72 protein-coding genes and 1 tRNA gene (1 of these 73 running past the window's edge) are annotated in these 115,343 nt (G+C 60.2%); 39 read left to right on the top strand and 34 right to left on the bottom strand.

Annotated features, from left to right (window positions below):
- Nucleotides 1-5,806 carry the 5' portion of an ELWxxDGT repeat protein gene (locus H1B37_RS16250; protein WP_182867705.1) on the bottom strand. The gene continues 1,100 nt to the left of window position 1, outside the view, so 5,806 of the gene's 6,906 nt are visible here — the first part of the coding sequence; it begins with the start codon at nt 5,804-5,806; its stop codon lies off the left edge, out of view.
- Nucleotides 5,807-6,087: 281 nt separating this feature from the next.
- On the opposite strand from H1B37_RS16250, the gene H1B37_RS16245 reads away from it, so the two are divergent.
- The 3 genes from H1B37_RS16245 to H1B37_RS16235 all read left to right on the top strand — a co-directional run bounded on the left by H1B37_RS16245 (nt 6,088) and on the right by H1B37_RS16235 (nt 11,396).
- Complete coding sequence (locus tag H1B37_RS16245; RefSeq protein WP_182867704.1) at nt 6,088-6,390, top strand: hypothetical protein; 303 nt, start codon at nt 6,088-6,090, stop codon at nt 6,388-6,390.
- Nucleotides 6,391-6,624: 234 nt separating this feature from the next.
- Nucleotides 6,625-9,402 carry a DUF3592 domain-containing protein gene (locus H1B37_RS16240; protein WP_182867703.1) on the top strand — a complete coding sequence of 926 codons (2,778 nt, stop codon included), beginning with the start codon at nt 6,625-6,627 and terminating at the stop codon, nt 9,400-9,402.
- 293 nt (nt 9,403-9,695) lie between these two features.
- Nucleotides 9,696-11,396, top strand: coding sequence for a M28 family peptidase (locus tag H1B37_RS16235; protein ID WP_182867702.1), 1,701 nt, complete (start codon nt 9,696-9,698; stop codon nt 11,394-11,396).
- Nucleotides 11,397-11,616: 220 nt separating this feature from the next.
- On the opposite strand, the gene H1B37_RS16230 is transcribed toward H1B37_RS16235, so the two are convergent.
- Both H1B37_RS16230 and hemC read right to left on the bottom strand, forming a co-directional pair.
- Nucleotides 11,617-12,420 (bottom strand): sugar phosphate isomerase/epimerase family protein, encoded by an 804-nt coding sequence (locus H1B37_RS16230; protein ID WP_286177812.1) that lies wholly within the window; start codon nt 12,418-12,420, stop codon nt 11,617-11,619.
- Nucleotides 12,421-12,837: 417 nt separating this feature from the next.
- Nucleotides 12,838-13,827, bottom strand: a complete 990-nt coding sequence (gene hemC / locus H1B37_RS16225; RefSeq protein WP_353620853.1) for a hydroxymethylbilane synthase — start codon at nt 13,825-13,827, stop codon at nt 12,838-12,840.
- Nucleotides 13,828-14,092: 265 nt separating this feature from the next.
- Here hemC and H1B37_RS16220 point away from each other — a divergent pair, with 265 nt between their 5' ends.
- On the top strand, nt 14,093-16,870 hold the full coding sequence (locus H1B37_RS16220) for a protein kinase domain-containing protein (RefSeq protein ID WP_182867701.1): 2,778 nt from the start codon (nt 14,093-14,095) through the stop codon (nt 16,868-16,870).
- Nucleotides 16,871-17,116: 246 nt separating this feature from the next.
- Here the strand turns inward: H1B37_RS16220 and H1B37_RS16215 are convergent, their stop codons facing one another.
- Both H1B37_RS16215 and H1B37_RS16210 read right to left on the bottom strand, forming a co-directional pair.
- Nucleotides 17,117-18,145: a zinc-binding alcohol dehydrogenase family protein gene (locus H1B37_RS16215; RefSeq protein ID WP_182867700.1), complete on the bottom strand. Its 1,029-nt coding sequence runs from the start codon at nt 18,143-18,145 to the stop codon at nt 17,117-17,119.
- An 8-nt stretch (nt 18,146-18,153) separates the two neighbouring features.
- Nucleotides 18,154-18,987 (bottom strand): amidohydrolase family protein, encoded by an 834-nt coding sequence (locus H1B37_RS16210; protein ID WP_182867699.1) that lies wholly within the window; start codon nt 18,985-18,987, stop codon nt 18,154-18,156.
- Between the two features lie 442 nt (nt 18,988-19,429).
- On the opposite strand from H1B37_RS16210, the gene H1B37_RS16205 reads away from it, so the two are divergent.
- Nucleotides 19,430-20,335, top strand: a complete 906-nt coding sequence (locus tag H1B37_RS16205) for a sigma-70 family RNA polymerase sigma factor (protein ID WP_182867698.1) — start codon at nt 19,430-19,432, stop codon at nt 20,333-20,335.
- Nucleotides 20,336-20,428: 93 nt separating this feature from the next.
- On the opposite strand, the gene H1B37_RS16200 is transcribed toward H1B37_RS16205, so the two are convergent.
- The 5 genes from H1B37_RS16200 to H1B37_RS16180 all read right to left on the bottom strand — a co-directional run bounded on the left by H1B37_RS16200 (nt 20,429) and on the right by H1B37_RS16180 (nt 26,978).
- Nucleotides 20,429-21,343: an outer membrane protein assembly factor BamB family protein gene (locus H1B37_RS16200; RefSeq protein WP_182867697.1), complete on the bottom strand. Its 915-nt coding sequence runs from the start codon at nt 21,341-21,343 to the stop codon at nt 20,429-20,431.
- 29 nt (nt 21,344-21,372) lie between these two features.
- Complete coding sequence (locus H1B37_RS16195; protein WP_182867696.1) at nt 21,373-22,635, bottom strand: hypothetical protein; 1,263 nt, start codon at nt 22,633-22,635, stop codon at nt 21,373-21,375.
- An 18-nt stretch (nt 22,636-22,653) separates the two neighbouring features.
- Entirely contained in the window at nt 22,654-24,057 is a 1,404-nt protein-coding gene (locus tag H1B37_RS16190) for a sulfatase-like hydrolase/transferase (protein ID WP_182867695.1), read from the bottom strand.
- A gap of 264 nt (nt 24,058-24,321) precedes the next feature.
- On the bottom strand, nt 24,322-26,325 hold the full coding sequence (locus H1B37_RS16185; protein ID WP_182867736.1) for an ATP-dependent helicase: 2,004 nt from the start codon (nt 26,323-26,325) through the stop codon (nt 24,322-24,324).
- 29 nt (nt 26,326-26,354) lie between these two features.
- Entirely contained in the window at nt 26,355-26,978 is a 624-nt protein-coding gene (locus H1B37_RS16180; RefSeq protein ID WP_182867694.1) for a hypothetical protein, read from the bottom strand.
- Nucleotides 26,979-27,194: 216 nt separating this feature from the next.
- On the opposite strand from H1B37_RS16180, the gene H1B37_RS16175 reads away from it, so the two are divergent.
- The 4 genes from H1B37_RS16175 to H1B37_RS16160 all read left to right on the top strand — a co-directional run bounded on the left by H1B37_RS16175 (nt 27,195) and on the right by H1B37_RS16160 (nt 32,021).
- Nucleotides 27,195-28,391, top strand: coding sequence for a Gfo/Idh/MocA family protein (locus H1B37_RS16175; RefSeq protein ID WP_286177811.1), 1,197 nt, complete (start codon nt 27,195-27,197; stop codon nt 28,389-28,391).
- Nucleotides 28,392-28,533: 142 nt separating this feature from the next.
- Nucleotides 28,534-29,250 (top strand): 2-C-methyl-D-erythritol 4-phosphate cytidylyltransferase, encoded by a 717-nt coding sequence (ispD, locus tag H1B37_RS16170; RefSeq protein ID WP_182867693.1) that lies wholly within the window; start codon nt 28,534-28,536, stop codon nt 29,248-29,250.
- Complete coding sequence (gene tyrS / locus H1B37_RS16165; protein WP_182867692.1) at nt 29,243-30,529, top strand: tyrosine--tRNA ligase; 1,287 nt, start codon at nt 29,243-29,245, stop codon at nt 30,527-30,529. The genes ispD and tyrS overlap by 8 nt, the downstream gene beginning before the upstream one ends.
- A 133-nt stretch (nt 30,530-30,662) precedes the next feature.
- Entirely contained in the window at nt 30,663-32,021 is a 1,359-nt protein-coding gene (locus tag H1B37_RS16160) for an EF-hand domain-containing protein (RefSeq protein ID WP_286177810.1), read from the top strand.
- A gap of 101 nt (nt 32,022-32,122) precedes the next feature.
- Here the strand turns inward: H1B37_RS16160 and nrdR are convergent, their stop codons facing one another.
- Nucleotides 32,123-32,587 (bottom strand): transcriptional regulator NrdR, encoded by a 465-nt coding sequence (gene nrdR, locus H1B37_RS16155; RefSeq protein WP_182867691.1) that lies wholly within the window; start codon nt 32,585-32,587, stop codon nt 32,123-32,125.
- A gap of 161 nt (nt 32,588-32,748) precedes the next feature.
- Between nrdR and H1B37_RS16150 the strand changes: the two genes are divergently transcribed.
- Nucleotides 32,749-33,162 carry a DUF4339 domain-containing protein gene (locus H1B37_RS16150; RefSeq protein ID WP_182867690.1) on the top strand — a complete coding sequence of 138 codons (414 nt, stop codon included), beginning with the start codon at nt 32,749-32,751 and terminating at the stop codon, nt 33,160-33,162.
- A gap of 99 nt (nt 33,163-33,261) precedes the next feature.
- Here H1B37_RS16150 and H1B37_RS16145 read toward each other — a convergent pair whose 3' ends face one another.
- The 3 genes from H1B37_RS16145 to H1B37_RS33890 all read right to left on the bottom strand — a co-directional run bounded on the left by H1B37_RS16145 (nt 33,262) and on the right by H1B37_RS33890 (nt 37,517).
- A complete protein-coding gene (locus H1B37_RS16145; RefSeq protein ID WP_182867689.1) occupies nt 33,262-34,614 on the bottom strand; it encodes a hypothetical protein in 1,353 nt (450 codons plus the stop codon).
- A 139-nt stretch (nt 34,615-34,753) separates the two neighbouring features.
- Nucleotides 34,754-37,231 carry a pilus assembly protein N-terminal domain-containing protein gene (locus H1B37_RS16140; protein WP_182867688.1) on the bottom strand — a complete coding sequence of 826 codons (2,478 nt, stop codon included), beginning with the start codon at nt 37,229-37,231 and terminating at the stop codon, nt 34,754-34,756.
- Between the two features lie 151 nt (nt 37,232-37,382).
- Nucleotides 37,383-37,517: a hypothetical protein gene (locus H1B37_RS33890; RefSeq protein WP_286177809.1), complete on the bottom strand. Its 135-nt coding sequence runs from the start codon at nt 37,515-37,517 to the stop codon at nt 37,383-37,385.
- A 219-nt stretch (nt 37,518-37,736) separates the two neighbouring features.
- Between H1B37_RS33890 and H1B37_RS34435 the strand changes: the two genes are divergently transcribed.
- The 5 genes from H1B37_RS34435 (at nt 37,737) to H1B37_RS16115 (ending at nt 48,868) form a co-directional block, all read left to right on the top strand.
- Entirely contained in the window at nt 37,737-40,616 is a 2,880-nt protein-coding gene (locus H1B37_RS34435) for a PD-(D/E)XK nuclease family protein (RefSeq protein WP_182867687.1), read from the top strand.
- Entirely contained in the window at nt 40,613-43,135 is a 2,523-nt protein-coding gene (locus H1B37_RS16130) for a UvrD-helicase domain-containing protein (protein ID WP_182867686.1), read from the top strand. The genes H1B37_RS34435 and H1B37_RS16130 overlap by 4 nt, the downstream gene beginning before the upstream one ends.
- A gap of 139 nt (nt 43,136-43,274) precedes the next feature.
- The gene (locus tag H1B37_RS16125; protein ID WP_182867685.1) at nt 43,275-44,591 is read left to right on the top strand and encodes a metallophosphoesterase family protein; all 1,317 of its coding nucleotides are present in this window, start codon (nt 43,275-43,277) and stop codon (nt 44,589-44,591) included.
- Complete coding sequence (locus tag H1B37_RS16120) at nt 44,588-48,139, top strand: YhaN family protein (protein WP_182867684.1); 3,552 nt, start codon at nt 44,588-44,590, stop codon at nt 48,137-48,139. The genes H1B37_RS16125 and H1B37_RS16120 overlap by 4 nt, the downstream gene beginning before the upstream one ends.
- Before the next feature lie 147 nt (nt 48,140-48,286).
- Nucleotides 48,287-48,868, top strand: coding sequence for a hypothetical protein (locus H1B37_RS16115; protein WP_182867683.1), 582 nt, complete (start codon nt 48,287-48,289; stop codon nt 48,866-48,868).
- A 73-nt stretch (nt 48,869-48,941) separates the two neighbouring features.
- Here H1B37_RS16115 and H1B37_RS16110 read toward each other — a convergent pair whose 3' ends face one another.
- Both H1B37_RS16110 and H1B37_RS16105 read right to left on the bottom strand, forming a co-directional pair.
- The gene (locus H1B37_RS16110; protein ID WP_182867682.1) at nt 48,942-49,601 is read right to left on the bottom strand and encodes a class I SAM-dependent methyltransferase; all 660 of its coding nucleotides are present in this window, start codon (nt 49,599-49,601) and stop codon (nt 48,942-48,944) included.
- Nucleotides 49,601-50,497: a hypothetical protein gene (locus tag H1B37_RS16105; RefSeq protein WP_182867681.1), complete on the bottom strand. Its 897-nt coding sequence runs from the start codon at nt 50,495-50,497 to the stop codon at nt 49,601-49,603. The genes H1B37_RS16110 and H1B37_RS16105 overlap by 1 nt, the downstream gene beginning before the upstream one ends.
- A 289-nt stretch (nt 50,498-50,786) precedes the next feature.
- On the opposite strand from H1B37_RS16105, the gene H1B37_RS16100 reads away from it, so the two are divergent.
- Both H1B37_RS16100 and H1B37_RS16095 read left to right on the top strand, forming a co-directional pair.
- Entirely contained in the window at nt 50,787-51,398 is a 612-nt protein-coding gene (locus tag H1B37_RS16100) for a peroxiredoxin family protein (RefSeq protein WP_182867680.1), read from the top strand.
- A gap of 27 nt (nt 51,399-51,425) precedes the next feature.
- Nucleotides 51,426-53,375: a serine/threonine-protein kinase gene (locus tag H1B37_RS16095; protein WP_182867679.1), complete on the top strand. Its 1,950-nt coding sequence runs from the start codon at nt 51,426-51,428 to the stop codon at nt 53,373-53,375.
- A gap of 102 nt (nt 53,376-53,477) precedes the next feature.
- On the opposite strand, the gene H1B37_RS16090 is transcribed toward H1B37_RS16095, so the two are convergent.
- On the bottom strand, nt 53,478-54,332 hold the full coding sequence (locus H1B37_RS16090) for a cupredoxin domain-containing protein (RefSeq protein ID WP_182867678.1): 855 nt from the start codon (nt 54,330-54,332) through the stop codon (nt 53,478-53,480).
- A 256-nt stretch (nt 54,333-54,588) separates the two neighbouring features.
- Between H1B37_RS16090 and H1B37_RS16085 the strand changes: the two genes are divergently transcribed.
- The 3 genes from H1B37_RS16085 (at nt 54,589) to H1B37_RS16075 (ending at nt 59,043) form a co-directional block, all read left to right on the top strand.
- Nucleotides 54,589-56,211 carry a sulfatase family protein gene (locus tag H1B37_RS16085; RefSeq protein ID WP_182867677.1) on the top strand — a complete coding sequence of 541 codons (1,623 nt, stop codon included), beginning with the start codon at nt 54,589-54,591 and terminating at the stop codon, nt 56,209-56,211.
- Nucleotides 56,212-56,383: 172 nt separating this feature from the next.
- Nucleotides 56,384-58,270, top strand: coding sequence for an OPT family oligopeptide transporter (locus tag H1B37_RS16080; protein WP_182867676.1), 1,887 nt, complete (start codon nt 56,384-56,386; stop codon nt 58,268-58,270).
- Between the two features lie 149 nt (nt 58,271-58,419).
- Nucleotides 58,420-59,043 (top strand): 3-keto-disaccharide hydrolase, encoded by a 624-nt coding sequence (locus tag H1B37_RS16075; protein WP_220498225.1) that lies wholly within the window; start codon nt 58,420-58,422, stop codon nt 59,041-59,043.
- A gap of 6 nt (nt 59,044-59,049) precedes the next feature.
- Here H1B37_RS16075 and H1B37_RS16070 read toward each other — a convergent pair whose 3' ends face one another.
- Both H1B37_RS16070 and H1B37_RS16065 read right to left on the bottom strand, forming a co-directional pair.
- Nucleotides 59,050-60,501 (bottom strand): DUF1598 domain-containing protein, encoded by a 1,452-nt coding sequence (locus tag H1B37_RS16070; protein ID WP_182867675.1) that lies wholly within the window; start codon nt 60,499-60,501, stop codon nt 59,050-59,052.
- A 197-nt stretch (nt 60,502-60,698) separates the two neighbouring features.
- Nucleotides 60,699-61,499 (bottom strand): GNAT family acetyltransferase, encoded by an 801-nt coding sequence (locus tag H1B37_RS16065; protein ID WP_220498224.1) that lies wholly within the window; start codon nt 61,497-61,499, stop codon nt 60,699-60,701.
- A gap of 114 nt (nt 61,500-61,613) precedes the next feature.
- Between H1B37_RS16065 and H1B37_RS16060 the strand changes: the two genes are divergently transcribed.
- The 8 genes from H1B37_RS16060 to H1B37_RS16025 all read left to right on the top strand — a co-directional run bounded on the left by H1B37_RS16060 (nt 61,614) and on the right by H1B37_RS16025 (nt 69,935).
- Nucleotides 61,614-61,817 carry a hypothetical protein gene (locus H1B37_RS16060; protein WP_182867673.1) on the top strand — a complete coding sequence of 68 codons (204 nt, stop codon included), beginning with the start codon at nt 61,614-61,616 and terminating at the stop codon, nt 61,815-61,817.
- Between the two features lie 400 nt (nt 61,818-62,217).
- Nucleotides 62,218-62,922: a WbqC family protein gene (locus H1B37_RS16055; protein WP_220498223.1), complete on the top strand. Its 705-nt coding sequence runs from the start codon at nt 62,218-62,220 to the stop codon at nt 62,920-62,922.
- A complete protein-coding gene (locus H1B37_RS16050; protein WP_182867671.1) occupies nt 62,919-63,893 on the top strand; it encodes a glycoside hydrolase family protein in 975 nt (324 codons plus the stop codon). Before H1B37_RS16055 ends, H1B37_RS16050 begins: the two co-directional genes overlap by 4 nt.
- Complete coding sequence (locus tag H1B37_RS16045; RefSeq protein WP_182867670.1) at nt 63,890-64,870, top strand: glycoside hydrolase family protein; 981 nt, start codon at nt 63,890-63,892, stop codon at nt 64,868-64,870. The genes H1B37_RS16050 and H1B37_RS16045 overlap by 4 nt, the downstream gene beginning before the upstream one ends.
- 3 nt (nt 64,871-64,873) lie before the next feature.
- A complete protein-coding gene (locus H1B37_RS16040) occupies nt 64,874-65,386 on the top strand; it encodes a GNAT family N-acetyltransferase (protein ID WP_182867669.1) in 513 nt (170 codons plus the stop codon).
- Between the two features lie 58 nt (nt 65,387-65,444).
- Complete coding sequence (locus H1B37_RS16035) at nt 65,445-66,209, top strand: class I SAM-dependent methyltransferase (protein ID WP_182867668.1); 765 nt, start codon at nt 65,445-65,447, stop codon at nt 66,207-66,209.
- Between the two features lie 203 nt (nt 66,210-66,412).
- The gene (locus tag H1B37_RS16030) at nt 66,413-67,567 is read left to right on the top strand and encodes a DegT/DnrJ/EryC1/StrS family aminotransferase (protein WP_182867667.1); all 1,155 of its coding nucleotides are present in this window, start codon (nt 66,413-66,415) and stop codon (nt 67,565-67,567) included.
- A gap of 43 nt (nt 67,568-67,610) precedes the next feature.
- Nucleotides 67,611-69,935 carry a tetratricopeptide repeat protein gene (locus tag H1B37_RS16025; protein WP_182867666.1) on the top strand — a complete coding sequence of 775 codons (2,325 nt, stop codon included), beginning with the start codon at nt 67,611-67,613 and terminating at the stop codon, nt 69,933-69,935.
- A 121-nt stretch (nt 69,936-70,056) separates the two neighbouring features.
- Here the strand turns inward: H1B37_RS16025 and H1B37_RS16020 are convergent, their stop codons facing one another.
- The 4 genes from H1B37_RS16020 to H1B37_RS16005 all read right to left on the bottom strand — a co-directional run bounded on the left by H1B37_RS16020 (nt 70,057) and on the right by H1B37_RS16005 (nt 79,475).
- Entirely contained in the window at nt 70,057-74,592 is a 4,536-nt protein-coding gene (locus H1B37_RS16020; protein ID WP_182867665.1) for a PVC-type heme-binding CxxCH protein, read from the bottom strand.
- Nucleotides 74,593-74,759: 167 nt separating this feature from the next.
- Nucleotides 74,760-75,515, bottom strand: coding sequence for a tRNA (5-methylaminomethyl-2-thiouridine)(34)-methyltransferase MnmD (locus H1B37_RS16015; RefSeq protein WP_182867664.1), 756 nt, complete (start codon nt 75,513-75,515; stop codon nt 74,760-74,762).
- A gap of 339 nt (nt 75,516-75,854) precedes the next feature.
- Nucleotides 75,855-78,770: a thioredoxin family protein gene (locus tag H1B37_RS16010; RefSeq protein ID WP_182867663.1), complete on the bottom strand. Its 2,916-nt coding sequence runs from the start codon at nt 78,768-78,770 to the stop codon at nt 75,855-75,857.
- 258 nt (nt 78,771-79,028) lie between these two features.
- Nucleotides 79,029-79,475, bottom strand: a complete 447-nt coding sequence (locus H1B37_RS16005; RefSeq protein WP_182867662.1) for a DUF1810 domain-containing protein — start codon at nt 79,473-79,475, stop codon at nt 79,029-79,031.
- A 250-nt stretch (nt 79,476-79,725) separates the two neighbouring features.
- Between H1B37_RS16005 and H1B37_RS16000 the strand changes: the two genes are divergently transcribed.
- Nucleotides 79,726-80,733, top strand: a complete 1,008-nt coding sequence (locus tag H1B37_RS16000; protein ID WP_182867661.1) for a methyltransferase — start codon at nt 79,726-79,728, stop codon at nt 80,731-80,733.
- A 67-nt stretch (nt 80,734-80,800) separates the two neighbouring features.
- On the top strand, nt 80,801-82,417 hold the full coding sequence (locus H1B37_RS33880) for a 3-keto-alpha-glucoside-1,2-lyase-like domain-containing protein (protein ID WP_182867660.1): 1,617 nt from the start codon (nt 80,801-80,803) through the stop codon (nt 82,415-82,417).
- Nucleotides 82,418-82,528: 111 nt separating this feature from the next.
- Here H1B37_RS33880 and H1B37_RS15990 read toward each other — a convergent pair whose 3' ends face one another.
- From H1B37_RS15990 to H1B37_RS15980, 3 genes are read right to left on the bottom strand one after another with little or no spacing between them, the layout of a single operon-like run.
- Nucleotides 82,529-83,542, bottom strand: coding sequence for a FliG C-terminal domain-containing protein (locus H1B37_RS15990; RefSeq protein ID WP_182867659.1), 1,014 nt, complete (start codon nt 83,540-83,542; stop codon nt 82,529-82,531).
- 22 nt (nt 83,543-83,564) lie between these two features.
- A complete protein-coding gene (locus H1B37_RS15985) occupies nt 83,565-85,010 on the bottom strand; it encodes a hypothetical protein (protein WP_182867658.1) in 1,446 nt (481 codons plus the stop codon).
- Between the two features lie 47 nt (nt 85,011-85,057).
- Complete coding sequence (locus H1B37_RS15980; RefSeq protein WP_353620852.1) at nt 85,058-85,429, bottom strand: ATPase; 372 nt, start codon at nt 85,427-85,429, stop codon at nt 85,058-85,060.
- Nucleotides 85,430-85,975: 546 nt separating this feature from the next.
- On the opposite strand from H1B37_RS15980, the gene H1B37_RS15975 reads away from it, so the two are divergent.
- A complete protein-coding gene (locus H1B37_RS15975; protein WP_182867656.1) occupies nt 85,976-87,538 on the top strand; it encodes a PDZ domain-containing protein in 1,563 nt (520 codons plus the stop codon).
- A 233-nt stretch (nt 87,539-87,771) separates the two neighbouring features.
- Here H1B37_RS15975 and H1B37_RS15970 read toward each other — a convergent pair whose 3' ends face one another.
- Nucleotides 87,772-88,047 carry a hypothetical protein gene (locus H1B37_RS15970; protein WP_182867655.1) on the bottom strand — a complete coding sequence of 92 codons (276 nt, stop codon included), beginning with the start codon at nt 88,045-88,047 and terminating at the stop codon, nt 87,772-87,774.
- 337 nt (nt 88,048-88,384) lie between these two features.
- Between H1B37_RS15970 and H1B37_RS15965 the strand changes: the two genes are divergently transcribed.
- A complete protein-coding gene (locus H1B37_RS15965) occupies nt 88,385-88,768 on the top strand; it encodes a carbon storage regulator (protein ID WP_182867654.1) in 384 nt (127 codons plus the stop codon).
- 128 nt (nt 88,769-88,896) lie between these two features.
- On the opposite strand, the gene H1B37_RS15960 is transcribed toward H1B37_RS15965, so the two are convergent.
- Nucleotides 88,897-90,900, bottom strand: coding sequence for an esterase/lipase family protein (locus H1B37_RS15960; protein ID WP_182867653.1), 2,004 nt, complete (start codon nt 90,898-90,900; stop codon nt 88,897-88,899).
- A 347-nt stretch (nt 90,901-91,247) separates the two neighbouring features.
- Here H1B37_RS15960 and H1B37_RS15955 point away from each other — a divergent pair.
- Nucleotides 91,248-91,332: transfer RNA gene (locus H1B37_RS15955), tRNA-Leu, on the top strand.
- A 302-nt stretch (nt 91,333-91,634) separates the two neighbouring features.
- Here H1B37_RS15955 and H1B37_RS15950 read toward each other — a convergent pair.
- The gene (locus H1B37_RS15950; protein WP_182867652.1) at nt 91,635-91,910 is read right to left on the bottom strand and encodes a hypothetical protein; all 276 of its coding nucleotides are present in this window, start codon (nt 91,908-91,910) and stop codon (nt 91,635-91,637) included.
- Nucleotides 91,911-92,929: 1,019 nt separating this feature from the next.
- Here H1B37_RS15950 and H1B37_RS15945 point away from each other — a divergent pair.
- Entirely contained in the window at nt 92,930-95,002 is a 2,073-nt protein-coding gene (locus H1B37_RS15945; RefSeq protein ID WP_182867651.1) for a S9 family peptidase, read from the top strand.
- Between the two features lie 398 nt (nt 95,003-95,400).
- Here the strand turns inward: H1B37_RS15945 and H1B37_RS15940 are convergent, their stop codons facing one another.
- The 3 genes from H1B37_RS15940 to H1B37_RS15930 form a co-directional block, all read right to left on the bottom strand.
- Nucleotides 95,401-98,415, bottom strand: a complete 3,015-nt coding sequence (locus tag H1B37_RS15940) for a CRTAC1 family protein (RefSeq protein ID WP_182867650.1) — start codon at nt 98,413-98,415, stop codon at nt 95,401-95,403.
- 342 nt (nt 98,416-98,757) lie between these two features.
- Nucleotides 98,758-100,011: a DUF1559 domain-containing protein gene (locus H1B37_RS15935; RefSeq protein ID WP_182867649.1), complete on the bottom strand. Its 1,254-nt coding sequence runs from the start codon at nt 100,009-100,011 to the stop codon at nt 98,758-98,760.
- Between the two features lie 1,059 nt (nt 100,012-101,070).
- Entirely contained in the window at nt 101,071-101,265 is a 195-nt protein-coding gene (locus tag H1B37_RS15930) for a hypothetical protein (protein WP_182867648.1), read from the bottom strand.
- A 363-nt stretch (nt 101,266-101,628) separates the two neighbouring features.
- On the opposite strand from H1B37_RS15930, the gene H1B37_RS15925 reads away from it, so the two are divergent.
- From H1B37_RS15925 to H1B37_RS15910, 4 genes are all read left to right on the top strand, one after another.
- A complete protein-coding gene (locus H1B37_RS15925) occupies nt 101,629-103,122 on the top strand; it encodes an aldehyde dehydrogenase family protein (protein WP_182867647.1) in 1,494 nt (497 codons plus the stop codon).
- Nucleotides 103,123-103,241: 119 nt separating this feature from the next.
- Nucleotides 103,242-106,271: a DUF1553 domain-containing protein gene (locus H1B37_RS15920; protein ID WP_182867646.1), complete on the top strand. Its 3,030-nt coding sequence runs from the start codon at nt 103,242-103,244 to the stop codon at nt 106,269-106,271.
- Entirely contained in the window at nt 106,261-107,706 is a 1,446-nt protein-coding gene (locus H1B37_RS15915; RefSeq protein ID WP_182867645.1) for a DUF1501 domain-containing protein, read from the top strand. The genes H1B37_RS15920 and H1B37_RS15915 overlap by 11 nt, the downstream gene beginning before the upstream one ends.
- 292 nt (nt 107,707-107,998) lie before the next feature.
- Nucleotides 107,999-109,438, top strand: a complete 1,440-nt coding sequence (locus H1B37_RS15910) for a sulfatase-like hydrolase/transferase (RefSeq protein ID WP_182867644.1) — start codon at nt 107,999-108,001, stop codon at nt 109,436-109,438.
- A 253-nt stretch (nt 109,439-109,691) separates the two neighbouring features.
- On the opposite strand, the gene H1B37_RS15905 is transcribed toward H1B37_RS15910, so the two are convergent.
- On the bottom strand, nt 109,692-110,783 hold the full coding sequence (locus H1B37_RS15905; protein ID WP_182867643.1) for a sugar kinase: 1,092 nt from the start codon (nt 110,781-110,783) through the stop codon (nt 109,692-109,694).
- Between the two features lie 4 nt (nt 110,784-110,787).
- Nucleotides 110,788-111,438, bottom strand: coding sequence for a bifunctional 4-hydroxy-2-oxoglutarate aldolase/2-dehydro-3-deoxy-phosphogluconate aldolase (gene eda / locus H1B37_RS15900; RefSeq protein WP_182867642.1), 651 nt, complete (start codon nt 111,436-111,438; stop codon nt 110,788-110,790).
- A 776-nt stretch (nt 111,439-112,214) separates the two neighbouring features.
- Here eda and H1B37_RS15895 point away from each other — a divergent pair.
- A complete protein-coding gene (locus H1B37_RS15895) occupies nt 112,215-115,208 on the top strand; it encodes a DUF1592 domain-containing protein (RefSeq protein ID WP_182867641.1) in 2,994 nt (997 codons plus the stop codon).
- The last annotated feature ends 135 nt before the right edge of the window (nt 115,209-115,343 follow it).

The raw sequence follows: 115,343 nt of genomic DNA, 5'->3' as shown, positions 1-115,343 counted from the left end.
TGCCGTTGGCGTCGACGAAGACGGCGACGTCAGCGGCCGGCAATTCGCCGGCATCCCAGACGGCGTTTGCATTGGCGTCGTTGAAGACTCGGCCATCGATCCGTCGATGCGCCACCGTCACGGATTCCGAGGAGTACACGGAGACGGGGGCGTTGATTCCGTCGTCGATCGTCATGTACACGAAATACTGACCGTCGGGAACTCCATCGGTGTTCCAAGTCAGCTGACCGTTTCCGTCGGTTTCCGCGATCCCGGATTGAATCAAGATGCCGTCCAGCCCGTCGGAGTCGGAATCGTAGTAGAACGCAATCGACGCGTCGTTATCCGTGTCCAATGCGTCGTAGGAAATGGAAACCCCTTGGCCGAATCCGCCGCCGACAACTTGGGTGATCTCACCGACGGGCGCATTGTTGCTGGAGCCGACAAAGAACTCCACCGGACCGGTGTTGCCAATGCCGTCGACCGACAGAGACCAAACGCCCGACTGGGGCTGGGATACGACCACCACACGTCGCTTCCGATTTGACAGGTCATCCACGATCGACATTCCAGGCGCCGCGGCGATGTCGGCTTCGGTCAACGTCTGTCCGGAGGGAGATGTCAGCACGATTTCGGAGTCGCTTGCGTTGTCCCACTGAGCGGAAAACAACGTCCATGCGGTACCCGTTTCGACCATCACCCGATGCGAAAGCGGCGTCGTTTGGGCCAGCGATTCGCCTTCGCCGCCGTCGATCAGTTCCGCGATTTCCTGGGCACCGATCAACCCGATTCCGCCGTTGAGCCAAACGCGAAACCCCAAACCGACATCGCCGATCAAGGGCAGCGGAAAGCTGGCATAGGCGCCCGTTGAATCGTTGGAGAAATCTCCATCATCGGTGAATTGCAAGAAAAATTGACCTGCAAACGCTTCGGTCCCGCCGATCACCGGAAACGCTTCCGGAACGGTGAAGGTGGCGCTGGCGGAGGCATTGAGGTTCAATCCGCTGTTTTCGTCGACATCCGCTGTAAAACTTGCGTCGTCGGACAGGATGGTGCCGTTCAGCACATTGAATCCGCCGCTGGCTTGCAGCGTGCCGTCGCCCCAATCCCAGGTGGTCGTTCCATCGACGATCGCCAGGCCGTTGACGATTGACAAGTCCGCGCCGACGGTCAATTGTCGGCTGTTGAACGACGCCGATCCATCGAACCCGAGCAGTTTGGCTTCCACCGGGCCGCCGGCCCAGTCCGGCAAGTCGACACTGACTTCGGGACCAAGCGTCATCCCGATCGCGCCGCCGAACGTGATCGGCATCGGATCGCTGGGGGCAAAATGATCGACGCTGCCGGAGACGCGTTGCAAAAATGCAGCGGGCAACACCGGCACCGGAATCCCCAATCCGTCCGCCACGATTTCGATGCTATTCCATTGGTTGTTCAGGAATCCCAGGTCGACCCCCAATTCGATTCCCCACGGCTTGATGTCAAGTCGTGCCCCGGCATCCAAGGTGTTTGCGATCGTATCGAAACCGATCCCGGCCTGTTTGACCGTCAAGACGCCCGGCAGGATCCGGATGTCTTCGGCGGTCACGCTTCCAACCAGATCGATTCGGCCGTTGGCAAGCTCGATTCGGTTTTCGTCGGTGAAGTTGGCCGTGACGTTAAAGAAATCGGGCAAACGCACTTCGCCTTGCAGCCAGACGCTCGGATCGGGCGAAAGCTGGCAACTGGCCATCATGTCTGTCGCTTCGACGTCAAACACGCCCAGCACGTTGATATCCAGGTCCGAAAGTGTGAACGGTTCCAGTTCCGGATCGCAGGGTGTCGGCCCGATCGTCGCCAAAACGGGCGTTTGAAAGTCATGCCAAACCTGACCGATCGTTTGTCGCTGAGCCTCCGTCGTGCTGCGGAACAGCAGCGAAGCCGGCAAGTGTCGGTAGGGACGCAACGTGTCGCTGGCATTGGCGACGGCGTACATCACCGACAACCAAGTCAAATAGTTGACATCATCGTGAAAATACAACGGGTGATTCAACCATTCGGTGTCGTCAAAGAACTCGAATCGCGTATCGTCGAACCGATCCCGAGTCTCGGTGCGTGCGTCGCCGGTGTACGTGAACGGGACCAGCACCGGGTGCGTGTGGTTCTTGGACAGATCGACCGCGGAAAACGTCGATCGAACCCAATCGCCGGCGAGAAAGGCATCGCCCGCCAGGCTGACCGGGTCGCCATTGGTGACGAAGTGCAACACCTGCTCGGTCCGCTGGGCATCGAACATTACGGCATAGTCGGCGTTGATCCCCGGCGCGTTGAAGGTGACGACGCGGCCCAGGTCACCTCCGTCCCCCGTGTATCGCGCGGCCATCAGCTGCGTCAGTCCCCCGCCAAGACTGTGTCCGACAATCGAAGGTCGGCCATGCGATGCGGAAATCGCGTTCAGCCACGCGGCGACCGTGTCATAGGCTGCCAGGAATTGTGCGGTGCCGACACCGTCGGGATGAAAATCGTCGAACCAATCGGTCAAGAAATCGACCGAGCCGCGGATCGCAAGAACCGGATCGACCGAAGTGCTGACCAATCCCACGGCGTCGAATCCCGTGACCGGATCCCCGAACACGGTGTCGACAGTGAACTCGACGGTGGAGACTTGGCCATAGCCCAGGTCGGAGAAGGAAACGGTTTGCCCCGCGACCCAATCTTCATAGGCGATGTCCTTGGCCAAAACCTCCATGACCGCAGGGGTCAGTGGATGTTCCAACGGCAACTGGAAGATCTCGCGTCCCTGGACGCCATCGTTGCCGATCATGAACAGGTTCGAACCGGCGATCGTCAATTCCGCCGGGCGGGAATTTAAGTCGTAATCGAACGTCGCCCGTTGCAGTGTCCCGTCCAGGTCCAAACGCCACAGGTCGCGGCCGTTCTGATCGGTCGCCTGGAAATACAGGGCGTCTCCGATCACATAAAAATCATCGGGATCTGACGACCGACCTTCTTCCCCGATGACGATCGGCGAGTCTCCAAACAGATCCTCCAACAAGTCCGTCCCGGCGGCCGTCCCATCGCTGATGAACAATTCGCAGCCGTGTTCCAAGTCATTGGCGCGGAAGACGATTTGGTCCGCAAACTCAATGATGCCGTTGTCGAGATAATCGCCGAAGCAGCGTGATCCATCCGTCCCCGTTTCCAAATCGACGACCGGGCGTGTTCCGGCGGCCGATCCGTCGCTGATCCAAAGTTCATTGCCGATGTTGGTGCCGACGACGCCGTTGAAGTTATCGTCACGGCGAAACACCACGCCATCGTCGAAAGGCGTCAGCGATGTGATCCACGAACTATTCGTGCCTTCATCCAAGTCGGCGACCAATCGCGGATCGTCTGATTCACTGTCGATCACCCACAACTCCACCCCGTGGTCCGGATCCTCGGCGAGAAAGAACAGCTTGTCACCGGAAACAACCAGCTGCTCCGGATGGGAAGAAAACGGAAACGCACTGCCGGGATAAAGATCGGCGCGCAGCACCGTGCCTTCGGGCGTTCCATCGCTGCTCCAAAGCTCGCGCCCGGTTTCGGGGCTGTAGGCGCTGAAGTACAATCGGTCGCCGTAGGGAGTCAGTTCCAAAGGTTGGGAGGACAGATCGGCCGTGGGGTCGATGTCTTTCAGCAAGGTGGCTTGGCCCGTCGCTGCCTGGAGCGCCCAGACCTCGCGTCCACTGCCCGGTTCGTCGGCGGTGAAGAACAATGTGTCGCCGATCTTGATCAAGTCGCTCGGCGCATTGGGGCCCGGAATCGGATCACCACCGATTCCGAGCGTTGCATAAGTTGTGCCTTCCGTGGAGCCATCGGTTTTCCAAAGCCGTGATTCGGCTCCATCAAACGCCGCGAAGTACAGCAAACCGTTGAACTCGACCAGATCGCTGACCGCCGCCCCTTGGGGAACATTGCCGACAAACGCTGGATTGATATCCTTGACGACACGGGTGTCGAACGCGTTGCCATCGGACACCCACAGTTCTTCGCCAACCTCCGGGGACTTGGCGACAAAGAACAGCTTGGATCCCACGCGGGTCAAGTGTTTCGGTTCCGAGGAAATGCTGGCCGTCGTCTGCACCCCGACAAATTCAGTTCCCGCGTCAGTGCCATCGGTACGCCAAACATCAAAGCCGCGAAAGAAATCACTCGCGCCGAAATAGATGTGGTTGCCAAAGGCCGTCAACTGCTGTGCCAGGCTGTGCGAATGCGGGCCGCCAGGACGAATCTCTTTGACGATTCTCGTGCCCTCGGTCGTTCCGTCACTTTTCCAAACCTCCCGCCCGACCGCACCGTCCTCTGCGGTAAAGAACAATGACTCGCCCAGCGCCGTCAGATCCATCGGATCGGAATCGGTGACGCCGGGAGCGATGTCTCGAACAAGCACCGTTGAACCGGTCGTGCCGTCACTGGACCACAGCTCGACACCGTCGGACGAATCCGCTGTGAAAAAGACACGATCGCCGACCGCCGTCATCTGCGACGGCGACGACGAGTCGGCGCCTGGGAAAATGTCTTTGACCAACTCGACCGTGTCGGCCCCGGGGGTTCCCGATGGGCCACGTGAGTACAGTTCACGTCCGCTGGCCGGATCTGCCGTCGCGGCAAAAAGCAGCCGATTGTTCGCACTGACCAGCCCTCCCGGTGACGAACTCATCGGGCGGCGGATGTTGACACTCGCACCCGTCACGTCGGTCGCCGTGATAACGTGTTCCCCATCGGCTAAATCGCTGACGACCATCGTTCCGGCTGCGGTGCCATCGCTCGCCCACAGTTCTCGGCCGACGGCACCGGAGCCCGGCGAGACGCCATCGGCGGAGAAGAAAAGCAAGCCGTCGAAGACGACCAGGTTTTGCGGGTTGGAAGAAAACGGACCGAAGTCAGAGGGTTCGACCCGCGTCCCGTCGGCTTCGAAAAAGCCCCAGTTGTCGCCCGCATCGAGCTGACCGACGATCGGTTTCCCGCTGGCGTTGCGAATCACCGGCTTGTTGTCGCCGTCGGTCCGCTCGACAAACACGGGCGTGCCGTCGGTGTTTGTTTCCGGAAACACGTTGGCAACCAGAGTGGTGACGCCTTGCAAATCGGATTTCCAGAGTTCCCGCCCCAGGTTCGGTGTCTGGGCGCTGAAGAACAAAGCTCCTTGCTCGATCGCCGCGGCAAAGGTCAATTGATCTGGGGCGGAACCTGCCTCGCCGGCGGCCAGATCGGCTACCAGGACGGTGCCGGATTCGCTGCCGTCGCTGATCCACAACTCGTTCCCGTGCGTCCCATCGTCGGCGACGAAGAACAACTTGTCGCCTGCGGCGGTCAGCCGAGACGGATACGACGAATCGCCGTAGGTGTAGGTCACCCCGTCGTATTCATACGTGGCCACGTTCGGATTGATATCGCGGACCAGCACGGTCCCGGCCTCGGTCCCATCGCTTTTCCAAAGTTCTTCGCCGAGGGTTTCAGAGTAGGCCGTAAAAAAGAGCGTCTCGCCGACCGCCGTCAGATGACCGATTTCGCCGTCCTGTTGGCCGGGACCGATGTCTTTGACCAATTCGCCGGGACCGTCGCCATCGATGACGAACAGTTCTTGACCGTGCAGTCCATCGTCGGCGACGAAAAACAGGCGATCGCCGACAGCGACAAACTGCTCCGCACCCGAAGCCGGTGCCTGCGGGTTCAAGTCCTTCAGCAGCGACGTTTCCAACACCGCGGCGGCCAACAGTTGACGCTTCTCCAGCGTTTCGATCGCCAACCGGTCGCGACGCGATTGTGCCCGCCCCGGTCGACCTTGCCCCCAAACTCGATTTCTCATCGCCAATCCCCAGGTTGCAAGTTCATCAGCGCGATCGTTTGAGACGCTCATTTTACCTGAATCTTTGTGCAAGGGTTAATCATCCGCCGCGGAACGCATTCAACGGGCATCAACGGGGCGGCCCAGCGGTCGTCTCCACCACTTATTGAAAGCGACGAAAGCCAGCTTGATCTGCAACATCAGACGGCGGAAAATGTGACCGGACGCGTCCGCGCCCAGCGTTTGGACTGCGACGCAACGATCGGCCCCCTGTTAGAAACAACTTGATTGGAGAGACCCGGATGAAGACTTGGATCGTCGGCTTGGCCCTGTTGGTGTCGGCATCGATTGCCTCCAACGCCCACGCACAGTACGTGGGGATCGACATTTACGCCCCCGCCTACCCCGTCACGGTCGCTCGGCCGGTCGTGGTTCCGCCGATCGTGTACCCCGCGCCCGTCGTGTTTGCCCCGGCCGTCGTTGCACCTCTCCCACCCGTCGTGGCTCCGCGACCGCGTTACTACTTCTACACGCCCTATGGCGGTACCGAGGTGCGCGTGCCGGGCCGACCGGTGGCCAACACCTTGCGCGCAATCATCCGGTAAACGCATTTCCCCTCGTACGACGGCCCCTTCTGGGCGGTCGCGGGTAGACGGTCGTGGACGACGCAAGGAGTCCTCACAGTGCGCAATCCGAATGGACTCGTCGCCTCGTCCGCTACCCGAAAACCAAGCTGCGGCGGAGTGCTTGTGACGCGTTCCGATTGGTTCTCGCGCGTCGATTCGGCTATGGTGAAAGCGGGCAGTCCTCGCTATCCCGATCGCTGAGGAGACGCTGCGATGAGCCTGTCGGTCGAATCTTCCGCCCCCAAACCGCTGCTGTGGTGCTTGGTCTTTGTCGGCAGCTGGCTGGCCGTTTCCGGTTTCGCATCGGCCGTGGTGCAGCTGCGCGCATTGCGGTGGCCGACGGCCCAAGGCGTGATCCGCCACAGCGAAGTCGTCCCGGAAAACGATTATTACTTCGTTCAGCTGGAATATGAATTCACCGTCGATGGTGTCACGTACACCAATGACGACGTCTATCTGTATTCCGGAATCGGCGGTATGTCCGTTGCCAGCGAAACGATGGGCGGCGAAACCGAGGCGGCGGCCGAGACGATTCGCGACGGTTATCCGGTCGGCAAGTCGGTCAAGGTCTACTACCAACCGGACAATCCCGGCCGATCCGCTTTGATCATCGACGCGACCGAAATCCTGGTGATCGCCGTGTTCGGTTTGATCCTCGCGTCGGTCGCGTTCGTCCCGATCAAGTTCCCCAAGCTGTTTCAATCGACCCGTGAACGCGTCGAAAGTGACGACCTGGATCGCTGGGGGACCACTCCGGTAGTGTTCACCGCCGACGTGTTCGAGCGACTGCAACAGGAATCGTCTGAACAGGACGACGCCGGCACGTCGCACTCGGGGTCGTTGCTGAACGCGTCCGAAATCGAAGTCGTCCACTGGCGACCGGGGCAGCGTGTGGAGCTCAAGCGTCACGAGGGCGGACTGTTGTCGCGTAAACCCGCCTACCTGGTTTGCATCGACTGGCTCAAACAAACGTTGACCGCTGGCACCGAAGGCGAAACCGAGTCGATCCCGCTGTCGGCGATCGACGAACTGCGTCTGGGCGGGCTTCGTGAAGTCCGTTGGACCGGCGGCAAGAATTCACGAAGCTACGAAGCCTGGGACGTCTGGCTGGACGCGATCGTCGGTGCGCGACGGATCCGTTTGCTCAGTGGATCGGGTTTCCGCGATCCCGACCGAGCGTTCTGCCACGCGCTGCGGCCTGCCGGGGCGGTCGCGGTCAGCCTGGGCCGACCGCTGCGTTGGGTCGGGTTTGACAGCCATGGCCAGTATCGACCGCCCCGATTCGTCTCCGAGATCGAGATCGCCGATGTGGTTCGGCCAGCAGATGTCCAGGCAACGCGTTCCAGCGACCAGCCACACGCGGAGGACTCCGTCGACATCAAAGCGCCCAGCGAATGGTCCCCGATTTCCAAGCCGCCCAAGACGAAGGTTTCGATCCAGCAATCCGACGACGCACTTCGTGTGAACCTGCCGCGACAGTTTCAGTTTACCGACCTGCAAGGGTTCGGCTTTGCGGTTCTGATCGGCGGGTTCATTGCCATGATCTCCCCCGCTGCGTTTCGCGACCCCGAACCCGGACCGCGGATTTTCGTGGCGGTGCTGAGCCTGATTCCCTTGGTCGTGCTGGTCCATGCGATCCGCCAGTGGGCAAGGCAGGGGGCCATCGACGTGACCCAAAACCGATTGACCGTGACGGTGCGGGGCTTGCTACGATCCAAACGCCGTCAATGGTCGATCGGCGAGGTGCTGACCGTCTGTGTCGTCCCGAGTGGGAAAGAACGCGAGGGGTTGCCGATCGAGGAGTTGGCGGTCATCACCGTCAATGGCATGTCACACTCTTATTTCCAGTCGTTCACCAATCGTGAACTCGCCTGGATCGCCGGATCCGTCCGCCAGTTTCTCGCCTTCCCCGATCCGCCCGCGGTCACCCAGTCGGATCCGGACAAGGCCGTCCTGGAGATCTCTCGCGGATTGGTTCGATCCCAACAACAGGTGAGGGAAGACGCACTCGATGAAATGAAGCTGCAGGCTGGGCGCGTGCACGAGGGGCTGAAACAACGGGACGCGATCCTGGAAACGGACGACGCCGGTGCCGTGATGCCGGAAATCGCCGATGAAATCGTGGAACGCATGGAACACGTCTCTCGCGCGAGTTCGTCGGCGGTTCGCGCCGAATTTGGACTGATCGATTTCGACGTGTGGGATCCGGGCAGAATGATTCGGTACCGAAATACGACACTGGATCCGAGACAAAACCTTATCAATTCGCTTGTCAGTGGCTTTGGATACGGGATCGTTTTCCTGTTCGTCGTGCCGTTTGCAATCCCGATCCTGGGAGCGATCGTGTTGATTCCGATCGACATGATGGGTTCACGACGCTGGCATTTCGTGGTGACCGACCTGATGGCACTCGGCGGTGGCCTTTTGTATTGGATCGCCACGTTGATCTTGTTGGCCACCGCTTGGACCTACTTGAAACTTGCCGCCGCGTTCGCGCCGCGCGAAATCGAGTTGGATTGGAAAAAACAACGGTTGACCGTTCGTGGTCTACACCGCGAACAGAGCTACAGTTTCCAAGAGATTCGGCGGCTAAATCTGCGCGAGGTCAAACGTCCTGGGGCCAAACGCAAGTATTCGTTATTCCGAATGGAAGCACAATTGCTCGGACGGACGGTGGTCCTATTGGAAGCGGACGAAGCAGACGAAATCCGCGGGTTGGCGACTCCGGAGATGCCCTCGCAACAGCGCGTGCGATTGTTGGCCGAAGAGATCGCGCCGCACCTGGACGTTCCGATCCATTTGGCAGAACCGCTGGCGGACCGTTTTAATGCCGTCGGTTACCCAGGCCAGGCACGGTTGACCGACGTGCTGCGTCTGTGGCAAAACGTCGACGGTGGAACACGAGTCAGGATCTCCCTGGCCCTCGCCGCGATCCTGCTGTTCTGGATCGTCCGGATCGTGCAGCGTTATCAGGCGAATGTCGATGTGTGATTGGAGCCAGCACGTGGCGTCAGCGAGCTGTCGATTGAATCGCAACCGAAACAATCGTGAGCCGATGACGCTAGCCACAGGCCTCCAACGGCAATGCTGGAACCGCTAGGCCCGCGGCTAGCGCCGTCGGCTCACGCAACCGTCGGGCCGTCAGCCAGTGGGCGGCGTCGGGGGGGTGGAGTAGATCCGCTGACCTCCCGCTGACGCTTCCCGCTGGCTGTTGCTTCCCGCTAGGATAGCTTCCAATCAGGTTTGGACATCGGAACAACGGAGAATCGAGTTTGGCGGGTGACATGTCGAAGTTCGGCAAACGAATCGTGGTTGCGACGTTGACGTTGGTCGTTTCCATCACGCTGGGCTGGCTGGAATACCGCGGCCCGGCGCCGCTGGCGATCGACGTCCCGGCCGACCAACCGTCGGCGGCCCGGATGCGTGCGACGCTGGTTGAACTGCTGGGCGATCCCCCGCAAAAACACACGACGGGGACTGCATCGGGCGAAGCCTTTTTGCGACGTCTGGAAAAGACGCTGCGTGGCTATGACGTTCAAATGCGGCGGATCGAGATCCCCTTTGATCCGCAGCGTCAGGATCGTCATCCGGGCGGCCGCGTCGATTTGTTGCCGCCCGGTACGGTGCTGAAGAATCTGTGGGTCACCGTGGAAGGATCCGATCCCTCCTTGGCACCGATCTTGGTCGCCACACACCACGATTCCTGTCGTTGGGGTCCCGGTGCCGGCGATGCGGGGTCGGCCGTTGTCGCGTTGGTCGAACACATTGGCTATCTGTCGACGTCCCGGCCGGTTCGCACCACCCATTATCTGTTCACCGATGGAGAAGAATTCGGGCTGCTGGGCGCCTACGCGATCGTTGCCCAGGAATCGTTGCCCTTTCCCCGCCCCGCGTTCGTGTTGAACTTCGATGCCCGCGGCACCCGCGGCGGGATCGCGATGTTTGAAACGCACCTCAACAACCGCGGCTGGGTTTCGGCCGTGATTGACGACATGGCGCGACCCAAGATCACGTCGTCACTGGCCGTCACGATCTATCGGTCGCTGCCCAATGCGACCGATTTCAATGCCTGGCACGGCAAACTGGGGCTGTCCGGATTCAACTACGCCGCCATCGGCGGTGCCCATCGTTATCACCGCCCCGAAGACACGCCGCAGAACCTGAGCGATCGGACGCTGCAGCACATGGGGGCGCAGTTGTTTTCGATGCACCGAGCCCTCGACCGCTTGGACGGTCCGACGACGCGCCGGTTGAACGCCTCGGTCGAAGAACCGGCGCATGGCAACGCCGTGTTCTTTGATCTGTATGGCTGGACCGTGGTGCACTTCGGCGAAGGCATCCAGAAAGGGATTGCGTTTGTGGCCGTGGCGTTGATGGGGGTGGTGTGCCTGCGTGGAGGTTCGCTGGAACGGCTGCGACGGTTACCGCGGCACGGCCTGGTCATCGTGCTGTCGATCGCCGCGGGATTATTGGTCGGCGTCGTGATTCAACTCGGTTTGCGGACCACGCCGTTTTCGGTGTTGAAGTACACGCCGATCGATTTGCCGGCGGGCTTGGTGACGATCGCCGCCTCGTTCCTGGTCGTGACCGCGCTGTTGGAACGGTTTGCCCAGCGGACCGAAGTCGACGAAGCGGACGTCGTCAGCGACTGGATCTGGTGGGTGACCGCGGCGCTGGGGATGGTGCTCGCTGTGGTGCTGCCCGGTGGCGCGTATCTGCTGGTCTTGCCGAGTGTGGCCTATGCGTTGGTTCGCATCGTGTCGGCGCGGGTGGCCCTGGCCGCCTGGTGTGGCTGGGCGGTCGCGATCATCTTGGATGGGCCGCTGGTGATGTTGCTGGTGCAAGCACTGGGGGCGTGGCGACAACCGGTTTACGCGGCGTTGGCGAGTTTGTTGGCCGTGTTGGCGATGACGGCGTGGACGGCACAAAAAAAGGCGAGGCCGATTCCGAAGAACCGACCCCGCCTCGCACGGGGGGACGCTTAATATCTCGTTGTTGTGCCAGCTTCGTCTCGCGTCCCTCGCACACCTAGACAGTAGTCTGTTTCCTGCCCGAGCAACACAAATGCTTCAGGAAAAGGCCCGTTTTGGCGGCATCGACCATGCAGCGGCGCCCGGTTGTTCGGCCCGTAACGGTGCTAACGATTCGCACCTGTGTTGCATTCGCACGCGAGGTTCGAATTCACGGGTGGTTCGCAGTGGTCACTTAGACAATCGAAGTCCCAAGTGCCTTGCGGAGCCGATCGAGGGCGGCGGGGATGTGGTCATAGGGATGCTCGTCTTCGTATTCCAGGACCACAAAGCCTTGGTAGGTGCTGTCGCGCAAGATCCCGGCGATCCGGTCCAAGTCGGCCGGGTACTCCGTCCCGTCGGGCTTTTTCATGTTCATTTTGACTTGAACGTTCACGGCATAGGGGACGCACTGTTCCAAATCGCGGTAAGGATCCTCGCTGTAGAAGTTGCCGGTATCCAAGTTGATGCCGACCCAGGGATGATCGACGGCGTGGACGATCGGCAGCAATTGGTCGGGCCGTAGGTTGCCATGGTTTTCGATGCCCAGAAAGACGCCGCGCCGGCCGGCCCGTTCGGCACAGCGTTTCATCGCCGCGACGGCTTCACCCATCCGTTCGGGGTGATCGTCCAACTCCTTGCCTTTGCCAGCGAAGAACCGGATGTGGGGCGCGCCCAAGACCGCCGCCTTGTCGATCCACTCGAGCGCGGTTTCGATTTCCCGGTCCAGCTTGTCACCGGCGCCTTGGGTGAAGTTGTTGCCGATGGCGGTCCCGGAAATCGTCACGCCGCGGAGGAACGCTTGGCGACGGAGTTCCAAGAAGTAGGCGTCGTCGGCATCGGGCGGGAAAAAGTAGCTGGTCAGTTCGGCGGCTTCCAAATCTTGCTCGGCGCAGTAGTCCAGAAATCCGACCATGTCGATCGCCTTGCCTCCGCCGGCCGGCTCCTTTCGCTTGCCCTTCATGAACGAAAAGTAGCTGCGGAGAGAATAGGCGGCCAAACCGAGTCGGAACCGCGGCTCGCCCGTGCGTGGAAACGGTTCTGCGGCGGTCGACGTCGCGGGGCCCAGAACGCTCGTGGGGCCCAGAACGCTCGCGGCACAGGCAGCGGCGCAGCCCGCGGAGGCGGCGGTGATAAACTGGCGGCGGCTGGACGAATTCGTCGCACGGTTGATTGATCTTGGATGTGTCGGCACGGGGGTGACCTTGGGGAGGAGTGATGGGGGGACTCTTTTGTGCCCAATTCTATCGCCCCGACTCGAACCCCGAAGGCTCTCACGGCTAAAGTCTGGTATTCCGCCGCAGCACAGGTTTCGATTGGGCTAGATAGTCGCCGTCCTCTCCGAGGTCGGCGCGGGCAAAGCTTCGCTTATTCCCCCGCGCCGAGTTCGGAGAACACGGCGACACTCCGATCAATTTTATCGTCCCGCTTCGATCAGTGTCTTGGCCCCCTGTTCGATCAGCATCGCAGCGACGCCGCGTCCCAATTCGATCGCGGCGCTTTGCCAGCCGTCGAAGGTCAAATCGATCGGGGTGTCGGCTTGGGATTCCAAGCACGTTTTGCCATCGGTCGACAACACTCGCGCGGTCAGGTGCAGGGTCGACGAGGGCTGCTCACCACCGGACCTGTCCGAGACGGTTCCCAGGGCGGCGATCGGGGCCAAGCAGCCGCCGTGTAGATCCGACAACAACGTCCGCTCGGCCAACGTGCACGCCGCCGAACGCGGGACATTGAGTTGGGAAACCACCGCGACGGCGTGGGAGTCGTCGTCGCGGACTTCGATCGCCAAGGCGCCCTGGCCGGGGGCGGGCAGCATCAGGTCCAGCGGCAACTCGACGCGGGGCAAGTCCTGCATCTCCAGCCGCTCGATTCCCGCGGCCGCCAGAATGATCGCGTCATACTCGCCGTCCTGCATTTTCTGCAAGCGCGTTTGCACGTTGCCGCGGATCGCCAGCACTTCCAGATCGGGGCGGACCTTCAACAACTGTGCGGCGCGGCGGCGGCTGCCGGTCCCGATCCGCGCCGCTTTGGGCAGGTCCTCAAGTTCGGTGGCCGACGGCGAGACCAGACAATCGGCGACCGTTTCACGCGCTGGCGAGGCCACCATCCGCAGCCGGGGGTGGGGCTCGGTGGGCAAGTCCTTCATCGAGTGCACCGCGACGTCCCCTTCGTCTTCCAACAGCGCCTGTTGGATCCGTTTGGTGAACACGCCGACGGATCGTTTGCCGTCGATCGGCCGCATGTCGACATCGCCGCTGCTGACCATCGGCACGATTTGCGGCGGCAGCGTCCGCTCGGCCAGCAACCCGGCGACGTGTCGGGCCTGCCACAGGGCCAGCGGGCTTTCGCGCGTCGCGATTCTCAGCACACGGCCGTCCCCGTCGCCGCCGGGCGGGTCAGAGGCCAATTCGGAGGGCGGGGGATTGGATATTGACGGTTGATCCGATGCTGGCAAGATAAAAGGCCGGGTTCGAGTGAGGAGAAACCGACGTGTCGGGCGACAGCCACCCGTCTGCGTCTTCCGGAGCTTAGAGTAACGTGCCTGATCCGATTTCGGCAACTCCTCCGGTCTTGCGATATAGTGACGGATCGGTGACCCCATCGGCCCGGCGGCGAATTCGAACACCCTGGGACGATGAATTTGCACCTGCCGCGCCCCGGCATCCATCACGTTGAACAATCCACTGCACAACAGCGACCTACACAACAGCGACGACTCGACGCCCGATTCGCCATCCAGCGAATTTGAGGGGGGCGTCGTCGATTCGGCGGAGTTGAAAAGCGTGCCGACCTACGGCGATGCGGTCAGTGCGGATCCGGCGACCTGCGAGATCGGCGACCTGTCCGAGCCGGAGATTGATTTGAGTGTGGCCTCGGACCAAGCGTTTCCCCCGGACGACGATTCGGAAGCAAGGACGCCTCGAAAGAAAAAGGCTGCCTCCAAACGCGCCGCATCGGAGGAGACGGTCCCCAAACAGATCGGCGAGTACCGCATCACGGGGCTGATCGGTTCGGGCGGCATGGGGCAGGTGTTTTCGGCCGAACACGTGCGGATGCAACGCAAGGTCGCGCTGAAAATCCTACGCGGCGATCGGATGTCCGATGAAGCGTCGGTGGAACGATTCTATGACGAGGTGCGCGCCGCGTCGCGTGTCATGCACCCGAACATCGTCACGGCCTTTGACGCCGGCGAATTCGACGGCATCCATTATCTGGTCATGGAATATGTCGACGGGATGACGTTGACGCGGCTGGTCGCCAAGAACGGCCCGCTGTCACCGGGGATGGCCGCCGCGGTGATTCGACAAGCCGCCTTGGGGTTGCTGCACGCCCATCGCGCGGGAATCGTGCACCGCGATGTCAAACCCGGCAACCTGGTCCGAGCGGTCGACGGGACGATCAAGGTCTTGGATCTCGGGCTGGCTCAAATCAGCAACGTCCTGTGGTCCGAAGACGGACGCGAACTCGGACGCGTCCAGGACCCCGAATCGCATCACAAACGCAAGGGCCGGCTGATCGGAACGCTGGCCTATATGTCACCCGAACAACTCGAATCGCCCGACGAAGCCGACCCGCGTAGCGACATTTACTCCCTGGGCGCGGTGCTGTTCTTTCTATTGACCGCCAAACCGCCGTATCAGGGTGAATACTTGGACCAGGTCTATGGGCATCGCCACGGTGAAATTCCGGACCTGATGCAACTGCGCAGCGACGTCGATCTGGGGCTGAGCAATCTGTTGCGGCGGATGATGGCCAAACGGCTCAGCGAACGCTACGCGTCGCTGGACGAGGTCGTGGAGGATCTGGGGGCGTATGCCGAGGAATCGCACAGTCCGGCTTGGTTGGCCGAGTTCGTCAACCGACAAAGCAGCGGCAACGATTCGACGATGTCCGGGGGATCCACAGCGATCGCCAACCAGCCCGTCTTTGCGATCGAGATGGCCATGTTTTACGCCGCCGCGGCGGAATCCGTGCAAGGGGTCGGGATCCACAATTTGACCGCCGGCGGCGACGACCAACCGTTGTTTCGGATGGCGATCGCCAACGACGACGGCAAGTTGCTGTTCGACCTGGACGCCAATCAAATGCGTTTGACGGCGCCTCGGAAAGTCGTCCATTGTTTGCCGATGTACATCGGCAAGGACATCGTCCGCCGCGAGATCGCCGGGCGGCATTGTCCGCCGGAAGTGTTGTTGGCGCTGGCCATCCGCCGCATCGTTTCCAACGGCTGGCCGGGACACGCCATGCCCAAGCTGGCGTCGATGGTGGTTCCCGCCTGTTACGACCAATTCCATCGCCGCAGCATCAAACAGGCGGCTCGGTTGGCGGGGCTCGAATCGGTTCGACTGGTCGACCGCAGCGTCGCGGCGATCCAATCGTTGCTGATGGACATCGACGCGGCAGTGGTCAGCGAGAACAAACCGATCGACGTCAACACGGCTGAAACGATGCTGTTCATCGGGTTGTCCGGCCAAGCCACCGAGGTCGCGCTGGTCCAACGCGACGGCATGCAATTGACTCAACTGGCCACCGCCGGCCATTGGCACAACAGCATGTTGAGCTGGCAGCATCGCCTGGTCACGTTGGCCGCCGAAGCGTTTCGGCGACGCCACGGGTTTGACCCGACCGAACACACCGTCACGGCATCGCGGTTACAGATGTCGTGCGAGCACGCGATGAATACGTTGCTGATGTTGCCCGAGGTCACGATCAGCGTCGACAAAGATGGCAGGTCGTGGGCAATCACCGTGTCGCGGCAAAAGTGGCTGGAACAATGCGCCGATTTGATTCACGCAATCCGCCGCGACATGCATTCGGTTTGCCAGCAGGCCGGAGTGCATCCCAAGAAGATCGATTCCAGCGTGATCCACGGACCGCTACTGCGGATCGAGGAATTGCAGCACCGGTTGTTCAAGAAACTGTCGCCGGAGCTGGAGGTCCGCGTGGTCGATCACAGCGACATCGCCCGCGGGGCAGCGGCCTGCCTGGCCGCCGAGTTGCCCCAACGCACCGATTTACTGGTGCCGCCGCGTTGTGTGTCCAGTCAAACGATCGGCATCGTCGTCGAAGACAGTCGCGGGCGGCGACGGATTCTGCCGATCATCCCACGCGGTACAAAATTGCCGGCCCGCACCAACCGCAAGCTGACGATCGCCAAAGACCGCTTCTCCATGACGTTGTCGGTCGTCGAATCCTCCGGCGTCCACGGCGACAAATGGCATTCGCTGGGACGCTACGAATTCAACGTCGACAAAGATTCCAACAACCAACTGAAACGAACCCGCAGCATCGGATTTGAATTGAACGTCGATGGCTTGTTGACCGTCCGCGCCCAGACGCCCGGAACGCCCGAAAGCAAACGCCTGCCGATCATTCCCGAACCGTTGTTGGACCCCAAGGACGAACCCGAATGGGCCCGTTGGATTGCCGGGCTGGATATCGTGGGATAGGTTTCCAGCCTGTCATTGCTAAGCAGGATTCGGCAACCGTTGCTGTCTAGCCTTGAGGCGATTCCGGGGCGCTATTTGCGACGTCGATGGTAGCGGAATTTGCCAACGCCCTGTTGATCGAAAGGCCCTCTCTGGCGTTTGCTTGCTGCGCAAACGCTGTCTCTCCCAGAGGGAGAGAATTTAGAAAATGGGGCAACCGTGGACAGCCTAAGCCTGCACACCAACCCCCATGCCCCTGGCGTCGGATCAACCGCTGACGGAAATCACGGCTTTGATCACACCGGTTTCGGGCTTGGTGTAGGATTCGAAATCCGTCAACACCTTGTCCATGTCGGTGCGGTGGGTGATCCACGGATCGGTGTTGATCAACCCGCCTTCGATCAATTGGATGATCCGCGTGAAATCACCGGGCAAGGCGTTGCGTGAGGCCAGGATCGACGCTTCGGGTTTATGCATCGTCGGGTGGCGGAATGTGATTTCGTCGGTCGTGATGCCGACGTAAACCAGTGATCCGGTGCTGGCCAAATAGTTCAACGCGCCGCCCATCGAGTGACGGTTGCCGGTCGCATCGACGATCGATTGGTAAAGGTCGCCGCCGGTCAATTCCTTCATGCGTTCCAGTTCGCTGCCATCGCCTTTGAATTGCACCGTGTTTTCGATGCCGTAGTTTTTGCGGACGAATTCCAAGCGGTCGGGGTTCATGTCCATCACGCTGATCTTTGCACCGGTGAACTTGGCAAACTCCAGCGTCGCCAATCCGATCGGGCCCATGCCGATGATCATCGCGTGATCGGCCGGTTGTGGGTTGGCTCGGTCATTGGCGTGACAGCCGATCGCCAGGGTTTCGACCAGTGCGAGTTGGTCGAAGGAAAGTTTCTTGGACGGATGCAGTTTGTCGGCGCGGACCAGGAAGGATTCGCACAGGCCGCCGTCCATCATCACGCCGATGACTTTCAGGTTTTGGCAGCAGTTGCTCGCGCCGCGGCGACAGGGGTAGCACGTCCCGCAATTCATGTACGGTTCGACGCTGCAGCGGTCGCCGGCGGACACGTTCGTCACGCCCTCGCCGACCGCGACGACTTCGACACCGAGTTCGTGCCCGGGGATTCGTGGGAAATCAAAGAACGGGAATTTTCCCAAGTAGCAACTGATGTCCGTCCCGCAGACGCCCATCCGGTGCGTCCGCACCAGCGCCTGTCCCGGTCCCGGAGACGCGGGGGCATCGATTTCGATGGGCTTGAGTGTTTTGACTTCGCTGATTTGAATCGCGCGCATGGATCGAGTTACTCCAAGTGATAAATGCGTTTGGCGGTGCCGCCGAAAAATTGTTCTTGTTCGTCGCTGGATAGTTCACCGGCCAGTGACCGGACGGTTTCCAGCCAGTGATCGTAGTGGGTGCGTAACAGACAGACCGGCCAATCGCTGCCGTACATCAACCGCGACGGGCCGAACGCGTCGAGCACGATGTCCCAGTAGGGGCGGACCGTTTCGATGTCCCAGCACGAATCGACGACTTCGGTCACCACACCCGAAAACTTGCAGGCGAGATTTGGCAAGGCTGCGATCTGGCGGATTTGTGATTCCCACTGGGCGTCGACCCGGCCGTCTTTGATCGTCGGTTTGGCGATGTGGTCCAACACCATCGGGATGTCGTCGTGCGTGCGGACGAACTCGATGGACGGTTCCAATTGCCGGGCAAAGATCAGGACATCGTAAACCAGGTCACGGCCGGCCAATTCGCGGATCCCGCGATTGAAGTCCGCGCCCAAGATGAAGCGATCATCCGGTTCGTCCTGGACGACGTGCCGCAAGCCTTTCAGTTTGCCTTGGTCGGCGAAACGATCCAGTTGTGCGGTGATTTGATCGGACGCAAAATCGACCCAGCCGACGACGCCTTTGATCAACGGTTCCGATTCGGCCAACGCCAGCAGCGTCTCGGTCTCTTCCAAGCTCTGGCGGGCCTGGACGGAGACAAAGCCATCGATGCCGTTTTCGTCGGCCAGCGTTTTCAGTTCATCGGTCCAGAAATCGTGTCGTAACACCGACATCTGGTCGCTGATCCAAGGGTACTGCTGGGCAAAATACTTCCAGAGGTGATGGTGTGAGTCGATCAGCATGACGGGTCAGCAGCAGGGCGGGTGTGGGGAAAGCTGCTTCGGAGAGCAACGGACAGAAACAAATGCCGGCTTCACCGTAGCTGCCGTCGCCAGACGGCGGTCGTTCCACGCTCTGGCGAGCGTCGCTACAAAGTAAACGGGATTGGATGACGGTCGACAAGCCACCTTTGCCCCGCTTCGTCCCCGGTCGGTCATCCCAGCCGTGTTTTGTGAACAATCGGAAGGACCCGAACAATCGCCAGCGTCTGCAAACCCATGACCGATGGATCGGGATTACAGATTCGCCGCTCCGGCATCCGATGCTCACCCTACGGCAGCCCCTGATGCCGACTGTCAGCTGCGCACGCACCTCTCCCCGGCCGTCGTCCACCCTTCCGGCGACCCCCGGCAACTCGTCCGCGGCGGCAATGGCCGCACCGATTCAACCTACCCAAAACTTCTCATGTCCGAATTCGTCGCCCCCTCAGTTGATCCGGATCTTGCCGACGTCAAAAAGATTCGCAAGTCCAGTCGCAGGACCGATGCCGCTCAGTCGCCGCTGGAGACTTATCTCCGCGAAATCAACGAGACGGCGTTGTTGACGGCCAAGGAAGAGCTGGAATTGGCCGCCCGGATCGAACAAGGCGACGTCGAAGCCCGTGACCGCATGGTCCGCGCCAACTTGCGGCTGGTCGTCAACATCTCACGCGGCTACACCGGCAAAGGCCTCAGCCTGCAAGACCTGATCGAAGAGGGCAACCTGGGCTTGCTGCGGGCGGTCGAAGGTTTTGACCCGACCGTCGGAACCCGATTCAGCACCTACGCCAGCTACTGGATCAAACAATCGATCAAGCGGGCGTTGATCAACAGTGCCAAAACGATTCGCATTCCCGCCTACATGGTGGAATTGCTGAGCAAGTGGCGACGTGCGACCGCGCGATTGAGCGAAGAACTGGGCCGCACGCCGACCAACGAAGAAGTCGCCCGTGTGTTGGGGCTGCCCAAGAAAAAGCTGCCGATCATTCGCAAAGCGATCCGGATCAGTAACAGCACCCCGCAGAGTGACCAAAGCGAATCGGGTTGGTCGCTGGGCGAGATGGTGATGGACGAACGGCTGAAAGCGCCCGACGAAATGATGCTCGATCACGACATCTTGCGTCACGCGATGGAGTTGTTGGGTGACCTGGAAGAACGCGAGGCGATGGTCTTGAAACTGCGCTTCGGGCTGGACGGCAGCGAACCGAAAACGCTCAAAGAAATCGGCGCCGAATTGGGGCTGACCCGCGAACGCGTTCGGCAGATCGAAACCGAGGCCCTGCGTCGATTGGCCGATGGTTTGACCGATCCCCGTGAACGCTTCGGGCTGTAGCGCAACGGTCAATCCAAGTGGGATAGGCTTCCAGCCTGTCTTTTCGGCAGCGACAGGCTGGAAGCCTATCCCACTCGGGCGATCCGCCGGTTTCTATCGCAAGACCACCGAATTGGAAACCGAGTTTCCCAGGTGCTCGAAATCGGTGAACGACCAGACCACGTTCTTCTTGCGATCGATTTCGACGATCTGTGGCTGGCCCGGCCCGGCGTGACAGTTACCGACGATGATGTTGCCGTTGTCCCGCACCTGCAGCGTCGTCACCCACGCCAGCGTGATACCGGCTAAATCGTTCTGGTCGACCTGCCACACGATCTGTTTTTCCGGCGTGACTTCCAAAACGCTGTGCCCGTTTCCGGTGCCGATCAGCGTGTTTCCGTTGGGCAAGCGCAGGGCGCTGAACACCGAATCGCCGAAGGCTTCCGGCCCATGGCCTCCCTTGGGCTGTTTGCCGAACAACGGCACGTCATACTCCCAGAGGATCTTTCCGTCTCGGCTGTACTCGCGGACGTAACCGTCGCCTTCTTGAGCGACCAAATAGGTCCAATCGTCGCCGGCGGTGATCGGACGGACCAGTCGCGTGTCGCGGTGGTGGTGGGGACGATCGCGTTTGAGATCAAACTGTTTGTGAACGTTTCCCGGGCGGTCGATCTCATAGATCTTGCCTTCGCCGCTGAGCGCCACCATCAGCTTGTCGCCGGACAGCGGCGCGATCGAATGCAATTCGACTTTTTTGGCCGTCGCCAATTTTCGCGCGTCAAAGGACCAGACGACGTCATGGGTCGTCGCGTCCAATTCAATGATCTCGGTTCCCTGGTGCGTCAGAACGTTTCCGTTTTCCAGCACATGAATGTCGTGTGGTGCGCCCTTCAGTTTCACCGAAGCGGTGACCTGGCCGTCGGAGTCGAACCAATACAGCATGTTGCGCTCGTTGGCGACAAGCGGGTAGCCGGCGGTCAGGGGAGCGGCCAGGATCAACGCGACGGACAAACAAAGGAGGGATCGCATGGGTGGGATGATAGAAAGGGGGGAAACAGTCATGAAATTGCAGCGGAAAAATCACTTTCGAAATGGGGTTCAATGTCCGCGATGCTGGGCAGCCCGGCTCGGGCCAGCAATCGATCGAGCTGTTCTCGGCGTTGGCGAGGATCTTGCGGTCCGGCGACCGAGGGTTGGTCGGCATCGGGGCCGGCTAAATCGGATCCGACGTCGCGCATCGTGGCGGCAAAACCACGCCGCCATTTCGCTTCGACCAGCTTGAACCCGATCACGACCAACGCGACGATCACCCCGATCGTGATGCCTCCGGTTTTCCAGTTTCCGGTGATCAACGCGAACACGACGAACGGCAAACACACCAGAACCGTAACCAGCCCTACCAGCTTTGCCATCAACCCCTTGAAGGACTTGCCCAGTTCGCCGAGCATCATGGCCGGGTCGATGCGTTCGGTCATCAGCAGGATGGGGACCAGTGGGCCGAGTGCCTGGGCGGAGGTCATGGGGGTTCCCGCCGGACCGCTGATGCGGCATTGATGTTGGTAGCCGTCGGCGTCGATGCATTGCACGTCCCAGTCCGGCCAGTAACTGGCCATCTCGCCGGCGACGGACCGGATCTCGCGTCGACCCCACAAATCGATTCGGCGCGCCGGGACGTCAAACAGCACGGCTTCGCAGACGTTCCGTTCGGCGGGCACGTCGTAGGCCGGCAGTGACTTCAATCGCGACAGCGGGTCGTCTTCGTTGCGAACCACATCCGAGGTGATCTCGCCGATCAAGCGATGCTGGACCGTTTGATCGTCGTCCAGGATGGTCACCCAGGCAAAGCACTCGTTTTCGTCATCGGGATCAAATTCTTCGCAGTGCGGCGATTCCTCGTCCAGTGTTTCGCTGCGGAATTCCAGCGGATCGACGTCATCGTCGACGACTCGCAACCGCTGTGCACTGGCATGGCTGATCGAATCACCGGCGGCGATTTGCAGGTCGCACATCGAATCGGCGTACAAGATCTCGAATCCGGGCCACGCTTCGGCGATCAACGTGTCGAGCAATTGCTGCGATCGCGGTTGGTCAACCTCGTCGTTTTCGTTAAACCACAGCAAGGCCTGGGCGTCATAATCGATCACCGCACCGGCTTCGCAATCGGTGTCGAATTCGTTGACCGGTTCACGGCCGTCCAGCCATTGGTGCAACGCGTCCTGGCCCCAGACCAGCTGACGTGCGAAACAAACCGCCCCATAGGGGTCGATAAACATGGTGGTTTCCCCGTCGCGAATCAACGCAATCAGTGCGGCCTGGATCATCTTCGTCGGTCTGCTCGTTTACGGTTGCCAAGCGACACGTCCGCCGCGCTGGATATGGGCACGAAGCGAGCGTTTCAGCTGGTTCGTGATTCGCGGGTTCTTTCCAATCACGTTGTGTTTTTCTTGTGGGTCCGATTCTAGATCATACAGTTCCAGCGGCGAGAACGGGTCGTTCTGCATCAATTTCCATTTGCCGCGGATCAGTGCATGGTACGCCCCGCCGACGTAATGATTGTTACCTTCGCGGCGGACAAAGTACAGTTCCCGCGGCTGGTCGGGCATCGGTTTGCCTTGCAAAATCGGCATCAAGCTGACGGCGTCGGTATCCGGATCCTGCGGGGCGCCGGCCAGTTCCAAATACGTTGCCGTCAGATCAAACGTTAACCCAGCATAGTCCGATTCGCTGCCGGCCAGGCTCTTGTCCAGCGGACGAATGATGAAGGGGACTTTTAATCCGCCGTCATAATGGCTTTGTTTGCCCTCGCGCCAGGGCAGATTCCGCTGGCCGTGTGGAATCGATCCGCCGTTGTCGCTGGTGAACGCGACGACCGTGTTGTCGCGAAATCCCAGGCTGTCCAGGTGAGTCAGGAATCGCCCCAGATGAAAGTCCAGGTGTTCAACGAAGGCGACGTTCAGAGCCCGTTTTTCATCCATGTCGGGAAATCTCGCTTTCGTTCGTTCCAACCAATCCTGTGGCGGCTGGATGGGAAAGTGCGGTGCGTTGTAGGGCAGGTACAAAAAGAACCGCTGCTCGGGTGACTTGCTCCGCTCGTCGACGTAATCGATCGCCCATTGGGTGAACAACTCCGTCGCATGTCCCTCCGGATCGATCGGATCGGCGTTGTGACGCATGAAGTTGATGCCGCCGCGGCGATGATGGTAATAGTCGTCCATCATGTCCCCCAGAAAGCCGTGGAACAGATCAAAGCCGCGCTCGCCCGGCGTGTTGGGCGAGCTTAATCCCAGATGCCATTTGCCGACGATCGCGGTGTGGTAACCGGATTCGCCCAACCGATCGGCGATCGTGGCAACGCCGGGGGAAAGGTACCCCCACGAATCCGGCGGCGAGGTCCGGATCACACCAGGCACACCGACACGATCGGCATAGCGGCCGGTCATGATCGCCGCACGCGTCGGCGAACAGACGGTGCAATTGGCACGCATGCTCGTAAACGTGATCCCTTCGGCGGCCAAGCGATCCAGGTTGGGCGTTTTTAAATCCGGCGCACCCTGATAGCTGACATCGCCATAGCCCAGATCATCGGCCAGGATCAGCACCAGGTTCGGGCGTTCTGCGGACTGCGCCGTCACCAGCGATGTTGAACCGATCAGGACCACGAACAGCGTCGCGAGTCCGAACGCCACTTGGGATAGAGATGCCCCACGGCAAGTTGCCTGCGCAGAAGCAAGGAAGTGAAGCATGTTGATTCGCTAATTGAGGAGTGCAGACAACGACCACATGGGCTGTGTTGGGCGCAGAAAAAAACAGGAGATCGTTCTCAGTCAACCCAATGGTGATCCCCTGGCTGCATGGAACCGAACGCGATTCCGGTCCATAGTTTCTTCGCTCCGGGATGCGAAGTCAAATTATCGAAGCGTCGAACGTCCGATAGGACCAATAGGACAGACGCGACGTATAGGTCCGATTGGTCCCCTGCGTCCTATCGCACCCAACGCCCCCGCGCATCAGCGGCGGGCCATCCTTCGCTGCTTGCGAAATTGGTTCGGGTTGGTCGCTTGGCCGGTGACTTCGTACAAGAACTGACTGGGGATCGTCGGCACGGGCTTGCCCCACTTGCGGCGCGTCAGCGCCATCGAGAGCGTCAATTGCTCTTGGGCGCGGGTGATCCCGACGTAACACAGTCGTCGTTCTTCGGCGATGTCTTCTTCGCGGCCCGATTTGACGCTGCGTGAGTGCGGCAGCAACCCCTCTTCCATCCCGACCATGTAAACGACCGGGAACTCCAGGCCTTTGGCGGCATGCAGGGTGAGCAGCCAAACGGCGTTTTGCATCGCCAGCTTGTCCTTTTCATTGCCCATCTCGCGACCGGAAAGGGCGATGTCGGCCAGGAAACCGGTCAAGTCGGCGTCCTCGCGATTGTCTTCGAACGCGCCGATCGCGTTGGCCACTTCACCGAGTGATGCCATCCGGTTCTGGCGGTCTTCGGGTTCGTCATACAGCCGGTTGATTTCATCGGCGTAGGAAGTCCGCGTCAGCAGCGTGTCCATCGCCGCGGCCAGCGATTCGCTTTTGGCCCGCGCGGTGACGTCGGCATGCACCGATTGCAAATCGGCGACGCCGCGTTGGGCCGCCGGGGACAGATCGGCGACGATGTCACGGCGTTGCATGATCTGCCAAATGGAAACGCCGTCGGCCACGGCATGTTCCATCAACGTCTTGACACTCTTGGGGCTCATCCCCCGCGACGGCGTGTTGATGATCCGCAACAGCGACACTTCGTCATCGGGCTGATCGATCCATTTCAGATACGCCACGATGTCGCGGACTTCGCGGCGATCGAAGAACGACTGGCTGCCCAACATGACGTAGGGGACGTCGGCCTTGCGAAGTTCGGTTTCGAACAGACGCGGTTGTTCGTTGGTGCGAAACAGGATTGCGATGTCGCGTGGTTGGATGTGTTCGTTTTCGATCAGGTGTTTGATCTCGCCGACGACCGATTGCGATTCTTTGGTTTCGTCCTTGTGCTGGGCGATCCGCGGCCGCACGCCGTCGGGGCGCGAGGGACGCAACACCTTGTCGTGACGTTCGGCGTTGAACTTGATCAGCCGGTTGGCCATTTCCAGGATCGCGCCACAGCTGCGATAGTTCGCCTCCAGGCAGACGATCTTTGCGTCCGGCCAATCATTCTTGAAGTTCAGGATGTGAGTCACATCCGCCCCGCGCCAGGCATAGATCGACTGGTCATCGTCACCGACGACGCACAGGTTGCGGTGCTTGCCGGCCAAGTGTTTGGTGATGCGGTACTGGCTGCCGTTGGTGTCTTGGTATTCGTCGACCAGGACGTGGTCGAACTTGCCCGCCTCGGCGTCACGAATTTGCGGATGCTGGTCGAACAAGACTTCGGTTTGCAGTAGCAGGTCGTCGAAATCCATCGCGCCGCGCGTCTTGAGGCCTTCCTGGTAACGACGGTAGCCGGCCGCGGCCAAGTGTTCCTTGTCGGTCGACGCGACCATCGGGGCCTGGTCGGGATGGATCGATTCGTTTTTCCAGTTGCTGATGATCCCCAGCAGGTCGCCGGGCTTGAGCGCGGTGCCGGGCAGCCGCAACTGGCGGAGGATTTCGCGCGCCAGCGACTCTTGGTCACTGCGATCGTAGATCGAGAATTTTGCCGGATAGCCGAGCGCGGTGGCGTGTCGCCGCAGCACCCGGACGCAGTGGGCGTGGAAGGTGCTGATGGTCGGCTCGGGGCGTTTTTCGCCCTTCTTTTTGCGTTTGCCGGCGTAGCCGAGAAGCTCGCCGACGCGTTCCTTCATTTCGCCGGCGGCTTTGTTGGTAAACGTGACCGCCAAGATCCGATCCGGAGCCGTTCCGTGGCGGATCAGGTTGGCGATGCGGAACGTGACCACACGCGTCTTTCCGGTCCCGGCGCCGGCCAACACCAGCAGGGGACCGGAAAGTGTTTCGACGGCGTCCGATTGCGCCGGGTTCAATCCGTGAGCCAATGAAATTCCTTTTTGGTTATCGAGCCGAGGGGCGTCTAGCGAAGCGCGTCGCGGTCGACGACGGGGTCGGCCGATCCGGTCGCCAGCAGCACCATGTTGCCTTGCTGGGGTTGGTTCGAGTTCATCAGCGTGCGGTTGAAGGGGATGTAGTAGCACGCATAGGTCCCCGTGGTCGTGTTCAACACATAGACCACCGACGACGCCAGGGGATTGTTATTGCTGCTGGGCATATCGACCAGTCCCGTTGTCATCATGTACTCGGCGCCTTTGCCGGATCCCAACGCGTCGTGAACGTTGACCACGAACAGCCCCAGAAACTTCCCCAGACGCGGGTACATCACCGAACATTGCAGCAGCCCCGAGTTGTGGTCCAAGACGAACAGCCCTTCCGCACGGTCGCTGATAAATCCGGTCGCCATCGAAAACTTTTCGCTGGACACCGCGGCGGTGGCATCCAAGGTTGGCAGCGTCACCCCCAGCGGATTGTCATGCTGTTCCGCCTCAATCGCGGCCTGGCGCAGGGCATGAGTCTGACCGGCAAAGTACGCCGCGACAACGATCGACGCCAGCGTGACAACGGCCAGCAAGGGGATCGACCGGCGGCGAAGGAACGAGCGCTGGTCAGAGCGCTGATCAGCTTGTGGAGGATGGTCAACCATGAAATTCTGCTCCGTGCGGCAAGGATGGGGGGACAGGCGGTGATCGAAAAGTGAATCCGTACCCGATGGGCGTCACTGGCGGCCGTCGAGACGGGGGAGTCGAGACGGGGAATTGTAGGCCAGCGGGCCTGTCTTTACGATTGCGGGCCAAGCGAGATTTCAATCCCACGACGAAAAATTGTCCCTGTTTGTATCACCGAGGTCAACAAAATCCCTATGGGCATCAATGAACCCCTGAATCGAAAACTCCGCATGGCGCTCGTCGGCGGCGGACAAGGCTCGTTCATCGGTCGGGTCCATTCGATCGCCGCCTGCTTGGACAATCGCGCGGTTTTGACCGCCGGAGCACTCTCGAGCAACCCCGAGCGGGCCAAGTCATCGGCCCCGGATTACGGGATCGACGACGCCCGCGCGTACACCAGCTATCAGCAATTGATCGAATCGGAACTGGCACTCCCCGAAGACCAGCGGATCGATTTCATCAGCATCGCCACCCCCAACCACGTCCATTTCGAAGTCGCCCAGGCGGCCGTCAAAGCGGGCTTCAACGTCGTCTGTGATAAACCGATGACGTACGACCTTGCCCAAGCCGAACAGCTTCTCGAAACGGTCCAGAACAGCGACGTCGTGTTCGCGCTGACGCACAACTACACCGGCTATCCGCTCGTCCGCCAGGCGCGTGCGATGGTGCTCGGCGGGGAGCTGGGCGAAATCAACGCGATTCGATCCCAGTACATCCAAGGCTGGCTGCGTGATTCGATCGAAACGGACGATCAAAAACAGGCCGCCTGGAGAACCGATCCGACCAAGAGCGGTGCCGCCGGGGCGTTCGGTGACATCGGCACCCACGCCTATAACCTGGGCCGCTTCATGACCGGGTTGTTGCCCGAGCAAATCAGTTGCCACCTCAAGACGTACGTGCCCGGACGACGGTTGGATGATTATGGCACCGCCGTGATCCGCTACGAAAATGGTGCCCTGGGAACGGTGACCGCGTCGCAGATCAGCCACGGACGCCATTGTGGTTTGGAAATCGAAATCGACGGCACCAAGGGCTCGTTGACTTGGCGACAAGAAAACCCCAACGAAATGTCCTTCCGCCGCAACGGCAAAGCACACCAGATCCTGGTGCCCCCGCCCGAACCAGAGTACCTGGATCGGATGGGCGCCGGCGTGTGCCGATTGCCCGCCGGACACCCCGAAGCGTTCTTGGAGGCGTTCGCCAATATTTACATCGGGGCGTTCGATGACATGGTCAAACGGGCCGCGGGGCAACCGTTTGACCGCCGCGATTCGATCTACACGAATTGTCATGACGGCGTCGAAGGCATGTACTTTATCCAACAGTGCGTCGCCAGCAGCGGTCAGGATGCAGCCTGGGTACCGCTGCGACACGAAGCGGCGCGGCGGTAGTGCGTGTGGCCGGGTTTTCGGGTAGCCGATGGGTTCGGAGAGTCGCCGTGTTCTCCGAACTCGGCGTGCGCGTCAAAGCGGAGCTTAGCCCGCGCCGACCTCGGAGAGGACGGCGACTGTCCATTTTCGTAAAGGATTCCTGATGTCAATTTCTCCCAATCACGTTGCGGTCATCCTGCCGGCCGCCGGCAGCGGACGGCGGTTCGGTCGCGAAGAGAACAAACTGTTCGCGGTGCTGGCCGGCGATCCGATCTGGTTGGTCGCCGCCCGGCGATTGCGAGCGCACCGCAGGGTGGCGCGGATCGTGATGCCGGTCTCCGATCAGGATCGGCCGCGATTCGAAGGTGAGTTTGCCGCGCAGGTTCGGGAATTGGCGATCGAACGGGTCCCCGGCGGTGCCGAGCGAACCGACAGCGTGCGATCGGGTCTTAGCCATGTCGCCCAGGACGATTCGGTCGGCTTGATCGCGATTCACGACGCGGCCCGCCCGTTGGTCCGCCAGGATGACTTGGACGCCGTGTTTGCCAAGGCCGACCAGACCGGCGCGGCGATCCTGGCCGCGCCCGTGACCGCGACCGTTAAACAGTCGCTCGACGCGGGGGTGTCGTGCCGGACGGTCGACCGCAGTACCCTTTGGCTGGCCCAGACGCCCCAGGTCTTTGCACCGGACATCTTGCAACGCGCCTACGCCAAACACCGCGGCCGGCCGGCAACCGATGACGCCGAATTGGTCTCACGGCTCGGAGTCGACGTGGCGCTGGTTCAGGGTTCGCCGGACAATTTGAAAATCACCCATCCCAATGACTTGGTCGTCGCCGAGGCGATCCTGAAAACTCAAATCGAATCCCACCATGCCTGAAAAAGACCTGATCGAAGAACTGCGTTGGCGCGGCTTGATCCACCAAGTCACCGACGAACCGGGGCTGAAGAAGCTGCTCGATTCCCAGCCGCAAACAATCTACATCGGTTTTGACCCCACCGCGACCAGTCTGCACGTCGGGTCGATGATGCAGTTGATGTTGCTGCGGCGGTTCCAACAGGCCGGCCATCGCCCGATCGCCTTGGTCGGTGGTGCGACGGGGATGATCGGCGACCCGACCGGCAAAAGCGAAGAACGCAACCTACTGTCGGGCGAACAGCTGCAAGCCAACATCGCCGGCGTCGAAGCCCAAATGCGACAATTCCTTTCCTTCGAAGGCGACAACGCGGCGCTGCTGTTGAACAACTTCGATTGGATGAAAGGCTACAGTTACCTGGAATTCTTGCGCGACGTCGGAAAGAACTTTCCCGTCGGCACGATGATGGGCAAGGAATCTGTCCGGGCGCGGTTGGGCAGCGATGCCGGACTCAGCTACACCGAGTTCAGTTACATGCTGCTGCAGGCCTACGATTTTGTGCACCTGTGTCGCGAGCACGGCTGTCTGATCCAAGCCGGCGGCAGCGACCAGTGGGGCAACGTCACCGCCGGCATCGATCTGGCCCGACGCATGCTGGGCAAGCAGGTCTTCGGGATGACCGCTCCGCTGTTGACGACCAGCGACGGCCGCAAGATGGGCAAAACCGAAAGCGGCGCGGTCTGGCTGGACCGCCAGCGCACCAGCCCCTACGCGTTCTACCAGTACTGGTTCAACGTCAGCGACGACGACGTGATGAAGTGCATCGCGTACCTGACCGAAATCGAGCGTGAAGAATACGACGCGCTGGCCGAAATGACCGCTTCGGATCCGGGACGCAACACCGCCCAAAAGCGTCTGGCCGAGTGGATGACCCAGTTCGTCCATGGCGAAGATGGTTTGAATTCCGCACTCAAAGCCAGCAAAACCCTGTTCGGCGGCGAGATCGAAGCGATGGACGACGCGATGCTGAACGAGATCTTCGCCGACGTCCCCAGCCAGGAGATGGCCCGCGAGGCGTTGTCCGGCGAAGGGTTGTGGGTCGTCGAAGCGTTCCAACAAGCCGGGCTAGCCAAAAGCGGCGGAGAAGCGCGGCGGGCGATCAAAGATGGAGGCGCGTACATCAACAACCAACGCGTCACCGACATGAACCGGCATCTGGTCGAATCCGACCTGGCCAGCGAAACCGTGATGGTGCTCCGCAAGGGCAGGAAGAATTACGCGCTGCTGCGGTTTTCGCGGTGATCGCTTGTTGAGCCCGTGTCGGCATCCCCTGCCAGCGGGAAGCGTCAGCGAGCGGCCGATCATTCTTTTAGGCCAATCCGCCCGGATCAGTTAGACTGACGAAACCTTCGTCCCCGCCCGAGGTTTCATCACCATGAACACTCTAAAAACTTCAGTTTTCGCGGTTTGCTGTGTTTTCGTCCTGCTGGCCCCCTCGCCCGCATCCGCCCAACGCGGTGGCGGTGACCGGGGAGAACGTGGCGGCGGAGATCGTGGCGGCGGAGATCGTGGCGGCGGTGGATTCCGCGGCGGCCCCCCCGGTGGCGGAGGCGGCTTTCGTGGCGGCCCCGGTGGCGGCAGTCCGTTCGGTGGCGGCGGTGATCGCGGCGGCCGCGGCGGCGGTTCACGTGGCGGATTCGACCCCAGCAGCTTTCTCAGCCGGCTGGACCGCAACGGCAACGGAACCATCGACCCGGATGAACAGCAAGGCCCGGCGCAGTTTCTGATTCAACGCTTGCAGTCGACCGATCCGAGTATCAAGCCCGGCCAGCCGATTTCGATCAAGCGTGTCACCGAGTCCTTTCAAAAGATGCAAGAACAGCGCAGCGGCGGCGATTCGTCTCGCGGCCGCGGCGGTTCGGACGACGATTCGTTGACGCCGGAGTTGTTGGTTCCCGGATTCGGAACCGACGCGCCTCCGCCGATGCTGGCCGGTTTTGGTCCGGCCGCCGAAATGATGGATGTGGTGGTGACCGATGAAGACCGCCGACAGGCCGCCGAAACGATTCGGCGCTACGACCGCAACCGCGACGGTGTGCTGCAAAAGAATGAACTTTCCAGTCGCTTTTCCGGCAACCCGATGGATTTTGACCGCAACAAGGACGGGCGATTGACCGACGGTGAATTGGCCGTCCGTTACGCCCGCCGCCGCGAATCATCCGAAGATCGCCGCAATGACGACCGCAATCGCCGCCGCGACAGTGACCGCGGCGGCGACGTCGAACCGCCGGATGTTTATGGCGGTCGCAAATCCTATCGCATCACCGGCGAAAAACGATTGCCCGAAGGCTTGCCGGGGTTCTTTACCGATAAAGACGCCGACAACGATGGCCAGGTGGAAATGGCGGAATTCGCCAGTAAGTGGGATGACCAAACGGTCGCCGAGTTCTTCCAATCGGATCTCAATCGCGACGGCGTGATCACCGCCGACGAAGCGATCCGAGCGGTCGAGCGCGGCGCCAGTCCCTCCGGCGCGGCCACCATGGCGTCCACCTCGTCGTCGTCCGCCTCTGGCAGCGCTGCCCCGGCCGGCGAAATCGGCACGCCGGACGACAAGATGATCAGCTATGCCGAACGCATCATCGGCCGCTACGACGCCAACAACGACAAGAAGTTGGTCGCCAGTGAATGGAAGAAGATGCTGATGAGCCCGGCCGATGCCGACGCCAACCGCGACGGAACCATCACCGTCAACGAATACGCCTGGTGGATGCAGTCGCGGTCACGCAAGTAAATGCCAGCGGGAAGCGTGAGCGAGCGGCCCGTGACTCAACGCCATCGCCAGCGCAGGCCACTGGCTCACGCCACGTGCTAGCATTCCATGACAGCATCGGCTCAGGTCCGGATCGGGCGTTTGCTCAGCCGGCTGACTTCGTTGATAAAGTCTTCGGCGGAGTGGAATTCCTGATAGACGCTGGCAAAGCGGATGTAGGCGACTTCGTCCAGTCGGGACAGATGGGCCATCACGATCTCGCCGACCTCCTTGGCCGGGATCTCGGTCTCATATTCCTGGTAGATCTCCGTCTCGATGCTCTGCACGATCTGCTCGATCTTGTCGCTCGGGACGGACCGTTTGCTGCAGGCGCGTTCGATGCCGCGTCGGATCTTTTCGCGATCCAGGGGTTCGCGGGTTTGATCGCGTTTGACGACGCGCAACGTCAACTGCTCGATTTTCTCGACCGTCGCGAAGCGGCGGTTGCAGTTGGTGCAGACCCGTTTGCGACGAATCATGTAGCCGCCTTCAGCCGTCCTGGTGTCGAGGACGCGGTCTTCATCGAGATGGCAAAATGGGCAGCGCATGGGCGACCAGTCAGAGCTAAGGCGAGCGGGCAAACGACCATTATCTGGCCAAATGACTTAAAAAGGCAAGGCCGCGCCCTTTTTTGTCGCCCTCGGTCCGTATCTGCTAAACTGGTTCGGGTTCCAGCGAACCGGGGGCTTTCTTGGGAGCGATTCGAACCGTGACGGCTTGGTTTTTACAACGAATGGAAGGCAACGTTCAAACGGAAGTGGGACCGTTGCGTCCGAGCGAATTGTTGGCGATGGTCCGCAAGGGCGAGATCAAACCCGAGACGCGATTGCGAAAGAACGATTCGGCGTGGTTTCCCGCCAGCGACGTCGGCGGTTTGTTTGAAGCCGCGGTCCGTCAAGAGATCCAGTATTACTGCCCCGCGTGCGGGCTGCGGATCGACCCGCCGCCACGGACCTGTCCGCGCTGTCTGCGTGACATCGGTCGCGGGGAAGCACGCGAGATCAAACCGGAAAAGATGACGGCCAACATCGCGATCAGCGGGGAAGCGGAAGAATCCAAGGAGGAGCGTCAGAGCGTGCAGAACTGGTTGCAGAAAAAGGTCGCCGGCAGATCGAAAAAATAGCCGCGAGATCCCCCCCGCGGTCGAGTGTGTGCTCGATCGCGAGGAGAACCGGGCGGCTACTGGGTGAATCGCGATTGGGGGCATCGTTGTGCGGTCGGATCAGTATCGCAATTCGATACCGAAGGTTCCGCCGTAGAACAGCAAGCCGTCGTTCATGTCAATACGGCTGCCGAGCGCGTTGGTGACCGCCGCGTCGATTTGGCCGGGGACCAACGCGGTGTTGGTGATGTACAAGACCTCGCCACCGCCGCGGATCGACAGGATCTCGCCGAGCTGGTACCGCAGGGCCAAACCGACATCGAACACGCCGCAGAAGTCATCGTCGTCGCGGCTGGTGCTGAGCACCGTGGTGCCTTGATTGCGGAGCCGGACTTCGGAGTCGGCAAAGTTGTAGTGGACGCCGATCCGGGCTCGCAGATCGGTGTAAAGGTTCTGCGTCAGCGGATTGAGCAAGTCCAGACCGAGCTGCAACCCGGCCATCGTGTTTTCGGTGCTGGCCGTCAAATCGGAGTAGGACGAAAAGATGTCTTTCTCCGACGCATACCCATAGTCTTCTTCGACGCGAATCAGTCGTCCGCCGAACAGCACTTTGGCAACGTCCCAGCCGACGATCGTCTTGTTCAGCTCCGCACTCCAATACTCGGTATTGTAGAACTGGGTTTGCAGGTTGGCATCTTGAAAGGGATCCAGGAACGAGCCGTCAAAGTTTTGCGGGTGTGGATTGGTAGCCGTCGGTGGGCCGTCACCGTCGAACAGATAGGAGTCGATGTTTCCCGGCGAGTTGGTGTCGACAACCTGCAGGTGGCGGTTCCATTCGGTCGGTCCGGTGAAGGTGAACTCGTATCCGTTGACGCAATTGGGCAGCGTTCCGAACGTGATGCGGGGCATCCATTCGAATCCGAAATCATCGATGCGTTCGTTTTGGGTCAAACTGAACCCGTCCTCGCCGTTGCGTTCCATGTACATCGCTTCGATGATCACATAGTAGTAGGGATCACAGGGGACCCCACAAGCCATGCTTTGACCGCCGTAGCCGGACATGCCATGGCCGGACATGCCATAGCCGCCGCAGGCACCGTTGCAGGAATGTTGCATGCAGCTTTGGCAGGCGTATCCGACTTGGGCGACGCCGCCGCCGGCGGTCGAGGCGAAGTCGCCGGCGAGGGCGTGGGAAACCGATCCGGGGGCCAGGCGGCCGGGCTGGACGTCGGCCGCGGTGGGCACGTCCGAGGCGGAGATGATCTTGGTCCCCGGAGTGAACATCGCGGCCGCGGCGGCCGGATTGCCGGCGGTCGCCCCGGAGGGCGTCGGTTGTCCGGCACCGAGCGTGCCCACCAATCCGGTTTGTGCCGAGGCAGTCGCGCCGCCCGCAGCGATCATGGCGGCCGCGGCGATCGCCAGAACCCTTGCGGCGTGACGCCGGAGGACGGAGTGGATCAGAGGGATGTTCATGTCGAACCTCGTTGACTAAATCGCTGCGGAACAGTTCCGCGATGAATCAGTGGTTAGTGTGACGTTTCTACAATCAGGTTGAATCGCGTCTGATGTGTCGGCCCCGTTGCCGGAGCAGCGACAGACCATCCCGCTTGGATCATCGAACTTTCAAATTGTCTTGGACCGGGACCAGACAACTCTTTCGCACCATGCGAACGATTTGTTTTGCCGTCTCCTCGTCATCGCAGCGGCCTGCGACGACCAGTTCTCCGCCGCGGAGCGACACGACGACGCTGGCGCTGGGAAACGCTTTGTCGATCGAATCGTTCAGCAGTTCGGTGTGGGCGGCGACTTTTTCACCAACCGCGTCGACACCCTCGCTGACCTGGATCTGGAAGGTCTGTTTGCGGGTCGGTTGTCCGTCGACCACATCGGCCCAGATCGTCATTTGGGTCTGCCCCGTCCCCGTGCCGATCAGCTTGATTTGATTGGCCCCCGATGCGAACGCTTGGCACACGTCCTTGTCGTCGATCGTGAACCGTCGCACGCGACCGCCGATGGTCATCGACCGCACCTGGGCACGCCTCAGTTGTAAAACGACCGCTTGGCGTTGGTCACCGGACGCCCCTCCTTGGCCGTCGTGCCGCCGGGACGCACGGGGATCGGGGACAGTCACATCGATGCGTTTCTGTTCGGCCGCGATGCTGTGGCGTCGCAGGTTGGAACGTGAGGAGGCGAGTCGGGCGGGGATACCGGAATTGGCCCTGGCGACCGGCGGGTGAGCCTTCTGGGCCGTGCCGCCTGAGGCCGCTTGCGACGGATTCACGACCACCGGTGCCGCAATCAACGGGGCTTCATCGGTGCCGATTTGTTCGATGCCGGGTGCCTCGGAGGTCACGATTGCGTGCGATCCGACGTGATCGGTTGTCACTTGTCGTCGCAAACCTTCCGCCTCTGTCCGCCCCAGCACCGTTCGGGTGGCGACCGGCTGACGCCTGGAAATCGCCGGCATCGCAGCCTGCTCGACGGGTTCCGCCGATCGGGTGTTCGGTGCGGCCTGCGGTTGCTCGCGGGCTGTCACCGGTGCTTTGGCGACCAACGCAGCCTCGGGGACCTGCTCGGACGCTGCGGTGGTGTTTGCATCGGCGTTCGTCGTCGGCCGATCCGGATTCTGCGGGGCGGGATTCGTGTTCGCCGCATCGTTGAAACGAATCGGGTCGATCGTCGACTGCACGACCGCGGTGTCGCGATCGGAAAGCGAAAGGTCGACCGGTGGCGTCGCGATTGCGACCGCTTTGGGATGTCGATTGACCGCGATCTGCGAGACCGATTCCTGAGCGGGCGGCTCTGCGGTTTCCGCCGCGTCAGCGATGTGCAGCGGTTGCGGTGCCGATTGGACCTTTTGCAGGACCGGTTGGGCTTGTTGCTGCGAAGGCACCTTCAACAGTCGGGCGCGAGACCGATTGCTGACGACCAGGGCGTCGACCTGGTCATCACTGCTTGGATCCGCCTTGCTCGCCGGCCCGACTTCGTCGCCTGACGCCTGGGCCTTGCCTTTATCGATCGGCGCGAACGCTTCGGCGATGAAGTTGACGGCCGGCGCGAGTTTTACCGGTGTGTCAATGACGACGGGTGACGCGTCGGGTTGGCTCGCAGCGGCGGCAGGCGATTGTGACGGGGCGTCATTTTCGGCCGTGGTGGACGTTGGTGAGTCGGCGATTGCGGTGCCGTACGCCTGCTGGTCGTCAACTTCCGCGACCGGGGCCGCGGGTTCGGCGGGTTCGGCGGGTTCGGCGGGGGCCTCAAATTGGCCGGTGAAGGCATCGCCGGCTTCGGCCGTGTCGTCGGACAGGGTAAAGAAGATCGGCTGGGTTTCCCGGATCGTCGTCTGATGTTCGCGGGCGTCGGTCACCGGGATAACGCGCGAGGATTGCTCGGCGGCGACACCGATGGGAACGGCCTGGCCGCGGCTGGCCCAGCGTGTCGGTTCGGATGACGCGGCGGTGCCGGCCGGGGCAGAACTGATCGGGGCAGAACTGATCGGGGCTGCGGCACCGCTGGGGATCGCCAGGGGTGCGGGCGAGGTCGACGGGGCCGTCACCGCGATGCTTTTTTGCGGCGGTTGGCTTGGCGTCTGCGGTTGGCCGAATCGGTCAAACGCGTCGACCCGCGTGGCGGGGGCATGGTCGCCACCGAGTGCGATCAGCGGCTGGTCGCTCACACCGGTCGGCTGGAAATTGGGATTCTGGCGTACCCGTCCGACCGGATTGTCAGACAGATCACTCTTTCCAGACAGGCCACTGGTCGTGCCTGCCTGGTCGGCGGCGACCAGCGGGGCGCCGGAGTTGGTCGCGGCGGAGGGCTTTCCGGCGGAGGGCTGGCCGGCGGCAAAGAACGGATTGGACTGGACCACGCCCACGGACATCCCCGAGCCGCTTTTGGCGCCTTGACGGACCAGTTGCGGAGTGGTGTTGTGTTGCTGGAAATAACGCGATTGCATCATCGCGCCGCGCGGTTGCTGCGCGCCGGCCGATGAGCTCGATGCGACCAACACCGCCAACAAAACCGCTCGCTTTGCGATGCGACCTGATGAGTCGATGGGTTGGACTGTCAATTTCGCGTTGATTCCACGCATGCCGCGTTCCTGTCATCCCGGTGTTTTCGGCCCCAATGGACCGTCATCGGGTCCATCGAAAGGATGTGCCCCCCTCGGCACACCGACGGCACGCAGCGATTGCGCGCTGAATGTCCGTTGGTTTACGTATCGGATGCGTGTTGGCGCGACATTAACGATTCTCGGGGCTCCAACGGCTGTAACGCTGGAATCGTTTGTCGCGATTGATACGGCTGACATGGCGTTGCTCTCCGCCACGGGTCACATCAAACGCCGTGAATCGATAGGATTGGACCAAACGTGTCACAGCGATGCTCGACAACAACGCAGCAGGGCTAGTGCGGGGGCAACTTTTAAACTTGGGGTGCCGCGGAAAAGGGGTCAGGTACCAAAAATGCGAAGCACCCTTCGGGCCATTTGGTTTTTGGTACCTGCCCCCTTTTCCGCTCGACAAACGCAACCCGAAAATAAAATGCTGACAAAGCACTAGCCGGAACGGATTTTCAAAAGGGGGGGATGCTTGGCCGTGTCAGATGATCTTTTGCCCACGCGGGGGTGCCGGCGTGAGTTTGTCGGTTGGGATCGGCCGTTGCTGCCCCAGGTGGCGGAGATGATGGTGGCGGGGATGATGATCGATTCCGCCACGAAAAACGCCGTATCGGATTTCAGCGATTGGATCTGTGTGCTGCCGACGGCTCAATCGGCCCTGCGGTTCGGCAACTTGCTGTGCAGCGCGGCGGAATCCCAAGGGCTGCAATACTCCGCACCCCGGATTCTGACCTCCGGGGACCTGGCCGAAGCCCTGTATGAACCCGAGAATCCGATCGCGATTGAATTCGAGCAAACCTTGGCTTGGGCGCGGGTGTTGCGCCAGCGGGACGCCACGTCGCTGCGGCCCTTGTTGCCCGTTTTGCCGGAAACCGAGGCGATCGGGCCGTGGCTGGAACTCGCCGGCACGCTGCGACGTTTGACGGCCGATCTGGCAGCCCATGACGTGAGTTTCACCGACGTGGTGACCGCCAGCGATGGCGCGGACGAAAAACAACGCTGGAAATTGCTGCAAGAGCTCCATGAAATCTACCTCGGCCAGCTGGCGACGGCCGGCATCAGCGATCCGCACCAGCAGCGACGCCGCGCGATCAAACGCAACACCATTCGCTCCGACCGCCGGATCGTCCTGATCGGCGCCAGCGACTTGAACCCCTCGGTGGCCAATGTGATCAAGGCGGTCGACGGTGACCTGGTGGCTTACATCGCCGCCCCAGCCGACAACGCGTCGTGGTTTGACGACCTGGGATGCCTGAAAACCGATGCGTTTTCCAAGTTGCAGTTGCCGCTGACCGATCAACATCTGGTGCCGGCCGGCGACATCGCCGATCAAGCCACCGCGGTCAGCGAGGCGGTGACGGAATTTGCCGCTTCCCATCGGACCGGGCAAATTGCGGTCGGTGTGACGGACGAATCCCACGTCGCCGCTACGGAAATGCAGTTGGACGGTTGCGGGTTGTCCAGCTACCGCCACCTCGGTTGGACCGTCGCATCGACGGCGGTGGGGCGATTGATCTCCCTGACCGCCACCCTGGTCGCCAGGCCGACTTGGCGTTCGCTGGCGGCACTGGTCCGGCACGGCGATGTCCACCGCGTCCTGACGTCACGGCTCGCCGCGTCGCAAGACTACCTGATCCCGCTCGATCAAATGTTGGCCAATCATCTGCCGGTGAATCTGGCCGATCCGCTGCCGGCGGCCGCGATGAAGCACTATCCCGTCGCGGACCAGCTCCGCACGGCCGTGCTGGAGTGGCTTTCGGAATTGATTCCATCCCCTGCGTCGGCCGCGTCGGTTCGCACACGACCGATCGCCGATTGGTGCTTGTGCTTGCTGGAATGGCTCGATTCGATCTATGCCGGATTTTCGAGCGACGATGCGATTTCTCACGATCGCCGACTGACGGCCGAAGCGGTGGCCAAGGCTCGTGAGCTTTTGACGCGGTTCACAAAACTCAGCGGCCACTTGGACGTGCCCGTCTCGGCCGCATCGGCGCTGGAAATGATTGCCGCACGGTTGGCCGATTTGCGTGTCGGCCAGGCGCGGGGCGACGACGACGTCCAGATCCATGGCTGGTTGGATCTGGCATTGGATGATTCGCCGGCCATGGTGGTGGTCGGATTCAATCATCCCTATGTCCCCGCGGCGGTCACCAGTGATCCGTTCTTGCCCGGATCGCTGCGTTCACGCCTGGGCATCGCCGACAACGAACGACGCTATGCCCGCGACGCCTACGCAACGCAATTGTTGCTCTCGACCCGCCAGGACGTGCGTTTGATTGTCGGCAAACGATCCGCCGATGGTTCCCCCACGCCGCCGAGCCGATTGTTGGCCGCATCGCCGGCCGAGGACGTCGCCCGTCGCATTCGAACGCTGTTGGGCGGAACGCGTCACAAGGACAACGTCAGCCACCGCTGGGACAACGACCGAGCGACAACGGAGTTGCCGATTCCCAAGATTCAGACCACCGAATGCCCGGTCAAAACGATGAGTGTGACGGCGTTCAAGGCTTACTTGGAATGCCCCTATCGGTTCTACCTGCGGCACGTCTTGCATCTCAAACCGGTCGACGATTTGGCCCGCGAGCTTGCCGCCAACCAGTTCGGCGATCTGGTCCACGCTGCGGTGGAACACTTTGGCGAGTCCGACGAGAAAGACGAAGCGGACGAGAAACGGATCTTTGAATCGTTACGCCACCATCTGCACGACTATGCGGCCAACCACTATGGCGATCACTCCGAGAGTGCGGTGCGGCTTCAAGTCCGACAGGCCGAGCAGCGTCTGCGTTTCGTCGCCGCCGAACAAGCCAAACGAATCGACCAGGGTTGGCGGATCCACGCGACCGAGGCCAGCGTCGAAGAATCCAAAGGCGCGGGCATCACCGTGGACGGAAAAAAAATGGGACTGCGAGGACGGTTTGATCGCATCGACCGGCACGAGCAAACCGGACAGTGGGCGATCCTGGATTACAAGACCCACGGCCACAAACCCGAGAAAAAACATCTCCGCAAGAACCGTGACACCGGCGAGTTTGAATGGATCGATTTGCAATTGCCGCTGTACCGGATGATGGTCCCGTTTCTGGGCATCGAGGCGCCGCCGCAAGAGGTCCAACTGGGGTACTTTAACGTCAGCGATAAAGCCGACGAGACCAAGATCAACCTGGCGGAGTTCGGCGAACCGTTGATGCAGCAGGCGATGGATCTGATCCATCAATGCGTCCGCCGCATCTTTGCCTGTGATTTTTCACCAAACGAGCAAGGGGTGATGTACGACGATTACGAGATGATCCTGCAGACCGGGGTGGCCAGTCGCATGCTGGCCACCGCCTCGGCGGGCGAAGGAGAGGGCGACCAATGAGCAGCGAAGTGGCATCCCGCGATCGTTCCCCCAGTGACGTGTTTCTTGACGGCAGCCTGCCGCCGGTTTTGGTGCGGGCCTCGGCCGGCACCGGAAAAACGTACCGCTTGACCGCTCGGCTGTTGCAGATCCTGTTCCAAGGTGCGGCGCCCGAGTCGATTCTTGCCACCACATTCACGCGCAAGGCGGCCGGCGAGATTCTGGAGCGGATCCTGTTGACCTTGGCCGAAGCGGCCGATCCCGCAAACGATTCGGCGCTGGAGGATTTGCGGCGACAGGTCGGGCTGGAAACGTTGCCGCGGAGCCTGTGTTTGCAATTGTTGCAGCGGCTGGTCGCATCCATCCATCGCGTCCGCATCTGCACGCTGGACAGCTTGTTCACCCAGTTGGCCAAATCGTTCCCGTTCGAATTGCAACTGCCGCCGGTGTGGCGTTTGACCGATGAAATCGAAGAGGCCTGGTTGCGTGAACGCGCGGTCGATTCGATGGTTTCGATGCTCCAGCCCGGCGAACTGGCGACGTTGCTGTCGATGCTCAGCAAAGGGGAAACCAAACGCTCGATCGTTCGCGAATTGATCCAAATCGTCTCGGGCACCTACACCCAAGCACGACAAACGGCCCCCGATGCCTGGACCCGATTGGACGCCCCGACCACGCCCGATGATGCCGCGTTGACCGCCGCCGCCGGGGCGCTGCGATTGTCACAGCCGCCACAGAAATCGGTGCGGGCGAAGTTCGATGCGATGGCGGAATTGTTGGAAACGCGACAATTCGATTCGCTGACGACCGAAACGTTGATCAAGAACTACGCCAAAGCCAAACGCGACGGCGAGCAACCCAAGCTGGGGCGATCCAAATTGCCCGAGGGGATCGACGACGCCTTGGGAGCGTTGTATGCCGCGGCCCGCTCCAACACCCTGTCCCTGTTGGCCGCCCAGAATGATGCGACCGGACAAGTGCTGGCGTTGTACGACGGACAAGTCGCGCAACTTAAACAATCCCTGCGCACGCTCGGATTTGACGACATCGCCGTGCGGCTGGCCGACCAGTTTTCTCGGGTCGATCACCGGTCGATCAGCCGACGCATGGACGGTGCGATCGACCACGTGCTGCTGGACGAGTTTCAAGACACCTCGCCGGCCCAATGGCAAGTCCTCCGGCCGCTGGCGTTTCGTGCCGCCGATGCGACCGTCGATCCCGACCCGGATCCGGAGTCTGCGGTGTCGCGATCGTTTTTCTGTGTCGGTGACACCAAGCAAGCGATCTACGGTTGGCGTGGCGGCGTGGCGGAGATTTTTGATGCCGTCGGCGCGGAAATCGATGGCATCGAGTCGGTCGAGCAGAACACCAGTTTCCGTAGCAGCCCGGTGATCATGGATGTGGTCAACCGAGTCTTTCAAAACCTCACGCGACACAAGATCGCCGACGCGGCCGCTGGCGGTCATGACGCCGACAAGGCAACGTATGAAGCCCGCGCGGTGGTTCAGTTCGCCAAGCGGTTCCCGGATCACGTCGCATTCAAAGACTCGCTGCCAGGTTATGTCCGCATGGAAACGTGCGAAAAGATCGATAGCCGCGACAGCGCGGAAAAGGCCCAAGCCTGTTACGAACTTGCCGCCCGCCGGATCGCCGAACTGGCCCGCGCGGCGCCGGGGCGTTCGATCGGTGTCTTGACGCGGACCAACAAAGGCGTCGCGAAGTTGATCTTTCTGTTGGAACAACTTAATGTCGACGTCAGCCAGGAAGGCGGTAACCCGCTGGTCGATTCGGCGGCGGTCGATTTGATCCTGTCGGCGCTGATGATGGCCGAGCATCCCGCCGACGGCCGCTGGAAATTCCACGTCGACCATTCGCCGCTGGGGAACGTTGACGGCATGTCGGCCGATTCTGTTCGCGAGCTGGTCACCGAAGTTGGGATCGCACGAACGATTCAACACCTGGCCGGTGTGATCGCCCCGGTTTGTGGCCCGCGCGACACGACGCGTTTGAAACAATTGATTCAGTTGGCGGTTTCGTACGAACCCAACGCGACCGATCGGCTGAGAGATTTCGTGCGGATGGTGCGTGAGAAACGCGTCGAGCGGCCGCAATCGGCGGCGGTCCGCGTGATGACCGTGCACCAGTCCAAGGGCTTGGAATTCGACGCCGTGTTTCTGCCCGAACTCGACGGCAGTCTGACCGGGCGGCCGCCGCTGTGCGTCGCCGATTCACGCAAGTTGACCGACCCGCCGGTCGGGCTGTCCAGGTTCTTGACCAGTGAAGCCTGGCACTTCCTTGATTCCTCGTGGCGAAAAGCGTTCGGCCGAGACGCCGCCGGGAAAATGACCGAGGCGCTGTGCTTGTTGTACGTCGCGATGACGCGCGCCCGGCAAGCCCTGTACATGGTCGTCCAGCCTTGCAAATGTGACGACAAAAAGCCCGCCGCATTGATCCACGCCGCCCTGGGCGTGGACACCGATCCGACCGCAGGAGAGACGTTATTGTACGAAGACGGAGATTCGAACTGGTTTGAACGCTGAATCGGATCCTGGTAGTGGACGACGCAAGGAGTCCTCATAGAGCACAATCCGAAGAGACTCGTCGCCTCGTCCACGACCCGAAAACCGAGCTGCGGCGGGACCCTATCCCACGCCTTCCCCCCCCAGTCCCCACGCAACCTTGACCACACGAAAGATCCTTCACGCGGCGGACATTCATTTGGACAGTCCGCTGAAAAAGCTGGACCGCTACGACAGTGCACCGGCCCATCGAATTCGTCGCGCGTCACGTCGAGCGCTCGAAAACATGACGGCGTTTGCGATCGATGAAGACGTCGATTTGGTCGTGATCGCTGGCGATTTGTACGACGGCGACTGGCCCGACCAAAACACCGGTTTGGCGTTTGTCAAAGAGGCGGCCAAATTGGTCGCGGCCGGAATCCCGATGCTGGTCATCCGCGGCAACCATGACGCCGCAAACCTGATGACGGCATCGTTGCCGCTGCCCAAAAATCCCGACGGCAGCGACCTGTTTCTGCAAACCGGCAAAGCGGAATCGAGGTATCTGGAAGACATCGGCGTCGCCGTTCACGGCCAATCGTTTCGCAGCCGTGCCGAGAAAGCCAATCTGGCGGCAAAGTATCCCGAAGCCACCGCGGGCATGTTCAATCTGGGCATGCTGCACACGGGATTGGAAGGTGCGACCGCGCACGCACATTACGCGCCCTGCACACCGGCACAATTGACCGACAAAGAGTACGACTACTGGGCGCTCGGCCACATCCACGTTCGCGGCGATCACAGAATCGAAGGCGGACCGCCGATCGTTTTCAGCGGAAACTTGCAGGGCCGGCACATCGGCGAACAAGGCGCCAAGGGATGCGTGTTGATCGAAGTCGATTCGAGAAACCAATGCCGATACGAGTTTCGCCCGCTGGACGTGTTGCGTTGGCACGAGTGCCGGATCGATGTAAGCCAAATGCAGGAGCGCGATCAGATCCTGGATGCTTACCAACATTGGGTCGCCGATCAAATCGATGCCTGTGAGGGACGTCTGTTGGTGGCCCGCGTCCGATTGGTCGGCCAGTCGGCGTTGCACGCTTCGCTGCACCAGAATGCCGATTGGATTCGAGCGGAATTGCAGGCGATCAGTGTTGCCGCCGGCGACGAATTGGTTTGGCTGGAAGACGTCAAGATCCGAACGGCGATGCCCAGCGACCCAAAAGTCTCGCTCGATTTCGACGGCCCATTGGAAAGCCTGGCATCGGTGCTGGAGGGTCTGCGCAACGATCCGTCGCTGGCAACGCACGTCGAGCGTGAACTCGCCGGGCTGACCAAAAAGCTGCCCAAGGAACTCAAGGGGGATGACGACCAGGCGGCGTTCCCGTTTGCTGATGATCAATGGGTCGCGGGATTGGTCGAATCCGCCGCGGCCGATGTCGTCGGACGACTTCAGCAGGATGATTCGACCGCCAACCAAGCCGGAGCGACGAAATGATTATCGAACGACTCGATCTCAAAGCGTACGGATTGTTCAGTGACGAATCGTTGGACCTGTCCGCAGGTCCCCGTCGTTTCCATCTGGTGTATGGCCCCAACGAATCGGGAAAATCAACGTGTTTGCGCGCGATCAGCGCGCTGCTGTTCGGCATCCCGACCCGGACCGCCGACAGCTTCCTGCATTCCAATGCCAAACTGCGTGTCGGTGCGACGCTGCTCGGTTCGGACGGGAATCGATTGAGTGTGATTCGGCGAAAGAATGGCAAGACAAAGCTGCACGCCCAGGACGACAAGACACCGGTCGACCCGGCGGAGTTGGAACAGATGCTCGGCGGCATCGACGAAGCCGCCTTTCACCATCGGTTCGGATTGTCGCACGAGCAACTGGTCGCCGGCGGACAAGCGGTGCTGGACAGCAAAGGAGAACTCGGCGAAATCTTGTTCGCCGCCGGTGCGGGCGTCGGGCGGTTGAAGGCGATTCAATCGGAGCTGGAATCCGAAAGCAAGGAACTGTTCCTCGAACGCGGCAAAAAACGCATCAACGCGTTGCTGAGTGAATTGGATGAGAAACGCAAGGTCGTCCGAGAGCTGCAGTCGCCGCCGGCGGAATATCAAGCGTTGAAACGCCAGTTGGCCGAGGCGGAGCAGCAATCTCGTGATCTGGCGGACCAACGAACACGGCTGGCGCAGTCACTGGCCAAACAAAAGGCGTTCCGCGAAGCCCACGCGATCGTTCCCGTGTGGCGACGGCACAAGGCGGAACTGGAAACGCTCGCCGCGCTGCCCACATTGGATGAGGACTTTGCCGCACGCCGCCGTGAAGCGGCCGCCAACCGCCAAACCTACCAACGTCTGGTCGGCCAATTGCGTCAGGAAATCGAAACAATCGAAGCACAACTTCAATCCTGTGCGGTCGACCCCGCGACGATTGAAAACGAAGCGGAAATTGTGGCGTTGTTCCAAGGCATCGCCGCGCGACAGGCGGCGTCGAAAGATCAAGCCAACCTGCACCGGGTGGTCAACAACCGTAACCGCCACCTGCGCGAACTGCTTCGTGACCTGGACATCGACCTCCCCGACGACGCGACCGACGGTGATGTCGATTCCCTGGTCGCCGCTCTGCACGTCAGCGATGCGGCACAGGTTCGGATCAGCGAGCTGGCCGGGGATTGCGAAATGCTCCGCCAGCAAGAACGGGATTCCCTGGAATCGCTTCAGGCCCTGCGCAAACAGCTGGCCGAACTGGAAGACCAACTGGAACGCCACCCCGACGTCGCCGATCCGGGAATGATCGAATCGGTGCTTTCCGAGATCGGACCTCCCGGGGCACTGTTGGACCAAGCCGACCAAGAGCAATCGATTTGTCGTGACCTGCAATCACAATGCGAACGACTGGTTGCCGAGCTTCGATTGGGCCAGATCAGTCTGGACGATGCGGCGAGGTTACAACTGCCGACCGCCGCGGAGATTGATGATCACGACCAAACACTGTCCGATCGGACCCGCGCCGTCGAGGATGCGAAAAAAACCCTCGCCAAACTGCAGCAACAGTTGCAAGAGGCGGGCGAACGGTTGAAGCGATTGGAGGCTGATCAGCCGCTGCCGACCGAACAAGAACTGGTGCAATCACGCGAAACGCGAGACCAGTGGGTCGATCAACTGGATCAAGCACGAACCGATGAAGCGTCGTTCCAAGCGTCCACGCGCAACGTTCGGCAATCGATCCGCACGGCCGATGACGTGGTCGACACGATTCGCAGCCACCAGAAACAGGTGACCGAGCGAGCCGCGGTGACGTCCGAGATCGCTCGAATCAAGCAACAGATCACGGCCGCCGAGGTAGCGGTCGAACACGCCGAGGCGTCGGCCGTCGATGCGTCGCAGAGCTGGGACCAGCTTTGGCAACGTTGCGGTGTCCGCGCTGGCAAGGTCCGCGAGATGCGAACCTGGATCGCCAAACACCAATCGTTTGTCGAAAAATACCGCTCGCTGGAAACGCAACGCGGACGACTCGAGTCGACCCGGTCTCGGATCAGCCGCAACGCCTCGCGTCTGGCTCACACGCTGCAAAACGCCTGGTCGACACGCCCCGTCGCAGCCGGCCACGGTGAATCGCCCGGGTTTTCCGACGATCCCGCCGATCTGGAATCCCTGCACGATCGTGCCACCGCACTAAGAAACGAACTTGCCGCCGCAGTCGCAAACCTGGACCAGATTCGCCGCAAACGGAGTGAAATTCAGACCGCGCTTCCGGCCGCGGAAGCCAAGTACGAATCGAATGTGGCGAAACGGAAACAATGGGATTCCGATTGGAAAACGGCGATCGCGTCCTTTGCCGCCGATCAAGACGTCGGCCCCAGCGTGATCAGCATGCGGTTAAAGAAGATCGCCAAACTTTTCGAAGAGACCCGCGAACGCGACATCATTCTGGGGCGGATCCGGTCGATCGACGATGACGGCCGTTCGTTCGCCCAGCGGTCCTCGGTGATCGCCAGCCTGGTCGGACTGGAGTGCAAGCCGGATCAGCCGAGCGCGGAGATTGCCCAGGCGTTGTACGAACGCTTGCAAGCCGCCAAGAACGCTGCGAACCAAATCGATCGACTCAAGGCGGACTTGACGGCGGCCAAAAAACGACTGGTCGAGGACAGTCAGGTGCTCGAAGCTGCCAGCGGACAACTCGCCCAACTCTGTCGCGAAGCCGGGGTGGAGGATGCCGACGACCTGCCCGGTGTGGAACAAAAGTCCGCGGAAAAGCGTCTGGCCCTCCAGGCGTTTGCCCGTGCGGAAGAACAACTGGCGCTGATCGCCGGCGGCGTCGCGGTGAAGGAGTTTGTCGAGCAGGTCGAATCCCACGACCCGGTCGAATTGGAACAGGAGATCCAGAGTTCGGAAGAATCGTTACAGACGCTCAACGAACGCTGGTCATCGATCGAACAGCAAGTCGGCGCACTGAAGACGGAACTGTCCCGAATCGACGGCGGCGACCGGGCCGCCGAACTGAACCAGGAACTGCAATTGCTTTACGGAACGATTCAACGCGAGGCGCAACAGTACGCGAAGCTGCGAATCGCATCGATGATCTTGCAGCAGTCGATCGAACACTACCGCAGCGAGAACGAAAGCCCGGTGTTGAAAATCGCCTGCCAAGCCTTCGAAGAATTGACTTGTGGACGCTACGCCGGATTGAAACCCGAGTTTGACGACAAGGGCCGGTCGAAGTTGTTCGGCATCGCCGCCTCGCCCGACGAGGAGGAGAATTTGGTGCCGGTTGATGCGATGAGTCTGGGGACTGCCGACGCGCTCTACCTGGCGATGCGATTGGCGTCGCTGGAACACCAACTATCCGCCGGTCACGCGATCCCCGTGGTGATCGACGACTGTTTGATCCAACTGGACGACCAACGCACGGTCGCCGCGATGAAGCGGTTTTCGAAATTGTCCGAGCGAACGCAAGTCATCTTGTTCACCCACCATCAACACCTGATCGATCTCGCCGAGTCGTCGTTGGCCCCCGACCAATTCCACCTTCATCGTCTGGCCGACTGATTGTTAACGGCGTGTTGCGTTTCGTTGAAGATTCTCGGGCGGCGGTCGAATTGAAGGTCCGGTATTTTCCAAAGGCGGTACCATTTCCCCCACACAGGGATCGAATTCTGTCAACGCATCGCAGGCGGAGCGTTTGATGAGAGGGAAATGGCGCGACTAGACAAACAACTGGACAAGCTTTCAGGCGAAAAGGTTTTCCGGCTCCATTGGCCCGAGGACGATTCGATGGACATGGAGTTACTGCGGGCCGAGATGGTGCGCGAAATCAACTCGCACGACCACCGAATCCCTTTGGACCTGCGGGGCGTCAAAGGCGCGCCGGCCGAGTTGGTCGACTTGCTGGTCGACATGGAACGCTACGCAAGGTCCAAGTCAAAGATTCTGTCGATGACGTGGATGTTGCCTCCGATGCGCGATGCGATCGACGAGCGGTTGGGGCGACGCAGCCGTCCCAAATCGGAAAACGAGCCGGACGCAGCCAGCAAGACGGCCCGTGACTTGCTCAATCACGCGGAAAAAAAGAACGAGTACGACCTCTCCAAGGCTCAAAAGCTGGAACGCAAGAAACCCGTCAAGAAGTCAAAGACGGGGAAAAAACACTACCTGAAACTCGTTGCGATCGCTCTCCTCGGAGCAATCGCTGTCGGCGTGGTCGAAGGGGTAATCATCATGCAACAAGAAGAAACCCTGATCGTCCCCGAAAAGGGATTCGAGTCACACCCCCAGTAGACGCCCACCCATCATTCTGCCTTCCATCGTTTTGCCCCCATCGTTTTGCCCGTTGGAATGACAGGCTGGAAGCCTATCCCACGTTTAGGACGCGGCAGGTGGTCATCGGATGCAGGTGGTCGGCGGAGTGCATCGTGACTAGGTTTTGGTTTGCCAGCACACGCTCCAGGTCGACCAGGCGATGGTTCGGCAATCCCGTCTGCCAGCGAAAGAAGCGGTGCATCGCCCACTGGTACGCTGCAGCTTGCCGGCGTCGCCAAGGGGTGTTCGGCCTGACAAAGTCGACAAAGTAGAACAGTCCGTGCGGCCGCAGACCGGCCAAGAATCGAGGCAAACCAGCCGTCAGCTCGCGTTCGGTCAAGCAATCTAAAAAGAACGCCGCCACCAGCAAGTCATACTCGGCGCCCGGCACCGGAAACGTTCTCGCGTCGGCTTGCACAAACGTCACGCGATCCGATGCCCCAACTTGTTCGACACGCCTGCGTTGGCGTCGCAACATCTGCCGGCTCTGGTCAACGGTCGTGAAGTGGCAGTCCGGCTGAGCGACGCAAAGTTCCTGGAGCAATTGCCCGGTTCCATCTCCCAGCACCAGTGCCCGGCCGACCGCCGGGATTTGGTCGACCAGCGCGACGCGTGCCCGGAACAGTGAGTTACCGAACAGACAGAATTCCAGCCCACGGTAAACCTTCGCCAACCGATCGTAGCCCCGCACCGAGAGTTCGTTTCGATCCATCACAATATGGTCGCGACGCCAGAGAACACCACGACGGGGAAGACCAAGGCGAGATCGGCCAACGTCACCCATGGTCCGGGGCGAGCCTGCGCACCGCCGCATCGCATTGGCGAGCTGAGTGTGCGCCCTAATGACAACAGCAACCCATCACTGGCGATCAAACAGAACGCGAGGATTCCGGGGATAACGTCGGCCACCCCCAACCCCGCAACGACCAACGCATGAAGGCCCAAGGCGGTCGGCAAGACGCGCGCGGCGAACGGCGACCGCAGCACCCACGAGTCGAAGTTTTGGACGCGATCCATGTCAGATTCCAGCGCCGCGATGGTCACACAGTTGGCGGTGAACACCAACGCGATCATCGCCACGGAAACGGCCAACGCGATCAATTCCTCGGGCGCGACTTCGACCCAGGCGTTCAAACTGACGCCGAAGGCGAAGACCATGCCGGCCCGCAATTCCTTGGGAAACCAACCCACCGCATCCTTTACAAATTGCACACTGACCACGTACGCCAGGACCGTCGCGATCGCCGCACATCCCCACCGTAATTGGGACTCGGTTGCATAGGAAACCACCACCGCGGTGTCCAACGCCAACGCCAGAATCCAGACCACGCAGATCGTTTTCCGATGGCGGAAATGAAACCGGTGGCGAACCGTATGGGATTGCGCGGTGTCCAGATGCAGCGAATCGAACAGCCGATCGGCGGTGTAGACCAGCCAGATCGAAAGCCCGATGATCGCCAGCTCGTACCCTGACGGCGATCGATGACAAAACTGGTCGGTGAACACGAACAACCAGACCAGACCGACGGAGACCGCATCGAGCGATAACACGTTGGCCCACGCCCAGGCGGGGACGGAGTCACGGTGGTGGGCAGGTGGAGTCGTCAACGGACCGTGGACTCAATGATTCAACGAAGTATCCGCATCTTGGAGGTGGCTGCGGCGATGACACTCGGAATCGGACGATTCTAGCGGGTTTCTTTAATTCTGGCGCTCTCCTCCCCCCCTAGAGATCGGACCGAGGGGACACAGAAGACTCATTGGTCCCATGTGGCCGTGAGAATGCGCCACCCGATCCCCCTTTTTAGCCTGAATGCCATCTGCACCGGTCTCAAATCCAGCCCAGAACTAGCTGGCCCCCTACAATGTACGGCTGGTTTTCAAGGAGAGGTGTCAGGTGTCCGGAACAGTCAGATTCACGATCGGGTTGCTCGCCATGGTTGTCGCATTTGCGCCAGCCGGCTGCAACCGCATGCCCGACGATGGGATCCGGTTTGCGGAGGTGACTGAGTCACAACCGATCGCGATCGAGGACTTTTCGAACTTGCAATTCACCGACAAGGACGGCAATCAGGTGGCGTTGGCCGAGGTGATGACGCGGGACTATTTGGTGCTGGTGATCACCCGGGGCTGGTACGGCGGCGTGTGCTTCTACTGTGCGTCCCAGACCTCGCGTTGGGCACGGCGATTCGATGAACTGGAACCCTACAATGCTCAGCTGGTCGTCATCTTCCCCACCGAAACCGAAGCAGAGGCGCCGAAGCTGGACGAATTGACCAAGCGGATTAAAGGGGGCGAGATTCCCAACGACGACGTTCCCTATCCGATCCTGTTGGACATCAATTTGTCGAGCGTCGACCAATTGGGGATCCGCGCGGAACTGGCCAAGCCGTCGACCTACATCATCGATCGCGAAGGACGCGTCCGATTTGCGTATGTGGGCGAATCGATCGCCGACCGCCCCACCGTCGACTCGGTGCTTCGGCAATTGGGTCAGTTGAATCAATAGTCGTCTCCCCGATACTCGCGCCCGAACATGCCGATCGTCGACCAAGAGCGGAGGTTTATCGAAACCTGTCTCGAGCTTCAGTTGCTGAAAGAAACCGACGCGAAATCGTTGGAGCAGCAGTTTGGGGTGGACGGACCGGGCATCTCCCAGTTGGCACTCCAACGCGGTCTACTGACGCCGGCGGACGTCGACATCGTTCACGCACTGCAGTTTCCCTCGGCCACGGTTCCGGGGTACCAGATCGTGGATCTGGTCGGCCGCGGCGGCATGGGGGCGGTGTACCGTGCGGTGCAGACCGATCTGGAACGCGTCGTCGCGTTGAAGATCATCATGGCCGGCAATGTGGCCCATCCGAACGCCGCGGCACGATTTGAACGTGAGGCCAAGGCGCTTGCCCGATTGCGACATCCCAACATCGTCCAGGCGTTTAATTTCGGCAAGCACGACGGGCGCTACTACTTTGCGATGGAATTTGTCCCGGGAAAAACCTGCGAACAAGTCGTCAGAGAAGCCGGCTTCCTGCCCCCGCAAGCTGTCTGGTCGATCGTGCGGCAGGTCGCATCGGGGCTGTTGCATGCCGTCGGCCAGAATTTGATCCATCGTGACATCAAACCGGCCAACCTGCTTCTGCTGCCACCGCCGGAGGGTTCGGCGACGAAGACCGAGATTGTCAAGATCGCCGATTTCGGGCTGGCGATGTTTGCCGACCAAAGTGCCGAGCAATTAAAAATCACAACGGGCGAAAAAGTCATGGGAAGCCCCGCGTACATGTCCCCCGAGCAGTTCGGTGGCCGCGAGGTCGATTTTCGCACCGACATGTTTTCCTTGGGGGCAACCGCCTGGCACCTGTTGTTCGGAAAACCGCCACATCAAGGTCGCAGCATCGCCGCGCTGTACCAGCAAAAATCCGAGCGACTGCTGGTTCATCCCGACGATTTGCCGATCAAGTTGCCGGAGGACCAGATGTCGCTGCTGATCGACTTGCTCGATCCCGATCCGGAGGTCCGTCCGGCAAGTTACCAACAATTGATTGATGCGATCGACGCCCTGATGGGAAACGCCGATCCGACGGCGGCGACGGTGCCGACCACGGTGCCATCGAGTGCGGACAACGAACCCGCCCGCCGCGGATGGATCAGCGCGCAGCCGACCGTCGAACGCGCGTTGCCTTTGGCCGACGCAGCGACGTCAACGTCCACGGCCAGCGGCGTGACATCTTCCGGCGACAGCGTGACGCAGACGATCGATCTGCATCGCGTCAGGAGGACGCGTCGCACCCGATTCGTTCGCTCGTTCTGCGCCGTCGGAATCCTTGCACTGGCCGCCTTTTTAATCGGCGTGGTCCAATACAATCGCTCCTTGCCGGCGGTGCGAGTCCCGACCCGAGTGGTCGGAAGTGTGCCGCTGTTTGACGGCGTCACGCTCAGTGGTTGGGACGTCGGTGGATCGATGGTCGGGGCTTGGAACACACTGCAAGCCCCCGACGCGTCCACGGCGATCGCTTGCGTCACGCCCAAAGGTGCACTGACACGACGCTACACCACCAACACCATCCCACGCATCAGCTTGTTCGTTTGGCCACAGACGGAAAGCAGCGTCGTGGACATCGATTTTGCCTTCGATCCCGCCGAACCCTTCTCCCGGCGAGGCTGTGTGCGTCTGCAGGGCGATCGCTATCAAGTGGGCACAAAAACGTCCGATTTCGGGGACGTCGATGTAGTGTTCCAGTCTGAGGCACTTCCAACCATGCTCGACCGCTTTCACGTCATCGACATCGAACGCCAACGCGACGATTGGTTTGTTTTCTTGGAAGAAAAGTTCATCGGTTCCCTGCCCGTCGAAGACGTCGCCAACGGCAGCGCCATTCGACTGGTGGTCCACGAAAACCGACCCCAGACCGCCGACCGGCCGCAAGCATTCTTCGCCGACGTTCAGCTGGATGAATTGGAATTCAAAGAGCGCGCAGATGCAGGGTAGAAGTAACAGAAAAATGGGGGGCAGAAAAATATTGTGCCGGATGTCAAACAGGAATACGAGGACGACGAGATTTTCTGTTAGCAGTGGCGAGCCGACGGTTGGTCAACTCCTCCCCATTTTTCTGCCCCCCATTTTTCTGTCATCTTCCGTCCCATCTTCTGCACGCGGCGAACCTAACTTCGGATCGATCTTGAATGCCGAGGCCTGAATCTCGACCACGCCCAGATCGTTCACCCCCGGATCGAGCACGCGTTCGAATTTGCTGGATTTCCACGTTTCGTTCTTTCCATTGACGACAACCTGCTGGATTCTGGCACTCTCATGGAACGTTCGAAAAACGATTCGCTCTCCGACCGGTAACCCGGTGATTTCCAGTTTTCCGTTTTCGTCGCTGATGCCGGCCAAGCGATGGTCCAACACCAGAATCCAGGCGTTCATCCAAGGGTGAATGTTGCAACGAATTGAAACCGGGGCGGGTTCGGATTCCTCCAACGATCGCTGCCACGGTGCCCCGACCGGCCGCGTGATTCCCAGTGGGGCGTTGTTAAAGAATTGAAAGTTGGCGTTGTGCCCCACCGGATCGTTGTCTTCCACACGCAGCGTGTCGCCCTTGCGGGCGAGCAAAATGTGGGGCTGGAATCGGCAGTGCTTGATCGTCAACAGTTGCTGCTCGGGCTGTGAGTCTTGCTTCGGCAGCACCGTGCCGCGCCGCCCCGTGTAGACGTACAGGACGACATTCCGGATTCCATGGTTGGCTGGGTCGACGATCAACCGTTCATCCAAAAGCGGCACTTGGCCGCAACACGGTCGATCCAGATGGGGCGTGATACGGCGCGTCGCGGGCGGATCGCCGAGGTAGCGAAACGTCGCCACCAGCGTCGCGGTTTCCTGTGCCATCGCCGTTCCCATCCACGCAAACATCAACAGCGTCGCAACGATTCGGTGGGTTTGATTCATGAACGACTTTTGACGACTGAGTTTTCCGGTAGTGGACGGGGCGACGAGTCCATTTGGCTTGCCGGCTGCCAGGACTCCTCGCGTCGTCCATGACCGTTGAGCTCGACCCGTAGCGGAAGCCGCCAAGGCTTTCGTCCCCCACACCGTTCCCAGCCGCCGGGGCGTGCCCGCAGCGTGTATAGTAGGCGATCGACTCATTGCGTTGTCGATGAAAATTCCCCCAAGCCCGATCCTTTCCCTTTCAATGCTGCGATTCATGTGTTGTCGAATCCCTCCCGCGTTGTTGCTGCCGGTGTGCCTATTGGTACTAGGTGCGAATGCCGCCCGCGTTTCCGCCGACGATCGGCCCAATATCCTGTTCATTTTCAGTGACGACCACGCGCCCCATGCGATCGGGGCGTACAACGGTTGGCTGAAGAGCGTCGATCCGACGCCCAACATCGACCAACTGGCCAAGCAAGGCATCGTGTTTCGGAACAGTTTCTGTACCAATTCGATCTGTGGTCCCAGCCGTGCCGTGATCCAGACCGGCAAACACAGCCACAAGAATGGTTTCATGAACAACGGCAACTCGTTCGATTGGAACCAGCAAACGTTTCCCAAACTGCTGCAAGAAGCGGGCTACACGACGGCGATCTATGGAAAGTCTCACCTGAAAGGCCAACCACAGGGCTACGACGACTGGAAAGTTCTTCCCGGCCAAGGTCTGTACTACAACCCGGACCTGATCACCCCGGACGGCCGCAAACGGATCAAAGGACATTGCACCGACGTCGTGACGGATCTGGCAGTCGAGTGGCTCAAACAAGGACGCACCGACGACAAGCCGTTCCTGTTGATGGTCCAGCACAAGGCACCGCACCGAAACTGGATGCCGGCGCTGCGGCACTTGGACCTGTACGCCGATATCGATCTGCCCGAACCGAACACCTTGTTCGACAAGTGGCATGACAACGCCGCTCCGGCGCGACACCAGGAATTGGAAATCGACCGGCACATGCACCTGAATTTTGACCTGTTCGTCGACCTGACGCCGGAATTCGATGGCAATGCGATCGTCGGACGCTACGACAAATCGGCATGGCGCAACATGCAACGAATGACGCCGGAACAATTGAAAGCTTGGTACGCCGCCTACCGCCCACGCGACAAAGCGTTCCACCAGGCCGACCTCACGGCCGACAGCTTGGTCCGCTGGAAATACCAACGTTATGCCAAGAACTACCTGCGCTGCGTCAAAGGCGTCGATGAAAGTGTCGGCACCCTGATGGAAACCCTCGATGAACTGGGACTGTCCGACAACACCGTCGTCATCTACTCGTCCGACCAAGGCTTCTACATCGGCGACCATGGCTGGTACGACAAGCGTTGGATGTACGAAGAATCTTTGAAGATGCCATTGATCGTCAAGTGGCCCGGCGTGACCAAACCGGGATCGACCGACGATCACCTGGTGCAAAACCTGGACTATGCCGAGACGTTTCTGGAGATGGCCGGAGCGGAGGTGCCCGAGGACATGCAAGGCGAATCGCTGGTGCCGCTATTGAAAGGTGAATCCCCCGACGATTGGCGACGCAGCATCTATTACCACTACTACGAATACCCCAGCGTGCACATGGTGCCCCGGCAATACGGGGTCCGCAATCATCGCTACAAGCTGATTCGGTTTTATCAATTCGATGAATGGGAGTTCTACGATCTGAAAACCGATCCCGATGAGCTGACCAACCAGTACAACAACCCCGAGTACGCCGACGAGATTACGGACATGAAGCGCGAATTGGACCGTTTGCGAAAACACTATCAAGATGACAGCGATGTGTCGGTGTTGCCGAAACAGCGGCAAATGGAATTACGATCACCGCAAGCGGCTCTCTAGCGGCGACAAAAAAATGTAGCTGCGCTCGCCAGAGCGTGGATGGTTGAGGCAGCCACCTTCTTGGCGAAGGTAGCTACGTTTGGGCAGTGTGCCGCGCCGTTCATCTCCCAGGTGACGCCCGAATGACAGGCTGGAAGCCTATCCCACCTTTTTTCGACGATGTCATCCGATCATGAGTGATTTGTCCGAATCATCCGCTGCACCCGTTCCCGAATTGACGCCGCGGGTCTTTGTTTTAGGATTGATCCTGTCGGTCGTCATGGGGGCGGCCAACGTGTATGTCGGACTGAAAGCCGGCATGACCGTGTCGGCCTCGATCCCGGCGGCGGTGATGGCGATGTTGCTGTTTCGGTTGCTGTTCAAGCGATCCAGCATTTTGGAAGCCAATCAAGTCCAGACGTGTGCGTCGGCCGGTGAGTCGTTGGCGGCAGGCATCATTTTCACGATGCCGGCGATGATTCTGATCGGGCATTGGCAATCCTTTGATTTCTGGACCGTTTCGCTGGTCGCACTCACCGGCGGCCTGTTGGGCATTCTGTTCATGATTCCGATGCGGCGGGTGTTCGTCGCCGACAACGACGACCTGCCGTTCCCCGAAGGCGTCGCCTGTGCGGCAGTGTTGGAAGCCGGTCAGCAAGGTGACCAACAGCGCGGTGCGGCGACCAGTTTGTTGATCGGCGGCGCGTTGGGGGCGGTGTTCAAGTTTTGCGCCGGGTTTCTGACGCTGGTCAACGACACGCTGCAAGTCGCCCGGTCGGCCGGTGATCGGATCTTCTATTTCGGGGGCGACCTGTCACCGATGTTGGTCGCCGTCGGGTTCATCGTCCGTTTGAACGTCGCCGTGTTGATCTTCGTCGGCGGTGCGATCGGATGGTTGATCGGGATCCCGTTGATGGGCGGCGCGTCGAGTTACGACGATCCGATCAGTGGTGCCTGGACGATTTGGAGCACCGAAATCCGGTACGTCGGGGTGGGCGCGATGGTCGTCGGTGGGATCGGGTCCTTGATCGCCGTGCGCCAGGGGTTGTTCACCGCTGTCTCCGAATTGTGGCATGGATTGCGTGGCCGTCGGATTTCGCTGGACCACGGCACGCGGGATATTCCCTCGGGATTGATCCTCGTGCTCGGATTGGTTTGCACCGCCACCTTGGCACTGATCAACTATCGCTTTACCGACGACGTCGGCGTATCGGCCTTGTCGACTGTCGTGATGCTCGCAATGGGGTTCTTCTTTACGGCGGTGGCCAGCTACATCGTCGGTCTGGTCGGCAACTCCAACAGCCCCGTCTCCGGGATGACGATCACGGCGGTGTTGGCGGCCGGCGGATTGTTGTGGCTGTTCAACTACTCCGGCACCCAGGGCATGGTCGCGACACTCGGCATCGCGGCGATCGTGTGTTGCGTGGCGTGTACCAGCGGCGACGTGTGCAACGACTTGAAGACCGGTTCGCTGGTCGGTGCGGCACCGTTTCGGCAACAAACCATGCAGATCGCCGGGGTGTTTGTTGCGGCCTTCGTGATGGCTCCGGTGCTGACCTTGCTGCACGACAACACGCCGGGCGGGATCGGTGGCGAGAAACTTTCCGCCCCCCAGGCCAGTCTGTTCGCCAGTCTGGCCAAGGGGTTTGCCGGCGAAGGCGAGCTTCCTTGGGGCCTGATCGGTTTGGGCGCCGGCATCGGCGTGCTGATCTTGGGGATCGACGAAGTGCTCAAGCGGAACACCCGCCACCGCGCCCACCTGATGCCGATCGCCGTCGGGATGTACTTGCCCTTCGGATTGGCGACACCGATTCTGGTCGGCGGTCTGATCGCGTGGTTGTGTACCCGTGGAAAAGAACGCCAGTCGCATGATCGGGTGCTGCATCGTGGCATCCTGTTTTCCTCCGGTGTCATCGCCGGCGAAGCCCTGACGGCGGTGGGTTTGGCCGGACTGGCGGCATTCGGAGTCGCGGCCTTGGATTTGGGGCTGTCACCCGTCGTCAAAACCGTGCTTTCGCTGGTCGTTGCAGCGGGGATCGTTTTAGCCTTCGTCGCCATGACCAAACCCAAATCCGAATGAATGCCAGCGGGAAGCGTGAGCGAGCGGCCCGCGACGGGTTTTAGTATCATGACTCACCACAGGCCGACACCGCGTTTCGGAAGATCATTCCCACGCGGGCATCCGGCTGCCCAATCGAATCTTTCCTCCCACCGATGAGATCACCATCGATGTCCCACCGATCGTTTGTCTGCCTCTCCGCACTGCTTCTGACCGTTTCGGTTTGCATCAGCCCCGCGGCGCTCGCCCACGAGGGAATGCACGCCATCTTTGACGGAAAGTCGCTCGACGGCTGGGAAGTTCGTCCCGAAAAGGACACCGAAGACCATTGGGAAGTCATCGACGGCAAGATCGTTTGCGAGAACGAAAACAAGAAGGGATCGGTGCTCTGGACCACCAAGGACTACAAGGACTACGAAATCGAACTCGACTACCAGACCTCGTCGGAGTACTACGACACCGGCGTCATGCTGCGTGGAGACGGACATCAGGTCCAATTGGGCATCTCCGGCAGCCTGAAAAAGGATATGTCGGCGTGCGTCTATGCGCCCAAAGACAAACGGGGCAGCTACCCCGGTGTCTCGGAAAAGGGGACGGAGGTATTAAAACTCGGCCAGTGGAATCATCTGCGAATTGTGCTGACCGGAAAGCGGATCCAAACCTTTCACAACGGAGAGCCCTGCGTGGATTACACCGGCGTCGCGATCAACGACGAAGGCCCGATCGGGCTGCAACTGCACGGCGGTCACCACATGAAGATCCAGTTCAAGAACATCAAGGTGAAAGAACTGTAGAGCCCGCTACCACCACCAGCGTTGCCCGTCTCCCTCGGCCGCTTTGGCACGCATCGATGCAATCGCTTCGTCGGTCTCGGTCCGCTTGACCACGGACCAGGGATCGATCGAAACGCCGCCGGAGACGCTGATGAACCAACCTTGTCGTCCGCGGAGTGTGGAGGCGACCGAGGGAATCGTTTTTGGGACGCGATAGCGTGGGCCGGTCAGCCGACTGGCATCGGTCAGCACGTCGAATCGACAATCCGCCCGCACCGGTAATCCTTCGCTGGCCATAAGAGCTCCGAAAACGGCCAGATCGAAACAGTTCCTCAGGTCGGCAAAAACCGGCAGCGCGATCGACAGGTCGTCGTAGTTCTCGGTCATGCTGTCGGCCCATAGTTGTGCCAGCGGGTTTTCGGTATCCAGGTTGGTGCGGCGGCCCTCGGTCGTCAACAGGCTGTCCTGAGTCATCGTTCGGACGGCACGTCCGCGAATCTGCCACGTCAGGCGATCCGGCGTGCAGCGCAAGGGTTCGTAATCGGTTGCCATCCACCAACGCGGCGACGTCACTCGGCCGTCCCGGTTTTGACGCTGCAACAATTCCATGTAACTCGGCATGGCATCGATCGGCGCAGCGTCCAGGCCCATCGCCAGACGTTTCATGGCGTAGTCGGCGGCCAGCAGGACGTGGGCAAAGTGGCTGTCGGGGTCGATCCCACCGATCAACACCTGCTGGTGTCCGATCGCTTTTTCGAGCGTCCCGGCCGCTTTGGGGCTGAAGGTTCGCAGCCTTGCGTGGACACGGGCGTATCGCCGCAACCCATCGTCGGTCGGCTCGATCGAGCAACTGATCTGACGGTCGACGCCATCGGCGCCTGTTCGCAACACATCCATCAAGTCATCCAATCGAAGCACGGCACGACCATCGGCGACGCCGACGACCTCGCCGGCCTGATTGGCTTTCCAAGGCCCGCCGGGGCCTGCGATCAAGATGTCGCCGCCGGAAACCGCGCCACCTGGAACAGGCGTGTCGGGGGGGACTGCAAAGACGTATTCGATGCGACGCAGCCCGGCCAGAAACGCCATGTCGGGCGAGATCGGTTTTCCCTCGTCCAGGCGTTGCGCCAGCGCGCGGTCCAGTCGGGCGAGCGAAACGACGCGAAAGCCCGACTCTGCGTTGCCCACCCCCTCGATCGCGTCGGCCACTTGTGACCAGGACTCACGAAGCTGGTCCAGATCGTCCTGCCGGATACGATCCACGACTCCATCCGCATCGACCCAAACGCCGCCGACGCCACCGCGCGAGCCAATGACCGGAGTGATCCCGGTGACGAACGGTGTGCTGGTGAGGTTTTGGATCGCCGCGATGCCTTGCGCGGCAGCAAGCTCTGTCGCGACATAAAACAGCACCAGCACCGCGATCGCCCGGCGAGTGAACCGCCGAGTCACACAACTGACCGAAGATGAGACAAGCATTTGCAAACCCCGCTTAAAATGCCCCGTCGTTTCCCTCTCAACGTACGCGTTGCCCGTTCGGTGTCAAATCAAATTGTTCCGAAGCATCGGTACGGCACACGGCAATCGAGCCCGGAAGCAAAGGGCATCGACATCACGTTCAGCCTTAAAGTCATCCGGAAATTGAAATCGCCCTCCGTTCCAGAGGTCGTGAAATCCTACTCCTGTCCCGCCCGATCAACCCCATCGGGAAACCGATGACTTCCGTCTTGGTCCAGAGGCAACGGATCGACCGCCACCACCGCGTCCATCGGGATGTCACCATAGACGTGCGGAAACAGAGCCCCGTCACGCGAAGCCTCCCACCGCAGTGTTTCACCTAGCTTACTTGCATCGACAGCAACCAACAGCAAATCCGCTCGCCCGGCAAAGTACAGCTTCGCCGTCTTCCGGACCTGATCGTGACCGGACAGATGGATAAAACCGTCAGTCAAATCGATGCCACACCCGGAGAAAACGCCGGCGGCCCGAGCATCGTCCCAATCGGCTTTTGTGAGAATTTTGTAAAGCATCGGAGTATTCAAAAGTGGTTTTCCTTGATCATCAATCAACCGTTTCCCAAAACTGACCACATCATCCTCGCGGAACCCAATTCTCTCATAGAACGCAATCGCGTCGGTATTGTCCCTGCGGATTTGCAGATTGATTTTCGGGCACCCTGCTTCAAGCAGTACCTGCTGGGCGTGTTGCATGATGGCCCGCCCACGGCCGCCGTGTCGATGATCCGGATCGACGGCCAGGTAATTGATCCAACCGCGGTGTCCATCGTATCCCGCCATCACCGTTGCGATGATCCGTTCGTCCAGCACGCCGACCAAAAACCACTGCGATTGGACGCTCAGCTTCCGCGCAATGTCCTTGTGCGGATCGTTCCACGGACGCGTTAACCCGGCACGCCTCCACAGCGACACGACGTCGGATTCGTCTTCACACTGGAATTCTCGAATCTGCATCTGCATTGACGTTTCTGATCACAGGATAGGCGTCCAGCCTGTCAATTCCTCACTCGGGGACCTGGATTGGATTATACTGTTTGCCGGTATCGCCGAAGTCTTCCGACACGCTCTCACACCATGAATCCCTATCGCACGCCGACCGCCACGCATGAAAATCAACCGCCGGGATTACTGTGGGGCGTACTGTCGGTGTTCTGTTTCGGATGGGCGTTCGGGACGGCGATGCGGGGCGAATTGGACGCGTTCGGCTGGTTCGGCATTGTGGTCTTCATCCTCGGCATGCTGCTTTGGCAATACTCACAACCAACACTCGGCGATTGATCACGCACCTCGATCCAAACGTTAGCAACGGTCCATAGACGCCTAGGGAAATCTGTTTGCGATCGCGTGCCCACTTGGTCAAACGATTGACCGGTCAAACAATGAAAGCAACATGGGAGGATTCGGTCTGCGCGGATGGCGACATTATTTGACCAATAAATTTTTTGACCAGCTCTTCGGTTTTGGCTCACACAGCGTGCGGGCGGACCATGGGGCTCTGCGGGTGACCGCGGATTGCTAGCAATGGAGCGGCGCCGGTTGCGGCCGATTCAAGGTTTTCTCGATCGATGACGATACCCAGGTGACGTGGGTGGCGCCGCATCCGGCTCACCAATCGTCACTCGGGTTTCGACCATTTCCATCACGGGGCAGTGCAATGGGGGAGAAGCGGATCGCCATCATGCAGCCGTATTTCTTTCCCTACATCGGCTACTTTCACCTGCTTCATGCCGCCGACACGTTGGTGCTGTACGACAACTTGCAGTACACCAAGAGAGGCTGGATCAACCGCAACCGGATGCTGCAAAACGGCAGTGACGTGTTATTTTCGATTCCGCTGCGCAAGGCGTCCGATTACGCCGCGATCGACCAGCGAGAGGTTTCTCCGGACTTTGACCGCCGCAAACTGCTGAACCGGGTCCGTGCGGCCTATCAAAAGGCGCCAAACTTCACCGCCGCGATGGACCTGTTCGCGACCGCAGTCGACTACCCGGAATCCAACCTGTTCCGATTCCTCAAGCACTCGATTCAATTGCTTTGCGATCATTTGGGGATCCAGACTTCCGTCATCGATTCCTCCGCCGTTCCGATCGACCACTCCGCGCGTGGTCAGGACAAGGTCTTGGCGATCTGTCGCGTCCTGAACGCAGCAACCTACGTCAACGCGATTGGCGGTGTGGAACTGTATGATCAGGCGGAATTTAGCAAGGCGGGCATTGATTTGCGTTTCATCCAATCGGAAAACCGTCCTTATCAACAGTTCAATCATCCCTTCATCGCTTGGTTGTCCATTCTGGACGTGCTGATGTTCAATTCGACCGAAGCGGTCCGCGAATGGGTGGAAAACGGATACGCGCTGGTTGCCAATCCAACTCCGGTGCCATGACGCAGCCCTATCGTTGGAGAAAACTCGGCAAGGTCTTTGATCCGACGGATTCAACGGTTCCCGGAGCAGCCTGGATTGATGAGTTCGCTCAGGCACCTTGCGTCGTACCGCACGACGACTTTTTGCGGGTCTATTTTTCGTGTCGTCCGGCGCCTGATTCACGCGGCCAGTACACCAGCTATTCAACGTACCTGGATCTGGATCGTTCCGACTTGCGAAACGTTCTTCGCGTCAGCGATCGGCCCGTGTTGCCATTGGGCCAGATGGGGATGTTTGACCAATTCGGCATCTATCCCCTATCGGTGATCCGCGACAAGGATGTGTATCGCGCGTACTACGCGGGATGGACCCGGTGTGAATCCGTGCCTTTCAACACGGCGATTGGTGTCGCGGAAAGTCACGACGGTGGCCGCAGCTTCACGAAACTCGGTCCCGGTCCGGTGATCCCCTACACACCCGATGAGCCCTTTGTGATCAGCGGCCCCAAAATTCGCCGCTTCAATGATCGATGGTACCTGTATTACATCGCGGGCAGAAAATGGATCGTTGACAACGGCCGCGCCGAACCGGTTTACAAGATTCGAATGGCGACCTCCGACGATGGCCTGCATTGGCAGAAGCATGGCAAAGACCTGTTGGAGAGCCGCGTCGAACCCGACGAAGCCCAGGCCAGCCCCGACGTGATCTTCTCCGGCGGCACGTACCACATGTTCTTCTGTTATCGCCGCAGCCGAAACTATCGCGGCAAAAGTGGCGGCTATCGAATCGGCTATGCCTCTTCCGAAGACCTGTTTCATTGGACGCGTGACGACGACTGCGCCGGCATCACGGTTTCAGAGAGCGGCTGGGACAGTGAGATGGTCAGCTATCCTCATGTGTTCGAGCACGCGGGACACATGTACCTGTTCTATCTGGGGAACCACGTCGGCAAGCACGGTTTCGGCGTCGCAGTTCTGGAGGGACAACTGTGACCAGACAGGCACCGCGATGGCGGAAACTTGGACGCATCTTTGATCCGACCGACTACGACCTACCCGCCGACTGCGCCGAGTTCGCTCAGTCTCCGCAAGCCTTGGTTTGCGATGATTTCGTACGCATCTATTTCTCCTCGCGCCAACGTGACGCCGACACCGGCAAATTCCTCAGCCACGTCTTGTACGTGGATTTTGACTGGGACCTGCAACACGTCCTTCGCGTCGCCGATCATCCCGTGATCTCGCTCGGCGAACGAGGCTGCTTTGACGAGCACGGGATCTTTCCCCTCAGCCCGCTTCGCGTCGGCGACCAGGTATTTGCCTACACTTGTGGTTGGAGTCGACGGGTGGGCGTTTCGGTCGAAACGGGCATCGGGCTGGCGACCAGCGACGACGGCGGAACCACGTTTCAGCGGTATGGCAACGGCCCGATCCTGTCGGCGACCCTGCACGAACCCTGTTTGGTCGGCGACGGTTTCGTGCGGCGGATCGGCGATGTCTTTCACATGTGGTACATCTACGGTCTGCCGTGGCGTCACTATTCCGGCCAATCCGAACCCGATCGGATCTACAAGATCGCCCACGCGACCTCGTCCGATGGGTTCCAATGGGAAAAAACCGGCGGCGAGCAACTGATCGCCAATTCGATCGGCGATGACGAATGCCAGGCGCTGCCGACGGTGATCGAATCGGGCGGGCGTTATCACATGTACTTCTGTTTTCGCTATCCCAACGATTTTCGTACCAATCCCGAGCGAGGCTACCGGATCGGCTACGCGTCTTCGGAGGACCTTCGACATTGGGTTCGCGAGGATCAGCAGGTTGGGATCGAACGCACGGCAAACGTGGACGCGTGGGACAGCCGAATGATGTGCTATCCCCACGCGTTTCACCACAATCAGAACACCTACTTGCTGTACAACGGCAACGAATTCGGTCGGCGTGGTTTCGGGCTCGCGGTCGCGGAGGATTGAGCGATGGAGTCGACTCCGGCACGACAAGCGTTCCAGTTGACGATCGCCCGGGCAACGAGCGTTCAAATTCTGCAGCACCTTGACGCCTGTTCGGCGCAGTTTCGGCCGCCGCTCGCCGATCGGGTTGATTTGCCGACGTATGCGGAAAAGTTGTTTGATCAATCGGTGACCTTCGAGGCGTGGTGTGGGAACGTGTTAGCAGGTTTGGTGGCATGCTACGTCAACGAACAGACTCAACCGGCCAGCGCGTTTGTTTCCAACGTTAGTGTCTTGGCGGAAAACCGATCACAGGGGATTGCCCGCCGTTTGATGATTCTCTGTCACGATGAAGTCAAACGGCGCGGCGTCCAAGTGATTTCATTGGAGGTCTCCAGCGACAACACGCCGGCGATCAGGCTGTACACCCAACTCGGATACATCAAAATGACCAACGATGGCGGCAAACTGGGCATGCAGCTCTCGTTCGGACGGAAAATGACAGTGGGAGAGGCTGCCAGCCTGTCAATGCCAGGATGACAGGCTAGAAGCCTATCCCACTTGTTCCACACTCATTGCTTTGGATGGAAATCGATCCATGACGCACTCCGAAAAGCCCCGCGACTACAACGCCGAACTGCGTGACACCCCCGAACATAAATACGCCTACGATTTTGATCTGGACGTGATGCACCGCTTCATGATCCGGTCGTTCGAGGCGTTCTTTCGCCCCGGAAATTGCTTGGAGCTGGGCAGTTTTCAAGGGAGCTTTACCGAGCGCTTGTTGGACTATTTTGACGACCTGACTTGTGTCGAAGCGTCCGATGCGGCCATCGAGGCAATGAACCAGACGCCTGCCGGCAAGGTGAATTGCATTCATGGTACGTTCGAGGATGTGACGCTGCCGACGAAGTATGACAACGTCGTTCTAACTCACGTGCTTGAACACCTGGACGATCCCGTCGGGGTGCTACGACGGGTCAACGACGAATGGCTGACCGATGAGGGGCGGTTGCTTTTGGTGTGCCCCAATGCGAATGCGCCGTCCCGGCAGATCGCCGTCAAAATGGGGCTGATTTCACATCACAGTGCCGTCACCGATGCCGAACGCGAGCACGGACACCGGATCACGTATTCGTTGGACACGTTGGAACGCGACGCACGTGCCGGTGGACTTGAAGTGGTTTATCGAACGGGGATTTTCTTCAAGGCGCTGGCAAATTTCCAGTGGGACCGGTTGCTGCAAACCGACATCATCTCCGACGAGTATCTGGAAGGCTGCTATCAACTCGGTCAGATCTATCCGGATCTGTGTTCGAGCATCTTTCTTGTCTGCCGGCAAGGGAAAACCCTCGGCGAATGACTTGTCGCTGTATCCGATGCTCTCTTCTTACGTGATTTGTCGCCTGATTGTCCCGCAGAGGATCTTTGTCGACAGACCGCAGGGCAAGGGCATTCCGCCCAATCGCAGCTTCACCTGTAGGACATGGAATCATTCTTCCGACAGAAACAGAGCGGATTAGCAGTTTCTTCAGCGATTGATTCATCGGCCCTGCGCGAGCGCGAATGTCAGCCACCAAGCCCCTGCATCGGATTGATCGAAACGTCGCCCAAGATGACGTGTTGCATGTCGGGGCCCCGAACGTCGGCGACCGAGTCTACTTCAACCAACTGGTCGACCGGATCTTCCAACGTCGGTGGTTCACCAATGACGGCGGTGTCGTCAAAGAGCTGGAATCGAAACTGTGTTCCTATTTGGGCGTCAAGCATTGCGTGGCGGTCTGCAACGCGACGCTCGGGTTGCAGCTGGCCTATCGCGCACTCGATCTGACCGGTGAAGTGATCGTGCCCTCGTTCACCTTTGTTGCGACCGCGCATGCGGCCCAGTGGAACGGATTGACCCCGGTGTTTGCCGACGTCAAACGCGATGATCACACCATTTGTCCCCACAGCATCGAAACGCTGATCACCGAACAGACCCGCGCGATCGTCGGCGTCCACCTGTGGGGCAACCCCTGCGACACCCGCAAGATCGAAGCCCTGGCCCGCAAACACGACTTGGCCGTGATCTACGACGCCGCCCACGCGTTTGGCTGTGCGGACCAAGACCGCATGATCGGTAATTTCGGCGACTGCGAGGTGTTCAGCTTTCATGCCACCAAGTTCTTCAACACATTCGAAGGCGGTGCGATCGCGACGAACAATGACGAATTGGCCGAACGTTTGACGCGGATGAAGAGCTTCGGATTCGCCGGCATGGACAACGTCGTGGGTCTGGGCACGAACGCCAAGATGCCTGAGGTCTGTGCCGCGATGGGATTGTCCCTGATGCCCTGTTTGGAGCAGCTGATGGAACGCAACCGGCACAACCATCAGCTCTATCAAGCGCACCTGGAGGGACTCGATGGGCTGCGATTGTTGACACACGACCATCTGCAGCAAACGAATTGGCAATACGTCGTCATTGAAATCGACCAACAGCGGTTCGGCGTCAGTCGGGACGAGTTGATCGAACGACTGCATGCCCGTCAAATCCGTGCCCGGCGATACTTTTATCCCGGGTGTCACCGCATGGAACCGTATCGATCGATGCCTCGGAATCAGGGTCTGGCATTGCCGAACACCGAGGCCATCGGCGATCGCGTGATTTGTCTTCCGACCGGTTCGGCGGTTGATGAAGCCGACATCGAACGGGTTTGCAACGTTATCCGTGGCGATTGAGAAAGCCGTTTTCGACGCCCTCTACCTTTGATACCAGAACACGATGTCACGTAGCAAAACGAAACCGCCGAAACGACGCAGACGCCGACCGCAACCTGTCCCCGCCGCCATGAACGACCAGCATGCGATTGCGTTGAAGGTCGACAGTGCGCTGGCGCTGCAACGGGCGGGCAACCTGGAACAAGCCAAACAATTGTACTGCGAAGTCCTGAGCGTGGTTCCTGATCACGCCGATGCCTGGCACCTGCTGGGAATGACACTCTACTCCGCCGGGGCCTATCCGAGTGCGTTGGAGTGTTTGGAAAAGGCCCGGGGCTTCATGGGCGATCACCCCGAATTGATGAGCAATCTGGCGATCGTCTATCATTCGGCCGGCGACACGGAGCGGGCCAATCAAATGCTTCACCGAGTGATCCAGGCGGACGGCGACAACGCCGAGACACGCAACAATTTCGGAGTCTTCCTGCTCGAAAGCGGGCAACTCGAACAGGCCGAACAGCAGTTTCAACGGGCGATCCGGATCGATCCGCAATCCGAACAAGCCGCGATGAATCTGGCAAATTGTTGGGTCCGGCAAAACCGCTTGCATGATGCGGAACAGATCTATCACGATTTGGTTCAGCGAAATCCGGAAAACCTGGACGTGCTGGGGAATCTCGGCGAATGTTATCGGCGGCAGTCCAGGTGGGAGGAATCACTGGAGTTGCTCCAGCGCGTGGTGCATTGTCGTCCCGACGACCTTGTTTCAAAGCTGACTTTGGCGCGGACGCTGGTCAACCTCGGTCGCCTTCCCGAAGCGGCGGAGCGATTTGAACAATTGGTGATTGAGGCTCCGGGCAACGCCAAAGCACATCACTACTTGGGGACGGTTCTCCTTTCATTAAAGGATGTCGGCCGCGCCGAGACGGAAATTCGACACGCATTGGAAATTGATCCCACCGACGCGCATGCACTCTGCTCGCTCGGGTTCGTGTACATCGAATCCGATCGACGTCGCGAGGCCGCCGAGTGTTTCGCGGAAGCCGTCAAACGAGACCCTCGAATGAGCGGCGCACACGGGTGTCTACTCTATCTGATGAGTGGAGATCCGGAAATCAGTCCGGAACAGTTGTTCGAAGAACACATCCGTTGGGGTGAGCGACACGGAAACGTCCAGCCACTGCAGCACCACACCAACCGTCCCGATCGCGATCGTAAATTGCGGATCGGATATGCATCGGGGGACTTTCGCGAACACGCAGTGACGGCGTTCTTCGAACCGCTGTTGCAGCTTCGCGACCGATCGATGTTTGAAGTCTATTGTTATTATGAGTCCGGAGTCGGGGATGAGGTGACAGAGCGTTTGAAATCGCTCGCCGATCATTGGCGCGTCACGCTCGGCTATTCCGATCAGCAGGTCGCACGGCAAGTCGCTGACGACCAGATCGATATTCTGGTTGATCTGGCCGGACACACGTCGGGAAACCGATTGCCGGCGCTGGCGTACAAGCCGGCACCGATCCAGATTTCCTGGCTGGGTTATCCGAACACCACGGGGTTGCAGGCGATCGATTACTGCTTGACCTGTGATGTGCAAAATCCGGTCGGTGAACCGACGTTGCACACCGAAGAATTGATTCGGATTCCGGGCGGATCCTTTTGCTTTTCCCCACCGAGCAACCCACCCGAGGTTTCTCCCTTGCCGGCGGCTGACAAGGGCTACGTCACGTTCGGGTCGTTGCACCGACCCTTCAAGATTTCGTCGACGACCCACGATTTGTGGGCGGCTGCCTTGAAAGCGTGTCCGGATGCAAGACTGCTCGCATTCAACACCCGATTCAACGATCCGTTGAAGGCGGAGTTAAGGAGCGCACTGGTCGAACGCGGCATTGAGGAAAGCCGAATCGAAATCCGCGGCACGTACCGTGGGGATTCGTATTTAGAAACCTATCATGAGATCGACATCGGACTGGACGCCACCCCGTGGGCCGGCGGGACGACGACGATGGAAGCGCTGTGGATGGGAATTCCCGTGATCGGGTTCTACGGGAACAACCGGCCCTCGCGAGGTACTGCGGGAATCGTCCACCATCTCGGCAAACCCGAGTGGATTGCCAAGTCGACCGAACAATACGCCTGCTTGGTCCGCTCACTTGCCGGCGATCTCGAATCACTGGCCGGCATCCGCCAGTCCCTGCGAGAACTGACGCGGCAAACGATCGCCGATCAACAGCGATTTGTGACCGAGCTGGAGAAAGCATATCGTCAAGTCTGGAAACGCTGGTGCGACGAGCAGAGAGTGCACCAACAGACAGTGCACGGCATCACCTCGCTCCCGACACCCACGTCCGCAAGTTCACCCATCCCATTGGGCGAAGATCCCGCATAACCGCTTGCAGCCATCCCAGCACCGATCTTGGGTAGCCCTTCACCCCGGAGCCGACCCGGGCCCCCTTGTCTCGGACCGAGGCGAGGGGCAGAGCCGTGGAACGACTGGCGGCAGAGATCGATTACCGCGTTCCCAATTCTTTCAACCATGCCACCAGGTCGGCCAGTTCCTGTTCGCTGAGCGTGGTTTCGACCCCCTGGGGCATGATCGAAACCGTGCTCGGTGCAATCTCTTCGATGCTGTCACGTGGGATCTCAATGGGATCGCCCGCTTGCGGTTGCAGCTGAATCGAATCCGCCGCCTCGCGGGTGATCACGCCCGAATACACCTGTCCTCGCTCGGTCAGGATCGTTTGGGATTCGTACTGCCGAACGATGCTTGCCGAGGGAAACACGATCGATTCCATCAGGTCGTGCACCGACCGATTGGCCCCGATGGTCGACAGGTCGGGTCCGATGTTTCCACCGACGTCACCGACGCGATGGCAGGTCGCACATTTCGCTTTTTCCGATGCGAACACGGTTCGGCCACGCTCGGGATCGGCCGATTTGACCAACGGGATCAAGCGATCCAGTTTTTGAATCCGCTGTTCGTCCAGCATCGTCAATCGATCCAGCAACGCGTTGGCGCGTGGCAACAGTGACGGGGGAAATCGCTTGATCACATCACTGACCTCGGTCGTCGGCAGCCGATCGAGACTGCGCGCCGATTCCAAGGCGGTCAACAAGGCTTCGGCGACATCACTCGGCAGCGTTCTACCGTACGGCCGGATTAAATCTCGCAGCGCCGTCGCACCGGCGGTCGTCAGGTGGGGAGCCAGCGTTTGCAATTGCGGTGACGACAGTCGTGACGTGGAGAGCATCTGGGCCGCCTGGTTGGCTTCGCTGGGCGCACCATCATCGATCAAATCCAGCAAGATGGAAAAACTGTCAGCGTCCAACGGTGCGCTGCTGTCTTCCATCGCAGCCAACGCGGCGACGCGTTTGATCCCCGATTGAGCTTCGTCGCGACTGATCTCGCGCAACGATTCGTCAAACGCGTCGGTGGCGATCGCGTCGATGGCGGCGATCGCAAGTCGGGCGACCTCGCGTTCGTCGGACTGCAACAGTCGCGACAGAGGCATCTGCCAACTCGGATGTAGGCTCGGCTTGTCGCTGCGGCTGAGTGCCGTCAAAAGCAGGTCGCGGACTTGGGGCGAAGACGCGTCGTCAAGCGATTGCCCGATTTCCGCCGCCACGGGGTCTGCCCAGGCGAACGCAGATACAAGCTGGACGATCATCGACGAGCGCTGCGTCAGACGATCCGGTTGTGCGACCCAACGACGAAGTTGTTTTGCGACAAGTTCTGCAACCGGCCCTGTCCCCGATTCCGGTGTTCGATCGATTCCCACCGACCGGACTCTTCGCGACAGCATCTCTGCGGCAGTGCGCTGTAGATCGATGTCGTCCGAATCGAGCATGTCGGCGATGAATCGAGACGTGAGCACAACATCATCGGATTGATCGAGCACAACCATACAGACACGACGTACGCGGGGCGACGGATGATGCAGTCCCATCTCCAAGGCATCGAAATCATTGATTTCGATCAGGGCATAGGCGATCGCATGCTCCAGCGACCGATCGATCTGGCGGCCGTCTGCCAACGCGTCGATCAACGCGGTAATCGCCTCGCTTCGCCCGATGCGGCCGAGTGCCTTGGCGGCCTCGCGGCGGACCGGCGCGACATCTTCGCGCAGCATTTCCATCAGCTGATCGATCGCGTCGGGGTCTGGATAGGTGGCGATCGATCGGCAGGCGGTCAATCGGATGCTCGGATCGCGATCGGACAGCGCGGTGCGAACCGCCGTGCGAGCGGCGGTGTTGGAACCACCGTCGCCGACGATCCGCGTCAATGCCCAGATCGCGTTTCGACGGACGCGAATGTCGCTGTTCATGGCACGCGAGAGCGCCGGAACCAGCGGTTCGCCACGCCGTGCACATTCGGCGATCGCCCGCTCCCGCGCCTTGTGGCGTGTGTCATTGAGATGTTTGACCAGCTCGATGTCTGACAGAGACGCCCACTCGATCCGTTTTCCCCAGGGATCGACTTGAGTCGTCATCCCGTCGCGGCGGATTCGGTAGATGCCACCCAGGACATCCGGTTTGGACATTTGTGATGTCGGGCAGCCCCGATAAAACCACCCGCCGGTATCGACGACCAGCAAGCTGCCGTCGGCATCCTCGATCACATCGGTCGGATGAAAATCGTCGCTGATCCCGGCCAGAAACTCTTGCTGGGTTGCACTGAATGTCGATCCCTCGCGATCAAGCTTCACGCGAACGACTTTGCCCGAATTGAAGAACGTGGCCAGGAAATCGTCGCGCCAGCGGTGGTCGATCACACCGCTGCGGTAACGCGTGATGCCCGAGACGGCGACGTGCCCGAATTGGTGAATCGGCCCCAGCAGGTCGCCGGTGACTTTTAATTCTTCCAACACCCGTTCGCGGTGCGGATAGGCTCCGCCGTACAGCCAATGCACCAGTGCATCGACGCGGGGCCGGTTGTAAAGGATGTTGACGCTGCCGATCATCTCGCCTTCGTCGGTAAAGTCGACTTCGACCGGGTTGTCCATGCCGCCGCCGCAGTGAATGCGGACGTCCGAACCGTCGCTGCGACAGGAAAACAGATACGATCCTCGTCGCTTGCTGGTGATGTTCCCTGCGCCGTCTTTGAATTCGTGACCGTGGTATCCGTCGCACCAATACAGACGTCCGTCGGGGCCGAAGAAGCACCCGTGGATGCTGGCCGCATTGCCGGTGTAGCCAAACTTTGAAACGATGCTTTGCCGAACATCGGCAACCCCGTCATCGTCGGTGTCGGCCAGACGCCAGATGTTCGGCGGCGAGGCGACATACAACGCGCCGTCGTGCCAGACGCCGCCCATCGGATAGGTCATCCGGTCGGCGAACACGGTGGACCGATCAAAGCGCCCGTCGCCGTCGGTGTCTTCCAGCATGCGGATGGAGTTGGGCAGTTGCTCTTCCAGCTCTGCGGCACTCAGATTCACCCCCGCGTTGTTACAGATAAACAATCGGCCCCGATCATCCAGACACCCCATCGTCGGATGCGTGACCAGGGGCGGGCCGGCGACGAGTTCCGCTGAAAACCCGTCGGGCAATCGGAATTTGACCGGCTGGAATCCAGATTGCAGAGGCGGCGGTGGCGTGGGATCGACTTGCGCGAGCTCTTCATCGATGCCGACAAACAATCGCGTTTGTGACCCACCGCCGTTGTACATGTCGTACTGTTTGACCGCATATCGACCGTAAAACGCGTCCAGCTGGCCTTTCAATTCAATGACTTTTCGCTGATGTGCACGGTCGCCGACCAGGTTATTGAATTCATCGGGATCCGATTGCAAGTCGTACAGTTCGTGAGGGCCGTTGGGGTGCCGATGCACGTACTTCCAGCGTTCGGTACGGATGCAACGCAAGCCTTCGAACTCGTAGAAGACGGGCGTCTCGGCCTCGAGCGGGTCAGACCGGCCGGTCAGTTCGCCGCTGAAGTCTTTCCCCGGCGACGGCGGACTGGCAGGCATCTTGTCCTCCAAATCCAGATAGTTCAGCAACGTGGGCATGAAGTCGTAATTGGTGACCATGCGATCGGATTGGGTCTCGGATCGAATTCCGCCCGGGTGTCGCCAGATCATCGGAATCTGCATCATGCCGTCGCGGGCGGTGACGGGCCGCGTGTGGTCGCCCATCCCAAAGAATCCGCCATGGCCTCCGACCCAGCCCTGGTCGGCGACAAAGACAACAACCGTGTTCTCGTCCAGTCCGAGCCGTTTGAGTGTTTCCATGACCGTGCCGACGCCATCGTCGATGCCGCTGACTTCGGTTGCGACGCGGCGAATCGAAACGGGATTGTTGTGGTAGTCTCGGTTGCTGAATTGCCAGGGATGTGTCGGATCGCGGGGGAACGAAGGCAGTTCTTTGTCGGCATAGTATTCCGCATGGCGATTGCGACCTTCGCGAAGCAGCAACCGGCTTAGCGAATAGGGGCCGTTGTAGGACAGAAACAGAAAGAATGGATCGTCCTTTTCGGATTGCGATTCGATGAAACGGACGGCATGTCGGGTCCAGAAGTCCGTCAGGTACTCGGGTTCCTTACGGATCTCGCCGTCTTCGATGATTTGCGCGTCGTAAAACGTGCTGGTGCCGCCGTGGGGCATCGTGATCCAGTAATCGTCGAAGCCTTCTTGGGGGCGCAGGTTATCGCCCAGGTGCCACTTGCCGACCAAACCGCAGGCGTAGCCGGCGTCGCGGAGGACTTCGGGCAGCGAGGTCACTTCGCCGAGCGTGCAGCGGGCATCCGGGCCGACTTGTAACCGCCCGCCGCCCAGGAAGCAGTGCACGCCGTGTTGGGAGGGGATCAATCCGGTCAAGAACGTCGCTCGGGTCGGCGAACAAACCGGATTGGAGGCAAACGCGCGGGTGAACAGAGTGCCTTCGGAAGCCAAGCGATCGATGTTGGGCGTGCGGATGTCGCGATTGCCGTAACAACCCAACGTCCACGCGCCGTGGTTGTCGGTCATGATCAGGACGACGTTGGGGCGATCGCCGGCGGACGCCGCAAGGGGGAATCCACCCAAAAACAACAGCGTGACAAGAGACATCACGGAGTTCCGATCAAACGTAGCTACCTTCGCCAGAAGGTGGATCCCCGGGATTTTCCACGCTCTGGCGAGCGTCGCTACATCGATGTGGCGAAATCCAGCGAAAGAATGGCTTGGCATGGTGGGCAACCGGGTTGGGGCGGGGAAGAAGGAAAGCCCCCAAGAGTTTAACCGCTGGCGGGCCGCTGGACCGGTGTCGCCACCAACACTTCGCGTTTTCCCCCCACCGGTCCGGGGACACGGTCCACGTTCCAACCCGCCTGCTCCAGTGCGTCTCGGACCGGGCGGCTGCAACTGTACGTGGTCAATCTGCCGCCGTCGACGATCGCCCCACGCATCACGCGCAAGCAGTCCGTCGTCCAAAGCTGCGGCGCGCTGTCGGGGCAGAACGGATCGTAATAGATCGCGTCGAACGGTGGCCGAGTGCCGAGCGTCCAGTCGCGAACATCGCCCACTTCGATGATGACGCTGCGAGATGAATCCACTCGCCAGGGGTAGGTTCCCGGCGGGACCGTCGCGGGCAAGGATCGTCGAAAGTCCAAGTAGCCATCGACGATGTCGCGGCAAGAGGCCCAGTCATGTGGCAGCAGGTGCTCCAACGTCTCCGCGGCGATCCAGTCGTTTTCAACGGCCAGATACTCCAGCGGCGTGTCGCAACCGACCGCGGCGTCCAGCGTCATCAACATCGCCATCGATGTCCCCAACCCGATCTCCAGCACCTGCGTGGGACGTCGTTCATGCAGCCGCTGGAGCACACCGCTGTTGTGCAAATAAACGTGACGCGTTTCGGACGCCGCCCCGCAACCGCTGTGAAACGCATCATCGCTGCCGGCGATGACCAGCGTCCGGCTGCCATCGTCGGTCACCTGGACGAACAAATCCTCGCGATCGGTGGGGTAGGTTTCGCGGACGGGAATCGGCATGATGGGGACTATCTTCTTTAAATCGGAAATTAAATACCGCAACTTTCGAAAGACGCTATCGGGCGAGTTACGTACTTGGCGATGCGATTGAAGTGTCGCCGTGTTCTCCGAACTCGGCGTGCGTGAAAAAGCGACCCATTGCCCCGCGCCGACCTCGGAGAGGACGGCGACTGTCCAGCTAGTCTACCGCAGCTCAATTTGCGGGTCGTGTCGTAGCGGAAGCCGCCAAGGCTTTCGGCCCCCCATGCGGCATCGCCGGGCGCGTGCGAAACTCTTGGCGAGTTCCGCTACCAGAAAAGCAAGCTACGACGGACGCGAGTCTACCCCAACCACCTGCCATCAGTCATCCAGGCTTTCGATCAACCTCTCGATCTCGTCCGGCGTGATGTTCACGCAGGCGGCGTCGAGCATGGTGCGGAAATGTCGCTTGCCCTCGACGCCTGACATGGAACCGATGTTCCCGATCGGTCCGTAGCTGTCGGTGATCAGGTTGCCGTCGGCATCGAACATGCTGTGGAACGGCACTCCGACTGGCCGTCCTTGCGTCAACCGTTTGGCGACTTTGAATCCGTGTCGGTCGCGAACGTCATCGACCTTGACCAAGACAAAGTCTTTTTCCAGCACGTCGCGGTGGTCGTCGATCCAGCGACTAAGCCTGAAACACGGGCCGCAATAGCGTTGTCCGGTACGAATCCAAACACGGCGGTCGCTGGCCTGGGCCGTCTTGAACGCCTTGTCCCATTTCTGCTGTGCGTCCTGCTGCGGCGTCGCGTGCTGCTGGATGAACTCATCGGCGATCGATGCGGATCGGGCATCCGCTACGTTCAGCACCGCCCGGCCGAGTTCGTTTTCGTCGGCATCGTAGGCACAAATGAAGACGTGACCATCCTTGACCGCCGGCCAATTCATTCGTTCGACAAAGCTCTGGTCAACAGGATCCGCCAAGTCACTCGGGACGACGCGCAACTGCATGAACGTGGTGATCTTCTTTTGCTGTGAGTAATCCAACAACGATTTCTCGATGAAGTCGACGACCACTTCGTTTTCATCATCGGCAAGGATGACCATTTGTCGAAAGTTGTTCAGGCGGCAATCGCGTTGCGTGATTTGGAAGCGTTCGGCCAGCGTCTTCTTGTCGCCCGAAGCCTCATTCTTTCCCAACCGCGTGATGACCTCTCTCCTCTCCTCATCGGGCAACAGGTAGACGGTGTCGATCGAGCGAAACTGGTTCGGTTGGTGATCCAACGTGTCGGCCCTGATCGAAATCTCCGTCTTGCAGGGCAGCGACTCGAATCGATAACGCCCGTTTGCGTCGGTCAATCGTTCGATTCGGGGCAGGTAAAACGTAGTCGGGAAACCGTTGCCGAACCTGGATCCGTCGGAAACACGAATCGACGCTCGCACGGGATGGCTCGCCACGGGTTGGCCTTCCCCGTCAAGAATCTGGCCATGAAACGACTTCGTCGGGTACAGGCGGATCGAAGCGGTCCCATCTAGATCTTGGATCAAGGCCGACCCGGCAAACCGCTTGTCGGCGGAAACGGCGACGGCGGCCAACTTGGTCGCTTTGGTTTCAAACCGGAAGTTGCCTTCGTCATCGGCCTTCAAAGCGAACTCCTCACCCGTTTGGCCATCGATCGCACCGATTTGAATGGTCGCGTCCTTCAGTTCCTGGTCGTCTTGCCACGGAACGATCTTGCCCTCCACAGCAACTGCTTTGTCGACCGCTCGGTGGAGATGGATTTCGTTTTTGGTCCCCGCTTCGACGACAATCTTTTGGTTCGCCCGCCAGTCGGTGGAGTAGACGCTGGCTTCCAAATCGCCGGCGGGGACAAAGACCGTGACGCGTCCTTCGTCGTCGGTGTATCCGTCGCTGCGACGTCCGAGCACGCCCGATCGCGGTTTGCCGTTTTCTTGCCAAGTGAACGAATGGTTGGAACCCAAATGCACACGCATCTTTGCGATCGGTTTCCGGTCGCTACCGGAAGTCAAACGCACCTGCACCGGGATGCCTTTGGCGACGTTCAAATTGGGCGAGTTGTGTTTTTGTGTGACGGATTCGTACGGGATCAAATCGATCGAAGGAGTCACCCATCGTTCATCGCTGACGTAGGCGCAGTAGGTCGCATCGGGTAACACGTCGACCGAGAATCGGCCGTCAGCGTCTGTTACCGCATAAACGTAATCGATTCGTCCTTCCTCTTCGGCTTGAAACGATCCCAGTCGGACCACAAAACCACCCAGGAAGACATCGCCACCGGAAACAGCCCCTTCGACAGTGTGTCGCTCAACGGCTTTTTGGGCGGTGACCACGAACGCCTCCTGCTCGTACTTGCTCTCAACGCGCCGCCAGTCCTCGCTGTGGAGCTCGGCATAACAGTAGACGTCGTCGATCTCTGGGAAATAGGGATAAATCGCTACCCCGTTTTCGTCCGTGATCAACGTGACATCATCGGGGATGCCAAAGAAGTTAACGTGCGGTTGCGGAGTCGCCACTTGCAGTTGCAATGGGACATCTTTGATGGGTTTTTCTTCGCCGTCCCTGAGCGTCACGGGGCAGGGCCGACACGTCACCATCTCAATTTCATGATGATCCGCTTTGGGATCGCGAATCGGTTTGCGTGAGAATTGATATCCGCCGATCAATTGATCCTGCGACCAAGCGGTCACCGCAATCAACTCTTCATGCGGCAGCAGCAATATTGTTGCGACGCCATCGGCTTCGGCTTGGGTACGCAGGTAGGCACCGTTGTTGAGTTGGACGCGGAGTTTGGCATTCGCCACCGCGCTCCCCTGATGCAGCAACTGAAACTCGACCGAACGTTGCGGGCGCTCGACTTGTAACACGACGCCGTCGATCACGCGCTGTCGCAATTGATTCCGGACGATCGTTTCGTGGGCTCGGGCGCCGTCCTGGCAGCTGGCGTCAATCTTGACGCTGTACCAACGGTACTTGTTGACCGGAATCCAGACTTCGAACGCTCCGTCGCGGACCTCCGGCGTGACGGTTTCGAAGTGCTGTTGGTTGAAATCGATGCTGATTCGCACTGTCGCTTCATCAACCGCCTGGCCGTCCTTGCGCTTTACCCGCCCGCTCAGTCGCATCTCCAAGGCGTTGCCGCTGCCGCGAATCCAATCAGGCACCGTTTGCGCGTCGTCGCCACGGGCGACCAACGCTGCGGAACTGATCACGATCGCCATCGCGGTTGCGAAGCCCCCGGCGATCCGGGTGGCGGGTGGGTTTCCGGTGCGCATTATCTAACTTTCCCCTGTTTCTAACGATCGATCCACGACACGCAGGAGGGATAGTGGAGACGATGCCCCCCAAGATTGCAAGTTTCCGTAGTCACTCAATGCGGTCGCGATGCTCGTCAGAGCGTGGGGACGCCGGGGGACCACCTTCTGGCGAAGGTAGCTACGTTCGCGCGTCGATCCACCCATTACCGTAGCTACGCTCGCCAGAGCGTGGGGACCGCTGGCGATCCACGAGACTTCAATTCCCGGGTGGCGTAATCAAGCGAGTAACTGCAGCGTGCGATCGTCCGACCGTCCGCCGAAGTACTTGTCGAGGATTCGCTGGTACACGGACGCCGAGCCGGCGACCTGCGCGAACAACGTCGCGCACGAACACAGCTTCATGTCGTCGGGTGAACCAAAGATCTCCGTTGCCGTTCGGCCTTGGACCGACAACGCCGCTTCACAGCACTCGACCAATCGCGGCCCCAACACCGGATGTGCCAGGTAAGCCTCGGCTTCACCGATGCCGCTGATGCCGTACAACCGGGCGGTCGGACTGGACCCTAATCCGCGCAACTGGGGGAAGATGAACCACATCCAGTGCGTGCGTTTTTCACCGTGCTGGACTTCCGCGAGCGCCTGCGGGTAGCAACTTTCTTGGGCGGAGAGGAAGCGTGCCAAGTCAAACGGGTCGTCGTACGTGCCAGAGGTTTCGCTTTGCATGATGGACTCTTTCGCCAATGGTTGATCGTGATCGATCCGTTTGCCCTCTCACATGATATTCGATCCATACCAGCCCGAAACGCGAGCGAGCGGATCTGCTGCAGCCCTCGCGCGCCGCGGCACGAGTAAACCAGCGAGCCACTGGCGCTGCGTGCGGGTATTCTATCTCATTCCGCACGAAGTGGCACCTTCCAGATAGAATCCGACGGTCACCAGATCACCAACACGCCGACGAATCGTCGAGGAAACAATGAAAGAACTTCCGCCGGCGGCCCGATTGGGCCAGTTGATCACCGGATACTACGCCTCCCAAGCCATCTTTGCCGCAGCCAAGTTCGGGATTGCAGACTTGTTGGTCGTTGGCAGCAAGTCGATCGAAGAACTGGCGCACGCCACCGAAACCAAACCCGAACTGCTGTACCGCCTGTTGCGGGCGCTGGCCAGCATCGGTGTGTTTGCCGAGCAAGACGACAATCGGTTTACGCTGACGCCGCTGGCGGAACTTCTGCGCAGCGACGTCCCGGGATCGCAACGGTCGATGGCATTGATGATGGGCGAGGAACACTTTCTGGCCTGGGGCAATCTTGCCGATGCGGTCCAGACCGGCGACAACGCGTACGAAAAAGTCGTCGGACAGCCGATCTTTGAACACTTGGCCCAGCACCCCGAAAAGGCGCAGATTTTCGACGCCGCGATGACCGGGATCCACGGCCGCGAAACCGATGCGATCCTGGATGCCTATGACTTTGCCGGAATCGACACCATTGCTGACATCGGCGGTGGCAATGGCACAAAGCTGACGGCGATCCTGCAAAAGTATCCCCGCATGAAAGGCATCTTGTTCGATTTGAAGCACGTGGTCGATCGGGCGCGTCCCCAAATCGAAGCTGCCGGAGTGCTCGATCGATGCCAATTGGTCTCGGGCGACTTCTTCTACAGCGTACCAGGCGGCGCGGACGCGTATGTGATGCGACACATCATTCACGACTGGGACGACGATCGTGCACGCACGATTCTAAAACACTGTCACGCGGTGATGTCACCGGGGAACAAGTTGCTGGTCGTCGAAAGCGTGATTCCGCCGGGTAACGATCCGTTCATGGGGAAATTTCTGGACCTGACCATGATGCTGATCCCCGGCGGAAAGGAACGCACGGCTGATGAATACCGGTCGTTGTACGATGACTCGGGGTTTGATCTGGTTCGGATCGTCCCGACCCGCAGCGAAGTCAGCGTGATCGAGGGTGTCCGCCGCTAGACCGCTTCAATTACAATCGTTGTCCTTCCCCCCACCTCCCCCCGATTCCCACCCGCGAGAGCTCACCATGAACCACGTCGTTGTGCGATGTTTCGCCCTATTGGTTTTCCTGCCACTGATCCCCTTCGGATCGTCCATCGGAGCGGCCGAACCGAAACCGCCGAAAGGTTTTCGAGCGATCTTCAACGGCGAAGACCTGTCGGGTTGGCACGGCTTGAATCCGCACCGCGTGGTGAAACTGACGGGTGACAAGAAAGAGGCAGAAATCGCCAAGCAACGAAATGAGTTCGCGGAACATTGGCGTGTGGAAAACGGGGAATTGGTCAACGACGGCCACGGCCCCTACGCCACGACCGACCAGCAGTTCGGCGACATCGAATTATTGCTGGAATACAAGACCGTTCCCTCGGCCGATAGCGGCATCTATCTCCGAGGCACGCCACAGGTCCAGATCTGGGACTCCAACCAAGTCTTTGACCCGAAGCGTCCGACCCGTCGTCCACATCTGGGATCGGGGGGATTGTTCAACAATAACCCCGAAACGCTCGGTCGCGACCCGATGGTGAAATCAGATCGTCCGTTCGGCCAGTGGAATCAATTCAAGATTCGCCAGATCGACGACCGCACCTGGGTTTGGCTGAACAACCGGTTGGTCGTCGACGGTGCGGTGATGGAGAACTATTGGGATCGTTCCAAGCCGCTGCCCGCAACCGGACCGATCATGTTGCAGACGCACGGCGGTGAAATTCGTTGGCGCAACATCTTCGTTCGCGAGATCAAGCAGCAGGAAGCCGAACGCTACTTGGCGACTCGGCCGTTGTTGCCCAACCCCACGGAGTTTGACGTCGCTTACGGCGATCACCCGAAACAGGTGTTGCATTTTTGGAAAGCGGAATCCGAGACGCCGACGCCGCTGCTGTTTTTCATCCACGGCGGCGGATGGATGGCCGGCGGTCGGATGAGCGGCTTGCTGAACATGCTGCCCGAGATGCTCGATGCCGGGATCTCGGTCGTTTCGGTTGAGTACCGGTTCATCCCCGAGGCGACGGCCGACGGTGTCGTGCCGCCGGTCAAGGGGCCGCTGCACGATGCCGCCCGCGCGCTGCAGTTCGTCCGTAGCAAGGCAGACCAATGGAACATTGATCCGGAGCGTATCGCCGCCTCCGGAGGATCCGCCGGTGCCTGTTCGAGTTTGTGGTTGGCGTTTCATCCCGACCTGGCGGATCCGACCAGCGACGATCCGATTGCTCGTCAGTCGACGCGTTTGTTGTGTGCCGCCGTTCGCGGGGCACAAACCACGCTCGATCCACAGCAAATGAAAACGTGGACACCCAACAGCCGTTACGGCGGCCATGCGTTCGGATTCAAGGGCGACCCGGACAAGAAGCTTTCGCAGTTTGACGAGTTTCTTGCCGAGCGTGAATCGATCTTGCCGTGGATCGCCGAGTACTCGCCCTATGCCCTGGTCAGTGCGAATGACCCGCCGGTGCACTTGCTGTACAACGGCCCGCCGGCGATGGGCAAACCGGCCAAAGACCCCACGCACACCGCCAACTTCGGCGTGCAACTGCAACAGCGCTGTCGCAGCGTCGGAGTTGAGTGTGAGCTGGTCTACCCCGGAGCGGAGAACGTGCAACACGAAACGACCAGCGACTATCTGATCTGGAAGCTGAAGGGAGAGTGAAGCCAGCATGCCAGCGGGACGCGTGAGCGAGCGGCCCCGGGGTTTTACCCCGCGTCCAGCGCCCGCCACTGGCGCCCGCCACTGGCTCACGCCACGTGCTGGCAAACGGCCTCATGCGGCCAGCGAGGTTGACGATTGCTGTGTGAAACGGATCGCGATTTGCGCGACGATCTGCTTGGCCGCGTCGATGTCCGACAGTTGAAGCTGGCCCATCCGTCGCATGTCGCTGCGGACCTTGCGTGCTTGCCGTCGCGGCAGCATGTCCAGCACCGTTTCGGCGGTCGCGTTGGGCAGCCCGCACAACACCAAGAACGCCTGTTTGGTCGACACCATGCCGAGTGCACGGCAAAGCTGTTGGGGCGGAAGTTGAGTCAAGAACCGATCGATCCGTTCGGCAAGCTCGTCGGCGTTTGAGTGCGGGTCGGCAACGTGCGCGCCCGATGGTGGGGATTCCGCGGCGGTGTCATGCGGCGACTGTCGGTAAGTCTCTGGTGAAGCTTCTGGCAGACCGTGCGGTTGGGGAAGCGGGTCGGTGTTGTAACACAGCGACTGCCGTGGCAAGACACCGGCCGCCTGTGTCTGATGAAATTTTGCGAACATGCTCCGCAGGGCATCGTCCGGTGTCGCACGCTCCGGTTGTTCGATGGACTGAGTCTCAGCCAGCGATGGCTGGGGCGAATCCGACACATCCCATGAAGCGGCGGGTTTGGACGGAGCGCCGGCATCGGTGGGCGTTGGGGGTGCGGTCGTTTCCGACGTTTTTTCCGCCGACGCTTCGGCCACGGAATCCGATCCACGGTACATCGATTGGGAACGTTTTTTCGAAACCCTGGCTCGGCCGATTTGAATCTCGTCCTGAATCTCCGACTCAACCTTTTCGACGCGACTGGTTTCGCTCTGTAGATCGTCCCGCATTCGATTGAGCACGTGGACTTGTTCCATCGCATCGATTTCACTCATCGACGACATCTCATCGGCGATGCGTTGCTTGTCATCAGCGCCCAATTGCCCCAGCAACACGCGGTGTGTCCGCTGAGGCAGCGTGTGCAGCAAGATGGCGATCTGGCGGATCGAATCGCCTTGGCCGATCGAGGATCCGCTGGCGGTGTCGGAAGAGGTGATCATGGACGCAGTCGGTTATCGGGTCTTAAGCGGCATCGGCGATCCAGCTGTGGACGATCTGTGCGGCCAGTTCCGGATTGGACTCGACCAGCTCCGTCAAATCGTCTCGCAGCGTGGTCTCTTCGGCGGTCGTCCGGTTGGTCACGGGGCGGTCGGATGTCCGGGCCGTTGCTCTGGCGGGTTTGGTATCCATGGTCGTCGCGTGGGCCGCGACCGGAGAATGACGCATCCGCATCCGTAGCGTGGCGAAACCGAATCCGATCGCGACCAGCAGCAGCGTACCCAGCGAGAGTGTCAGCACCGGGTTGGATTGCAGCTGGCCGATGATGGCGGTCCAGCGCTGGGTCGGGCGGACCGGTGCCGCGTAGACGGGGGTTTGGTCGGCGTCGGGAAAGCTCCAGACCTGGACCGCGCTTTCATCGCCATCGGTATCGCCATCGACCAGCGGAAGGATCGCATCACGAATGTTGTTGATCACCTTGGTGCGGACGGCGGCCAATTGCTCCTGTGTCGGCGCCTGGGCGGCAACCGAATCGGGGTGCCGGGCGCGGTAATCGTTGACCCATTGGGCGTGGAATTGGCTTTCGGGGACGCCGACCGAAACCCGCATCCGGAATTTGCGTGATGTCGCGGGGGTTCGGATCGACTTGGAAAGCGCGATCGGTTTGCCGTCAGTCGATGGGACGTGATCTTGCCCGTCACCTGCTTTCGACTCGCGGTAGACCGATCGCGCGGCGATGTGCAGGCCGCGGTATCCGCCCAACAGTTCGGTCAGCCGCTGTTCGAGTTCGTATTCTGCTTGACGCTGTTGCCGGGTCAGCGGGTCGTCGGATCCGTTGTAGGTCTTGCGTGCCGAGGTGTCCGTGACGGTCACCTGGTCGGCGTCCATGCCGGCGTAGGCTCCGCTGACCAGGTGTTGAATCATGCTGATCCGCCCGGGCGCGATCGGTTTGCCGTTTTTGGAAACCAGCAAGACACTGGCGGACTGGATCGTTCGCCCATCAAATCCGCCGACGGACTGTTCGTCGTAATCGACGCTGCCCCAAACGATGTCGTCAAACGCGGCGATCTTTTTGCCCAAATCGCGCGCTTTGGCGACTTGATGGCGGGTCCGTTTGGCCGCTTCGGATTCGAAGTAACCGCCGCCGTTGAGCGCCTCTTCGACACTGCTTTGCAACGCATAGGGAAGCGCCGAAGCCTGCTCCAGGGCCGCCAAGTATTCGTGCCGTTTCTCGTGCGGAATCAGAATCTGACCGTTTTCAGGCCGCCAACCGCTCAACCCCGCCTTGCTGAACGCCAATTCGACTTGACCGAGTTCCCAATCATGCAGCGACCGCCCGCCGAACAACGGTTCCACGGTCGGCGAAGAACCGCTCGGGGTGATGTAGTAGATTCCGCCCAAGATCAACAGACCGGCGATCACGCAGGCAACGGCCCGCGACAACGCCGACGCGCCCGAAAGAGGCGGCACGGTGTCCAGGTGAGATTTAAATCGTTCGGTCCGCTGACGCAACACGCTTAGGCTGCCAATCGACGACGGGATGCTTGCGAGGGGAACAGAATGGTGACAGCCACACCGCCCTGAGGGCAGTTTTGCCACTGCAAGTCGGCATTGATCGCCGCCGCCGCGATCGGCAAGTGACGTTCGCGACGGGTCGCGTCGGTTCCGCTGTCGGCGATTTCTAATTCCAACCCGGCAGCCGTCTGACAGGCCGTGATCGTCAGATCGCCGCCGTCGGGCATCGCCTCCAACGCCTGCTTGCTCAGTGCGGTGATCAGATCGGCCGTCCGCTGGTGGTCGCAGGGGACCGGGAGCTCCAGCTCGATGTCCAATTCCAGACACACCGGAGCCTGGTGTTGAATCAATAACGGTGCGGTCACAGTTTCCACCAGAACCAAGAGGTTCCTGCACTGTTCCGGTTCCATCCAGCCTTTGGCCATCGTGGCCTCCGCATTAATCGAATGTTCAAATTGCTTGTACGACCCGCGACTTGCGACACGCGACCGAGCCACGATCGGCGAACACACAGACGGTAAATCGGTGGAAAATCGCCGGAATGACTCAAGCCGTCAGCCGCGTGAGACCGGCATAGCCTTTTTCCATCGGTCGATGCAAGGCGGATTAGGCGCACAGGTGGCAGCTTGCCGCGAGGCGAAGGGGGATCCCGACCCTCGAACGCCTCGATTTTTTGCGATTGAAGCGTATGATTGACGCCTCGAGCCCTTGGTTGCCGGCCTGCGATTTTCCCGTAGCGGAACTCGCCAAGAGTTTCGCACCGGCGCGGCGACGCCGCGTCGGGGCCGAAAGCCTTGGCGGCTTCCACGACAACCCGCCGTTGCGCGGGGGCCGAAAGCCTTGGCGGCTTCCGCTACACCCCGCCGTTACGTTGCCACACTTTCGCTCTCCGTCTTTGCCCTAACCCAAACTGACATCACATGCGTTCACTGCATCTACCGCTCTCGATCACCGTGCTGGTCGCGTCGGTCACCTTTGTTGCCGGCGATGCCAGCGGGCAAGGACTGCTGCAACGGCTGAGAAGCCGGATCGCGCCGCTGGTGCAAAGCCAGCTGGAGCAACGTGACGGCGAAGCGGCCGACAACGAACTGCCAGCCCGCCCCTTGGCACGCGGCGCGGCAAGGCGGAACGCCGCGGCTGAAAATGCCGCGGACACCCCCCCGGCGGACAACCACCCGGCGGCCGACACCGGCCCGATGGCCCGCTACCGCTCGCTGGCCCGTCCGGCAGTCGGCGGGGCCAGCCGAATCCCATCGGTCGCTCCCCCGGGCACCGGCCCGCTGGCTCCACTGCCGCCGCTCTCAACTGGCCCGACGCCGGCGATCGGCCCCAGCGGAGTGCGTCAGGCCGGGGCAGAGACGCTGCCAGAGCCGAATGGCCTGCCAGAGCCGAATGGCCTGCCAGAGCCGAACGGCACACCCGCACCGCCCGGACGTTCCGAAAGCTTTGGCAGGTCCATCCTTTCTCCGCTGGATTTCGGCGACTCTGCCGACCAGGCGCCGACTTCACGCGCTACCGCCTCGATCGGCATCAAGGGCGTGTCGGCCAACCCGGGCTACCCGGCCGTCCAGATCACGGAATTCGCCAACCACGCCCGCGCCAATCACGAAGGGCTGCGTGTCGGCGACTTTATCTTCGCCATCGACGGCGTCCCCACGCCCAGCGTCGCCGCCTTGGTCGGCCAAGTCGCCAAACGTTCCCCTGGCGACAGCGTTCGATTGCGGATCGGACGCGGCGGTCAAGTCACCGACCTGGACATCACCCTGGTCGCTCAACCCGACAACAAACCTGACAACGGCGCGGCCGTACCATCTGATCGGCCCGCCTATCCTCCCGTTGCGTCGACGCTGCGGCCCCAACCGCTTTCCCCCGCCGAAACAACGGGCGCGGGGCCAACTGCAAGGACGGCCGCCGCAGCGAAAAAAACCGCCGAGCCCAAAATCGGCGCGGAGGTGCGTGACGTCCGCGGCCGCCGCGGTGTCCGCGTGACCCAAGTCCAGCCGGGGTCGCCGGCAGACACCGCGGGGCTGAAAACGGAAGACCGGATCGTCGCGATCAACGGCAAGATGGTTTCCGATACCGCCGGCTTGTTCGCATTGCTAGCCGCCGTGCCCGCCGATTCCGCCGCCGACCTACAACTGATCCGTGACAATCGACTTGTCACGGCCACGCTTTCACTGCAAAGCGACGACGCATCCAAAACTGCAAACCCCGCAGGCGGCAACGCCGGTGGGTCGCTGGTCGGCGGCCTCGGTTCGGTCCTCGGAGGAATGTTCGGCCAATCCAACGCCTCCTCACCAACTCCCGCGAAGGCCAACGACGACACGGATGACGATCCGCAAGCCGAACCGGCCGCCGAAGCCGTCTTGCCGACACCGTCAACACCAACGCCAAACGTCGCAGACGATTCGGAGGACGTGAAGGCGGAGATCCAACGGCTGCGCGACCAGCTCAAGCAACTCGAATCCAAACTGGACGATTAACCATTGCGACACAAACGCCTGTGATCAGGAAGGGGCGACACTCTCAATGGATAGACCCACCGATGGCAGAGCGTCCCCACCGATAATAAGCTGCCTGACATCCGTGGGTATGCCCTGCTATCCGTGGGCTAACTATCCGTGGGCTAATCTTCCATCCGGCCGGCATGTGCCGACGCGCGCGGTCTCCTGAGGGAACATCGCACCTCGCCCCCGAGACGCACGGCGGCGTGATTCTAGCCGGCCATCGCGGTGCGGAAACTGATCACCGCGGGACCTTCTTCCGTCGGTGTCGTTTCTTTCACCAAGTTGCTCGTCAGCGTCATCTTCAACGCCGCCACCTGATTCGGCTCGATCGCGATTCGACTCTGCACGAACCAGCCGACGTGCGGCGAACGGCTCTCTTGGCGGAGCACCAGGGTGGCGGTGCCGGCGGCGTCGGTCTCTTGTGCCAACACGAGTCGCTGGTCGCCGGAGTCGCTGGGAAAGACATTCAGGATCGTCGAATTCATCAGATACCAGAAAGCGTGACGCGAAAGGGGGCGGAGGGACGTCCGAAGTGCAGGATGTTGAAATTGATTCTCAACAACAGAGGAGTTTAACGAACCTGCGCTGGGCGTCAATCTTTCAAATCGGTGTAAAGTCTTCCATTTCTGTGACCGGGGTGCACGGGACCGAAAACGCCTCGGTCGACGCAAGCCGTTCCATCAAAACAGTTTGCGTCAAAACCGAGAACTTTCACGCGATGATTGGCACGGTTGCTGCATTGCTACACTTTCGCGGACAAGGATGTGACAGCCTTGGACGAGTTTCTACCCTCTCTCGCCGAAACCGGCAAAGGAACCTGCCATGTTAGTTCTCTCTCGAAAAGCTGATCAACAGATCAAAATTGGCGACGATATCACTTTGACGATCGTTCGCGTGGAAGGAAATCGAGTTCGAATCGGGGTCAGTGCACCGCGCGACGTCCGCATCCTCCGCGGTGAACTGGCGGTTGAGCCGTCAGAGGAGCAACAAGTCGAGTACGAGCTGTCCGAGCGAGAATTCGCGTTTGCCCACCAAAGCGCATCGGATCGGATCCGGTCGAAACAAACGCCGCCCTCCCAATCGGATCACACCGAGGTCTTCAGCGGTTCGGTCTCCGCCGACGGTGGCAAGGTCGAACTGGTGGCCGAACGCTCCAAGCGAAAGGCCAGCCGCGCGCCCCTCTCCAGCTTTGTCTCGGCCTCCTAACGGCCGCAGTGGGTCAGCAGCGTCTCGTGACAACTCCGGCGCAGCAAACCATTTTGTCGCGACCGCGTCAAAGCGGCCCGGCCGTCCCCCCCCAACCCCGCGAACGGATTCGCGGCGGCCTGAAACCTTTATTCCACAAACCCCACTTTGCGAACCACTTCCCTGCCTCGCTGACTCTCCGGTGCATCCGCGACACGGTCGGCCGAATCGACATCGCGCAGGTGTTCCAACAGAATCCGACGGACTTCGAAAATCGCCTGCCCGGTCATATGGATTTTGGTGTGCTCGGCATCGACGATCAATTCGCTTTCAGTGTCATCCATTTTGGCGCTGTCATAGGCCACGATCCCATCGCCGCGTCCCGCTTTCTTTTGCAGCAGCGTTGGGTCTTGCAGGACTCCGATGATATTGTGGTACTTCACCTTGGGGGAGTACTTGGCTTCCAGCATGACCGGAAAGATCGGTGATTCGGGGGCCAAGGAATCGATGGCGTTGGCCATCGTCAACAGGTCGGTATCGCGAAACAGTTCGGGATTGTTTTGAACCAAATGTTCCCCGGTCGTCTTATTCATCGTCGGCAGCTTAATGAATTTGCGCGCCAACCAGCGTGTCAGTTCGTTGGCAAACTTGCTGCCGCGGTGGGGCGTGCCGATCGTGATCACTCGGCTGACGGATTGATTCGGTTTAAAGAACAGCGTACTGACCAGTTTGTCGCGCTGCTCGACGTCGCCTTTCAACTTCTCGGTCGGTTGGTCGCTGACGATTCGCCAGAAATCGTCACCGCTGTCGATCGTTTGCATGCGGCTGATCAATCCGCCCATGCTGTGTCCGACCAACACCATCTGGTCCATTGGCACGTCGCGGTGGGCGGGGTCAAAGGTCTGCCGCAACTGGTGCAGGTCGGTCCTCAATTGCGTCGCACTCAACCAAAATGGTTGCCCCGACGGGTACAGGTAAAACCAAAACTGGTAGCGCTCACGAATCTCCGGAAAACTCCGCAGGTCATTGAACATGTCCATCCACGTTCGTGGACTGGACCACAGGCCGTGCACCATCAGCACGGGGATGCGGTTCGGGTCGTAGGGCTCCAGCATGTACAGGCCACGGTTTTTGGCGGCGCCGGCGGGATTCAGTAATCCCTCGGTTTCGTGATTACGTTCACGAAACCGCGGCGTATCGAGAAAGAACGCCAGGGGTGTGGTCAGGTCGGTTTCCAGAGGCACCCAATGGTTGGCCAGTTTGACTTGGTTGGCCGAAAGGGGATCGAAGAACTCCAGCACACAGGTGTCGGCGTCGCCATACCCACCGTTTGCGGGCTTGGCGCAACGCATCATCGCGGTGACGCCGTAGCTGAGACCTTCGGGGTAGTATTTTTCTCGTGGGTCGTCGTTCGCGTTACTCTTGCGGACGGCGATCATCGGCACGCCTAGACCGAACGTCGTGTGCTTGCTGCGCAGCGTCGCGATCTCGTAGTCGCTGACGAATTCATAGTGATCGAATTCGTCGGGGTGCCAGTTGCCACGCAGCTGGGTTTGAATCACGAACTCGCGATCGGGAGTTTTGACACGGTAGGTTTGCCCCGGCTTGATGTGGTGTTCTTCGCACAGCAGTCGCAGTGTGTCTTCCAGCGATTCGTTGTACAGGTCACACGTCGCGCGGAATTGTGGATCGTATTGGTTGCGGGTCTCCGACAAATCCTCGTCAAACAGGTAGTCATAACTGTTGGTCAGGGCGACGCCGAAATAGCCCAGCGCGTCGCTCTGGTCGCCCTTGGATTCCGCTTTTTTGCCTTCGACATAGGACAACTCGGCGAGCGCATGAATCAGTTCCGGGTCACGGTTGTCTCTCAGCGTGGTTTGGATTTTTCGCAAACACACGTGGGCGTCTTGGTCGTACCCGTCGCGAAGCCCGTAGCGCCGGAGCGTGTTCCACGTCCGCTCGCTGATTTGCGGCCCCTTGCGATTCATCAACCGCAGCTGGGCGGCCAAGGGATTGTCGCGCACCGACCGAGCCGTCAGGTAGCGGGCCGTCGAGCAGCCGGAGGACAGGCCAACCAGCAGAGCCAGCACCAACAGTTGGACGCCCCGAATCGATCGGACACACTTCGATGCGACCGTTGCCTTCGGTTTCATGTTCCCTGTCGCGTTCGCTTTCACGATGGCCGACGCAGCCCCGCGGGGCGCAGCGTCATGCGTGATCGCATCCGAATCGGATGCCGATTCAAGCCGGCTGGACGGAGCGGTAGGGGACTCGAGCAACATCCTGTCAATCGAAGTGGGGGGGCAACACGGGCACAGAGCGTTCGCACCGCTGGTGCGGACACTAGAAAGCCGACGGGTTCCGTGTCAACGCAAGACGAAAAACCGGTCGGTTTCACGGCCGAGCGTTTCACGCCGGCAGTGGGGACGACGCTAAAAACCTTCCGACCACAGCTTGACTCCGACCGCGGATTCTCGGAAACTGCCGCTCCCAGTTTGACGCGGCCGTGGCGGAACTGGCAGACGCGCTAGGTTGAGGGCCTAGTGGGAGATAATCCCGTGGAGGTTCGAGTCCTCTCGGCCGCACTCGAGGGTACCCGCAGGCGGAATTTTATTTTGTTTAGGATCGACACGATTCACCGCTTCGATGAACCGTTCGGCACTAACAATTATCCCCCCAGCGGCGTGTCCAGCTGGCCAGACGCGATCGCACGAGTCGTCAAAGACGCTTTGTCGTAGCCCACCAGGCCCAAAATCCTCACGCCGTCCCGAACCGGCACGCTTCATTTGATGCCCGCTGCCCTCACGGTCTGCTTGCTCGTCAAGCGTATTCTGCTGTGCTGTATGCCTGGTATTCGTGGAACAGGATTCAGACCTCACGCGTTCGGTCACAGTTGAATGTTTCCGTTTTGGAGATCGTAATAGTAAATCCCGTAGCTCTTCAGATCTTCGACGGCTTCAAGCATTCGCCTGAATTCCTCTGCGGGGTAGTCGGCTTCAAATCCTTGAAGCGTCTCTTGCATTACTTCTGCGGAAAAGTCTCCAGGATCGTCGAGGTGCGCTTTGCCGAAGTCTACGATTCTTGGCGCTGCTACAATTCCAATCTCAACAATCATCAAGTTGTTGTCGTAGTCAACCAATTGCGGAACGGCGAATCCTGCCACCTCGGTTACTTCGAAACCTTCTAGCCGGAAATAGCAATTCCTCTCGTTTCGGTAGGTTTTAGGGCGATAAAATGATTTGATTGCAGTGTTTCGGTCAGATGGCCAAACCCATCCGTCTTATCCGTTCCCGAGTTTCTGACTAAAGTCGATCTCGATCAGACGAGTTTTGGCATACCTTAAGGCGGCATCCCTTGCCTCATCATCACTTCGAGCAATGTTGAACTCGATCACACGTTATTCCTCGCAGGTCACGATTTTGCTCCTAATTGCGGGAGTCGAATTAGAGGTTGCTCAAGTAACGAATAGCGTTCTTTTCTTGCGTGAACCGTTCGAGACAGACGTTGAAAGTGCTGAATTGATCATTAGGGTCGATGGCACTGAAAATCGCAATCCGATTGTCGTGCCACAGGGGATCCGGCGAGACTCCAGGCTTGTCAGTTATTTCTAGAGTCCTCCCGATCCGGTCTTATCCTGGACGGGGGGCGTTCAATCGATCTAACTCGCCCTTGCGGTCGCCGGGTTGTTCGTTCCGCGTTGCCGGCCGATGCCTTACTGTTGCTGCTGCCGACCAATCTCAAAACTGTGACCGTGACGCGCCCCCATGGTGATGGTGTGCTGAGCTGGATTGGGCCATCTTACTCGGGGACGCGGGGCGCTGTGTAATCGCTTGACCGTTGCCCTTGAATCATTGACCAGGTCAGTGGTGATCGAGCGAAGTCAGAGTCGAGCGTTGCCGCAAGGGATTTGCTGGTCAGTTGGGGGCAGCGCCGGCGTCTTCAGCCTCGCGAAGATGCATTGCCATCGTCGAAGTGGCCAGTTGATGGGCTCGGGGCGTGTTTTGTGCGCATTTGACCAGAAGACACACCCGTAATCACAAGAAGCCGCACTCGTCACCGCTTACGATATCGCTGCTACAGCGGACGACTGAAGAGGCGTGCCAAACGCAGGGGGCGCCTGCGTTGCGCTCTCGGATCGCCTTCGTCACATCCTCCATCGGACCAACCCGCGAGTAACCTCAGATGCACCCCAGACATGGATTCCCGGTCGCGATTCTCTCACTGATTTCATTGACGGCGTTCACAGTCGGTGAACTCGCCGCACATCCGCCCGGCAATTCGACCTGGGTCACCGAAGCTGAACCTCGGTTGAGGACGATCTACGAGGACAGAGAGTTTCGGGCCGAGGAGTTCCGGGGCGAATGGATGGACGACAGTTCGGGATACACGATTCGCCGTCAAGATCCCGATACCGGCCAAGCGCGCCTGGTGAAGGTGGACCTGATCAGCGGCGAACAGACCGAATCGGAATCGCCGGAGACGAAATCACGCCCGCGCCGCCGCATGACGTCACCCGCTGGCACGCATCGGTTGGAAGTTCGCGATCAAGGCCTGTTCGTGCACGATTTGGAAAGTGGTCAACGCACCGCGTTGGTTCACGCATCGCCGGACCGGGACATTTCGTTTCATGACGTCGGGTGGAGCCCCGACGGAACCCGCGTCGTCTTTGTCGAATCGGACGCCACCGACGTCCCCACCCGTCCGATGCTGATCCCCGACGATCCCTCCTATCCGTCCGTCAAGAATGTTCGGTTTGCGCGAGTCGGTGAAACGATAAACGCCCTGCGTGTCGGTGTGGTCGAAATCGACGGTGGCGAAACGAAGTGGCTGTCGATTGGTCCCAGCGGAGACGGAATCTATCTGGGACAGGTCGAGTGGGCCGGAAACTCTCAAGAAGTGCTGGTCGAAAAATTGAGTCGTTTTCGCGACCTGCGAGTGTTCTTGATCGCCGGCGTTGACGGCGACATGAAAGAGATTCTTCGCGAGACCGACTCGGCCTGGGCGGTCGGCAGCCAGGGCAAGAACTCGGGGCTGATCTGGATCCGCGACGGGGAAGCATTCATCGTGATCAGCGAAAAAGACGGCTGGCGTCATGCGTTCCTGCACTCGCGAAGCGGCAAACCGTTGGCATTGCTGACCCCGGGCGAGTACGACGTCATCGATCGGGCGGTCGTCGATGAAGCGGGCGGCTGGTTTTACTTCTACGCCGCGCCGGGCGATGGACCACGAAAGTACTTGTACCGCGTTCCGCTGGATGGTTCGGGAACGCTCCAGCGAATCACCCCCGCCGATCAACCCGGGACACATGACTACGACTTTTCCCCCGATGCCAAGTGGGCCTTTCACACCTATTCGACCCTCGACCAGCCGCCGGTGACCGACCTGGTCGAATTGGAAGGCCATCGGGTGGTGCGTGTGCTGGAGGAAAACCGCCCGCTACGCCGGCGAGCCGAGACGATGATGGAACGGCCGGCAGAATTCATCCAGCTGGACATCGGCCAGGGCGTCTCGATGGACGCCTGGATGATCAAGCCCAAGGACTTCGACGCCTCCAGAAAATATCCCGTTTTCGTTTACGTCTACGGCGAGCCCTACGCCCAGACGGTGCTCGACCAGTGGGGCGCCGCGCAAAACCATTTCCATCGCGTCATCGCCGACCTCGGGTACCTGGTTGTTTCGATCGACAACCGTGGCACGCCGGCGCCCAAGGGGGCCGCGTGGCGGCGATCCATCTTCGGCAGCCTGGGGCCGCTTTCCACCGAAGACCAAGCAGCGGGGCTGAAGGAACTGGCGCGGATGCGATCGTATGTCGATCTGTCGCGAGTGGGAATTTGGGGCTGGAGCGGCGGAGGGTCCAACACCTTGAACGCCATGTTCCGCAAACCCGACGATTACCACGTCGGAATCGCCGTCGTCCCCAAACCGCAGCCCCACTTGTACAACGCTTGGTTCCAAGAGATCTACATGCGAACCCGCCAAGTCAACCCGGACGGCTATGAGCGGTCGGCCCCGATCAACTTTGCCGAAGGTCTGAAGGGCAACCTGTTGATCGTCACCGGGTCCGGCGAAACCAACACACACATCCAGATCATCGAAGGATTGGTGGATCGGCTGATCGAACTCGGCAAGCGATTCGATTACATGGTCTATCCCAATCGCGACCATGGATTGCGCGAGGGCAAGGGATCGGAGCTGCACGTGCGAATGCTGATCGCCAGATACCTGGTCGAACACCTGCCTCGCGGCCCGCGGTGACCAGAATCGCCACGTGAAGACCCGGACCACCAAAAGGATGAAGTCCTTCTCCCTGGCAGGTCGTGCGGTTTTCACCGCTGCAATAACAGGAGTTTACGAATTCACCCTCCCTTCCAGGGAGGGTCGCGGAGGAGTATACGACGACGCGGGGAGGGTTCGCTGTAGCGGAGAAGCACTCAAGCAACACGAATCGCCCCTCCCCTCGCTACGCTCGACCCTCCCTGCCAGGGAGGGTTAATTCTTAACTTGATGCGTATGCCCCTCGCGGCGCACGACCTCCTGGCAAGAGGGGCTTTGCTTGAGGTGATCCTCGAATCTTCACGCAACCGATCACTGGGAACAAGCTGGCCGCCGGGGGCGACCAGAAAGAGCGTCTAAAAGTTGGACACCAACGGTGATCAACGGCGCCCGGCTGAACGGGCTCGCGGAGTCGGTTCGGCTTCTCCTTCGATCAGCAGCAAACGCTGGTCGACCGCAACTGACTCGAACACCTGACGATTTCCACTCGGCCAGGTGACGACGACACGCACGTCGTCGGCCGATGCGCCCAGCCCGAACGACACCGCGGATTCGTTGTGACACAGGTAGCCGTCGCCACCGACGATCCAATCGGTCAGCACACGCTGCCCCTGATGGACTTCGACCTTCGCACCGATCGCATCACGCTCGGACTGCGTGCCGACGAGTTCGAGCGTCAAGAAATGGTTGGGTGTTTCGGTACGATTGACCATCAACGCCGTCGGTGCATTGATATGAGAGATCACCATATCCTGCCGACCGTCGGCGTTGAAATCCAACGTTGCCATGCCGCGTCCGAGGTACTTTCCCTTCCAATAGTCGGACGCGTCGTCAACCGCGGTCAATCGGAACTGGCGACCCAGATTGACAAAGAATTGTGGCGATTGCAGCAGCGGTTCCCCCGGCGCTTTTTCGATGTTTCCATTGGTGACGGCCAAATCAGGCCGTCCGTCCAAGTCGTAATCGAGTGCCTGGCATCCGAATCCCAGCACGTCGGAACTGTCGCGGTGCAACCGATACTGCACACAACGATCTTCGAACACGCCGCCTTGATTCATGAACAAGCTGACCGGTTCCAGGTAAAAGTTGGCGATATGAATGTCCTGCATTCCATTGCCATCGAAGTCGGCCACTGCGATTCCCATCGACGCCGTCTCCACGCCGCCGATCCCCAACGCGCAGCCGCGGACGGCAGCGACGTTGGTCCAGGAAGCGTCTTCAGCAGACCGCGTCCAAAGCTGATTGGCGCGAATGTCGTTGCCGACGAAGACTTCGTTGCCGACTTGGCCATCCCAGTCAGCGATCACGACCCCCAAGCCCGTGCTGGCGTCGCCTTGAGAATCACTGACCGGTTCGTGCCGCATGTTTCCGCGACCATCGTTAACGGCGATCGAGTCGATTCCGGGTTGAAACGATGCCGGTGAAATCGTCAGAATCTCGCCCTTTTCATTCATCTCCGGACGATTCACCATCGTCGCATCTTCGACATAATGCAGCGAAAACAAATCGGGAAGTGAATCGCCGGTGACGTCGCCAAACGCAATCGAACTGGTCAAGACCTTGTGGTCGGGGTCTTCGTCAAAGACGCGACGCTGAAACGTGCCATCGCCGTTGTTGATCAGCAACACCTTGTTGCCGATATTGGCGACGGCCAGGTCGGGCAGCCCATCCTGGTTCCAATCACCGCTGCCCAGTCCGATCGAATAGCGTTGGTCGACCACGCCGGCGATCTCGGTGTAATCGTCAAGTCGGCCGTCGACGTTGCGGTACAACAGATTGGAAAGGTCACCGACCAACGTCGGCACGTCCGCGCCCCCCTGGGCCAAGTAAAGATCGACGGCGCCGTCCAAGTCATAGTCGATCACCGCGATCCCGCCGCCGAGCGATTGATAAAGCGCGAATCGGTAGGGCTGCTGCTCGCTGGCGACCAAGTATGCGTGATCCAATCCCACGGACTCGGCGACATTTTCGAATCTCGGCGTGGGGTATTCGTCGATCGAAGGGGCGGGCGGCGGAGGAGAGTCGGCGATCGAGGTCGGGATCTCCAGTTCCGGCAACGGATACTGATCCAGGTCGATGCCGCAAACGGATTCCAGAGGACCGGGAAACGCATCGCCGGAGCGGAACAGATCGGCGCGACGTTGATTCAGCGATTCGATTTCTTCGCGCGATGCCTTGCGATGAAAGGCGCCGAAGATCCGCCACGTCGCTGCTTCCAACGGGCGGTGCAATTGGTCCAGCCCGTCGGCGATGGTGGCGTAGGATTCGACACTGGTCGCATCGGACGAGGCTGATTTTCCGATCGCGTTGCTGGCCGAAACGACGTCTCGGATCGTGTCGTAGCGTTTCAGCCAACGGTCCGCTTGCTCGGTTTCGCCCAGGGCCGTCAACGCTTGGTTGATACGCCGCATCGCGCCCACGTTGGTCGGGTCACGCACCAACGCTTCGCCCAGCGCTCGGACCGCCGCATCGAATTGTCGCTGCGAAACCAAGTGCGCTCCGATCGCCGCCCAGTATTCGGCAAATTCCTGAACCGACGGATCGGCTTGCCCCAACCACCACGCAAAGCGTTCGGTGTCTTGCGCTTCGATCGCCAATAGTCCGTAGAACGCAACGATCGATGGAGCGACGTCACCGGAGCGAACGGATGCGTCGAGCGCCTCCAGTGCTTCGACGTTGCGGTTGGCGGTGAACAGCATCCGTGCGGTGGCGGCCGGTCCGATCGGATAATTGGGACGGGGGCGCGGCGGGGGCTTGTTGGGGTCGTCAAAAATCGCGTGCCCCAAAACCATCAACGCGTGCAGTTCGTCTTCTTGGATGTTGCCTAATCGACACAGCGCTCGCAAATGGACCGCCGCTTCGTGTCGTCGGCCCTGGCGGTTGTACAGGTATGCGAGTTGTCGGTGTGCGACGGGGACATCGCCGGCCAATTCCAGCACCCGCAAGTATTTCGATTCGGCTTCGTCGTATTGCTGCAACTGCATGTACCAATCGGCGGCCTGCCCCAGCGACGGCAGCCCGGCTTCGGGGTGGTCCTCGGGGATCGAATCCAGAAACTCGACCGCGTCACGCAGATTGCCGCCCTGGGCGCTCAGATTCGCCAGCCGGAACAAGACCTCTGCGTCATTCGGATCGGCCATCAAGACCTTGCGAAATTCGGCGGCGGCGGCATCCGCCTTGCCTGCCTGGACCAACGCCATCGCAGCGTCGATGGTTTGGTCCCGGTCGAACGGCTTTTCTGTCGGAACAGCCACCGTTGCCGCAGGGCTAGGCGTGCTCGCGCGATCATTGAGTTGCGATTGAGGCGGTTCGTCGGACGAGCGGTCGCAGCCGGTTAACGTGTACGTGCACGCTAGCAGCAGCAGAGCGGCGAGCCGATAGTTAGTCAAAAGCATCGAGATTGCGGCTGCACAAGTGGGGTGGGACGGAAAATGAAATGCGATTCTAGCTTCGTTTTCGAGTGGCTGGACAGTCGCCGTCCTCTCCGAGGTCGGCGCGGGGGGAAAGCTTCGCTTTCGGGGGCCGAGTTCGGAGAACACGGCGACTGTGGTTTGGGGTTTGGTTGGTCTGGATAGTCGCCGTCCTCTCCGAGGTCGGCGCGGGGCAAAGCTTCGCTTTTGCCCGCCGAGTTCGGAGAACACGGCGACACTCCTAGAGGCGTTCTTGAATTGAAAAAAGCGGGCGTGGTCGAGTGACCACGCCCGCTGCATCGGTTTTCAAACGGAAGCTGAAACGGTTTACTGGTTCAGCTGCTCTTGGATCGTTTCGGCGCTCGCCTTGGTTCCCAGAGCACCCCACAGGCCGTAGGGACTTTCACGACCCGCACCACCGTTGGCTCCGCGGCCGTCGCCATTGTCACGACCGTAAGGAACGTGTCCTTGGTCGCCCGATTCGATCGAATCGGTGATGAAGATCACAGCACCGTCGGCCATCAAGACGTGGGCACCACCTTGGTGGAAACTGGAGGCACACAGGACACCACCACCACCGTGCCAACGTTGCATGTTGTAACTGTTGGGCGGGGTGATCGTGGTGAACACGCTGAACATCGGCCGACCATCGGACCAGCGTCGACCACGTTGGTGGTTAGCCGACTGATCGAAACACGGGTTCGGTCCCATGCCGCTACCGCAGCAACCGGTACAAGGCGGCAGACCACCGATGGACGTGTCGGTGTTGACGTACTGGGGACGCTCGGGGTCCATGAACTGAACACCTTGGTTGGGCGGCAGATCCCAGACGTCGTTTTGACGCACAATCAACGTGCCCTTGGCCAAGTTGGTACGGTCGCCGACGACGTTTTCACCACACATAATGGTGTTGGAGAGACCGTCTTTGATGTCGCGGAACTTGGTGAAGTGACGGGCGCGGAAGACACCGCGGGCCCAGCGCTGACCGGCTTCGTCACCCCAGGTACCGCTGGTGCTCGGCACACCTTGGTCGTTCACACCGCCGTGCTGTTGCTCAAAAATTGCATCGCCGATACAGGCCGAGTAATTGTTGAACGCGACACGGTTGGACACCGGTTGGGTCGGGTCACTGGGGCAGCGGTAGCTGGGAACCTGAGTCAACCAGGGCTGGTAGTTCTCGTTCCAAGGACGCGGTCCCATCGCGGCAAACGGAGGCGTTTTCCGGCTGCCGTCCCGGTTGAACCCGAACGGGTTGGAGATTTGATCCCACAGCCCCTGCTGCTCGATGAACGGCAGCGTCCCGACCATCCAGCTCAACCAGTGCGAATTGTTGAAATCGCCACCGGAGCCGGTGTTGTAGGTTCCGCCCGCATTCATGGGCAGGTTCTTGTAGGTCGAGTGGTAGTTGTGCAACCCCAAGCCGATTTGCTTGAAGTTGTTACTGCAACTCATCCGCCGAGCCGCCTCGCGGGCAGCCTGAACGGCCGGCAACAACAAGCCGACCAAAATACCAATGATGGCGATCACCACCAAAAGTTCGACGAGCGTGAAACCGGCCCGCCGATCACGGCTTTGAATCATAAAAAAACTCCAGAAAAATAGGAAAAGACTTGCGACATGGATCCCGTCGCACCAGGAAGCGAACGGAGCCCACTTGACTGAGCCCACTTGACTGAGCCCACTGGGGCGTCCGCCTAGGCATAACCCCCATCGGACAACTTCGGATCGCCACTTCGGAGTTTATGGCAGCTGAATCCCAGTTTCAACCACATTCTCCCCCCCAATATGAACTTTTAAGAGGGAATCTGCGACGATAAACGTCGGTGGGACAGCCGCGACCAACGTTCATCCCACTTAGACGCGGAGTGCCGCCCGAAACGCCGCAGTGGAATCGAAGGGCTCTCGGAGGGTCTGCCACCGACGAATACTCGCTCATGTCCTGCTTTCCCGCCCTCCTGGCGTTTGCCCCCGGCATCGGTTGCCCGCAGATTGCGACGATCGGCCGCAGCTTGGTCGCCCTCCGCAGAATGCCGCCGAAATCCGCGCCGCGATCGGTGAGGGTGGGGATCGGTGAGGGAATTGAGCAGGCCGTTTCTGAGGGACCTGTTGATTGAATCGTTTGGTTCTTACAGGAATTTAGTGGCAAAAAGCATCAGGATCGAGGTTTTTGAGGCATTTCTGCGATGTCCGAACGGGGAGAGCGACGACGAAAGGTCGATTCAAACGCCCTTCCGCAGACACGCGGGCCGGCGGAGGGCACGAAGCACCTTCGGCCCTTCGCAGACCAGCCATTCTTTGAAAGCAGACCGGCTTCGCCCCGCGGCACTCGGAAATCCACAGCCCCACACGCCAGTGGAGCAGGTGCGTCCCTTGCTCGTAAGCTGCGGACTCGTTAATTGAAGTCACGCTCTCCCTGGAAGGGTTGCAGACGGGGTTGCGTTCGGAGCGGGGAGGGTTGATCCACGATCTGAAGCGACCGGCGGACGAACGCTTGTCCGGCGATTGACCGTTCGGCCTCCCCTCGCTGCGCCCGACCCTCCTGCCAGAGGGTCAATTCCTAAACCGCGCGCCCTCTGCCAGGGAGGGTGCAGACTTAACTTGATGCCTGCGCCAACAGCCCAGGCGTTAACGGCGCGAAACCTAGTTGCCTTGAGAGGCGGTTTCTTGCGCCGCTTCGTTCATCGCTTTTTCGTAGGCATCGGCCTCGGCGATTTCTTCGGCGGTCTGTGCTTCACTGGGGGTGAATTCCGCTTCACCACCGCCACCGCAACCGGTGATGGAAATGGCAGAGGCGAACAACAAACCAAACAGGGAGAGAGAAAGTTTGCGTGTCATGATCAGTTGAAATGATTCGGCGATGGGGGTGAAAAACAACAAAGGGAGACGGCGATTGCCTACCAGAGGTAGCTCGATCGACGTTTCGAACCCTTAGATCGTCGATCAACTCCCCGCCATTGTCAAGCAGTTCACCCTTGCCCGCCCCCTGACGCCCGGCTGAATCCCGTTAACGGATTATCGATTTTTCCGATCAGCTAAGCAGATCCAGCTGGTGTTCCCCGCCACGCCGATGGAGCTGTTAACATGCATCAAGCGGACATCGGTCGACCGTGTTTTCGCGGTGTCGATTGCCATTTCAGAAAAAACACACCCCCCTTTTCCCTCAGTTCAACCCAATCCTTCCGGAAAGAGGAATCCCCGATGAGCACTGTTGTAAAACCCTCGCTACTGCCCGAAGTCGAAGCGTTTTTGCAGCGTGGCCGCTTGGCCAGTTTCGTCGGCGGCAAGACGATGGGCTCGGAAAATGACGGCAGCATCCCGACCACCGATCCGGGTAGCGGCGAAACGTTGGCCGACGTCGTGGAACTGACCGCCGAGCAAGTGGACCAGGCCGTTGGCGTTGCCGAAACCGCGTTCAAACAAACCGCCTGGGCAACCATGCCGGTCAACGAGCGGGCCGCGTTGTTGCATCGCTTGGCCGACGCGGTTGAAAAACGCGTCCCGATCATCGGCCAAATCGAATCCCTGGATGCGGGCAAGGTCCAATCACAGGCACAAGGCGACGTGCAGAACTTTGCCGATACGATTCGCTACTTCGCCGACATGGCCCAGCACATCAATCACCGCACCACGCTAGCCGTCAAAGGCCATGAGGCCTGGACGGTGCGGCAACCCTGGGGTGCGTGCGCGTTCATTTTCCCATGGAATTTCCCGTTCCTGTTGATCGGCTGGGGAATCGCTCCCGCACTGGCGGCCGGCAACACCGTGGTGATCAAACCGGCCGAAGACACGCCGCTGTCGGCAATCTATCTGGCCGAATTGGCACAGGAAATCGGCATCCCCGACGGCGTGATCAACGTGGTCACCGGCGGCGGGGCGACCGTCGGCTCAGCGCTCTCGGCCAACCCGCGGATCAAACGCATGTCGTTCACCGGTTCGCCCGAAGTCGGACGTCTGGTCGGAGAGGCCTGTGGACGCAACTTGGTCCCGGTCAAATTGGAACTCGGTGGCAAGGGCGCCGCGGTGGTGTTTGACGACGTCGATGTGGCCCAGACCGCACAGAAACTGGCCGGTGCGATCACGTTCCACACCGGACAGGTCTGCTGCGACGCGACGCGTTGGTTGGTCCATCAAGACATCTACGACGACTTCGTCAATCAATGCGTCGACCAGCTCTCTCAGGTCAAAATAGGTTACCAGCTCGATGGCCAGACCCAGATGGGACCGGTCGTCAACGCCAAGCAACGTGAACGCGTGCTCGGCTACTTGGAAAAGGGACAAGCCGAAGGCGCCGAGTGTGTGCTGGCCGGTGGTGCCGCCGAAGTCGAAGGATACAGCGGTCATTTTGTCAAACCGGCATTGCTGGCAGGATCGCTGGACAACACCGCGGCGCAAGAAGAAATCTTCGGGCCGGTCGCATATCTGGCACCGTTCAAAACCGAAAGCGAAGCCATCGAGATGGCCAACCATACGAATTATGGACTGGCCAACAGCGTCTGGACGACAGACCTGGCACGCGCCGCACGAGTCGCCGAATCGATGATCGCCGGCAACAGTTGGATCAACGCCCACAACGTATTCGCCCACGGCGTCCCCTACGGCGGTGTGAACTTGAGCGGCATGGGCGGCGGCGTGCTGTCGGTCGAAACGCTGATGGATTACTACCGCAGCACCTCGGTCGTCCGGCCGCTGTGAGGGCTCGTCGAATCAACCATCCGGTCTTGCCGCGCAAACGTAGCTACCTTCGCCAGAAGGTGGTTCCCCTGCATTTTCCACGCTCTGGCGAGCGTAGCTACGGTTGTATGCCCCACCGGATGTTTCTCCCGGCACCAAGCGCGATCGCCGGTGCCGTCTTAACGCTGGTGATCTGCGGTCCACTCCGGGCCGCCGAATCGTCGGTCGACTTTGCATCCCAAATCGCACCGATCCTGCAACGGCACTGTGTCCGCTGTCACTCGCCCGACAACAGCGAGGGCGGGATCTCGTTGGAGACGATCGACGACCTGATGTCGGGTGATTACGTGGTCCCGGGAGTCCCGGAGGCGAGTGGGCTGCTGGAATTGGTCACGCCACAGGACGATTCGCCGGCCGCGATGCCCAAGGACGCGGCCCCGCTGGGCGCCGGCGACGTCGCGCTGCTGGGCCGTTGGATCGCCCAGGGAGCGACATGGCCGCGTGATATCGTCGTCAAAGAACGGTCGATGGCGGATGCGTCCTGGTGGGCGTTCCAGCCGATCGATGTCCCTGACAAAAGCTCTCCGAAATCACCCTCAACCATCGATGGGTTGATTCGCGCCAAGCTTGCCGAACACCAACTTCGGATCAGCCCACCGGCCGACCGCCGCACGTTGATTCGCCGTGTCAGTTTTGATTTGGTCGGATTGCCGCCGGCGCCGGATGAGGTGGAAGCGTTCGTCAACGATCCCGATCCCCAGGCCTATGAAAAACTGGTCGACCGATTGTTGGCGTCGCCACATTACGGCGAGCGTTACGCGCGACACTGGTTGGACCTGGCACACTACGCCGACACGCACGGGTTTGAACGCGACATGCGCCGCGACACCGCCTGGCGTTATCGTGACTACGTGATCGAATCCTTCAACGACGACAAACCGTACGACCGATTCCTGCAAGAACAGGTCGCCGGCGACGTCCTGTGGCCTGACGACGATCAAGCGGTGGTCGCCACCGGTTTTCTTTCGGCCGGCCCCTGGGACTACGTCGGGCACGTGGAAACCAAAAGCGCCCAGCTGCGGCGGTCTGCCCGGGCGCTGGATCTGGACGACATGACCACCCAGGTCATGGCCACCACGATGGCGCTGACGGTGAACTGCGCCCGCTGTCACGATCACAAACTCGATCCGATCTCACAGCGCGAATACTACCAACTTCAATCCGTCTTCGCCGGTTTGGAACGGGAAGAGCGTCTGGTCAGCCAGTCGGCGTTGCAGGACTATGAAACACAGCAACAGCGCTTGATCGCCCGTCGCGACGAGATCGATTTCCAGCTCAGACGGCTGGAAGGTGACGGGATCGATTTGGCAGACATCGTTGGCGGCGGCAATGGATCGATGACCGGCGCGTTTCGCCAAGGCATCGATCCCCGCACGGCAAAGGTCCAGACACGCGATTTCGGAAAACTCGGCAACGTCGTGACCAACCGGTTTTCTGAATCGGAATTTGAATTCGTCGATGGCGTATTCATCCCCGACGGGGACGGGGGACGCGCGGAGATTCCCGTCAGCTCGACCGGCGTGACGATCCGCGGCTTGCCCAGCACATCGGGCAACGCGTGGGACATGATCCGCAACGGTCCGGTCGCCAGTCAACATTCACCGGCCCTGGACGGAATCGACTTTACCCAAGGCGGGCGCAGTGTCTTGGGATTGCACGCCAACGCGGGGATCACGTTTGACGTCGCCGCGATCGGTAGGCAATTGATGGGGGCGACCGACGCTGGCACGCAAGCAACGACCGCGCCGCTTCGGTTCACCGCGTTGCTGGGGTACTTCGGCGCAGCGGGTTCCCATCACGCCGACGTCTGGGTCTTTGCCGACGGTCTGAAACTGGCAGAGTTTCGCAACCTCAAACGCGACGATGGCCTGCAATCAATCGATTTGCAACTTGCTCCGTCGGTGCGTTTTTTGACACTGGTCGCGACCGACGGCGGCAACGGGTTCAGCCACGACCAGATCGGATTCGGGGACCCGCGGATTCGCTGCAACACTCCGCGCCAATCGACCGACGCCCAGACGCGACGGATCGCGGCCCTTCGGTCGGCTCGCAAACACGTGACGGCGGAACTTGACACCCTCGGGCCGCCGCCGCGTTTTTATGGCGTTGTTGCCTCCGCGGAGGTGCCAGAGGTGCGATTGCTTTCGCGTGGCGATCCGGAATCTGCGACCGGGGACGCCCTGGCGCCGGCCGCCTTGTCTGCCCTGGCAATGCTGGATCCAAAACTGGGCACGCCCCAAACCGGTGATGGACAACGGCGTGCCGCACTGGCGCGGTGGATCACCGACACCCGCAATCCGCTGACCCGGCGGGTGATCGTCAATCGACTTTGGCACTGGCATTTCGGCCAAGGCCTGGTCGACACGCCCAGCGACTTCGGCTTCGGAGGCTCTCGACCGTCGCATCCCGAATTGCTCGATTGGCTGGCCGAGGAACTGGTCCGTCACGACTGGTCGCTCAAGGCCATGCACCGTTTGATCCTGACCAGCCGGACGTATCGACAATCCAGCCACGTGAGCGAACGATCCGGTCAACTGGACGAGTCGGCGATGCGAATTGATGCCGACAACCGACTGCTGTGGCGGCAGAATCCCAGACGGCTGGAGGCGGAGGCGATTCGCGATGCGGTTTTGTTCGCCAGCGGAAACTTGAACCTTCGTCGCGGCGGCCCCGGATTCGAAGACTTTGATTATCAAGACGCCTACGCCCCGATCTACACCTACAAGCCCGCCGACGATGCGTCGCTGTGGCGTCGCAGCATCTATCGCTTCATCGTGCGAACCACGCCGGATCGGTTTCTGACGACCTTGGATTGCCCCGACCCGGCCAACATGACGCCCAAGCGGATCACGACCACCACGCCGCTTCAATCACTGGCGCTTTACAACAACGATTTCATGCTTCGACAAGCGCGTTACTTTGCCCGCAGAGTCGAACGTGAAGCGGGTGTTGATGTGGCGAAACAAGTCGAGCGAGCGTTTAGGCTGGCCCTGGCAAGGTCACCTTCGGACCGGGAAGCCAAATTGGCTGGCGAGTTTGTCAGCCGTGAGAGTCTGTTCGCGCTGTGCCGATCGCTGTTCAATCTGAACGAGTTTGTCTATGTCGATTAACGATTCTCGTCACCGCATCCCCGTTGCCGCGCATGGATCGCGACGTGAATTCCTGCGATCGGCCGCCGGCGGAATCGGATCGTTGGCGCTCTCTGCGATGCTTGCCGGCGAAAGCCATGCCGGGTTGCATCATGCGGCAAAAGCGAAACGTGTCATCCAGATCTTTTGTCCCGGCGGGATGAGTCAAGTCGATACGTTTGACTACAAGCCGGAACTGGCGCGTCGCGATGGAACCCCCTTCGACTCCGACGGGACCTTGCAGTTCTTCGCGTCCAAACCGGGCAACTGTCGCGGCAGCCACTGGAAATTCCGCCGCCACGGCCAATCCGGTCTGTGGATCAGTGATCTGTTTCCGCGATTGGCGACCTGTATCGACGACATGGCCTTCCTGTACTCGATGCACAGCAAAACGGCGCTGCATGGGCCGGGGTGTTTCATGATGAATACGGGATTCACGCTGCCGGGTTTTCCCAGCATGGGATCCTGGGTGACCTATGGACTGGGCAGCGAAGCCGACGATTTGCCCGCGTTTGTGGTGTTGCCCGATCCGCGCGGCTTGCCGCCCGGCGGAATCATCAACTGGGGCGCCGGGTTCCTGCCGGCCCAGTACCAGGCCACGACGCTGGACACGACCGACCCGCGCCACCCCATCGCCGATCTGTTTCCGCCGCGAGGATTCACCGAAGTGACGCCGCGGTCCGATCGCGCGGGGTTGAATTTTCTGCAACAGCTCAATCAGCTGCATCGAGAGACAAGACCCGCCAACACGGAGCTTGAAGCGCGGATCAAAGCCTATGAGATGGCGGCGCGGTTGCAATTGAGCGCTCCCGAAGCCACGGATTTGAGCCAGGAGACGCAATCGATTCAAGAGCTTTATCAAACCGAACATCCGGACGTCGGCCCGTTCGGCAAGCAATGCTTGCTGGCGCGACGTCTGGTCCAACGCGGCGTGCGGTTTGTGCAGATTTACTGCGGGGCGGAAAACACGACGGCAAAAAAGATTCGTCCCAATTGGGACAGCCACGAAGACTTGCCGCGCGATCACGGCTATTGGGGCGCGGTGCTCGATGGCGGCGCGTCGGCGCTATTAAAAGATTTGAAACAGCAAGGCATGCTCGACGAAACGCTGGTGATTTGTACGACCGAATTCGGGCGTCAACCGGCGTCCCAAGGAAAAGGGTTCGGACGCGATCACAACGCCGGTGCCTTCACGGCATGGATGGCCGGGGGCGGTATCAAGGGCGGCGTCGGCTTCGGGGCGACCGATGAACTCGGTTTCAAGGCAATCGAATCACCGACGTACAGTTATGATTTACACGCCACCGCAATGCACTTGCTGGGCATCGACCACACGCGGTTGACCTATTACCACAACGGCATCGAGCGTCGTTTGACCGATGTCCACGGCCACGTGATCCAGGACGTGCTAGCGTAGTCGTTGACCACAATTCGATTTTCCGGTTGCCGATGAGTTGCGAGCGTCGCCGTGTTCTCCGAACTCGGCGTGCGCGAAAAAGCGAAGCTTTGCTCCGCGCCGACCTCGGAGAGGACGGCGACAGTTCAGCGAAACGGCGGCCGATTGTGACAATTGCTCTCCACGCCCCCCAAAATCAATCGTCGCCGACGGTAGAATCGTCCTCGCACGCCGCGGGTTGTTCACGGTCACGTGAACGTCGCCCATCCACGTAGCTCCGCTCCCTCCATCATCCCCCCACCACCACGGCACGATGTATCGTCTCTCATTCACTCTCCTGCTCGGCTTTCTGTTGTGCAACCTTTCGGCCGCGGCACGTCCGAACGTCTTGCTGATCGTCTCCGATGACCAGGGCTACAACGATCTGGGTTTGCTCGGCAATGGCATCCTCACACCCAATCTGGATCGGATCGCAGAGGAGGGGACTCGGTTGACGAATTTCTATGTCACCTGGCCGGCGTGCACCCCGTCCCGATCCGGCTTGCTGACCGGTCGTTATCCGCAGCGGAATGGGATCTATGACATGATCCGAAACGAAGCCCCCGACTACGGATATCGCTACAAGGCGGAAGAATACGCGGTCACGTTCGAACGCATCGGCGGGATGGACGTGCGCGAGGTCACGATCGCCGACGTGATGAAGCAATCGGGCTACAAGACCGCGATCTACGGCAAGTGGGATTTGGGCAGTTTGAAACGTTTCCTGCCGGCCTCGCGCGGCTTCGATGACTTCTATGGCTTCGTCAACACCGGGATCGACTACTACACGCACGAGCGTTACGGGGTGCCCAGCATGTACCGCAACGAGTCGCCGACGGTTGAGGACAAGGGGACCTATTGCACCTACTTGTTTGAGCGTGAAGCGTTGCGGTTTCTCGATCAGTGGGCCGGCAAAGCGCCGTTCTTTCTCTACGTTCCCTTCAACGCCCCGCACAATTCGTCATCGCTGGATCCCGCGATCCGCAGTTCGGTCCAGGCACCGGATGAATTTAAAGCGATGTACCCCAAAGTCGACGTCGAGTATCGCACGACCGAAAAACATCGTTACGCCTCCAAGGCGACGGTGACGACGCCAGAAGCTCGCCGGCGCGATTACCGTGCGGCGGTGACGTGCATGGACGCGTCGATCGGCAAGATGCTGGAGCGGCTAAAACAAAAGCAGTGTCTCGACAACACGATCGTGATCTTCTTTAGCGACAACGGGGGCAGCGGTGGCGCGGACAACACGCCGCTGCGGGGCAGGAAAGCAACGATGTGGGAAGGCGGGCTGCGCGTTCCCTGTCTGGTCCGCTGGCCCCAGGGCGGCATTCCCGCGGGCGCGACCAACGACCAGTTCTTGACCTCGCTGGAACTGTTGCCAAGTCTTGCCGCAGCCGCGGGGGCGTCGACGCCTGCCGGAGTCCACTTGGATGGACACAATTGGTGGCCGACGCTGCGCGAGAATCAGGACTCACCGCGAACGGAAATGTTTTGGCGGCGACGCGGCCACCGCGCCGCACGGGTCGAAAACTGGAAATGGGTTCAACTGGATGACCAACCCGGTCAACTGTTCGACTTGCAAACCGACATCGGCGAATCGACCGACCTGTCCGGACGCTTACCCGAAGTCGCCCGCGACATGCAGCAGCGGTTTGACCAGTGGCAATCGCAAATGGATGCCGCCGAGCCGCGCGGCCCGTTTCGTGATTTTTGACCGCAACGCGATTCACCATCGTCACTGTGCAACGTGACGCTGTCCCGCTCGCTGCGTTTGCTCCATCAACGACTGTGTCCCATCATTCTGCCCCGAATCATTCTGCCTCTACTGACCGCGCGTCCGTTCCCGCACGAGCCGCTCGCTTACGCTTCCCGCTGGCGTTTCTCTCGGATCGTTTTGCCCCCTCCTCTTCGCATTTGACGTTCCCAAGGCGGCGAGGTGATGGAGAGGGTCGTGGGGTTCCGGGCGGTCAGCGGACGACGCGTCCGGAGGCGGCGCCGCCCATCAGCGCTTCGATCTCGCTCCTCGTGGAAAAGTTGAAATCGCCTTTGATGGAATGTTTCAAACAGGACGCGGCGACGGCAAACCGCAGCGCCGTCTCCGGCCGGTTCAGCTCGGGCGTCGTCAACGCAAAGATCAATCCGGCGGCGAAGGAGTCTCCGCCGCCGACGCGGTCGACGATGTTTTTGATTTCGTACGCCCGGTAATTCCCCTCCGCATCCAGCGGTGCAAACGAGACTTGGTCCGACGCGGCATCCAGTAGCATCGCCCCCCAATTGTTGTGCGTCGCCGACAGACTTTCGCGGAGTGTGATCGCGACTTTCGAAACATTGGCAAACTGGCTGACGACCTGCCGCGCCGCGTCGGGATAACGCGACGTGTCCAATGCCCCGGCATGAACATCGGTCTGTCCGGCGCGGATGCCCAGCACGTCGTGACAATCTTCTTCGTTGGCGATCACCACATCGACGTGGGGCAGAATTTTTCGCATGGTCGCTTCGGCTAAATCACGCGGCGCTTTTCCGGAGTCCCAACGCCAAAGTTTTTTGCGAAAGTTCAAATCGATGGAAACCGTCGCGCCGACGGCTTTCGCCTTTTGCGCGGCAATCAGCGTCGCTTCGGCGGCATTGGCCGACAGCGCCGGCGTGATCCCGGTCAGGTGCAACCAGCCGGCGTCTTGGAAGATCGCGTCCCAGTCATAACGATCGGCCGACGTGATCGCGATCGCCGAATCGGCGCGGTCATAGATCACGTTGCTGGGGCGTTGGTTGGCACCGGTTTCCAAAAAATAAAGCCCCAGTCGGCCTTCGTCGGTTCGCAGCACATGCCGGACATCGACACCAAGGGCACGGATCGAATCGATCGTCGCGTCGGCCAACGCGTGTTTGGGCAGCGCCGTGACGTAGCGTGCCACACCGCCCAAATTGCTGACCGATTCGGCGACACTGGCTTCGGCGCCGGCGTAGGTGACGTCCAGTTGCCGCGTCTGTCGCAGCCGCAAGTGGTCCGGCGCCGCCAACCGCCCCATGATTTCTCCGAACGTCACAACGACCTGATTCATAGTCTCAATCCTGCTGTAGTTTCTCGATCACTTCGGCCGCGCGGGCGCTGATCCCGTCCCAGTCCTCGCGCTCGACCAGTTCCTGTTTGACGATCCACGAGCCGCCGATCGCGGCGACATTGGGCTCGGCCAGATAGTCTGACATGTTGTCGGCGTTCAAACCGCCGAGCGGAAAATACTCGATGCCCAGATGTTTGTAAGGGGCCGACATGCTGCGCAGGTAGCGGACGCCTCCCATCGCTTCGGCCGGAAAGAACTTGACGAAGCGACAGCCCAATTCGATCGCGGCTTCCAAGTCCGATGGGGTCGCGATCCCCGGTGCAAACGGCAGCGCGATGTCTTGGGCGGCCCGGACCACACGCGGGTTCATCCCGGGAGCGACACCGAAATCTGCGCCCGCGGCTTTGACTTCGCGGACCGACGCCGGAGTCAGGATGGTGCCGACGCCGACCAGCATTTCGGGAACTTGGCGACAGATTTCGATCAGCCCGGCCATCGCCGCCGGCGTGCGAAGCGTCAATTCGATCGCCGTGATCCCACCGGCGATCAACGCCTTGGCCAACGGAACGGCGTGCTCCACGTTTTCGACCGAGAACCCGGCGACGACGCCGGTCGTTTTCAGTCGATGCAGAATCTCGTTCGGGAACTCAACCATCAATCAGCGTTCTCCAAGCTTGCATTGGTTCAGAAGATGCCACACGATGCGGTTGCGAAGCAACCTGGCAAAACCGCGGATCGGAGTATAGTGACAATCACGAGGGCACGGTGAGTGCGGCGAGTCAGGGAACATCGAGTCAGGGAATGCTGCTCCGCAGCCACGGGGGGGAATCGCCTAAAGGCTAAACACCAACGTGCGATGGTGTCCAGGCTTTAGCCGCACACGCTCGCTGCGAAGCAGCGACAGGGAATCGCCTGAAGGCTAAACACCAACATGCGCTGGTGTCCAGGCTTTAGCCGCACACGCTCGCTGCGAAGCAGCGACAGGGAATCGCCTGAAGGCTAAACACCAACATGCGCTGGTGTCCAGGCTTTAGCCGCACTCGCTCGCTGCGAAGCAGCGACGGGGAATCGCCTGAAGGCTAAACACCAACACGCGCTGGTGTCCAGGCTTTAGCCGCACATGCTCGCTGCGAAGCAGCGACGGGGAATCGCCTAAAGGCTAAACACCAACATGCGCTGGTGTCCAGGCTTTAGCCGCACACGCTCGCTGCGGAACAGCGACGGAGGGAGTGTTTTCCAGAATCTTCCCGATCGGCTGAAAGTCTGGATCCCGAACGAGCGCTGATAGGGTTAAGATGGAGACGTCACCAGAGGATCAATCTCGCACGACCCAAACGGTCGGTTTGCCCCACCCGCGATCCCCTGGTTGCTCCCGCCTGCACTAGCCCCACCTGCACTAGCCCCACCTGCCTGCCATAGTCTCGCCGACCGATGCGATCTTTGTTTTTTGTCCTGTTGTTGGCCTGTTCGGCGTCGGTCGTTTCGGGGGCTGAGGATCTGGATCAGGCATTTGCCAGCACGATCCGCCCGTTTGTCCAGACCCACTGCGTGGCCTGTCACAATGCCGAGACGGCCGAGGGCGATTTGGACCTGGATTCGGATCGCGATGTCACCTCGGTGATCGAGCATTTCCGAAAATGGATGGTGGTGATGGACCGGCTGGAAGCGGGGGACATGCCACCGGAAGATGCAGACACGCATCCGACGCCCGAAGCCCGCAAGGGTGTCATCGAGTGGATCGCCAGGGTGCGTCGCAACGAAGCCGAGCGGCGGGCCGGTGATCCGGGAATCGTGCTCGCACGGCGATTGAGCAACGCCGAATACAATTACACGATTCGAGACCTGACGGGACACGACCTGCAGCCGGCCAAGTCATTCCCGATCGACCCGGCCAACCAAGAAGGGTTCGACAACTCGGGCGAATCGCTGGCCATGTCGCCTTCGTTATTGAAAAAGTACCTGGAAGCGGCGCGACAGCTTTCTCAACATCTGGTGCTGACGCCGACGGGCATCGAGTTTGCGCCCCATCCGGTGATCACCGAAACCGATCGCGACAAGTTCTGTGTCAATCGCATCATCGACTTCTATCGCCGCCAACGCTTGGAATACGCCGATTTCTTTTTCGCCCTTTGGCAATTCCAACACCAGAATGCGTCGGCGGTTGATCCGACGGTTTCACTTGAACCATTCGCTTCACAACAAGGGCTCAGCCCGCGTTACTTACGAACACTGTGGGACGTCCTCCACGCCGATGAATCGTCCGACCAAGCGGCCGACATCGGTCCTTTGGCGACGCTGCGAATCGTGTGGCGCAAGCTGCCCTCGGCAGAGGAAGCGGATGCCGTACGTCGAGCACAAACGCAGTGCCGACAGATGCAAGACTTCATCATCAATCTGCGTCAGCGATTGATTCCCAAAGTCGAAAACCTGACGACCCCCGAAGTCCACAAGGGCTCTCAGCCGTTGGTGCTGTGGAAAAACCGACAATTCGTGGCCAACCGCAGGCGTTTTGTTGGTGAAGTCTCGGAACTGGGCGAGGTGATTGCGGCATTGAAGTTGCCGGCGGATTCGCCCGAAGCCGCTGCGATGACCGTTCCCGGCGATACGGTTCAACAACGTGACTTTGAACAAGCGATGGAGCGGTTTTGCTCGGTTTTCCCCGATACCTTTGTCGTCTCCGAGCGGGCTCGTGTCTACTTGGACCCCAAAGAGGAAAAGGGGCGGACGGGACGTTTCTTGAGCGCCGGTTTTCACAGCCAGATGGGATACTTCCGCGATGACGACCCGCTGTACGAACTTGTGTTGAGCGACGCCGAGCGGCAAGAGTTGGATCGATTGTGGTTGGAGCTGGATTTTGTGACGTCGGCACCGATGCGTCAGTACGCCGGATTCATTTGGTTCGACCGCACCGATTCTCGCTTCATGCGTGATTCTCAATTCGATCGCTTCCGCGCCGAAGACAAGGACAGCACGTCGGAGGAAAAAGTCCGAGCGCTTGCCGAGGCGTATTTGACGAAAGCGGAACGCGTCGGCGGCAATCCGCAAGCCTTGGAGGCGATCGCGTACTACTTCGAAGACATGTCACAAACGTTTCGGCGGTTGGAACGATTGAAGCTGGAATCGCAGTCCGTGCAGTTGGACGCCGTGGTTCGACTGGCCGGCCGCGCCTATCGCCGTCCGCTATCGCAAGAACAACGGCAAAGCATTCGATCGTTTTATCAACAGCTGCGTCAGGTCGACGGGCTCGATCACGAGGACGCGATCCGCGAATGTGTCGTGGCGATCCTAATGTCACCCAACTTCTGTTACCGATTGGATCTGCCGCTGGAGCGCGTCGAAGATGACACCGACCAGGACATTCAGCCGCTCGGCGGCTACGCACTTGCCAGTCGGTTGAGCTATTTTTTGTGGGCCAGCATGCCGGATCAGCAACTGTTGGATCTGGCCGGTTCGGGGCGACTGCATCAGGATGACGTGTTGAAGTCACAGGTCGCTCGTATGCTCAGCGACCGACGCGCCCAGGGGATGATCAATGAATTTGTCGGCAGCTGGTTGAGTTTTCGACAGTTCCAACAACACAACGGCGTCGATCGCAATCGCTTTCCCCAGTTCACCGACGCTCTGCGTCAGTCGATGTATGAAGAACCGATCCGGATGTTTTCCGACATCGTGCGACGCGACGGTTCGCTACTCGATCTGTTGTACGCCGATTACACCTTCGTCGATTCTTCGTTGGCCGATCACTACCAGATCCCCGCTGAGTTGCTGAACACCAGCGGCGACTGGTCCGACGATGGATGGAAACGCGTTGACGGGGCGCATCGTTTCGGCCGTGGCGGATTGATGCCGATGGCGGTGTTCCTGACGAAGAATTCCCCGGGGCTGCGAACCAGTCCCGTTCAACGAGGCAACTGGTTGGTCAAACACGTCCTCGGCGAACACATCCCCGCCCCGCCGGCGGCCGTGCCGGAGCTGCCCAGTGACGAGTCCAAGCTGGGCGAATTGACGCTGCGTGAGGCGCTCCAGCGACACCGTGCCGATCCCAGCTGTGCGGCCTGCCACGACAAAATTGATTCCTTCGGATTGGTGTTCGAGCACTATGGACCGATCGGCGAGCGGCGTGAAACGGATCTGGGCGGACGCCAAGTGGATAGCCACGTCCAGTTTCCCGACGACAGTCACGGGGACGGGATCGAGGGGCTGCGGGATTACATCCGCCGCGCCCGACAAGCCGACTTTGTCGACCATTTTTGTCGCAAACTGCTCGCCTATGCCCTCGGACGCTCGTTAGAGTTGTCGGATGAGGCGGCGATCGCCGAGATGAATGAATCGCTTGCGGCCGAGGGATTTCGCATCCGAGATGCCATTGAAAACATCGTCACCAGTCCGGCGTTCCGAAACAAACGTGTGAATGCAGATTTATGACCGAGTGAATTGGGCGACCACACTTCAACCGTAGCGGAAGCCGCCAAGGCTTTCGGCTCCCCTCCCCCCCGCGTGACCTGGCACGTCGATTGTATGACGGCACAAATCGGAAAACGATTTAGATTCTCTCCCGCT

The sequence above is a fragment of the Stieleria mannarensis genome (assembly GCF_014154935.1).
Lineage (GTDB): Bacteria > Planctomycetota > Planctomycetia > Pirellulales > Pirellulaceae > Stieleria > Stieleria mannarensis.
This window is presented reverse-complemented; position numbering and strand designations above follow the sequence as displayed.

Excerpts from the sequence above, each read along its gene's own strand:
- H1B37_RS16245 (WP_182867704.1), top strand. The coding sequence starts at position 6,088 with ATGAAGACTTGGATCGTCGGCTTGGCCCTGTTGGTGTCGGCATCGATT.
- H1B37_RS16240 (WP_182867703.1), top strand. The coding sequence starts at position 6,625 with ATGAGCCTGTCGGTCGAATCTTCCGCCCCCAAACCGCTGCTGTGGTGC.
- H1B37_RS16235 (WP_182867702.1), top strand. The coding sequence starts at position 9,696 with ATGTCGAAGTTCGGCAAACGAATCGTGGTTGCGACGTTGACGTTGGTC.
- H1B37_RS16215 (WP_182867700.1), bottom strand. The coding sequence starts at position 18,145 with ATGCGCGCGATTCAAATCAGCGAAGTCAAAACACTCAAGCCCATCGAA.
- H1B37_RS16210 (WP_182867699.1), bottom strand. The coding sequence starts at position 18,987 with ATGCTGATCGACTCACACCATCACCTCTGGAAGTATTTTGCCCAGCAG.
- H1B37_RS16205 (WP_182867698.1), top strand. The coding sequence starts at position 19,430 with ATGTCCGAATTCGTCGCCCCCTCAGTTGATCCGGATCTTGCCGACGTC.
- H1B37_RS16200 (WP_182867697.1), bottom strand. The coding sequence starts at position 21,343 with ATGCGATCCCTCCTTTGTTTGTCCGTCGCGTTGATCCTGGCCGCTCCC.
- H1B37_RS16195 (WP_182867696.1), bottom strand. The coding sequence starts at position 22,635 with ATGATCCAGGCCGCACTGATTGCGTTGATTCGCGACGGGGAAACCACC.
- H1B37_RS16190 (WP_182867695.1), bottom strand. The coding sequence starts at position 24,057 with ATGCTTCACTTCCTTGCTTCTGCGCAGGCAACTTGCCGTGGGGCATCT.
- H1B37_RS16180 (WP_182867694.1), bottom strand. The coding sequence starts at position 26,978 with ATGGTTGACCATCCTCCACAAGCTGATCAGCGCTCTGACCAGCGCTCG.
- H1B37_RS16175 (WP_286177811.1), top strand. The coding sequence starts at position 27,195 with ATGGGCATCAATGAACCCCTGAATCGAAAACTCCGCATGGCGCTCGTC.
- ispD (WP_182867693.1), top strand. The coding sequence starts at position 28,534 with ATGTCAATTTCTCCCAATCACGTTGCGGTCATCCTGCCGGCCGCCGGC.
- tyrS (WP_182867692.1), top strand. The coding sequence starts at position 29,243 with ATGCCTGAAAAAGACCTGATCGAAGAACTGCGTTGGCGCGGCTTGATC.
- H1B37_RS16160 (WP_286177810.1), top strand. The coding sequence starts at position 30,663 with ATGAACACTCTAAAAACTTCAGTTTTCGCGGTTTGCTGTGTTTTCGTC.
- nrdR (WP_182867691.1), bottom strand. The coding sequence starts at position 32,587 with ATGCGCTGCCCATTTTGCCATCTCGATGAAGACCGCGTCCTCGACACC.
- H1B37_RS16145 (WP_182867689.1), bottom strand. The coding sequence starts at position 34,614 with ATGAACATCCCTCTGATCCACTCCGTCCTCCGGCGTCACGCCGCAAGG.
- H1B37_RS16140 (WP_182867688.1), bottom strand. The coding sequence starts at position 37,231 with ATGCGTGGAATCAACGCGAAATTGACAGTCCAACCCATCGACTCATCA.
- H1B37_RS16130 (WP_182867686.1), top strand. The coding sequence starts at position 40,613 with ATGAGCAGCGAAGTGGCATCCCGCGATCGTTCCCCCAGTGACGTGTTT.
- H1B37_RS16120 (WP_182867684.1), top strand. The coding sequence starts at position 44,588 with ATGATTATCGAACGACTCGATCTCAAAGCGTACGGATTGTTCAGTGAC.
- H1B37_RS16115 (WP_182867683.1), top strand. The coding sequence starts at position 48,287 with ATGGCGCGACTAGACAAACAACTGGACAAGCTTTCAGGCGAAAAGGTT.
- H1B37_RS16110 (WP_182867682.1), bottom strand. The coding sequence starts at position 49,601 with ATGGATCGAAACGAACTCTCGGTGCGGGGCTACGATCGGTTGGCGAAG.
- H1B37_RS16095 (WP_182867679.1), top strand. The coding sequence starts at position 51,426 with ATGCCGATCGTCGACCAAGAGCGGAGGTTTATCGAAACCTGTCTCGAG.
- H1B37_RS16090 (WP_182867678.1), bottom strand. The coding sequence starts at position 54,332 with ATGAATCAAACCCACCGAATCGTTGCGACGCTGTTGATGTTTGCGTGG.
- H1B37_RS16085 (WP_182867677.1), top strand. The coding sequence starts at position 54,589 with ATGTGTTGTCGAATCCCTCCCGCGTTGTTGCTGCCGGTGTGCCTATTG.
- H1B37_RS16080 (WP_182867676.1), top strand. The coding sequence starts at position 56,384 with ATGAGTGATTTGTCCGAATCATCCGCTGCACCCGTTCCCGAATTGACG.
- H1B37_RS16075 (WP_220498225.1), top strand. The coding sequence starts at position 58,420 with ATGTCCCACCGATCGTTTGTCTGCCTCTCCGCACTGCTTCTGACCGTT.
- H1B37_RS16070 (WP_182867675.1), bottom strand. The coding sequence starts at position 60,501 with ATGCTTGTCTCATCTTCGGTCAGTTGTGTGACTCGGCGGTTCACTCGC.
- H1B37_RS16065 (WP_220498224.1), bottom strand. The coding sequence starts at position 61,499 with ATGCAGATGCAGATTCGAGAATTCCAGTGTGAAGACGAATCCGACGTC.
- H1B37_RS16060 (WP_182867673.1), top strand. The coding sequence starts at position 61,614 with ATGAATCCCTATCGCACGCCGACCGCCACGCATGAAAATCAACCGCCG.
- H1B37_RS16055 (WP_220498223.1), top strand. The coding sequence starts at position 62,218 with ATGCAGCCGTATTTCTTTCCCTACATCGGCTACTTTCACCTGCTTCAT.
- H1B37_RS16050 (WP_182867671.1), top strand. The coding sequence starts at position 62,919 with ATGACGCAGCCCTATCGTTGGAGAAAACTCGGCAAGGTCTTTGATCCG.
- H1B37_RS16040 (WP_182867669.1), top strand. The coding sequence starts at position 64,874 with ATGGAGTCGACTCCGGCACGACAAGCGTTCCAGTTGACGATCGCCCGG.
- H1B37_RS16035 (WP_182867668.1), top strand. The coding sequence starts at position 65,445 with ATGACGCACTCCGAAAAGCCCCGCGACTACAACGCCGAACTGCGTGAC.
- H1B37_RS16030 (WP_182867667.1), top strand. The coding sequence starts at position 66,413 with ATGTCAGCCACCAAGCCCCTGCATCGGATTGATCGAAACGTCGCCCAA.
- H1B37_RS16025 (WP_182867666.1), top strand. The coding sequence starts at position 67,611 with ATGTCACGTAGCAAAACGAAACCGCCGAAACGACGCAGACGCCGACCG.
- H1B37_RS16020 (WP_182867665.1), bottom strand. The coding sequence starts at position 74,592 with ATGTCTCTTGTCACGCTGTTGTTTTTGGGTGGATTCCCCCTTGCGGCG.
- H1B37_RS16015 (WP_182867664.1), bottom strand. The coding sequence starts at position 75,515 with ATGCCGATTCCCGTCCGCGAAACCTACCCCACCGATCGCGAGGATTTG.
- H1B37_RS16010 (WP_182867663.1), bottom strand. The coding sequence starts at position 78,770 with ATGCGCACCGGAAACCCACCCGCCACCCGGATCGCCGGGGGCTTCGCA.
- H1B37_RS16005 (WP_182867662.1), bottom strand. The coding sequence starts at position 79,475 with ATGCAAAGCGAAACCTCTGGCACGTACGACGACCCGTTTGACTTGGCA.
- H1B37_RS16000 (WP_182867661.1), top strand. The coding sequence starts at position 79,726 with ATGAAAGAACTTCCGCCGGCGGCCCGATTGGGCCAGTTGATCACCGGA.
- H1B37_RS33880 (WP_182867660.1), top strand. The coding sequence starts at position 80,801 with ATGAACCACGTCGTTGTGCGATGTTTCGCCCTATTGGTTTTCCTGCCA.
- H1B37_RS15990 (WP_182867659.1), bottom strand. The coding sequence starts at position 83,542 with ATGATCACCTCTTCCGACACCGCCAGCGGATCCTCGATCGGCCAAGGC.
- H1B37_RS15975 (WP_182867656.1), top strand. The coding sequence starts at position 85,976 with ATGCGTTCACTGCATCTACCGCTCTCGATCACCGTGCTGGTCGCGTCG.
- H1B37_RS15970 (WP_182867655.1), bottom strand. The coding sequence starts at position 88,047 with ATGAATTCGACGATCCTGAATGTCTTTCCCAGCGACTCCGGCGACCAG.
- H1B37_RS15965 (WP_182867654.1), top strand. The coding sequence starts at position 88,385 with ATGTTAGTTCTCTCTCGAAAAGCTGATCAACAGATCAAAATTGGCGAC.
- H1B37_RS15960 (WP_182867653.1), bottom strand. The coding sequence starts at position 90,900 with ATGAAACCGAAGGCAACGGTCGCATCGAAGTGTGTCCGATCGATTCGG.
- H1B37_RS15945 (WP_182867651.1), top strand. The coding sequence starts at position 92,930 with ATGCACCCCAGACATGGATTCCCGGTCGCGATTCTCTCACTGATTTCA.
- H1B37_RS15940 (WP_182867650.1), bottom strand. The coding sequence starts at position 98,415 with ATGCTTTTGACTAACTATCGGCTCGCCGCTCTGCTGCTGCTAGCGTGC.
- H1B37_RS15935 (WP_182867649.1), bottom strand. The coding sequence starts at position 100,011 with ATGATTCAAAGCCGTGATCGGCGGGCCGGTTTCACGCTCGTCGAACTT.
- H1B37_RS15930 (WP_182867648.1), bottom strand. The coding sequence starts at position 101,265 with ATGACACGCAAACTTTCTCTCTCCCTGTTTGGTTTGTTGTTCGCCTCT.
- H1B37_RS15925 (WP_182867647.1), top strand. The coding sequence starts at position 101,629 with ATGAGCACTGTTGTAAAACCCTCGCTACTGCCCGAAGTCGAAGCGTTT.
- H1B37_RS15920 (WP_182867646.1), top strand. The coding sequence starts at position 103,242 with ATGTTTCTCCCGGCACCAAGCGCGATCGCCGGTGCCGTCTTAACGCTG.
- H1B37_RS15915 (WP_182867645.1), top strand. The coding sequence starts at position 106,261 with ATGTCGATTAACGATTCTCGTCACCGCATCCCCGTTGCCGCGCATGGA.
- H1B37_RS15910 (WP_182867644.1), top strand. The coding sequence starts at position 107,999 with ATGTATCGTCTCTCATTCACTCTCCTGCTCGGCTTTCTGTTGTGCAAC.
- H1B37_RS15905 (WP_182867643.1), bottom strand. The coding sequence starts at position 110,783 with ATGAATCAGGTCGTTGTGACGTTCGGAGAAATCATGGGGCGGTTGGCG.
- eda (WP_182867642.1), bottom strand. The coding sequence starts at position 111,438 with ATGGTTGAGTTCCCGAACGAGATTCTGCATCGACTGAAAACGACCGGC.
- H1B37_RS15895 (WP_182867641.1), top strand. The coding sequence starts at position 112,215 with ATGCGATCTTTGTTTTTTGTCCTGTTGTTGGCCTGTTCGGCGTCGGTC.